Genomic DNA, 114,884 nt, shown 5'->3' on the forward strand with positions numbered 1-114,884 from the left:
TGTTCCGCGATCACACCACCAACCGAAAGGCGTCATGAAGCTCGTTGGCCACCTCCTGCTCTTGCTGGGCGCACTTGCTGTTGAACCGTCGATCGGGCAACCCGTTCTCACGGTCGGGAACAGCGTGCCTACGTCGGGGGAGTCCTTCGTTGAACTGGTCGGTGCGGCCATGGATCCCGGCGATGCTGGTGCGGGCGTGGTCTGGGACTTCACCGCCTTTGTTGCCCAGGATACCTTCGGCTTCAGCTACTCGAGCCCACTGAGCGACTCCATTGGAGGGTGTCCGTTGATGTCACCCCCGGATCTGATGGGTGGCCACCTTATGGTCGGCCAAGACCCCTTGTCCGTCAGGGTGGAGCCCTGGTTCGGCTACCCCATAGGCACGCTGCCGGTCATCAGCGAACTGGCCATCACGCTGATCCCACCCATGGCCTTCGGCGACGTGGTGCCCAGCACGCACCTGCTCCGCCTGATGGACAACGGCTGTCAGAGCTTTCCCGTCCACCGTGCGGATACGAGCGTTGCAGATGCCTACGGGGCATTGCATCTTCCGTGGGGGACCTATGGCCCGGTGCTTCGCATACGTACCACCAGTGAAGCGTTCGCTCCAGGCGCTGCACCGTTGATGGCGTACCGTTATTATTTGCTGGGCACCCATCATCCGATGGTGACGATCGCTCAAGGATTCCCGGTGTATTTGGACACGACATGGACCATGCGCGTTCTTGATCCAGCCTCGATCGTCGGGTTCGTGGACCACCAACGCTCCGGTGGGGCGTTCCGGATCTGGCCGCAGCCAGTGCAGGACATCCTACACGTGAGCGGCCCACCCGGGCCATCAGCTCAGGTCATATGGGAGGTCCTGGATGCCAGCGGCCGACGGTTGCGGCAATGGAGCGCGATCGAGGGTCAGGAGGGCGTGGATGTCTCCTTTTTGTCGAACGGGCTTTACGTGCTCCGCGTTCTAGGCCCGGACGGCGCCCGTCTCACGTCCACGTTCATCAAGAACCACCCATGACCGGAAGGCCCCCCTCCACCCTCGGCGAACTGAAGAAGAGCGGCTACCGCCCGCGCAGCGTGAAGGAGGAGCTGCGTGCCAACCTCATCGCCCGCATCCGGACGAAGCAGCCGCTGTTCGAGGGCATCCACGGTTACGAGCACACGGTGGTGCCGGCGCTGGAGCGTGCCATTCTCGCCGGCCACAGCATCAACCTGCTCGGCCTGCGCGGGCAGGCCAAGACGCGCATGGCCCGATCGCTGGTGCAGCTGCTGGACGAGTGGATGCCCGTGGTGGCCGGCAGCGAGATCAACGACGACCCGCTGGCGCCCATCTCGCGCTACGCGAAGGACCAGATCGCCATCCACGGTGACAACACCCCGATCGTGTGGGTGCATCGCAACGATCGCTACACCGAGAAGCTCGCCACGCCCGATGTCACCGTGGCCGACCTCATTGGCGACAGCGACCCGATCAAGGCCGCCAACCTGAAGCTGGACTACAGCGACGAACGCGTGATCCACTTCGGTCTGGTGCCCCGCAGCAACCGTGGTATTTTCGTCATCAACGAACTGCCCGACCTGCAGCCGCGCATCCAAGTGGCGCTGTTCAACATCCTGCAGGAGGGCGATGTGCAGATCCGCGGCTTCAAGCTGCGCCTGCCGCTCGACATCCAGTTCGTGTTCACGGCCAACCCCGAGGACTACACCAACCGCGGCGCCATCATCACGCCGCTGAAGGACCGCATCCAGAGCCAGATCCTCACGCACTACCCGCCCACCATCGAGCTGGGCATGCGCATCACCGCGCAGGAGGTCCGCAGCCCACAAGAACAGGCTAGGCGCGTGCGTGTGCCCGACCTCATCCGCGTGCTCGTGGAGCGCATCGCGCTGGAGGCCCGGGAGAGCGACTATGTGGACCGCAAGAGCGGGGTCAGCGCACGCCTCACCATCAGCGCGTTGGAGAGCGCGATCAGCGCGGCCGAGCTCCGTGCGCTACGCACCGGTGAGGAACGCACCACCGTTCGTATCGCGGACCTCTTTGCCGTGGGCCCGGCGATCAACGGCAAGATCGAGCTGGTGTACGAAGGGGGAGCAGGAGGGGGCCGAGAAGGTGGCGCGTCATCTCCTCTCGCAAGCCTTGCGCCACGTGTTCCTCGAGCTCTTTCCCGATCCGGAGAAGGCCCACCGGCGGGCCAGGGCCGATGGCAAGGGCCGCACCGCGCCGGACCCCTATGCCGGAGTGGTGGCCCACTTCGACGACCATGCGGTGGAGCTGCCGCAGGACGCCCCGGACGCAGTGTACACCCGGATGGTGCAGGAGGTGCCGGGTCTGGAGGACCTGGTGCGCTCACGGCACGCCTACCTCGATGCGGTCGAGCGGCCCGTTTGGATGGAGTTCGTGCTCCACGGGTTGGCGGAACTGAGCCGTGTGGGCCGCACCGACCTGGACGGCGTCACCCGCTTCAGCGACCTGATGGGCAGCGTGTTCAGCGGTGAGGAGGACAACGGGGAGGGCGATCGATGAGCGCAGCGCGCGGCACGGCGCACATGGTGCTGCTGCTGTCGGCCGTCACCCTGCTCGTGCTCGGAGGCATCGGGGTCTGGCTGATCGCATCAGTTCAGGAGCGCGAGCTCGTGGAGGTGATCGGCCTGGGGCACCCCTGGTGGCGTTCGCTTGCCATCGGCGCCGCGCTGGGCATGATCACGGGAACGGGGGCGGTCCTTCTGCTCCGTCAACCGCTCCTGCGTCCGGTGGCCATGCGCTATGCCGCTCTGCTGGGCCCACTGGTGCCGAAGCGATGGCATCATGTGGTGCTTTCCCTGGCGGCCGGGGTCGGAGAGGAACTGCTTTTCCGAGGAGGGCTGCAGCACTGGCTGGGCGTGCCGCTCACGGCCTTTCTGTTCGTGGCGCTCCATGGTTACCTGGACCCGCGCGACCGCCGGCTCACGCTCTATGGTCTGTACCTGGTGGTCTGTATGCTGGCCTACGGCACCGTGGCCCGGGCCTGGGGACTGCTGCCCGCGATGGTGGCGCACACCATGTTCGACCTGCTTCTGCTGGACCGGCTCCGGGCCTGGCACCGGAGCGGGCCCGACGATCGATCGGCCGAATGACCGGTCAGTCCTGCGGGTACTTGTGGATGTCCTTGTAGTCGTCGTCCATGTCCGACTTCACCCGGTGCATGCGCACGCCGAGCATGGCCAATTCGCGATGCCCGTGCTTCAGCAACCAATCGAAGGCATCGCGGTCGCCATCCCCGGTGAGGGCCAGCTGGCGCAGGACGCCGTGCCCATGCCGCTCCAACCAGTCCAATGCGCCTTGGTCGCCTTCGATGCCCGCGATCACCGCCATGAGATGAGGGTGGCCATGGTCCAGCAACCACTTGCGCGCGTCCTGCTTGTTGCGCAAGGCGAAGGTGAAGACCCCGAGCTCGGGGAATCCGTTCTTCAGCAACCAGTCGCGGATCGCCGCATTGCCGCTGATGGCCTCGCCCCAGGCGAGGAGGACCTTGGTGGGATAGCTGGTGCGCATGCGGCCGGTCAAAGCTAGAGGGCGGCCGAACGATACCTTCGCCGCATGCGGTCGCTGATGGTGGTCATGGGGGTCCTGGGCGCGCTTGTGGCGGGTGCGCAAGGAAGGAACGAGAACGAGCTCGGGAAGGTGCGTCGCCTGCTTGATCAAGGCAAGGTGTATCCGGCCCTTCGGCGCTGCGACGGCCTGATGACGCGCGACATGGCGAAGGCACCGGTGTTGCTGTTGCGCGCAGAGGCCCATGCGCGGGTGCGGTCCTTCCCGGCCGCGTTGGAGGATGCGCAAGCGGCAATGGCCGGCGGTCTGGATGAGCGCGGTGGCCTGCAGGCGTGGTTCTGGACCGGTATGTCCTGGCTGGGCCTGCAGCAGGGTGACAGCGCCCTGCACGCCTTTCAGCGCGCCACGCCCGGACCCGAACGGGACCTGCGCACGGCCATGGCGTTGTCCTTGACCGGGAGATGTCAGGAAGCGATCTCCCTGTATGACGCGCTCATCGCAGCGCAGGAGAGCACCGCGGCTTTGCGGGAGCGCGGCGCCTGCCTGGCCGCTGCGGGGGATACGGCACGTGCCCGGGCCGACCTGGACCGTGCCATCGCGTTGGACCCGCGCGACCCGGTGAACTGGAACAGCCGTGGCTTCCATCGTTGGGCCCTGCACGGCGACCATGAGCGCGCCCTCGCCGACTACGCGCAGGCCATCAAGTTGAACCCGAACTACACCTACGCCATCAACAACCGCGGCTACAGCCGGCTGAAGCTGGGGCAGGTGGACAAGGCCCGCCGCGACGTGCTGCTTGCCGGTCGCCGCAACGCGGATAACCCGTATGTGGACCACAACCGCGGGCTGATCGCCCTGGCGGAAGGCGACAGTGCGCGGGCCTGCGGGGCGTTCCGCCAGGCGGAGGCGAAGGGAGGCACACCGCTCTACGGCAGCGAGCTCGACGACCTGTTGAAGACCTGCCCGGCTCCGGTCCGACCGGACGGAACGACGGCCCCGGGCGCTCCGCCCAGCACCCCGAACGCACCCACCAAGGCCCCAGAGCGCAACGCCCCGGGCGGCCGCAACGCACCCTGACCATGAGCACGATCGAAAGCATGATGCGGCCCGATGCCCTGCGCGGACGGGTCATCGTCGTCACCGGCGGAGGCACCGGCCTGGGCCTTGGCATGGCGCGCACCTTCTTGGCTCTCGGTGCGCAGGTGGTGATCACCAGCCGCAAGCAGGATGTGCTGGACGCGACGGCGGCCGAGCTGATCCAGGAGACCGGGGGCGAGGTGCTGGCCGTGGCGTGCGACGTACGCAAGTACCTGGAGGTGGAGCAGCTACTGGACCGCACACTGCAACGCTTCGGCCGCGTGGACGCACTGGTGAACAACGCGGCGGGCAACTTCATCAGCCCCACCGAGCGGCTCAGCAGCAAGGCCTTCGAGGTCATCATCGACATCGTGCTGATGGGTTCGGTGAACTGCACGCTCGCCTTCGGGAAACACTGGATCGCCAAGGGCGAGCGTGACAAGGCGGTGCTGAACATCACCACCACGTACGCCTGGACCGGCAGCGGCTATGTGGTGCCAAGTGCCTGCGCCAAGGCCGGCGTGCTGGCCCTCACCCGGTCGCTGGCCGTGGAGTGGGCGCGTCATGGCATCCGCAGCAACGCCATCGCCCCTGGGCCCTTCCCCACGAAGGGCGCCTGGAGCCGATTGCTGCCCGGCGAGATGATGGAGCGCTTCGACCTGGCCAAGCGTGTGCCCCTCGGCCGGGTGGGCGAGCACCGCGAACTCGCCGACCTGGCGGCCTACCTGGTATCGCCTTGGTCCGGCTATGTCAACGGCGAGGTCGTCACCATCGACGGCGGCGAGTGGTTGAAAGGCGCGGGGCAGTTCAGCCAGCTGGACCAGGTGGAGCCCGGCATGTGGGACGCGATCGAACAAATGGTGCGCGGCGTGCGGGGTAGTTGACCGCAATGCCGAACGTGGCTGGACGGGTGCTGCCTACTTTCGTGGGAAACTCACCGGCCATGCGCTTAAGCCCTGCTCTGTCCGCCCTGTTGCTCCTCGCTGTGCCGGTCGTGCTGCGTGCGCAGGAGCCGGCATCGTTCACTCCCGAGGAGCGCGCGGCCATGACCGCCCGCCGCATCGCGGCGGCGATCGGCCTCGATGAACGGGCCACCGAAAAGGCCACCGGGCTGCTGATCGACGGCGAACATCAGGTGGCCGAGCTGCGGGCCCGGATGGACGAGACCCAGCGGGAGATCGACGCACGACTGATCCCTTACTTCGAGCAGCTCGCGGTCACCCTGGAACCGGATCAGGCGGCCAGGTTGGAGGCGCTTCGCGCCAGCGGGGCCCTCAGCGGATGCTGCCTGGAAGGGAAGGTGCAGGGCTCCGGCTCCAAAAGAGCCGGCAGCAGCACTGCGGAACCGCCGACCCGAGGACCTGCCGCACCGAACAAGGCGGCGAAGGCCACCGGCGGCGCCAAATAGATCACGACTTCAGTCCGCCATCACCACCAGGTACTTCGAGGCGCTCCAGAACGCCTGCGGGTCGGTGATGACCAACTTCTCCACCTCCCCTTCGAAACGGTAGCTGCCCTGCGGGTGTGTGGTGAGCAGGCGTGCCTTTTTCGATGCAATGGGCAGCTCCAGCGTCTGGGTGATGTCGATCTGCTTGAAGTGCCCGTCGCCCAAGGCGTCGGCGTTCAGCTTCTTGGTGGCGCCGATGCCGGCCAGGCCGCCTTCCTTCGTCACGATGCCCTTCTCCTTCAGCTCCTTCGCCGTGCCGATGACGTAGTGCGCGGTGTTCAGCTCGTTGCGCTGCATGTTGGCCTGCTGTTCCTTGTCGCGATACATCTCCATCAGGGTCGCGAGCGAACTGTTGGCGCTGGCCAGCTGCTCCTTGAGGCCACCGATCTCGGCGTCCTTCTCGGCCACGGTCCGCTCGAGCTCCTCCACGGTGCGCTGTAGCGCGGCGATGGCACCGGCGTTGGCCTTGGTTTCCTTGCGCAGCTTGGCGATCAGGGCTTTGTTCTCGCTCAGCAACTCGTCGATCTGCTGCAGGTCACCCAGGATACGCTGCTCCATGTCCTGGCTGGGCTCACCTTCCACCTTGACCCCACCGATCATGCCCTGTTTCTCGCGGATGGTGCGCAGGTTCTCGCTGATCCGGTTGAACGATCCGAACAGGACGTTCAGCGAGCTGTCGCGCTCGGCGAGCGCAGCGTCCACGGTGGCCTTTTCGGTGGACAGGCCTTTGTATTGCTCGCTTTGGGTGGGGTCGTCCTTGCAGGCGCTCAACAGGCCGAAGGCGGACAGGACGATGGCGGTGCTCCAGCGGTTCATCGGGGTGGGGATGGGCCCGAAAGGTAGAACGCGCCCGGTTCAAGGACCTGGGGGAACGATGGCCCGCAGCATGGCGTACAAGGTCCATCAACGGAGGGCTGTTGGAGGCCGGATGGGCCGCCTGCTCGAAGCAAGGCCGTTGAGCGCTAGGTTGCACCCGATGTTCGTCACCCGCTGGCTGCTCTGGTCCCTGGTCCTCACCGGGGTCGGCGCGTTGACCCCTTCGTTCGCGGCCGCACAGGAGCGTGGTCTGTCCGACGGATTCAGCCGGTTATCGGCCAGGGAGCGTTCACGGCTGGCCCGGGAGGAGAGCGAAGCGTCAGTGAAGGACACGGCCTTCCAGGCGACCATGGCGCGGGCGGAGGTCCATTTCCAGGCGCGGCGCTATGAGGCAGCCATGGCGGACTACGAGCGGGCACGCGGCCTGCGGCCGCTCAATGTGTATCCGCCGGTGAAGATCGACGACCTGCGGGTGCTCATCGCCAAGCGGGATGCGGCCTTCGCGCAGGCCAAGGCGGACAGTGCGGCGCGCTCCGCCCCCTCTCCCGTGCCGTCGATGGTCCCGGCCCCGGAGCTCGCGCTGGACGAACGACCGGTCCTGGAACAAGCCCCCGCACGAGCTCTGGAGCCCGAGATGACCGTCACCGCGGAGCCCTCCGACCCGGAGCCGGTCCCTCCGGCCCCGAGCGTGCCACCCCCGACCCGTCCTGTACCCGGACCCGTGGTGCGCTCGGCCGGCCAGGCGCCGGAGCCAACGGAGCCGGTCGCCCGCGAGCCCGGCATCCAAGAGGAGCAGTTCAAGGAAGGCAATGCCGTCGTGCTCCAACGCACGGTGACAACGGCCACCGAGGTCCACGTCTACCGGAAGGTCACACATCCATGGGGCCGCACCTTCCATTTCCTGGACGGGCTGCCCGTGGATGAGCGCGTATGGACCGATCGGTTCGGGGACAAGTAGGTTCAGGACCTGCGCTGCACCAGGCGCACCGGCATGTCCAGCAGACCACGGTAGTCCTCGCCCACCTCCCGCATGTCCAGGTCGTCCGACCGATAGCCCCATTCCACCGAAGCTGAGGTGCGCCCGGTGGCATGCCCGTCGTCCACGATGCGCAGGAGGTCCAGCAGGTATTTTGCGGAACTGGAATTGAAGTACTCCAGCTCGACGCGGACGACCGTGTGTCGCTGGGGGGCGTCGAGGTAGGAGCGGAGCTGATCGAAGATGGGCCGGAAGAACTTATCCGCATTCTCGTGGATGGAGGAGCCGCTGAGCTCCAGCACGCCACGTGCGGGGTCGAGGAGCACCCGGGGGGTCTTGGCCGTGGCCGCCAGCTCGAACCGCTCCATCACTCGGCGAAAGTAAACGGCGGAACGTCGCGGTCAAGATCAGCGGCCGATCATTACCTTTTGCCGCGAGCGGAAAACGGAATGCCATGAAGACCATCCTTGTTCCCTACGATTTCTCGGACTGCGCGACCGATGCCCTGCGTGTGGCCGCCAAGCTGGCCCGGCTGTCCGGAGCGTGCATCGATATCGTGCACATGTACGAGCAGATGACGGACTTCCATACGGAGAACCAGCGTTTACGCGACGAGATCGAGGCGAAGCTCGACAAGCTCCCGCAGCTACCGTTCCTGGAGGGCCTTGAACTGAAGAAGTTCATGCTGCGGCAGATGTCCATCACGGAAATGTTCAAGAACGACAACCTGGCCCACGTGGACCTGGTGGTGATGGGCTCCCACGGCGCGCGGGGCATCCGCGGGCTGGTGGGCTCCAACACGCAGCGCATCGTCCGCATCGCACCCATGCCCGTCCTGGTCATCAAGCATCACCTCGAGGACTTCGCCGTGAACGACGTGGTGTACGCGAGCACCTTCACCGAGGCGGACAACGCCAAGTTCGAGGCGTTCCTGCCCCTCCTCCGTCTGTTCGACGCACGGATCCACCTGCTGAAGGTGAACACGCCGAAGGCCTTCGAGCGCAGCGAGGATTCCACCCGGGCGATGGACGCCTTCCTCCAGCGTCACGAGCTGGGAAAGTACACGGCCACCATCTACAACGACCTCAGCATCGAGGAGGGGATCCTGAACTTCTCGCGCGGCATCGACACGGACCTGATCGCCATGGCCACCCATGGTCGCACGGGCTTCTTCCATGTGGTGAACGGCAGCCTCACGGAGGACATCGTCAACCACACCTCGTACCCGGTGCTCAGTATCAAGCTCTAAGGGTGCTTGACGTGTGAACGCCGCCTATATTTACGCCGATCATCGAGCCGCGCATGCAGTACCTGTACAAACAGTTCCAGGCCAAGAAGAAGGAGATCATCGAGGTGGAGATCGACCGGCCGACCAAGGTGCGGTTCATGACCGCGGTGGAGTATAAGCGGTATAAGAACTGCCGCAGCTTCACCTATTACGGAGGGACCTTTGATAGCTCTCCGGTACGCTTCGTCATCCCGCATGACGCGGTGTGGTACGTGGTGGTGGAGAAAGGGAGCCGCTACAGCCCGGTGCGTGTGCAGGCCCAGTGCCGTATGCTGCAACCCGACCGACAGGTGCTCTCCAGCGTGGCGCTGGACGCACCGGCCCATGTGCGCGATGCCGAGGACCGCGCTGCGCTGATGGAGGCCGAGGTGCCCGAGGAGGGTCGCGCGGAGGAGTGAACCGCCCGTCGTTCGGAAGCGTTGGATGAGCAGAACCTGACGCCGTGGACCTTCGAGAGGATCGTGAACGGTTGGAGCGCATCCTGCTGGGCCAGGAGGCCCTGGTGAACGAGGTGCGCACGTGGCTGGATGAGGAGGATACCGCTGACGCCATGGTGGAAGCGGCGATCCGCAGTTCCGGTGATGATCGCATGAACACACTGCGCGGGCTGTCGCCTGCGCGCATCTTCGGCCGCGGGGCTATCCGTGACCTTTGCGTGCGGTACCGCCTGCGGTTCTTACCGAGCGCCTTGTACAAGGCGGAGATCCCTCGCCAGGCCCTTGGCGCCGTGCGAGCCCTTGAGGCCGGTACTGGTCAGGTGCTTCGGGGTTACCACATCCTGGCCCCGGCGAGCCGGTTCCGGCTCTGCGATGCGGATGCCGATCCCCTGCTCTTCGTGCGCATCGGTCCCGACCGGTATTACCTGATCCACCGATGGGGCTCGGACCTTTCGCCCTGGCGCGCCATGGTGCATTGGCCGCTCCGGACCCCGCTTCACCTGGGGGTGACCGTGGTCATCGCGGCCTTGATGCTCGCTGCGGCGATCCCGACCGGATGGATCACCCGCGTCCCGATGGCAGGGTGGTGGTGCGCCCATCGGCTGCTGTTCGTCTTCTGGTCCACCGTGGTGGTCGCGGCGTTCACGGTGCAGGCCTGGTTCGCCTTCTTCGGCCGGTTCAGCCGCGAGGCGTGGAACAGCCGCACGTTCAACTGAGGTCCGGAACGCGGCTCAGTGTCCCCACGACCGTACCGGGCTCATGAACGGCGCACCGGGACGGTGATCCGTTCCTCTTGGGGCAGTTTGCAGACACAGGCCGACCGGAACCACTGCTTCAGTTGCTCGCGCTCCTCCGGTACCAGGCGTCGAAAGGCCTTGCGCAGCTCCTTGCGGAACACCCGGGCATCCGCCAGGCTGATCTTGTCCAGCAGTTCCTGATAGTAGTCGAGGAGCGTCTTCTGGCTGCGCATGGTGCGTGTGGGCCCCTTGGATCCGGGCCGCTCAGTGCTGTACGCATGGTCCGGACCCAGGGTTTCGGAAAGGCGAAAGGGCGCTGTGTGGGCGCCCCTCCGCCATCGACCGGTCACGGTTCAGTCCACGGCGATCTCCTTGGCCTTCGGCTTGGTGGCCTCCACCTTCGGGATCGAGAGGTGCAGGATCCCATCAGTGTACTCGGCCTTGATCCGGTCCGCGTTCGCGCTTTCGGGAAGGCGGAAGCTGCGTGAGAAGGAGCTGAAGTGGAACTCACGACGTGTGAACCGGTCACCATCCTTGTGTTCTTCGTTCTTCTTTTCAGCGCTCACCGTGAGCACATTGTCCTCGACGTTCACCTTGAGGTCCTCCTTTTTGTAGCTGGGGGCCATCACCTCCAGCTTGAACTCCGCATCACGCTCGATGATGTTCACGCTCGGAAGCGCTTGACGGGGCTCGTCCTGCCCGAAGATGCTGTTCATGTCGCGGCCGAAGAACTCGTTCACCAGCGTATTGAACGGGCTCACGTAGCTGGCTTTGGGGCGGTACTTCACGATGGTCATGACGGTATCGGTGTTGAGTGTGGTTGTGTGCGCAACGCACCGGACAACCGGTATGCCGACCCGCAGAACAGGACATTTCGGCCGCTGGTCGCGGTCGAACGTGTCAAGATGTCCTTATTGAGGGAGGAAGAGGAAAGTGATCGTGCCGATCTGTTCCTCCAGAGCGGTGGCGGATCGGTCGAAGCGGGCTTCGCCGGCGTAGGCCATGGCGTACGCCACCATGCACTCCTCGTTGACGGTGGTGGCCTCCTTGTCCAAGGAGGTCCGCCGGATGGTGCCACTGCGGTCCACGTAGATCCGCACGACCACGCGCCCGCTCCCGGTGCACAGGTAGGCGGGCACCTCGAGCACCTCAGGCCGACGCCCCTTGAGGTCGTAGGAGACGGTGGCGGGCCCCTCTACGCGTGCTGGGGGCTGTTCCTTGGGCAGGTAGCGGTCCTTGTCCCACTGGCTGGGGTCCAGCTCGGGCACCACCACCTCCTTGCCGGCCGCCCGCCGTTCCTCGGCCAGCCGCTCGAACTCGCTCTGCTCCATGGCGCGCAGGTCGTTCTCCAGCCGTTCGGCCGTTCGCTCGCTCACCGTGGGCATCGCCTGGGCCGCACGCAGTTGCGCGTTCAGGTCGCTGACCGCATTGGTCACCTGCATGGGGGGCAGGGGCTTGCCGGTCTCGATGGCCTGCAACAGGGCCTCGGCCACCGCGGCATCCATCACATCCACCCGCATCTCGTTGCTGCGCTCCGGATCGGGCCCTGAACCCAGCCGTGAGACGGCCAAGGCGAAGACCACGGCGGTGTGAAGCACCAGCGTACCGATGATGCCGTACTTGTGACGGTCGAAGCGGTCCAGGATGAGGTCCAACATGCGACGTCGATGACCGCAAGTTAAACGCCGTTCCGCCGCGTGCGGATGCGCCAGCCTGCTGGATGGCGGTTGTTCCATCGGTTGCCTGCGCCTTTGGCCCAGCCGAGGCCAAGGCCGGCGTGGCACATGAGGGCATGGCCCCGCGCCCCAGTGGAGGCGATGGCCTCACCCCGCAGGAACGCGAGCGCCCCATCGCGGTCCAGGTCCACTGTGGTGAAGGGAAGGACCGATCGCAGCAGGTCCACGGCTTCCGGGCAGCAGGCGGCCGCGGGATGTGGGGCCGTTCCTCCGGGGACCGCCATGGTCAGGGGCAGAGCGCCGCCGGACCGGTCGATGGCGGCGCGCAGCGCTGCCGTCACTGCGGCCCAGCCCGGAGGCCGGAGGAGGTGGCCGTCCGCCGAGCAGGGGCCCGCATCGGGCGGCGATGACGATCGGCCGGGTTTGCGCACCGCGGCGATGAAGAAGCCCTCGGCCCGGCAGCGATGGGGCATGCATGTCAGCCCCAGCTCACCCCGGACAGGGCCGCTGTCCAGCGGGTCGATCGTCAGCACCTCGGCCTCGTGCTGTTGCAGGAACCGATGAAGTTGCCCTTCGTCCTCCTCGTCGGCCCAGGTGCAGGTGCTGTAGATCAGCACGCCACCGGGGCGAAGGGCCCCCCAGGCGTGGTGCAACAGGCCGGCCTGCACCGCGCTGCATTGCCGCACCAGCTCGAGCGACCACTGTGCGCGGGCCACGGGCTCGCGGCGCATCAGGCCTTCACCGCTGCACGGAGCGTCCAGCAGCACCAGGTCGAAGTGCGGAAGGGTGCCGAAGGCCTCGGCGGGAAGCCGCGTGACGCAGGCGTTGGGCGATCCCCATTTCCACACGTTCTCCTGCAGCACGGCCTGCCGGCGCCCATCCAGCTCGTTGCAAACGACCACGGCGCCCGGACCCAGGAGGGACAGCAGATGGGTGCTCTTCCCCCCGGGGGCGGCGCACAGGTCGAGGGCGAGCGCGTCGGCGCCGATCAGGCCTGCGGCGGCCATCGCGCGCTCGATCAGCATGCTGCCCGCTTCCTGCACATAGTAGGCGCCGGCGTGCAGCAGGGGGTCCACGGTGAACAGCGGACGTTCGTCGAGGTAACGGCCCGTGGTGCACCAGGGCACGGGTTCGCCCGTGGGGCCGCCGGGTTTGAGGCGGTTGAGGCGGATGCTGGTGGACGGAGGGCGGTCGAGCGCGGCGAGCAGGGCGGGGGCTTCGTTCCCCAGGGTGGCCGAGAGGCGTTCGATGAGGCCGGTGGGCAGGGGCGGCATCGCGCCGACGTCCCTGGCCTTGCGCGGTCGCCGCATCGTTGTTCAGAGGACGGCCACGGCGCTCGGCCGTTCGATGGTCTGCCGGCGGTCCGGGCCGGTGGACACGATCCGTACGGGCACCTGCACGGCCTCCTCGATCCGCCGGATGTAGCGCTCGAGCGAGTCGGGAATGTCATTGCCCAGGGAACCCCAGCCGTCACAGTCGGCATACACCGGTTCGGCCTCCAGCAGATCGTAAGGCAAGCGGTCGGCGAGCGCACCGTTCACGCGGTAGTGCGTGCAGACGCGCACCTGGTCCAGGTCGCTCAGCACATCGGCCTTCATCATGGCCAGTTCGCTCACGCCATTGATCATCACCGCGTAGCGCAGGGCGGGCAGGTCGAGCCAGCCGCATCGGCGCGGCCGTCCCGTGGTGCTTCCGAACTCGTTGCCCGCCTTGCGGATGTGGTCGCCGGTATCGTCCGTGAGCTCCGTGGGGAAGGGCCCGCTGCCCACGCGGGTGCAGTAGGCCTTGAAGATGCCGATCACGCGGCCGATGCGCGAGGGCGGAACCCCCAGGCCGGTGCAGGCTCCGGCACAGATGGTGCTGCTGCTCGTGACGAAGGGATAGGTGCCGAAATCGATGTCGAGCAGGGTGCCTTGGGCCCCTTCCGCGAGCACCTCGCGGCCCTGGCGGAAGGCCTGGTCCAGGTAGTGCTCGCTGTCCACCAGCTGCATGGCGCGCAGGCGTTCCACGGCGTGCATCCAGCGCTCCTCGGCCTCGCGGTCGGGACCTGGTGCGCCGTAGAGGCCCAGCAGGCGTTCGTGCTTGCGCACCAGGCCGCGGTAGCGGTCGTGCAGGTCGCCGCGCTCAAGGTCGCCCACGCGAAGGCCGTTGCGGCCGGTCTTGTCCATGTAGGTGGGCCCGATGCCTTTGAGCGTGCTTCCGATCCGTTCCTTGCCCTTCTCGGCCTCGCTGGCGGCGTCGAGCGCGCGGTGCGTGGGCAGGATGAGGTGTGCTCGGCGCGAGATGGCCAGCCGGCCCTGAAGGTCCGCTCCGCTGGCCGCGATGCCATCGAGCTCCTGCAGGAAGATCACCGGGTCGATCACCACACCGTTGCCCACGAGGTTCATCACCCCGTCGTGGAACACACCGCTGGGCACGGTGTGGAGCACATGTTTGCGGCCTTCGATCCACAAGGTGTGGCCGGCGTTGGGGCCGCCCTGGAAGCGGGCCACCACCTGATACCGGGGGGCCACCACGTCCACCACTTTGCCCTTGCCTTCATCGCCCCACTGGGCGCCGAGCAGGACGTCCATCCGGGCGCCCATCACGCCTTGAGCTTGGCGAGGGCCTCGTCGACCCCACCGGTGATGGTGAAGACCGAGTCGAGCTTGGTGACCACGAAGAGCTGGCGCACGCTGGGGGAGAGGCCGGAGATGATGGCGTCACCGCCGGCATTGCGGGTCCTGGTGAGCACGTTGATGAGGATGTTCAGCCCGGTGCTGTTCATGTACTGCAGGTCGCTCATATCGAGCACCACGTTGTGTTGGCCCCCGGCCAGGCCCTCCTCCAGGGAGGAAAGGAGCCTGTCGGCCTGCTGCTGGTCCATCAGGCGGCCCTGGAGCTTGAAGATCGGACAGGTGTCCGTGGGATCGATCTGCAGGTCGAAGGTGGGGCGGTCGCTCATGGCGTTTCGGGCTTGGGACGGCAGTTGCGGCAGAGGCCGTAAAGATGCAATGCGTGGTGCTCCACCTGAAAGCCGGTGACCTCGGCGGCGGTGGCGCGGATGTGCTGGATGCGGGGGTCGCAGAACTCGGTGACGGTTCCGCAGGCGCGGCAGATCAGGTGGTCGTGCTGGCGGAAGGCGTGGCTGCGTTCGAACTGGGTCGGTGCTCCGGTGAAACGGTGGCGCCGGACCAGATCGCACTCCAACAGCAGTTCCATGGTATTGTACAGCGTGGCCCGGCTTACCTGGTAGCGCTTCTGCTTCATCCGAGCGAAGAGGCGTTCGATGTCGAAGTGCCCTTCCTGTTCATAGACCTCGGTGAGGATGGCGAAGCGCTCAGGGGTCTTGCGGTGCCCGTTGCGTTCCAGATACTCCGTGAAGATGGTGCGGACGCGGTCCTTCTGCTCGGCGGTGACCATCGGGGCGAAGGTACGCCACGCCCGGGAGCCTCAGTGGTCCACACGCTCCACCGAGCGCACCCCGTTCACGCGGCGCAGCTTCTCGATCAGCGACATCAGGTGGTCGGTGTCCTGCACGTAGGCCATCACCTTGCCTTCGAAGATGCCGTCGTTGCTCTCGAAGCTGATCGAGCGCATGTTCACGTTATGCTGATGGCTGATGATGGAGGTGATCTTGTTCACCAGGCCGACCTCGTCGATGCCGGAGAACCGCAGGCCCGCGAGGAACTCCACGCTGTCCTTGCCCTTCCACCGCGCCTTCACGATCCGGTAGGCGAAGTTGCTCATGAGCTGGACGGCGTTGGGGCAGTTCACGCGGTGGATCTTGATGCCCTCGCCCACGGTGATGAAGCCGAACACATCGTCGCCGGGGATGGGGTTGCAGCAGGGGCTCAGGCGATAGTCGAGCTTGTGCAGGTCATCCCCGATCACCAGGGCGCCGGAGGACTGACCGCGGATCTCGGCCACCACCTCCTCGAGGGCGCGCTCCTCCTCGCGGGCCACCGGCCGCGGGGGCAGGTTGAGGCGGCCGGCCTTCACGGCGGGCGTGCCCAGGGTGTCCAGGTCGACCCGGCCGCGTGCGATGCGGTAAAAGAGGTCGGTGGACGAGGTGGCGCGGAAGTGCTCGACAAGGGCGGCCACGTTGCGGTCGTCCACCTTGGCGCCCCAGCCACGGAGCTTGCGCTGGGCGGCCTCGCGGCCCACCACGGCCAGCTTGCGTTTCTGTTCGCGCAGCGCCTGCTTGATCTTGTGGCGGGCCCTGGCCGTCACCACGTAGGTGAGCCAGTCCTCCTTGGGCTGCTGTTTGCGCGAGGTGATGATCTCGATCTGGTCGCCACTGCGCAGCTTGTGGCTCAGCGGCACCAACTTATGGTTCACCTTGGCGCCGATGCACTGCCGACCCACATGGCTGTGGATGTCGAAGGCGAAGTCCAGCGCGGTGGCGCCGGCCGGCAGGTTGCGCATCTCGCCCTTCGGGGTGAACACGACGATCTCGTCGCTGAAGAGGTTCAGCTTGAAATCGTTCACGAAATCGATGGCGCTGGCCGTGGGGTCCTCAAGCACCTCGCGCACGCGGTTGAGCCAGGCGTCCAGCGCGCCGGCGTGCTCCTCGTCGTCCTTGTACCGGTAGTGCGCCGCCAGGCCCATCTCGGCGATCTCGTCCATCCGCTGGCTGCGGATCTGCACCTCCACCCACCGCCCTCCGGGGCTCATCACCGTGGTGTGCAGGCTCTCATATCCGTTGGCCTTCGGGGTGCTGATCCAATCACGCAACCGGTCGGGATTGGGCTGGTAGAAATCGGTGACGATGCTGTACACCTTCCAGCAATCGGCCTTCTCCAGCTCGTGCTTGGTGTCGATGATGATGCGGATGGCGAAGACGTCGTAGACCTCCTCGAAGGTCACGTTCTTCTTCAGCATCTTGTTGTAGATGCTGTGGATGCTCTTGGGCCGGCCCTTGATCTCGTAGGCGAAGCCTTCACGTTCGAGCGATTCGCGGATCGGCAGCATGAAGCGGCTGATGAAGCGTTTGCGCACGGCCTCCCCCTTCTTCAACCGCTGTTCGATGTCCGCGTACACGTCCGGCTCCTTGAACTTCAAGGCCAGGTCCTCCAGTTCGCTCTTGATGCTGTAAAGACCGAGGCGGTGGGCGAGGGGGGCATAGAGGAAAAGGGTCTCGCTGGCGATCTTGAGCTGCTTGTCCCGCGCCATGCCCTCCAGGGTGCGCATGTTGTGCAGGCGGTCGGCGAGCTTGATGAGGATCACGCGCACGTCCTGCGCCAGGGTCAACAGCACCTTGCGGAAGTTCTCGGCCTGGATGCTGTCGGTGCCGAACTGCAGTCCGCTGATCTTGGTGAGGCCGTCGATGATGGCGGACACCGTGGGCCCGAAGAGGTCGCGGACGTCCTCCAGGGTGATGTCGGTGTCCTCCACCGTGTCGTGCAGGAGGGCGCAGACCACGCTGGTGGTGCCCAGGCCGATCTCCTCGGCGCAGATGCGGGCCACGGCGAGCGGGTGGTAGATGTAGGGCTCGCCGCTCTTGCGCCGCTGGTCCTTGTGGGCCTCGAGGGCGATGTTGAAGGCCTTGCGGATCAGCCGCGTGTCCTCCGGGGTGCGATCACCGCGGATGCTGCGCAGCAGCCCGCGATAGCGGTAGAGGATCTCGTCCTTCTCACGCGCGCTGTCCACGCCCGGCAGGCCCGGGGCCTTCGCCTTCGCTCCGTCCATGGCTGTGCCCTAAAGGTAGGGGAGCGCCGGCAGTACCGTGCCGCGTACCTCGCCGAAGCCCACGCGCACTGCACCGTGGCCGGCATGCCCGCGCATCACCAGCGTGTCGCCATCCTCCAGGAAGCGCCGCTCCGTGCCATCGTGCATCTTCAGCGGCCTGGTGCCCTTCCAGGTGAGCTCCAGCAGGCTGCCGTAGCTCTCGGGGGCCTCGCCGCTGATGGTGCCGCTGGCCATCAGGTCGCCGCAGCGCACGTTGCACCCGTTCACCGTATGATGGGCCAGTTGCTGGGCCATGCTCCAGTACTGGTGCTTGAAGTTGGTCCGGCTGATCACCGTCTCGCGGCCGTCGGCCGTGGCGATGGCGGCCTCCAGCGCGATGTCGAAGTGGTGGGGGCCCTTCTGGCGCAGGTAGGGCAGCACCGGCGGGTCCTGTTCCGGCGAAGCGGTACGGAAAGGCTCCAGCGCGTCCAGCAGCACCACCCACGGGCTGACGCTGCTGCCGAAGTTCTTGCCCAGGAAGGGCCCGAGGGGCACGTACTCCCAGGCCTGGATGTCCCGCGCGCTCCAATCGTTGAAGAGCACCAGGCCCAGGATGCGGTCCTCCGCCTCGGCCGTGGCGATGCGCTCGCCCAACGCCTTGCCATCGAAAGTGATGAAGGCCACCTCGAGCTCCATGTCCAGCTGGCGGGTGGCCCCGAACACCGGTGGGGCATCGGGTGCGGTCTTGTACTGGCCCATGGGGCGGCGTACGGGCGTGCCGCTCACCACGATGCTGCTGGCACGGCCGTGGTACCCCACCGGCAGATGGAGCCAATTGGGCAGCAGGGCATTGGCCGGGTCGCGGAACATGCAGCCCACATTGTAAGCGTGCTGCCGGCTGCTGTAGAAGTCCGTATAGTCGCCCACCGCAACGGGCAGGTGCATCACCACTTGGTCGGCCGCCACCAGCGCGGCATCGCGCAGGGCGTTGTCATCACGCAGCACCGGGTTGTCATGGCGCAGCAGTTCGCTGAGGCGCTGGCGCAGGGCGCGCACGCCTGTCTTTCCGCCGGCCATCAAAGGGTTCAGGGCGGGGGCGTCGAAGGCCTCGCGGGCGATGCCCAGGCCGTTGAGCAGGCCGGCCTCGGCCAGCACGCTGAGGTCCAACGCCCGGTCGCCGATGCGGGTCAGGGGCACCGCGGCCACGCTGTTCCACGCGCCCACGCCCAGAGGCAGGTTCTGGATGGGGAAGTCGCTGCCCTCAGGCACGGGCACCCAGGAGCGCAGGGCGGGATCGTTGGCGGGGATGGTCATCGGGGACAAAGGTGGCACGCGGTCGCCATCTTCATGCCGCCATGTCGCGCCTGCTCCGCCTGCTCCCCGCGGCCCTCCTCACGGTGCACATCCTGCTCGTGGTGGGCTACACGGCGCCGGGCCGCTGGGTGCCGCCGTTGTGGCGGGCCTGGTCGGTGGCCTTGGTGCGCCCCCTGTTCCACCAGCGCTGGGACCTTTTCGCGCCCGATCCGCCGCGCTGCGCATGCACCCTGGAGGTGAAGCGGGGCCGTGGCGACTGGACCGCTGTGGAAGCGGATGGGCCGGTGGCGCGGCGCATGCCCCATCATCTGCTGGCCTACCTGGGCGGAGGAGAGCCCCTCCCGGACACGCTTGTGGTGCCGGACCATTGGGTGCCTGCATTGCGGTCCTTGCTGAATGAGCTGCCCAGGGCAGGCGGGCCGGTGGCTTTCCGCACCGCGCAGCAGTGCATGGACGATCCGGCCCGGCCCGGGGAACGCAGGGTCCGGTATGTCCAACTCATTCTTACAATGCCCATCGCGCGATGAATCGGTCCACCATCCGGCTGTTCCAACGCGCCTTGTACCTCTGGCTCGCGGGCTACGTGCTGTCCGCCCTGCCCGAGGCGGATCGGATGTGGCAACACCCGGTGTCGCCGGTCACGCAAGGGGCATGGATCGCTGACCTCGTGGCCGCTCTGCCGGGCTCGGACCGGTGGGCGGGGCTGCCCGCGGCGCTGCTCCTGCTCGGGATGGCCGCGTACGGGCTGTGGCGCGAACCGCCCCGATGGATGGCCCTGACGATGGTCGTCCTCTACACCGCCCTTTTGCATCGCTCCTGGCTGGCGGCCACCGGTGGTCATTGGTTGATGGCGAACGTGCTGTTGTGGAACGTGGCGTTGCGGGCGCGACCATCCGCACCGGCCGAGGCTCGCCTCGCGCACCTGGGCTTCTTGGCCATTCGCCTTCAGCTCTGCCTGGCCTACGTCATGTCAGGGCTGAACAAGCTGGCGGGCACCTGCTGGCTCGACGGAACCGCCCTGCTGCGGGTGGCCGGTGATGAGGCCTATGATCCACGTGCGCTCCTGCATCATCCTGCGGTCGCGGCCACCCTCGGGCACGGGGTGCTCGTGCTGTTGCTCATGCTGCCTATCGCCCTGTGGGTGCCATCCCTTCGGCGCACCGCGCTCATCACTGCCCTGCTGTTCCATCTGGTGAGCGGCTTCTGGTTCCACATCCCGGACATGGCCCTGGCCTTCTGCGCCGTGCTCATATGCTGGACCTCTCAGGGCGAAGCCCAGGCGGTCGAGCGTGCGACCACCCGATGCAAGGCCCTTGTGTTCAGACGGTTGGACGACGTGCGGGCCGGGTCGGGGATTATTTGTTCAATGAACAAATAGAAAAAGTTAAACAATATGCGAACTTGTGGCTTCGGAACGTGTTTGATGAGGACAACACCGGACCCATGAACCTCCATTCCCTTCTTCCGACCGTCGGGGCCCTGGCCCTGGTGGCCTCGTTGTCCTCTTGTGCCATGACGAACAAGGGCCAGGCGCGCCTGTACCAAAAGGCCGAACTGTCCGCCCCGTACGACGCGGTGGTGGTGCCGGGTGTGCCGTTCGAGGGCGGCCAATGGCAGGACATCATGAAGATGCGCGTGCACTGGGCGGTGAAGCTGTATGAGCGCGGGCTCACCCGGAACATCATCTTTTCCGGTTCGGCGGTCTACACCCCGTACGTGGAGGCCACCATCATGGGGCTGTATGCCGAGCAACTGGGGGTGCCACGGGAGAACATTTTCCTGGAGACCCGGGCCGAACACAGCACCGAGAACCTCTTCAACAGCTATATGCTGGCTCGCGACCGCGGCATGAAGCGCATTGCACTGGCCTCCGATCCCTTCCAGTCCTGGATGTTGCGCGGCCTGGCCAAGCGGATGGAACGCCAATTGGGCGCGGACATCGACATGCTGCCGGTGGTGTTCAAGGACCTCTTCAGCGGCAGCCTTTCCACGCCGGCCATCGACCCCGCTCCGGCCTACGTGCAAGAGTTCGTGTCCCTGCCGGAGCGAGAGAACTTCTTCAAGCGCTTCCTGGGAACCAGTGGCAACAACCTGGATTGGGACCGCGCCCGTGCTGACGCGGCGCGCAACGGCGACCGGGTGGAGCTGATGGACTAAGGCCTGGGAGCCTGCTTCAGCCCTTCCACCACCGCCTCGGCCATGGCGTCGGCGATCCGGAGGTAGCCAGGTGTGGTGAAGTGGCAGCACTGGTCGCTGTACATGGCACGCGGCTCGGTGCGGAAAAGTCCGGTGAGGTCGTGAAAGTCCACACCTGAGGCCTTCAGCCGGGCGCCCCGGTCGATCAGCAGAGGATAGCCTTGTTCCACGGCATCGCGGTAGCAGAAGGGGCCTTCGACCAGGGCCACTGTAGCCTCCTTGGGACCGATGGGTTTGGATCCAGGTACGTATTGGTTGGGTTGAAGGAAGTGGAAGTACGCAGCGCCGTGCGCTTCGGCCAGGGCCTTTACCTGCGTGGAGCTGCGCATCCACAGGTCGGCCTGTTCGGCGCGGTAGGCGGCGGTGTCGGTAACGGTGCGCACCGGACCGGTCACCTGCAGATCCGCACCCTCGTTCTCCATGGTGGTGCGCAGCCGCTGTTCCAGTTCGGTGAGCTCGGCGGCATCGCGCTGGTCGCGGGTGCGCCAGAGGAGGAGGGCGATGTTGCTGTGGCGCAATCGCGAGCCGGCCAGTCGCTGCCGTCGTTCATCACGGCGCTCGCTGATGGCCAGCCGTTGGGCCAGGATCCGCTGCACCTTGGGGTCGAGCCGCTTGCGGGCATACATGTTCCAGTGCCGCGGGTAGTTGGGGTGGATGCCGAAGGGCAGGTTGTCGCACACCGGAAGCACGATGTCGTTGAAGCCGTCGAGCGTGAGCACGAGGTCGACATGGGCACCTTGGGCCAGGAACCAGCTGAGGGCTTGGAGCGGCTGGGGCTGCTTGTAGCCGCCCAGGGCGAGCACCGCCACCCGGAAGGCCTTGCCGCGGTAGGCCGGCACGCGCTGCAGGCCGCGCAGCAAACGTTCCTCTGCGAAGGTGTGCAGGCCCATGGCCACCGATCCGCCGAGCAGCACCACGTTCACGGTGTCGGGAGCGCCGGGATGCAACGGGTCCGCGCCGGGCAGGCCGAAACGGTTGCGGTCGTTGAGGGGCACACTGACATAACCGAGGTATGGATGCAGGTAGTGATCGCCGAGGTATTCCTCGGCGGGGCGCTCGGCCTGTGCGGTATCCACGGATACTTCGGTCCCGAGGACCTCGAGGGTGGCGGCGCGGTCGTAGGGTCGGCCGATCAGCAGACCGAGCAGCCAAGGGCTGGCCTCGGCGGCGGCGAGGGTGAACAGCAGCGCGAGCAGGATGGCCCGCCAGTGCGAGCGACGGTCGCGGCGGGAACGACGGCGTCGGCTGCCCATGGGGCCATCAGGTGAAAAGGGGCCGCAGGCGCATCATGCCGTTCACCTGGAAGCGGATGCGGTCCAGCTCGGCGTCGTCGTTGCGGTGGGTGAGCGCCGCGTCGATCAGGTGCACGATCTGCCGGCATTCGGCCTCCTTCAGCCCCCGGGTGGTGATGGCCGGCGCGCCGATGCGGATGCCGCTGGTGACGAAAGGGCTCTGCGTGTCGAAGGGCACCATGTTCTTGTTCACCGTGATGTCCACGCGGCCCAAGGCCTGTTCGGCCTCCTTGCCGGTGACCCCCATGTTGCGAAGGTCGATCAGCATGCAGTGATTGTCGGTGCCACCGCTCACCACATCATAGCCCTTCTCCACCAGACCTTCGGCCAGGGTGCGGGCATTCGCGATCACCTGCCGGCCGTAGTCCACGAAGGCGGGCGAAAGGGCTTCGCCGAAGGCGATGGCCTTGGCAGCGATGACGTGTTCCAGCGGGCCGCCCTGCGTGCCGGGAAATACGGCACCGTCCAGCACGCTGCTCAGGCTGCGCACCTCGCCTTTGGGGGTCTTCGCGCCCCAGGGATTGTCGCCATCGCGGCCGGCCATGATCAAGCCTCCCCGCGGACCGCGCAGGGTCTTGTGTGTGGTGGTGGTCACCACATGGCAGTGCGGCAGGGGATCGTTGAGCAGCCGGGCGGCGATGAGGCCCGCGGGGTGGCTGACGTCGGCCATCAATGCGGCGCCCACCTCGTCGGCGATGACGCGGAAGGTGGCGTAGTCCCAATCGCGGCTGTAGGCGCTGGCCCCGCAGATGATCAGCTTCGGACGCTCGCGCTGTGCGGTCTCTCGGACCACGTTCATGTCCACCCGCCCGGTGGCCTTATCCACCCCGTAGAAGGTGGCGCGGTAGAGCTTGCCACTGAAGTTGACCGGGCTGCCGTGCGTGAGGTGACCGCCATGGCTGAGGTCGAAACCCAGGATGGTGTCGCCCGGCTTGAGGGCGGCGAGCATCACCGCGGCATTGGCCTGGGCCCCGCTGTGGGGCTGCACGTTGGCCCATGCGGCCCCGAAGAGGCGCTTGGCGCGGTCGATGGCCAGTTGTTCCACCTCGTCCACATGCTCACAGCCACCATAGTAGCGGCGACCGGGCAGTCCTTCCGCGTATTTGTTGGTGAGCACGGAGCCCATCGCCTCCATCACCTGGTCGCTCACGTAGTTCTCGCTGGCGATCAGTTCCAGGCCCTTGGTCTGGCGCCATTTCTCCTTGTCGATGATGCCGAAGACCTGCTGATCGCGCTCCATGGTGGAAGAAGGTGAGCGGCGAAGATAGCCGGGGACGCCACCCGTTCAGGAGGGGGTGCGCTGGGCAGGCGGCAGCACCAAAAGCAGGATGAGCAGGAGCACGGGGTATTGCAGGGCGTGCAGCAGCTTCACGGCCACGGCTTCCAGCGGCGGAAGTACCGTGGCGCCCATGTGCAGCAGCAGGGCCAGGGCGGCGGCCATGGCGGTGCCGATCACCAGCGTGCGGCGGTGGTGGTGATGGCCGGTGAGCACACGCGCCAGCAGCACGGCCATCAAGAGCATGAGCGCCACGTAGGCGGCGGCGAGGATCCACTTCAGCAGGGTAAGGTCGCTCAGGTCCGCCCCGGTGGTCCATTGCTGGAAGAGCGAGTGGGCGTAGGAATACGGAGTGCCGCGCTGCAGGTGGTCGAGCTGGTAGTTGAGGTTGAGGAAGAGGAACTCACGCACGGCGCCGAGCAGCACGGCCACAACGAGGATGCAGGAGGCGATGAGCCGGCGTTTCATGGTGCCGGCGCGGCGGCACCGGTCCGCGCGAACCGCTTCACCCAGAGGAACCACAGGAGGAAGACCCAGCCGTACACGACCACATAGAAGGTGTAGTCGTGGTTGAAGTTGAGCAGTTCATAGTCGATGCTGACCACGATGCAGAGGGCGGCGATCCGCACCACATTGATGAGGTGGATGGAGAGCAGGCCGAGCGGGATGAACCAGAGCTTGTGTCGCCAGGGCCCGGGGTAGGTGAACAGGAAAAGCGCGAACACGGCGAAGAGGCTCACCCCGTTGCAAGGGTCGCCGATCCACAACAGGTGGCCGCCCTGCACCCCGACCGTGCGGATCATCTCGGCATTCGGGGGTTCGGGCAGCAGGGTGTACCCCAGTGCGGTGAGCAGGGCACCGCTCAAGCGGATGAGGTTGTCGATCACCGCGCGGTCGAGCACACCCCATGGGTGGATCATAAGCTCATACAGGAGGTACCAGCCCAGGAACAGTGCGCCTGCGGTGGTGAGGAAGCGGACGAGCGGGTCGCGCAATGCGGAAGGGGACGGTGCCGAGGCCCCGCCCATGGATCACTTGCTGGGGCGCGCGCGGCGGATTGAGATCGCCGTGCGACCGCCGATGATGGCGCCAGCGGCCATGAGCAGGCCGATGCCTCCGTCGATGGGGATGCAGGGCGGAGGCCAGCAGGGGGGCGGACCTCCCACGGGAGGCTGCGCCCAAAGGCCGCCGGCCAAAGGCAGCAGGACCAGCACAAGGACCGCTGCGAAACGGTGGAAGAGCATCCTCGACAAGGCTTTCGGTAGGGTTGGCGAAGGTACGGATCCCGAGCGGCTCGGTTCCAGTGGGCGAAGATGAACATTTATGAACGATCGGCAAACCGTCCCCTGCGATCGCCCGAAAGCGCAAGGTGCATGGGCTTCGGCCGCGCCGTGTATCTTTGGCGCCCTTGCTCCGGGACAGGGTCCGCACCGTGGTGCGCCCGCGCCGGAGCCCGTTGCAAGCGATGGCCACCCCGGGAAGTCAGGCGAAAGGCGGCATCATCGACGTCAACGACCTCCGGTATTTCGTCCGGATCTTCTCCAAGAACTGGTACTTCGTGGTGGTGGCCCTGGTGCTGTCCGCCGCGCTGAGCTACCTGTACTCCTACAAGATCCCCGAGGTGCACGGCGCCAGCGCGCAGATCCTTCTGAAGGACCGCGAGGTGTACAACTACCAGACCCAGGTCTACCAGAACATCGGCTATGTCGCCGCCTATAGCGACATCGTCAACCAGAAGCGGGTGCTCACCTCGTACGACCTGGTGGACAAGGCGCTGAGCAAGCTCGACTTCGACATCTCCTATTACATCATCGGCCGGTTCAAGGTATCGCAGGTGTACGGCTCCCTGCCCTTCACGGTGAAGATCGACCTGCTGAACCCCAAGTACTACCAGCGGCCGTTCGACCTGCGGGTGGTGGATGCTGACCACTACGAACTGAGCTACGATGGGGGCACCGGTATCGTGTCCAAGGTGTATGCGTTCGGGCTGGACGTGATGGAGAACGACTTCCTGCTGCGTGTGGACAAGAGCGAACAGCTGGCGGCAGGGAGTTTCGAGAAGGTGACGGCGAGCGACTACCAGTTCGTGCGGCACAGCCGGCCCTGGCTGGTGAACAAGTACAAGAGCGGCATGGTGGTGGAGAACCTGGACTACACCACCATCCTGCAGGTCACCGTGGAGGACGAGATCCCCGCACGGGCCAAGATGTTCCTGGACACGCTGAGCCGCGAATACATCAACTACACGCTGCAAAGCGAGTTCGACATCAACCAGAACACGCTCAACTACATCGACAAGCAGCTGGACGAGGTGACGGTGATCCTGAACCAGTTCGAGGACGAGCTCCAGCGCTACAAGGAGAGCCGGAACATCCTCGACCTGAGCCGCGAGGAGGACCGCTACTTCAACGAGCTCGTGCGCTTCGACAATGAGCGACGCAAGCTGGAGCTGATGATCCAGTCGCTGAACGACCTGGAGGACTATGTGGTGAACATCGGCGACGAAAGCTGCTGCCGCCCTCCTTCTATATCCTGGAGGACGATGTGTTCCTGCGCAACACATTGAGCGAGCTGTACGCGATGCAGATGAACCGCAACAGCATGCTGTTCGACGCCACGCCGGAGAACCTGAGCGTGAACCGGCTGGACAGCACGATCATGCTGAACCGCGGCAACCTGCTGGTGTACGTGAAGAACTCACGCAAGGCCATCGAGGCGAAGATCCGTGACGTGCAGGCGCAGATGGACGACTACGAGCGGCTGATCCGCACGGTGCCCCTGAGCCAGCGCGACATCCTGAACATCGAACGGCGGCTACAGGTGAACGAGAAGCTCTACCTCTTCCTGCTGGAGAAACGGGCCAACACGGTGATCGCGCGTGCGGGCATCGTGCCGCAGACCAAGGTGATCGAACTGGCACGGTCGATCGGGGTGGTGCGGCCGGACAAGGTGAAGATCCTGTACGCGTTCATGGTCGGCGGCATCGTGATCTCGCTCGTGATCGTGTTCATCCGGGTGATGTTCTACGACCGGATCGAGAACGCCGACCAGCTGAAGGCCATGGTGCACATGCCGGTCTTCGGCGAGATCATCGCCAGCGACAAGGCCGAGGAGAACTACGTGGTGGTGGACAGCGACCCCAAGAGCGCCATCACCGAGAGCTTCCGCACGGTGCGCACGAACCTCGAGTACCTGCCCGGTCCACAGGGGACGGGCCGCGTGGTGCTGGTCACCAGCTACAGGCCCAACGAAGGCAAGACCTTCTGCAGCGTGAACCTGAGCGCCATCCTGGCCAAGGCCGGGAAACGCGTGATGCTCCTCGAGCTTGACCTGCACAAGCCCAAGGTGGGCAAGGGGCTCAACATGACCAGTACGCAGGGCTTGAGCAACCTCCTGGTGGGCCACGTGGAGCCGGCGGCGGTGGTGCAGCCCACGCAGATCGAGAACTTCCACGTGATCCTCAGTGGTCCCACCCCGCCCAATGCGTCGGAACTGGTGCTGAGCCGCCACTTGGAGGAACTGTTCCGGTACGGCCGCCAGCATTACGACTATGTGATCATTGACACCCCGCCGGTCGGCCTCATCACCGACGCCCTCGTGATGATGAAGCATGTGGACGCCACCTTGTTCGTGGTGAACACGCGCTTCGCCAACAAGGACCACCTCACCAGCGCGATGGAGGTGATCCAGAGCAACCCGGTGCGCAACTTCGGCTTTATCCTCAATGGTGTGCGGATGAAGAAGAGCAAGTACTACTACAACACCAACTACGGCTACGGCTACCGCTACGCGTACGGTTATGGCAGCGGCTATGGCTATGGGTATGGCTATGGCCGCCGCAAGCGCGGCAAGGACGCCAAGGACGGAGCCGATACCGAGGCCTGACCCCGGCTGATGAGCGCCCCGACCGCCACGCACCAGGTTCCTCCCGCGGGTTATACCACCGTGATCGGCCCGCGGCGCCCACTGCTGGCGATCGACCTGCGCGAGCTCTGGCACTACCGCGACCTGGTGCTGCTCTTCACGCGGCGCGACATCGTGACGGTCTATGCGCAGACCGTGCTGGGCCCGCTGTGGGTGGTGCTCCAGCCCCTCATCACCACGTTCACCTTCGCGCTGGTCTTCGGCAAAGCCGCCGGGCTGGCCCCACCGGACCTGCCCGGTCCGCTCTTCTATATGTCGGGGCTCGTGCCCTGGGCCTTCTTCAGCGGGCAGATCACCAAGACCTCGCGCACGCTGGTGGGCGGCGCCCATGTGATGACCAAGGTCTACTTCCCCAGGTTGGTGATGCCCATCAGCATGACGTTGAGCAACGGATTCACCTTCCTCATCCAGTTCGCGGCGCTGTGCGTGATGATCGCGGTCTACGCCTGGACGGGGCCGTTCACCTGGTCGGCCGACACGCAGCTGCTGGGCCTTCCGGTGCTGGCGCTGATCATGGGAGCGCTCGGCCTGGGCACGGGCATCCTCATCTCCGCAGCCACCACCAAGTACCGCGACCTGAGCTTTCTGGTGGGCTTCGGTGTGCAGCTCCTCATGTACGCCAGCCCGGTGATCCTGCCGCTCAGCCGCCTGCAGAAGTTCCCGGCTCTGCTGCGCGTGTTCGAGCTGAACCCGATGACCGCAGTGATCGAGGCGTTCCGCGCCATGCTGTTCGGCGGTGCGGTGCCCTGGGACGGCCTGTTGTACTCCGCCACGGTGGCCGTCGTGATGCTGCTGGCGGGGGTGATGACGTTCAACAAGGTGGAGCGCTCCTTCGCCGACATCGTGTGAGCATGGGCCCGGTGGTGATCGAGGTGGAGGGTTTGGGCAAGAGCTACCGGTTGGGCAGCATCGGCAGCGGCACCATCGCTGACGAGCTCCGGCGCGGTTGGGCCCGGTTGCGCGGTCGCACCGACCCCGATGCGCCCGTGGACGCCGCTTCGCCCGGGAGGGCACAGGGAAAGGTGTTCCATGCGTTGAGCGATGTGTCGTTCCGGCTGCGCGAGGGCGAGGTCCTCGGCATCATCGGCCGCAACGGCGCCGGGAAGAGCACGCTGCTCAAGCTGCTGTCGCGCATCACCGCCCCGAGCGGGGGCTTCATCCGCATGAAGGGCCGTGTGGCCAGCCTGCTGGAGGTGGGCACGGGCTTCCATCCCGACCTCACCGGCCGGGAGAACATCTACCTGAACGGCGCCATCCTGGGCATGCACCGGCGCGAGATCGACACCAAGCTCGCGGAGATCATCGCCTTCAGCGGCATCGAGCACCACATCGACACACCGGTGAAGCGCTACAGCTCGGGCATGAAGGTGCGGCTGGGCTTCGCAGTGGCCGCGCATCTGGAACCGGAGATCCTCATCGTGGACGAGGTGCTCGCCGTGGGCGATGCGGAGTTCCAGCGCAAGTGCCTGGGCAAGATGAAGGACGTGAGCACCAGCGGCCGCACCATCCTGTTCGTGAGCCACAACATGACGGCGGTGCTGAGCCTGTGCACCCGGGTGGTATGGATCGACGGGGGGCGCGTGGCGGCCGACGGTCCGCCGGAGGACGTGATGGCCGCCTACCTGGGCTCCTACGCGCAGGGCGGCGACGAGGTGGGCTGGGTCCCGGGCGAAGGCCCCGGCACCGACCTGGTGCGCCTCACCCACGCCGCGGTGGTGCCGCAGGAGGCGGGAGCCCCGCTCACCATGCGCAGCGCCTTCACCATCCGCATCGGTCTGGAGAACCGCAGGGTGCACGACGACGACCTCAACATCGGCCTCCGCGTGGTGAACGACCACGACCTGGTGCTCTTCGCCAGCACGCAGGCCGACACCGGCACGGACCGGCCGCCGGTGCCACATGGGCGCTTCGAGGTGGACTGCCTCATCCCCGGCGACCTGATGAATGAAGGCAGCTACCACGTGATGGTCAGCGCGTTCCGCGGGGCGAAGCTGCATTTCATGACCGAGCGGGTCCTGAGCTTCACGGTGCATGCCGGCGAACGGCGCGGGGCTTGGTTCGGCAGGCAGGCCGGTCTGGTGCGGCCCCGGTTGAACTGGACCATCCAGGCTGCGGACCACCGGGGATGAGCGGCCTGTTCCACACGGTGAAACGGCTCGTGGAGCCGCTGCGGCCCCGGCTGATGCCCTCCATCGTGATCGTGGGCGCGCAGAAGGCGGGCACCTCGGCGCTGTACAGCATGCTGGTGCGCCACCCCCGCGTGATCGCCCCGGTGGAGAAGGAGCTCACCTTCTTCGGCAACGACAACACCTACGCGCTGGGCATGGGGCATTACCGGCGGATGCTGCCGGTGCGGCCGTTGCGCGGCGCGGGATGGACCACCCTGGACGCCACGCCGAACTACCTCTACCGCCCCCCGGCGGCCGAACGCATCCGACGCCACCTGCCCGATGCGGTGATCGTGGCCGTATTGCGCGACCCGGTGAAGCGTGCTCGGTCGGACTGGAACATGTTCCATCAGTTCAAGGGGCACCCGCGTTATGCCCATTTGTACGACCCGCGGACCTTCGCCGAGGCCATGGCCGCCGAACTGGCCGCCCCGCCGCCCTTCGGTTACCTGGCCCGGGGGCACTACGGTCCGCAGGTGGAGCGGTACTTCCAGCACTTCGGTCGTGAGCGGGTGCTCGTGTTCGGCTATCCGCAGCTGAAGGTCTCGCCGGAGAGCGTGTTGGAACGGATCGCCGCGGCGGCCGGGCTGGATGTGGCGCTCTTTCCGGACCGGCTGCGCGAGGTGAAGGCCAATGTGCGGGCGTACAGCGGGCCGGTGGACACGGAGCTCGAGGAGCGGCTCAGGGCGTACTACGCACCGCACATGCAGCGCTTGGATGAAGTGCTGGGTGTGCACCTCGACCTGCGGGAGGAGCGTTGACCGGCGCGGGTCCCATGCGCGGGGCTTCCGTATCTTCGCGGACCACACTCAGCGCATGATCGGCACTCAGGAAAAGGGCTCGGCATCCGGTGTTCCGGAGATCCCTGCGGGCGCACGCGGCCCCGTCTACGTCACCCGCGCCTTCCTGCCGCCGTTCGAAGCGTTCACCGAGCTCATGCGCGGTGTGTGGGACCGCGGACAGCTCACCAACAACGGCCCGCTCGTGCAGCAGTTCGAGCGCGCGCTGGCCGAGCAGGTCGGCATCGCCCATCCGCTCTTCCTGGTGAACGGCACCATCGCGCTCAACCTGATCATCCGGGCGCTTGAGCTGAAGGGCGAGGTCATCACCACGGCCTTCTCGCACCCGGTCACCACCACCAGCATCCTCTGGGAGGGCTGCACGCCGGTGTTCGTGGACATCGATCCGGACACCTTCTGCATCGACCCGTCGGCCATCGAGGAGCGCATCACGCCGGCCACCAGCGCCATCCTGGCCACCCACGTGTATGGTCTGCCCTGTGACGTGGAGGCGATCGAGGCCATCGCCCAGCGTCACGGGCTGAAGGTCATCTACGACGGGGCCCACGCGTTCGGCACGCGCTACAAGGGCGAAAGCCTGTTGAACCACGGTGACGTGAGCTCCACGAGCTTCCATGCCACCAAGGTGTTCCACACCGTGGAAGGTGGCAGCGTGCATACCCGGAACGAGGCCCTCTATGCGCGCCTGCGGCTCCTGCGCACGATGGGGCAGATCGGCGAGGGCTTCCATGCCGTGGGCCTGAACGCCAAGAACAGCGAGCTCCATGCGGCCATGGGCGTGGCCAATCTGCCCTACCTGGATGAGATCATCGCGCAACGGCGCCATCAATGGGAACGCTATGCCGCCGGTCTGGCCTCCGCGCCGGTCCATCTGGCGCGCATCCCGGCGGACACGGAATACAACCACTCGTATTTCCCTGCGGTGCTGCCCACCGAGGAGGACCTGTTGCGGGTGCGGGCCGCACTGAACGCGGTGGACATCCATCCCCGTCGGTATTTCAGCCCGGCCATCACCGAACTGCCCTTCATCGGCCGTACGGGCGAATGCCCGATCGCTGAGTCGGTGGCGCACCGGGTTCTTTGCCTGCCCCTGTACCACGGCCTGTCCGATGGCATCATCGATGAGGTGGTCGATATCGTATCGCGCACGCTGCGCTGAACCGGCCCTTCATCCCCGATACGCGACCCCGCGATGAGCCCCGATCATCCGATCGACCTGCCCAAGGTCCTGGACGTGCTGGACCGCCTGGGCATCGAGCATCGCCTGGAGGGCGGCATGCGCGAGGTGCACAAGGTGTGCAGCATCTTCCTGAAAGAACCGAACGGCCTCTACTATCATGCCGGGAGCGATGCGGCCGTGTTCGCCACGTTGAAGGACAGCGTCGTGATCTGCCGGGAGGAGGCGGTGGGAGCGCTGCACGGCAACTCGGCCATCGTGGTGAAGGATGATCCCCAGCTGGTGATCTACCGCATCTGCAATGCGCTCTTCGCCGCAAAGCCGACCTCAGGGATCCATCCGACCGCCATCGTTCATCCTGAGGCGCGCATCGGTGCGGAGGTGAGCATCGGTCCCTATTGTGTTGTTGGGCGCAGCACGATCGGCGACGGTTCGCGGTTGGAGTCGCACGTGGTGGTCGGGGACGGGTGCACGATCGGTCAACGCGTGATCCTGGAGCCGCACACCTGCATCGGGGCCACAGGTGTCGCCTGGGTGTGGGACGAGGCCGGCAAGCGCGTGGTCATGCCCCTGCTCGGCGGGGTCACCATCGGCGACGATTGTTTCCTGGGCGCCGACGTGGGTGTGGTGCGTGGCATGTTCAACGAGGACACCACCATCGAGGCGGGCACCATGATCGCCCCGGGCAGCAAAGTGGGTCATGGGGTGCGCATCGGCCGCATCTGCCACCTGGCCAACAACGTCACGCTGGCCGGCTGGTCGCAGATCGGTGAGCGGTGTTTCCTGGGGTCGGCCTGTGCCGTGCGGCCGCACGCCAAGGTGGCTCCCGGCACGATCGTGGGCAGCGGTGCCGTGGTCACCCGCGACATCACCGAGCCGGACACGACCGTGGCCGGTGTGCCCGCCAAACGGATGGCCGACAAGGAGAAGAGCAGCGGCGTGCCCCGGCGCTACACGGCCCGGAGCGGTGAGTGACTCACTGCTCGAAGCCGCCCTCCACGAAATCCTTGCTCTTCCAGTAGTCCTTCTGGCGAAGGGGCTTCACCGGCACACCGACGTAGATGCCGCTCTCCTCGATGTTCTTGTTCACGAAGCCCATGGCGCCGATGGTCACATCGTCCGTGATCTGCACGCTGGCGGCGATCTTGCTGCCGGCGCCGATGTAACAGCGCTCGCCGATCACCGTGCCGTGCTTGGTCTCGTGCAGGTGCGTGCTGCCCAGGGTGATCACGTTGGGGCCCAGGAAGGCCTTCTTCTTGATGAGCACCTTGCTGGTGAGGATGGTACCGTACTTCAGGGTGGCGTCGTCCTCGATCACACAGCCCTCCGCCGTGCGGATGCGTCCCTGCAGCACCACACCCGGGCCGGCCCGCAGCCCCTTGCCGATCTCGCAATGGTTGCCCACCACGGCGCCGTCGCCCAACCGCACGTCATCACCGATGATCGTGTGGCTGCCGATGGTGACGTTGTCGCCGAACACACAGCCCTTGCCGATGATGGTGAAGTGGCCGACCTTGAAGTTGGATCCCGTGCGCAGGTCGGGATCGACGATGGATGTGCTCATGGGCGCGGTGTTGGACGCCGAAGATACGGGGTCCGGCCCGCATTCCCGGTGATCGTACCACCTTCGCGCCACCCTTCCGGTCGTCCTTGGAACAGCAGCCCGAACCGCCGCGCAGCGATGCCCCCCTGGTGTCCGTGCTCGTCTGCACCTACCAGCACGGCCCGTACATCGCCGCCTGCCTGGAGAGCATCAAGGCGCAGCGCACGAGCTTTCCGATCGAGGTGCTCGTCGGCGAGGACGGGTCGACGGACGACACGGCGGCGGAATGCGACCGGGTGGTGGCGGGCGACCCGCGCTTCCGGGTCCACCACTGGGGCGAAGGCCCGCGCTGGCGGATCGAGGGCTGGCCCACCGGCCGGCGCAACTTCATGCGGTTGTACGCCATGGCCCGCGGCCGTTATGTGCACTTCATCGATGGCGACGATGGCTGGCTGGACCCCTTGAAGCTGCAGCGCCAGGTGGACCTGCTGGAGGCCGATCCGGCGTGCATGGGCAGCTACCACCAGACGGCCGTGAAGGACGAGGAGGGGCGGCTGACCCACCCGTGGCGCGAACGATTGCCGGACCGGATGGAGCTGGAGCAGGTGGTGGACGTGCGGGCACCGTTCCATCCCGGTAGTTTCATCTGGCGCGATACACCCGCCATCCGGGCGCTCATCACCGGTCCGGGCGGATGGAACGCGGGCAGTGGTGACATGTGGTTCTTCGCCAGCGCCGCCACCCAGGGCCACCTGCGGGCGGTGGATGGTGAGCTGAGCTATTACACGCGCCATGGGCAGGGCCTCTCTTCCCAGGGCCTCTTCGTCCGGACCAACACCCATCGGCTGCGCATCCTCCAGTGGCAGCGGCTCGACCGCCTGACCCATGGCCGGTGGCGGGTCCATCTGGATGCGGTGTGCGACCGGCATCTCGACCAGCTCGCCGGCGTGTCGATGACCGCCCTGGATAAACGACGTTGGCTTCTCGCCTTGGGCCGGGCCTACCGGTACTTCCTTGACCGTCGCCGCTGGGCCCGGGTCCTGAACGCGCTGCGTGCGGCGCCCCCGGCCTGATGCGCATCGGGCACCAATGCCGATCTTTCCGGCCCCGCCGATGACCGACCCCTACCTCGATCTGCCGCTCACGGCCGACACGCAGGACCTGTACACCGTGCGCACGGCGATCCGCCAGGCCTTGCGTGCGCAGCTACCCCGGTTCCACGGCACCTTCCTTGACATCGGCAGCGGTCTGCAGCCGTATCGAGGCCTGATCACCGCCGCGCCCTCGCGGGTGGAGCGCTACATCGGCATGGACCTCGAGGGCAATGCGGTGACCAGCTACCACAAAGTGCGCCCCGACCTGTTCTGGGACGGTGCCCACATCCCGCTCGCCGACGATACGGTGGACAGTGCGATGGCCACGGAGGTGCTGGAGCACTGCCCGGACCCCGGTGCGGTGCTGCGCGAGGCCTTCCGCGTACTGCGCCCCGGCTCACCGCTCTTCATCACCGTGCCCTTCCTCTGGCCGCTGCACGATGTGCCCTACGACGAGTACCGCTACACCCCGTTCGCGCTGCGCCGGCTGCTGGAGGGTGCGGGCTTCACGGACATCACGGTTCGGCCGCTCGGTGGATGGGATGCGAGCCTGGCGCAATTGCTCGGTCTGTGGGCCCTGCGGCGCCCAATGCCGACATGGAAGCGGCACATCGTGAAGCGCATCACCCTGCCGCTGGTGCGCCACCTGCTCCGGCACGACCACGTGCCCGACCCCAAGAGCGCCCCGATGATCACCGGGCTGATGGCCCTGGCCCACACGCCTCGTGGATGACCGCCCCTGCGCGCCTCTGCATCGGTTCGCCCAACCGCAACGCCTACAGCGAGACCTTCATCGCCGCGCACATCGAGCGGCTTCCGGGCGTGGCGCTCGTGCTCACGGACGGGCACCTGCCCCGGCGCGATGCCGAGGGGGCGCTGCTGCTGCCGCCCTCGCTCGCCCGGCGGGTGGCCTCGCGGCTGATGCGGATCACACCGGAGGCACTGCTTGAGCGGCGGATCACCCGCCTGCTCAAACGGCACCGCATCGAGGTGGTGCTGGCCGAGTACGGCCCCACTGGTGAGGCCCTGCTGGAACCCTGCCGACGTGCGGGGGTGCCGCTGGTGGTGCATTTCCATGGTGTGGACGCGTTCCATGTGAAGCTCTTGAAGGACCACGCCGGCTACCGGCGCATCCTGAAGGAGGCCGCGGCCGTGGTGGTCGTGAGCCGGGAGATGGAACGGCAGCTGCTTTCCCTCGGCGCCGATCGCGGCAGGCTGCACTACAACTGCTACGGCATCGACGTGGAGCGTTTCCAGGCCGGACGTCCCGATCAGGCGCGGCCGCACTTCATCGCCGTGGGGCGCTTCGTGGACAAGAAGGCGCCGCACCTCACGCTCCTCGCCTTCCATCAGGCCTGGCGAAGGGAACCGGAGATGCGGCTCACCATGGCCGGCATCGGACCGCTGTGGGACAGCACGCGGCAGCTCGTGTCCGCGCTGGGGTTGGAGGGCGTGGTGGACCTGCCCGGTGTGCTCACCCCGCAGCAGGTGGCCGGGCACATGGGGGCCTCCCGAGCGTTCGTGCAGCACAGTGTCGTTTCGGCGGACAATGACCACGAGGGCACACCGCTCAGCGTGCTGGAGGCCATGGCGTGCGGGCTTCCGGTGGTGGCCACGCGACATGCCGGCATCCCGGACGTGGTGGAGCACGGGGTGAGCGGGTTGCTGGGCGCCGAGCGCGACCTGGGCGCCATGGCGGACCACCTGCAGCGCCTGGCCGTGGACCCCGCGCTCGCGCTGCGGCTTGGACAGGCGGGACGTGCGAGCGCCGAGCGGCACCACCGCGTGGAGGACAGCGTGGCGCGTCTGACCGCGATCCTTGCCGGGGCGGCCCGCAGGTGAACGGTATTTTCGCCGGCGACCATGGCCGCGCCCATCCGAGTCGCCTACCTCACGCACTACCCTGAGCTCTACGGGGCCAACCGCAGCCTGCTCGACCTGATGCTCGAACTGCGCGACCGTGGTGCCGTGGTGCCTCATGTGCTGCTGCCACGCGAGGGCGACCTGGTGTCGGCCCTGCAGCGGGAGGGCATCGCCCACGCGGTGGTCCCCTTCCGCCCCTGGATGAGCGAGCGCCACTACAGCGGCCGGCTCCATCATCGCATCCGCCAGCACTGGCAGCAGGAACGGCAGGCCCGCGAGCGGGCCGCCGCGAACCGCGGCGTCCTGCCCGCGCTGGTCGAGCGGGTGCAGGGCTGGCAGGTGCGGCTGCTGCATGCGAACAGCGCGGTGGTGGGCGTGGCCCCCGCGCTCAAAGCCGCCACCGGGCTCCCGTTGGTATGGCACATCCGCGAACTGCCCGAGCGGCAATACCTGCTGCACCTCGATGCCGGCTCGCGCGGCTATGGGCAGGCCCTGCGCCGGGCCGACCGGCTCATCGCCATCTCCGAGGCGGTGCGGGAGGACATCCTTCGGTACACGGGACCGGGCGCGCGCATCACGGTGGTGTACAACGGTGTGCTGCGCGCGGCACGCTACACAGAACTGGCCCGGGGCAGCGAGGCGCGCTGGACCGCCACAGGGCCGTTCACCTTCCTCCTGGTGGGGCTCATCCACCCCTCCAAAGGCCAGGTCGAGGCGGTGGAAGCGCTGGCCCTCCTCCGGCGCCAGGGTCGGGCGGTGCGCCTGGTGATCGCCGGTGATGGGCGCGACACCGCCCTGCGGCAGCGGATCGCCGAGCTCGGTGTGGCTGATGCGGTGGACCTGAAGGGTTTCGTGAAGGACCCCTTCCCGCTCTTCCGCGATGCGCACGCCCTGCTGATGTGCTCCCGCAACGAGGCCATGGGCCGCGTCACCGTGGAGGGCATGGCGTGCGGGCTGCCGGTGGTGGGCCATGCATCGGGCGGCACGGTGGAACTGGTGGACGACGGGGTGAACGGGCTGTTGTACCCCGGTGGCGCCGAGGCGCTCGCGGACCGCATGGCCCGCCTGGCGGCCGATCCCGCGCTCGCGCATCGGCTGGGCGACGAAGCCGCGCGCAGTGCAGCCGGACGTTTCAGTGTGGAACGATACGCCGGCGAGGTGCTCGACGTGTGCCGGGCGGTACTTTCGGACGCGCGCTGACATGACCGATCCGCTGATCTCCATCGTGACACCGAGCTTCCGGCAGGCCGCCTACATCGAGGACTGCCTCCGGTCGGTGGAGGTGCAGGCCGTACCGGTGCAGCACATCGTGGTGGACGGCGGCAGCGCCGACGGTTCGAAGGAGCTGATCGCCAGGCACGCCGACCGGCTGCATTGGTGGTGCTGTGAGCCCGATCGCGGCCAGAGCGACGCCATCAACAAGGGGCTCGCGCGGTGCACCGGCACGGTGTTCAACTGGCTGAACAGCGACGACCTCCTGCTGGATGGAGCGCTGAAGCGGGTGGCCGATGCGTTCGCCGCGGACCCGGGCCTGATCGTGTACGGCGGGCGCGTGGTGCACCGCAGCGCCAGCGGCGACCGTCCCTTCGAGCGCCAGAACGATGCCCGCGATGTGCAGCGCCTCTTCAGGGACCCGGTGATCAACCAGCCCGCCACCTTCTACCGCATGGACGTGGTGAAGGACCTGGGCGGCGTGGACCCCGCGCTCCGCTATGTGATGGACGTGGAGCTTTGGTGGCAGGTGCTCTTCCGGCACGGTACAGCGCATCTGCGCTTCGAGCCGGAGGACCTGGCCGTGTTCCGCCTTCATGAGGAGAGCAAGACGGTGACCGCGCACCGGGGCTTCCTTGATGAGCTGGCCAGCCTGCTCCACGGCCTCTGCATGGTCACTGGTCAACCGGAGCTGGCGCGCGTGCTGGCCATCGGACACGATCTGCGCGAGGGCCTGCGTGGCATCCCCGTCGGGCCTGAGCAGCGCGGCGTGGTGCGTGGCATGGTGCTGCACTTCATGCTGAAGTGGCATGGTGTGGTGCACCGCCGGGAGCAGTACCGCATGATGAAGGCCCTGAAACGTGTGGTGACCCTGCGCGACATGAAGGACATGGACGATACGCTGCTGCACCGATGGACGCAGCTCGACACCCAGCTGAAAGCACCCACCTGGTGGACCTTCCGGCTCCGGCGCAAGTGGCGCCACCTGCGTCCATGAAGGTCAGCGTGCTGATCCCGGTGTACAACAAGGCGCCCTTCCTGCGGGAGTGCCTGGACAGCGTGTACGCGCAGACCCATGCCGACCTGGAAGTGGTGGCGGTGGACGACCGCAGCACCGATGGCAGCCTGGCGCTGCTGCGCGCCGAGACCGATCCCCGCCTGCGCATCCTCGAGCTGCCCGTGAACCGCGGTCCGGCGGGGGCGGCCAATGCGGGGCTCGATGCCTGCACCGGCACCTACATCGTTCGGCTCGATGCCGATGACCTGATGGTGCCGACGCGCGTGGAGCAGCAGGTGGCGTACATGGAAGCCCATCCCGAGGTGGGCGCCAGCGGCGGATGGCTGCAGCTGTTCGGTGCGCGCGACCGCGTGTGGAAGTTCCCCCTCACCGAGGACGCATGCAAGGCGCAGCTGCTCTTCGGCGTACCCGTCTCGCAGGGCGCTTCCATCCTGCGCCGGTCGGTGCTGGAGACGCATGGCATCCGTTACGACCCGGCCTGGCCCCGGGTGGGGGAGGACTGGCTCTTCTGGACGCGGCTCGCGCGTGTGTCCGCCTTCGGCAACCTCGATGCGCCGATGACCCTGTACCGGCGGGGCGAGCAGAACATCAGTCACGGGCGCGACAAGCGGGCCGATCACGACCTTCTGGTGCGCGCCGTGTTCAACTGGTTCCAGGTGCCGCACACCGATGCGGACGTGCGGTCGCACCTCATGGCGCTGCGCCTCTTCGAGGGCAGCCCCTCCGCCGCCGATGTCCGTGCGCTGCACCACTGGCTGAGGCGCCTGCGGGAGTGGAACGGCCGCGAGCGCGTGTTCCCGGTGGACGCGTTCGATGCCCGCGTGCGGCAGGCTTGGGTCGGGCTTTTCCATGTGCTGGCGGACCTGGACGTGCGCGCGGCGTGGACGCATCTGCGGCTCGGCGGGGGATGGTCGGGCGAGCACCTCTGGTACCTCTTTCGCAAGGCCACGCGGCGATGAAGGACCTCTGGCTGTTCACCACGCGCTTCCCCTACGGTCAGGGCGAGCCCTTCCTGGAGAACGAGCTGCCTTTCCTGGCCGCCCGGTTCGCCCGCATCCGGCTGATCCCTCTGGTGCGCGACCACGGCATCCGTGAACTGCCGCCGAACGTGGAGGTGGTGCCGCCACCGCCGGATCCCTACGCCGTCGCCTCGCCCCTGCGGATGCTGGCCTACGCGCGCACCTGGTGGCGCATGCGCCGGGCGGTGCGCGCCTCTGCGCCTTCCGCGGAGGTGCGCGACCGGTTGTGGCCCGACGCCCGGGCGGCGATGCGGCAGGCGCTGGAACGGATGCACCGCTACCGCACCGGGTTGTTCCGGGAGTTCGATCCGGACCGGGTGCTGCTCTACAGCTACTGGATGGCCGACCACGCCACGGCCCTGTCCCTGCTGCAGCTGCACGATCCGCGTGTGCGGTACGTGGCGCGCATGCATGGGTTCGACCTCTACGCCGACCGCTGGCCCGGGCAGTGGCCGTTCTTCCAGGACCTTCAGATGGCCCATGTGGACCGGGTGCACCTGGTGTCGCAGGCCGGTCTGGACCATCTCACTGCGCGGTATCCGCAGCACGCCGATCGCTGCGGATTATCGCGCCTGGGCACCTTCGACCATGGTGCCGGCCCTTGGGCGCCATCGCCCGAGCTGCGCATCGCCTCGGCGTCGCACCTGGTGCCCATCAAGCGGGTCGCACTGCTGATCGAGGCGTTGCGCGGCATGCGCCGACCGGTGCGGTGGACGCATTTCGGTGAAGGCCCCGAGCGGGCGGCCCTGGAGGCCGCAGTGGCCACGCTGCCGCCGCATGTGCGTGCGGACCTGCCGGGCAACATCGCCAATCAGGACCTGCTGGCCTGGTACCGGAGCACCCCGGTGGACCTCTTCGTGCACCTCAGCAGCACGGAGGGCGGCGTGCCGGTGGCCCTCCAGGAGGCCGCGAGCTTCGGCATTCCGCTGCTTGCGGCCGATGCCGGCGGCGTGCGCGAGATCGCAGGACCGGCGACCGGTACCCTGTTGCCGCACGATCCGGAGGCCGCGCTCATCACGCGGCACCTCGAGGACTTCCCCGGCGGACCGCAGAACACCGCCGCGTTCAGGGCGGGTGTGCGGGCGGCGTGGGCCACCGGCTTCAAGGCGGAGGTCAATTTTGGGCATTTTTGCGACCGCCTCCTGGGCGCCGCTGAGCGCGCGCACTGAGCCCGGCCCGCGATGCTCTTCAACTCCTTCGCGTTCTGCTTCGTCTTCTTCCCGCTGGTGACGGCCGGCTACTTCCTGCTGCCCCACCGGACCCGTTGGGCGCTGCTCCTGGCCGCAAGCTGCTGGTTCTACATGGCCTTCGTGCCGGTGTACATCCTCATCCTGGCCTTCACCATCGTGGTGGACTACGTCGCCGGTCTGCTGATCGCCGCAAGCTCGGGTCGCCGACGCAAGGCCTGGCTCGTGGCCAGCATCGTGGCCAACCTCGGCGTGCTGGCCTTCTTCAAGTACTACGCCTTCCTGGACCAGAGCATCGCCGCCCTGTTGCAGGCGGCCGGCTTCGCCTATTCGCCCGCCGACCTGGGCATCCTGCTGCCCATCGGTCTCAGTTTCCATACGTTCCAGAGCCTCAGCTACACCATCGAGGTGTACCGCGGGCATCAGAAGGCCGAGCGCCGCCCCGGCCATTTCGCGCTCTACGTCATGTTCTATCCCCAGCTCGTGGCCGGGCCGATCGAGCGGCCGGGCAACCTGTTGAACCAGCTGGACCACGTGCACCGCTGGGACCATGCGCGCGTGGTGCACGGTCTGCAGCAGATGCTGTGGGGCTTCTTCAAGAAGCTGGTGATCGCGGACCGGTGCGCGGTGGTGGTGGACCATGTGTACGCCGACCCACAGGCCTTCGGCGGCGCCGCCACGCTCCTGGCGACCTATCTCTTCGCCCTGCAGATCTACTGCGACTTCAGCGGGTACACGGACATCGCGCTCGGCGCCGCGCGGGTGATGGGCTTCGACCTGATGGTGAACTTCCGCACGCCTTACCGGTCGGCCTCCATCAGCGAGTTCTGGAGCCGCTGGCACATCAGCCTCAGCAGCTGGTTCCGCGACTACGTGTACATCCCCTTGGGCGGAAACCGCGTGGTGCGGTGGCGGTGGTACATGAACCTGATCCTGGTGTTCCTCCTGAGCGGGTTATGGCATGGCGCGAGCTGGACCTATGTGGCATGGGGTGGCGTGCACGGCCTCTACCTCATCGGGGCCATCGTTCTGGCCGGTCTGCGTGGCCGGGTGGTGCGCCTGCTGGGCCTTCACCGCCATCCCCGGCTTGACCGTGCGCTGGACGTGATCATCACCGTGCATCTGGTGGTGGCCGGCTGGGTCTTCTTCCGCGCCGCCACCTTCGCCGATGCGTGGTCCGTTCTGGGCTCATGGGTGCGGCCCGATGCGTGGTGGATGGGCTTCGCGGGCCTGGTGCGTGAGCTCGGCGCGGGCATCGTGCTCACCACCGTGGTGCTGGCGATCACCTTCATCGGACTGGACCCCTGGGGTGATGCGGTGGCCAAGGGCGAACGGCTGATCGTCCGTCGCCCCCTGCGCTATGCCTGGTTCGGAACCCTGCTGGCCGCCTGTCTGGTGCTGGGCCAGTATGGTTCGGCCATGTTCATCTATTTCCAGTTCTGATGCGCCGCTTCCTCATCGCCACCCTGCTACTGGGCCTGAGCTTCGCGACGGCGTACACCGCGGCCATGCTGGTGTTGTGCCGGGTGGATGTCGGGGGCGCGGCGCTGATCCACCGCACGGGCGACTACTTCAAGCTGAAGGGCGGCAACAGCTACCGCAAGTTCCGCGAGTTCAGACCGGACAGCGTGTACGATGTGGTGTTCATCGGGTCCTCGCACGCGTATCGTGGGTATGACCCGGCGCTCTTCACGCAGCGTGGCTGGCGAGCCTTCAACCTGGGCACCAGCGGCCAGGGGCCGTTGAACACCTATCACATCGTGCGCACGCATCTCAACGCGGCCAACACCCGGCTGCTCCTGCTCGACGTGTATGAGGGCGCCATGGAGCAGGATGGCCTGGAGAGCACCTCGGACCTCACCCAGAACCTGGTGGACGACCGGTCGGCCGTGGCCATGGCGCTGGCCCTCAAGGACCCGCGGGGCGTCAACCTGCTCACCTTGCGCTTCCTCACGAAGGACCGCGGGCCCTTTTTCGCGGACAGCACCTATCGCCCGGGCGGGTATTCCGTGCGAACGGACTCCGTGCGGAAGCGGATCCATTATGTGCGTGGGCGGCCGCTGAAGCTGAACGCCGACCAGGTGGACTACCTGGAACGGACGCTGGCGCACTGCGCTGATGCCGGCATACCGGTCGTCCTGGTGAACCATCCCTACCCCTGGCAGAGCGACCGCAGCAAGCATGCGGCCTTCAACGCGGTGCTCGGTGATCTCGCCCGTCGGTACAAGGTGCCCTACCTCGACTTCGCGACCAAGCACACGTTGGACGACGAGGACCATTTCTACGACCACAACCACCTCAACCAGGCCGGGGTGGAGCGCTTCAACGCGGCCCTGATCCCCGAACTGGAGGCCATGGGCCTGTTGCGTCGCCCGGCCCAGTAGCTTCGCGGCGATGCGCGTCACGGTCGTCATTCCCTGCTACAACGTGGCCGACCTGGTGGGCAGGGCGTTGGATTCCGCATTGATGCAGGACCATGCCGACCTGGAGGTGATCGTGGTGGACGATGGCAGCACGGACGGCACGGTGGAGGTGCTGGAGCGGCATCCGGCGGTGAGCGGAGGCCGGGTGCGCCTGGTACGGCAGATGAACCGGGGGGCCTCCGCCGCGCGCAACCACGGCCTGCGGATGGCCACGGGCACCTACGTCCAGTTCCTCGATGCCGATGACATGCTGCTGCCCGGCAAGGTCTCCGGGCAGATCGCCCTCGCCGAGCGCGACGGTTGGCCTGAAGTGATCATCGGCGACTACCGCGCCGTGCGGCCCGACGGGCTGATGGACCGCGTGCAGGCGCTGTACGACCGTCCGTGGATGGCCCTGATCCGCACCCGCATGGGAACGACCAGCGCCAACCTATGGGCCCGGGAGGCGCTGCTGGCGGTGGACGGCTGGCCGGAGGACCTGGCCAGCAGCCAGGACTACGCCCTGCTCTTCAAGCTGTTGAAGCGCGGCGCGCGGGTGGCCTGGGACCGGCGCGAGCGCACGGAGGTGCTCAAACGGCCCAGCGGGAGCATCAGCCGCACCGGTGTGCGCGCGAACTGGGAGCGCTACGTGGAGCTTCGGCGGGCCATCAAGGAACACCTGGTGTCGCTGGGCCGGGAGCGCCATGCCGACGAGATCGTCGCGCTCGACCAGTACCTCTTCATGGCCCTGCGGATCCTGGCCACGTACGACCAGGCGTTGGCGGTGAAGCTGTACCGGACCTGCATCGACAAGGGGTTCCGCCCCGAGGTGGGACCGGCCATCACCGAGCGCTACGTGGCGCTGTTTACCTTGCTCGGGTTCGCCGGAGCGGAACGGGCCCTGCGCCTGGCCCGTGGGCGCAAGGAGGCCGACGCATGATCCGCTCGTACACCGAGTACCGCGACTACCTGGAGGCCGACCGCATCGCCCTGCGGCGCGGTCCCGGCATCCTGTGGTTCGATGAGGTGTGGAGGTTCCAGCGTCTGCTGCGCCGGGTGGAGTACCTGATGAACTGCCGCAAGCACCAAGGCCTCTTCTGGCGGCTGGTGTACAAGTACTTCTCCATCCGCCTGCACGAGCAGGCCATCCGGTGCGGGTTCGACATCCCTCCGAACACGTTCGGACCTGGGCTCAGCATCGCGCACCGCGGCACCATCGTGGTGCACCCGGACGCCCGCATCGGCCGCAACTGCCGCCTGCACGTGGGGGTGGTCATCGGCACGCGTCCCGGACCCTTCGAGCTCGTGCCCACCATCGGCGACAACTGCTACATCGGACCCGGCTCGAAGATCTTCGGCGACATCGTCATCGGGCCCAACACCGCCATCGGCGCCAACAGTGTGGTGAACCGCTCCTTCCCGGAGGGGCACATGACCATCGCCGGCGCCCCGGCCCGCAAGGTGAGCGACACCGATTCACGCGAGTTCATCATCGCCACCCGAAGCCCCTTGAAATCCCTCGGATGAAGAAGATCCTCATCGTCGTCGGCACCCGCCCCAACTTCATCAAGGTCACCCGCTTCAAGCAGGTGGCCGCGCAGCGCGGCACGCTCGACGTACGCATCGTGCATACCGGCCAGCACTTCAGCGCCAACATGGCCGATGTGTTCTTCGATCAGTTCGGCCTGGTGCCCGACCGCTTCCTGAACATCGGCGCCGGCAGCCCGAACACGCAGATGGCCCAGGTGATGCTGGGGCTGGAGGCCGTGATCGCCGAGGAGAAGCCGGACCTGGTGATGGTGGTGGGCGACGTGAACAGCACGCTGGCCGCGGCCATCACCGCCAACAAGATGGGTGCGCGCATCGGGCACCTCGAGAGCGGACTGCGCAGCCATGATCGCAGCATGCCCGAGGAGCACAACCGTGTGCTCACCGATGCGATCACCGACCATTTCTTCATCACCGAGCAGAGCGGGCTGGACCATCTGCGGAAGGAGGGAAGGCCCGAGGCGGCGCTGCACTTCGTGGGCAACACCATGATCGACACGCTGGTGGCCTTCGAGCCGCAGGTGCAGGCCTCGCCGGTGCTGCAGGAGCTCGGGCTCGGAGAGGGCGGCCACGTGCTCATGACCATCCACCGCCCCGCCACGGTGGACGTGCCCGAGCGGCTGGCGGCCCTGCTGGACCTGATCGCCGACGTGTGCACCTCCGGCCGCAAGGTGGTGTTCCCGATCCACCCGCGCACCGTCAAGCACATCGAGGCATTCGGGCTGAAGGCCAAGGCCGATGCCATCGAGGGACTGGTGCGCACGGAACCCCTGGACTACTTCGCCTTCCAGAAGCTGGTGGCCACCTGCGGCTTCATCCTCACCGACAGCGGCGGCATCCAGGAGGAGAGCACCTTCCGCCGCGTGCCCTGCCTCACCCTGCGGCCCAACACCGAGCGACCCATCACCGTGACCTTGGGCAGCAACGAACTGGTGCCGCTGGACATGGACGCCGTGCGCGCCGCCATCGCCCGCATCGAGAACGGCAGCTTCAAGAAAGGCGAAGTGCCCCCGCTGTGGGACGGCCACGCCACGGAGCGGATCGTGGAGGTGTTGGAGCGGGTGCTGTAAATGCGTTGTCGGTCCGGCCTTGAGGCGGGGTCGCGGAGAACCAAGTGTTTGCGACTCAACCCTTGCGAACGCGGATCCTTTTCGCCGTGATCACCGTGAAGGCCTGAAGCAGGTCATTTCCGCGGATCCGTACCGCACGGGAAATGATCTCGGCCTGTAGCTGGTGTTCCGGGCCTGCGGACCAGAGCGACTCCTGCATGCACAGCCCGTAAGCGGAAGACGAGTTCCCCAAAGTCCTTGTCCTCCGTGATCAGCATGGCATCACGCTCATGGGTGATACGCAGCACATCGATATCGCCGGCCCCGTCAGTTCCGACCGGATCACGACCAAGTCGTGGCCATCAGTGATCAGGCGCTTGACGATACGGCCATCGAGGCATTCGTCGGCCACGAAGCGCATGGCCCGTCAGGAGGCGAAGGGTAGGTCGATGTCGTTGCGGATCGCGTCCGCGCCGAACTGCAAGCAGACCTGAACTTGCTCGCGCGTGAGCTGCGGGTAGCCTTCGAGCAGGTCCTCCATGGTCTGGCCGGCTGCAAGCTTGTCCAGGATCGGATCCACGGGAATGCGTGTGCCCTTGATACACGGTTTGCCGTACATCACTTGCGGATCCGCGGCGATATGCTGATGCCAGTCAAGCATGGTATCCAAAGATACTGCGACGTCGATCCACCCCGAAGGGACGGCCACGCCACCGAGCGGATCGCGGAGGTGCTGGAACGGGTGTTGTGACCATGCCTGGTCTATTGCTCGTGCTTTCGACCCAACTCCGCACGGATCGCGGCCATGCGTTGGTTGGTCCTCCCCGTCATGCGATAGAACACGTAGACCATGATCGAGGGGAGCAGGATGGAGATGAGGCGGAAGTCCTTGCCGGCCACCACAGCGAATACCAGCGCGAACGCCAGCACGCCGACCATGAAGCCAAGGAGCGCGGAAACGAGCAACTGTTCCTTGCGGGCCTTTTTCTCTTCCGCCACGAGCTCCTCCAAGCTCAGGCGCGTGTGGTCCACGTTGGCGTTCATGTTCAGGGAGTGTGGTGATAGGGCAAAGTTCATCCGGGAACCGCTTCCCTCTGCTATTTACTGACGGAGATCGTCCCGAACGCGCTTGCGTTCGTGAGGGGGTGAAGGACGCCGCCGCTACTGTTCCGCCCGGAACAACCCGATCGTGTAGTCCAGCAACCTGGCATCCCCGTATTGCCCGTGGCCGGGCACCACCACCTTCACCGCGGGGTAGGCCTTTTTCACCGCTTCCACCGTGCCGGACCACGTTTCGACGTTCGCATCGCCGAGATAGCCTTTGCTGGCGTCGAGCTCCTTGATCAGGCAGCCGCCGAAGAGCACGTCCTCGCTGGGGAAGTGCCCCACCACGTTGTCCTTCGTGTGCCCTTCGCCGTGGAAGGTGGCGGTGATGCGCTCGTTGCCCACGGTGAGGTGCAGGCTGTCCGCGAAGCCGTGCTGCGGGACCTCCACGCTATCGGCCGCGGCCAGGGCGATGGTGCGCTTGTGGGCGTAGGAGGGGATCCCCTGCGCGTGGAAGGCCTTCAAGCCGCCGAGGCAGTCGTCGTGGAAGTGGGTGGGGATGACCGCGGTGATGCGGCAGTGCAGGCTGTCCTGCACCCAGCGGATCAGCTCGGTCGCCGCGTTGTCGTGGGTGGGCGTGTCGAACACGATGGCCTCGCCTTCGTTGCGCACCACCAGGCCATTGCACGGCACGAGGCCGAAGTCGTTGGTCTGCTTGGTGCTGGTGTGCACGAAGGCGTTCTGGGAGACCTGCTCCACGATGAGCGCATCCGATCGGTGAACCTCCTTCGGCTGGAAGGCCGGCCGTGGAGGCGCTGTGCACTGTGCGAGGAAAAGAGGCACGGCCAGGATGAGGGGACGTAAGGCACGCATGGTCTACCGGTCGATGGGCAACGGTGCAAAGTTCGACTGTCAGCGCTCGTTCATTGGTCTGCTCGAGGGTTGTATCCTTCCTTTGCGCTTCAGCGACTTTGCGGCCCAACGCCATGCTCCTCTCCCACACCTACAACGACCAGCCCAGCGGCGTGTACTGGAGCCAGGTGACGGACGTGGGGGGCACACAGGTCGGCCCGCCGGTCGGGTCGGTGCCACGGCGGTCTCGCGACCGGCGCCATTATCTTCGCTTCGGCATGAGCAAGCTCGCGAACAAGCAGAAAGGCCGGAAAACCCCGGTACGCCCCTCTGTGCCCAAGCGGCCCAAACGCAGACTGCCCGAGGTGCGGAAGTTCGCTGGTGCGGTGCCTGGTATGGCCGATTGGGCGCTGGAGGAAGTGCGGCGCATGCGCGATGAGTGGTGAGCGGATCCTGGTGGACACGAACATCCTGATCCGGATGTTCGCGAACGACACGTCCGTGGTCGATCTTCTCGATGGCGCGGACATCCACCTTTCGTTCATCACGGAGATCGAGCTGCTGGCCACTTCGCGTATTACGCAGGCACAAGCAAAGCGGATCCGCGCCTTCCTGGACCAATGCCTGATCATCGGCGCAGAGCCCGAAGTACGCCGGTACGCGATCGACTTTCGTAAACAGACCGGGCTGAAACTGCCGGACTGCATCATCGCCGCAACGGCGGCATACCTGAACATGCCCTTGGTGACCGGGGACCGGGGCTTTGATAAGTTACAGGACGAGATCGCTTTGTACCGGCTCTAGTGCGGATGTTGAGAATAGCTCCGCCCCATGGTGGTCCGGCCTGCTGATCAGTTGTTCTGCGCCCCATGCTCCTCTACCTCACCTACAACGACCAGCCCAGCGGCGTGTACTGGAGCCAGGTGACGGACGTGGTGGAGCACCTGAACACGTTGGGCGGCCCGAAGGTGAAACTGGTGGCCTTGGTGAGCGGCCGTGACTTCCGCAGCACCCGGCGCAAGATCAAGGCGCACAGCCCTTCGGCCTTGGTGGTGCCCATGGTGCCCACCATGCAACGCTGGCGCATGAACACGGCGATCGTGGCCTGGGTGTGCCGCTGGCTTCGCCCCAGCGGGATCATCTGCCGCGGCCCCTTCACCACGTGGATCGCCTTGCGGATGCGGGGGCGAGGCCTCACGAAGAAGGTCTGCTTCGACGGGCGCGGGGCCTACGCGGCGGAATGGGAGGAGTACCGGATCATCGACGACGATGCACTGATCGCCCAGTTCCGGCCGCTGGAGAACGAAGCCGTGAACACCAGCGACTTCCGCATCGCGGTGAGCGAGGCCTTGGTGGATCACTGGCGGGAGCGGTACGCCTATTCCGCATCTGCGCATGTGGTGATCCCGTGCACCTTGGGGAAGGACGTGGAGGATGCCGCACCTGCCTTGGCGCAGCGCGCCGGTGACACGGTGCGCCTGGTCTACAGCGGCAGCACCGCCGGCTGGCAGTCCTTCGATCGGCTGAAGCCCTTGCTCACCCAGTTGCTCGACACGCAGCCGAACACGCAGGTGCTCTTCCTGAGCAAGCGCGACGCCAACAACAGCGCTCTGGAGGCCGCGTACCCCGGGCGGGTGGCGGTGAAGTGGCTGGACCATGCCCAAGTGGCCGCTGCGCTCGCCGAATGCGACCACGGCATCATGGTGCGCGAGCGCACCATCACCAATCGCGTGGCCAGCCCCACCAAGTTCGCCGAGTACCTGAGCAGCGGCCTGCGCGTGATCACCAACGAGGGCCTCGGCGACCTCAGCGCCTTGGTGAGAACGCACGACCTGGGCCTTGTGGTGGAGGAGGGGAAGCCCTTGCCGGAGCTGAAACCGGTGACCCCGGCGGAACGGGAGCGCCTGCGGGCCTTCGCCCTGCAGCACTTCACCAAGCAGGCCCATGATGCCAGCTACCGTCAAGTGCTCCGGACCTTGGGTTGATCCGTTGGTATGACCACAGATGAACTCGGATGGATATAGATGGGATAGCTGTTCCGGTCGCTTGCTGATGTTGAGCCGCTCTGCAGCGGGCGTTATCTGTGTCCATCTGCGTTCAGCTGTGGTTGAACTTGCATGGGGCCGATGGAGGCGGGCAAGCGCGCCAACTGGCCAGCCGACCCTCTGTGGTCTTCCCCCTACTTTCGCGCTGCGTTCGCCGAAGCCAAGGGCGAAGGAGAAATGTCCAAGAAGGTCCTGATCACCGGTGGCGCGGGCTTCATCGGCTCCGCGCTCAGCAAGCACCTGCAGGAGCTGGGCCATGAGGTGTTCGTGCAGGACGACCTGAGCTTCGGGCGGCGCCACCTGGCCGGCGTGCCCGATGCGCGATTCTTCCAGGCCGACATCCGTGACCGGCAGGCCACGCAGGCCGTGTTCGACGCCACGCGCCCCAACTGGGTGCTGCACCTGGCCGCCGTGCACTTCATCCCGTACTGCAACGAGCATCCGGTGGTGGCGGCCGACATCAACATCAACGGCACCATCAGCGTGCTCGATGCGGCGCAGGCCAAGGGCAGCGTGGAGCAGGTCTTCGTGGCCAGCACCGCCGCGGTATACCCGATCGCCGCAGGCGCCATGATGGAGGACGGTGCGCTGGGCCCCATGGACATCTACGGCACCACCAAATTGGCCACCGAGAAGCTCGCGAGCGAGTTCCACCTGCGCACGCGGATCCCTGCGGTGGTGGGCCGCTTCTTCAACGCCTTCGGGCCGAACGAGACGAACCCGCACCTGTTCCCCACCATCCAGCGGCAGATCCTGGATGGGGCGCGCACGCTGAAGCTCGGCAACCTGGATCCCAAGCGCGACTACATCCACACCGCCGACATGGGCCGCGCCATGAGCGCCCTGCGCAACGCCGGGATCGAGGGCTACGACACCTTCAACATCGGACGCGGCATCGAGTACAGCGTGCGCGAGATCGTGGAGGCCTTCGAGCGCCAGCTCGGCGAGAAGCTCACCATCGAGGTGGATCCCGCCCGGGTGCGCAAGGTGGAGCGCATGCACCTGCTGGCGGATGTGCGCAAGCTGAAGCAGGCCACCGGCTGGGAGCCGAAGTGGGGGATCGATGAAGGCGTGGCCACGTTATTGAAGGAGAATGTAGAATGAAGAATGTAGAATGTAGAATGTCGAACGGGCTGACCGTAGTGCATTCATCATTGATCATTCTACACTCTACATTTTACATTCTTCATTGATCGGCCATGCACGTCGCTCTCTGCACCGACGGCGTTTTCCCCCAGGCCATGGGCGGCATGCAACGGCATTCGCGGCTGCTGGCGGAGCACCTGGCCCGTGGCGGCAACGTGAAGCTCACCGTGCTGCATCCGCATGCGGTCGGCATCTTCGATCCAGCGCTGGGCATCGAGGAGGTGCACCTACCCGATATCGATAAGCACAAGCTGTACATCCGCGAGCTCTGGCGCTACAGTGACCGGGTGGGGATGGAGCTGGAACGCATCAAGCCGGATGTGATCCTGTCGCAGGGTTTCTGTGTGTGGAAGGGCATCGACCGCTTCAGCGATAGGCTGATCATCCACCCGCACGGGCTGGAGATGTTCCAGATGCTCACGCGCAAGGAGCGTCTGCTGGGCTGGCCGTTCCGTGCGGGACTGCGCTACATGGTGCGGAACAGCGCGGTGGTGATCAGCCTGGGTGGTAAGCTCACCGGCATCTTGCAGGGACTTGCCAAGGGCAGCGACTGTCGTGTGGTGGTGATCCCGAACGCGACGGAGGTCCCACAAGTACCAAGGGACAAGGGACAAGGATCAAGCATCAATGCCGGGCCGTTGCCACTGTTGTTCGTGGGCCGCTTCGCGTTCAACAAGGGGCTGGATGTGCTGCTTGCCGTGGCGCGGCGCCTGGTGGCCGAAGGCCGCACCGACCTGGTCCGCTTCCAACTGGCGGGTGATGGGCCGCTGCTGGAGGACCTGAAGCGCGATCTGCCGCCGAACGTGGCGCTGCTCGGCCGCGTGGACGATGCGCAGCTGAACACGCTGTACGCCGATTGTGCCGCGCTGATCCTGCCCACACGGTTCGAGGGCATGCCCACGGTGGTGCTGGAGGCCATGGCCCGCGCGAAGCCGATCATCGTGAGCGACGTGGGTGCCAGCGGCGAACTGGTGAACCCGCACAACGGCTACCTGCTTCCCCCCGATGACGCCGAGGCCCTCTACCAGGCGGTGGTGGCGTTCGCCGGACGCACCGCGGAAGTGCGGGCCAGGATGGGCGAGTACAGCTTTGCCCGTGTGAACGAGCTCTTCAGCTGGCCCGTGGTGGTGAGGCGCTTCGAGGCGCTCTTCGCCGAGCTGGTGAGCGGAGCGCGTCGGTGATCAGCCGGTGATCGCGCGGGGTGGAACGCCCAGCTCCACAAGCATGGTGTCCATGAAGAACTTGGTTCCCCATTCGATGAGGTCACCCGGCTGATAGGCACCACGCAAGGGATAGGATGCAGGCATCACGCCGTTCATCAGGGGTTCCTTGAACCCGCGGAGCTGGAAGTGCTTGGTGGCCTGGATCATCCGGCCCGCCCAGGCGGTGTGCGCCTCGCCGCGGTGCTCCTCGGGCAGCTTCAGAATGGCCAGGCTCAGCTGGCTCATGCCGGTGATGCAGAGCTCGTTCAGGAAGCTGCCATCCGCGCGGTAATGGGAGGGGATGAGGTCCGGATGGCCGAAGCGCGCCCGGTCGAAGGCCGCCAGCCGGTCCAGCGCACGGCGCACCGTGGCGAAGTAGCGGGCGTCGCCCAGGCCGTGGCCGGCCTCCACGAGTCCCCGCAGCGTGTAGGCGATGGTGTGCAGCACGGCGAGCTCCTCATCGAAACCCCAGTGATCGATCCATCCGTCGGGGCGCTGTTGGTCGGCCACCCAGTCGAAGTGACGGCGTGCGGCGGTGAGCATGCGCCCATTGCCGGTGACCTGTCCGGCGCGCAGGAGGCCGTAGGTCGCTCGGCTGTAGTAGGTGCGCACCTTGTTGCGGAAGCTGTGCGCCGGGTCGTACGGTCCGGCCGGGGTCACTTGGTCGGCCAGGAAGTCCCCGGCTCCGTTCACGGCCGCGCGCAGTCGCTCCACATCCAGCTGCCATGCGGCCGGCGGGGTGTGCGTGGCGCAGTGCTCCAGCACGGCGCTCAGGCCCAGGAGGATCTGACCCGTGTTGAAGATGCTCGGCTTCCCGTAGTTGCGCAACTTCCGGTGGCCGCCGGTGAAGGCACCGTTGGGCAGCTGTTCACCCAGGAGGAACCGGGTGCAGTTCCCGATCAGCGCGTGCAGCCGCTCTTCGTCCAACCCCAGTTCCTTCGCCCGCGGGAGCGCGGCGAGGAAGGTGTTCAGCGTGTAGCCGGTGGTCTCCGGATAGGGCACGCCCACACCGTATTGCGGGCCGATGGAGAACTTGGTGGGCAGGCCCTGCCGGCCCACGGCGAGGTGCGCGTCCCACATCCACTGGAAGCCGCGCTGCAGGTGGGTGCGGGCGTCCAGCGGCTCGAAGGGCAGCGGCCGCTGCGCCAGGGCGTTCAGCCGCCGCAGGTCGGGGTTGATGCGCGGACGCACCTTCATGTCGTAGTGGAAACGCAGCTTGCCGACCAGGTCCATGGCGGTAAAAGTAGGCGCGGGTCGCGCAGCGTTACTTTGCCGCGGCGGCATGGAGCACCGGCACCTCCTTTTCACCTTCGACCACGAGCTGTTCCTGGGCCGCCGCAGCGGCACGGTGGAGCGGTGCATGATCCGTCCGGTGGACCGCGTGCTGCCGATCCTGGAGCGGCACCGCCTCGCGATGACCTTCTTCGTGGACACCACCTTCCTGCTGGAGCTGGAGCGGCGGTCGGTCACCAACGTGCGGTGCCGGGCCGACCTGGACCGCATCGCGCGGCAGCTGCGTGAGCTGGTGGAGCGGGGGCATCATGTGTATCCGCACATCCATCCGCATTGGTACGACGCACGCTACGATGAGGCGCACCACGAGTGGGACCTGCAGGAGTTGGGGCGCTATCGGTTGTCGGCGCTGGACGAGCCCTCACGCGTGGCCGTGTTCGATGGTTCGGTGGACCTGCTCCGGCGCATCCTGGCCCCGGTGGCGCCCGCCTACCGCGTGTGCGCCTACCGGGCGGGTGGCTGGTGCATCCAGCCGTTCTCCGATTTTCGGCCGCATTTCCTGCGTTGCGGCATTGAACGCGACATGAGCGTGCTGGCGGGTATGCGGCGCCACAGCAACGCGGTGGACTACGACTTCACCGCCCCGCTGCCGGGACCCGTGTACCGCTTCTCCACGGACGTGATGCAGCTCGATCAGAACGGTCCGTTCACCGAGGTGGTGATCACAAGCATCCCGTCGCGCCCGCGGGGATTGGTGGGCGCGCTGGTGGACAAGGTGCTCTGGCGCATCCCCTACGGACGCCAGATGGGCGACGGCCAGGGGGTGGCCTTCGTGGACGTGCCCGGGCCCGACGGCAGCATGGGCACGGTGGACCGCGAGATGGTGTCCATCGAGCTGCTCACCGTGATGCGCTACCGCGCCTACGCACGCCTGATCGACCGCACGCCCTTCGTGCAGTTCATCAGCCATCCGAAGATGATCACGCGGCACAACCTGCACATGCTCGAGCGGCTGCTGGACCGTTGTGCGTCGCGCTATGCGCTGACCTCGGACCTGGAGGCCCTGGTGCCCCGCCCGTCCGGCGTGGCCGCCTGATCAGGGCGACAGCAGGTCCCGTTCGATGCCAGCGGCGATATGGTCGAGCAGGTGCTCGCTGAGGTCGTGGGCCGTGTCCACCGTCACGCGCCGTTCACCGGTCATCAGCCGGGGCAGTTCCTGTGCAAGCTCCTCCACGCGCAGCGACACGCCCAGCCGGTGCTGTTCGATGTGGTGGCTCACCAGGCCCGCATCGCCCACGTGGATCACCGGGCGCCGCAGGTGGAACACCTCGGTGAACTTGGTGCCCAGCACGTCGCGGTTCATGCTGGGGATGAAGAGCAGCACCGCGTCGGCCGCGGCGATGCGGGGAAAGATGGCCTTGGCCGGCAGCGGGGCGTGGAAGCGGATGTGGTGCTGGAGCCCCCTGGCCTCCACGAGGCGGCGGTGGTTCTCGGTGCCATGCCCGGTGATGTAGAGGTCGAGCGAGGCATCGGCGAAGATGTCCGGCGCGATGCTGCGCAGGTGCTCGAAAGCCGCCATCACCTGGTCGAAGTAGCGGTCGGCCTCCTGCGCGCCGTACATGCTGCCCGCGTAGATCAAGCGCCGCAGTGCGGGCGAGGGCTCGGGCCGCGGCGGTCCCAGTTCGTCGGGGTCGATCGCATGGCCCAGGAGCCGCACCTTGGTGGCGTGCTGCGGATAGGTGCGCATGAGGTGCTCCACCACGGCCGGGTGCGGGGTGGTGATGCGGTCGCTGCCCGCCATGACCGCTTCCTCCAGGCGGCGCTCGTAGGCCTTTCGCTCCGGGCTGAGCAGGGCGCCGCCGTAGCCGTCCTGCCAGGTCCAGGTGTCGCGCAGGTCGCACACCAGGTGGAGGGGTCGGCGCTGCTTCAGCAGCACCCCGAAGTACAGGAGCCGGAAGGGGGCGCCGGTGATCAGCACGTCGCGGATGCCATGCCGGTCGATGAGCGCGCAGGCCTTGTCCAGGAAGGGGCGCTGCCAGAACACCGTCTTGTCGAACCAGTTGCCCTTGACGAGCAGCGGCAGCACGCGGCCCCACACGCGGTACATCACCTTGTCCACCGCGCTGGTGAGGGGCCGCTTGAAGAGCACGGTGGGGTAGCGCTGGGGCAGGGGGTGGCAGGTGATGCCCGGCGTGTCCAGGTCGTCGGTCCAGGGCGATCCCTTCAGGTCGTCGGGTGCGGCGCTGTGGATCACGTGCACGGCATGCCCGCGCCGGGCCAGGGCCTTGGCGAACTTCATCCAGCGCCGGCCCCCGATGCCGCGGTAGGGCGGGAAGGTGTGGGATACGATGAGCAGCGGGCGGGGCATGGCCGGGGCGAAGGTATCGGAGCAGCGGCGGTGGCGGCCGTGGGCTGTGCCGCCACCTCTCTACGCATTCCCCCTCCCCCGCACAAGGGGGAGAACACGTGGGTGGACCCACGTGAAAATACATGGGTGGACCCACGTGAAAATACGTGGACGGCGGATCATGCGCTGGCCTTGGTTTGTATGGACCAACCCGAGGCCCCGGCCGATCGCGTCGGCCGGGGACCTCACAACACCCCCAACGCCATGTTCACCGACCGTTTCCGACCGCTTTGGGCGCTCTGCGCCGCTGGTCTCTGGGTGCATGCTCCGGTCCACGCGCAAACGGACCCCTTGTGGATCTCCGGCTCGCAGGCCATCCACTTCCCCGCGCCGGGCGGAGCCGCCGTCACAACATCAGCCCTGCCCACGTCATTCGATCCGAACCTCGCCGATGCGTTCGAGTACCAGGGCGCCACGGCCTCGATGGCCCAGAACGTACAGGCCGACGGCACTTGCGATGTCCGCTTCTTCATCGTGGATGGCCGGGTGTACAATGGTGATGGCCTGCTCATCGCCGACCGGTCCGACGACCCGGATTGCGAGGTCTGCATGTTGCCTGGCGGTCCGCATGTGTTCATCGCGCCCATCCGCGGGAGCTGCGATCGCTACCTGGTGATGGCCCCGGAGATCGACACCGACCGCGAGGAGGAATACACCATCAAGGTGCGGTTCGGTATCCTGGACATGAGCTTGGTGAACGACCATCCGTACTACACCACCAACAACCTGACGGTGATGGGCAGGTTCCTGAGCAACACCGACAATGCGATGGTGGACGACTTCGACTACTGGGACCCGCAGCTCGGCGGCATGTCGATCACGTGGGTGAACGGCAACAGCCAGGCCTATCTCGCCGACTGGACGTTACCCTTCTCGTTGACCGGTCATCCGGACGTTGTGCGGATCGATGCGGCAGCGCTGGCCAACGGCGATCAGGTGATCGGGCTGGAGTCCGCCGCCGCGCTCAATTTCCTGCTCAACACCGACCGTGGGCCGCACTACGTGGATGGCACCGGAAAGGCACAACCTGAAGCGGACTGGAATGCCGAGCGCAGCGTGCGGGGCGAGCTGGAACTGCATCGCAGCGGCACCCAACTGCTGGTGGCCTACAGCGGTTATGTGCGCGCTGGGGGCGGTCCCTCGATACACACCCTGGGGGTGATCCACTCCGCCTTCGACCTCAACGGCCTGCCGGGTGCGCTGCCCCTGATCGGTGGCCAGGGCTATCCGCGGATCTATGAGGTGGAGCACTACACCGATGGCACCGGGCTGGCGCAGGAGGACCACTTCGGGAACCCGATCGAGCATCCGCGCGTGGGCGGGGTGGAGTTCTCGCCGAACGGCGACCACATCTACTACCTGAAGAGCAGCTACCACGCCGCACCGCACACGAACTTCGGGGTCATCGACCGCAGCCTGTTGCCGCCGAACGGGGTGTCGCCGCTGGCGATCGGCCCCTACACCGAGACACGCAAGCTGGCCGATTCGGAACTGGAACTGAACGTGGACGCCACGGGCAATGCGGAGGTGCTCTACGCCATCGGCACCAGCGGCGTGGGGCAATACTGGCTGGGCGCTTTTGCGGACCCCGACGTGCCCGACCCCGCCAACTGGCAGCCCAATGCCGTCACCCTGGGCACCCCGGCCACCTACGGCGGCATCAACGCCGTGGAATACCGCCTGCTGAACGGACGCATCCGGGGCGATGAGCACATCCTGACACTGCAGGACGGCAGCTGTTGCCTGGAGGCCCACCTGGCGCGTGTGGAGCCCACGCTCTACAGCCTCACAGGAACCAATACGCCAGCCACGGCGTGGCAACCGGGCCAGAATCCCTTCCAAGGCGGTCCGACCCTGGTGGTGTTCGACCAGGACGTGGTGGTGCAGCCGGGCGCCCATCTCTATGTGAAGGACATGGTCTGGCGCTTCGCATCCACCGCCCGGTTGATCGTACGGAAAGGCGCATCGATCACCTTCACCGACTGCACCCTCAGCAGCTTCGACTGCCCCGACCAGCGCTGGCCGGGTGTGCGTGTGGAGGGGCAGACCAACAACCCGCTGCAGAGCGGCACCAACCAGGGGCAATTGCGCTTGACGAACAGCACCGTGTCCAATGCCGTCATCGGTGTGCATTGTGCACAGGAACTGGCCAATGGCGCCATCGATCCGGCCGGTTTTGGCGGCGTGGTGCGCGCGGTGGGGTGCCAGTTCGTGGACAACATCAACGGGGTGCGGATCGAGCAATACCATCGCTATGGCAGCTTGGGCAATGAGCTGAACAACATCTGTCTGTTCAGCAACTGCGGCTTCCTCACCACTGCGGATTACCCCGGGCTGGGGAACACGGTGCCGCAGAACATGGCCCTCCTCTTCGACGTGAATGGTGTGCGATTCACGAATTGCGCCTTCGAGAACCAGGCCTATGGGAGTTTCCCGGGGCCCGACCAGCGCGGAAGGGGCATCATGGCCTGGGCGGCGAGCTTCACCTGCACCGGCGGCATGAACTACCCGCTCCATGGCTTCCGCAACCTCACCGCAGGGGTCCTCAGCGCCGACCACGACCCGGACTTCGTGACCACCGTGGACGGGATGGACTTCACGAACAACAAAGTGGGGCTTTACGACCTGGGCAGCGACGACCCCATCTACACCAATAACCACGTGAGCACGCTGGATGTGGACCCGCTGACCGGCGAGGCCACCATCGGCTTCTTCCTGATGCAGAGCAACCGCTACACCGTGGAACGCAACAGCTTCACCAAGCCGGCCACCGCCACCGCCCCCAGCGCGGGCATCTGGTTCAAAGGCCCGCAGCCGGAGGACAACCGGATCTACGACAACAGCTTCGTCGACCTGGACTTTGGCTGCGTGGTGGAAGGCGATCACCATACCCCAGGGCCCATCACACAGATACCGATCGGCCTGCAGATGCTCTGTGGCTATCACGAGAACAACTTTGTGGACCAGTTCGTGTTGCCGCTGGGCTACATCCGCAGGGAACAGGGGAACAACTCCCCTTCCCCTCAGCAAAGTGCCAACAACCAGTTCAGCCCCGGTGCCGACTGCGATCCAGGAAGCCCTGGGCCTTCGTTGCACGCGTTCGTCTATGCCATGTTCAACTACGGCCTGGATGTCAACTACCACTACTACGACAATGCCAACAGCCCGCAGATGCGCCCCGAGTGCATTGAGGACATCAACGGCAACGACCTTTCCGTCACGGGCTTCTGGTTCTATGACCTGTTCGACCATGCTCAGCCCGTTGCATTCAATGCTGAGGCCGATTGCGACAAAGGGGACCTGGACGAATTCCAGCAGGGCCTACAGGAGCTGCAAGCGGACTATGAGGGGAAGCTCGCCGTACTGCACAGCGCCATCGCCAGCTACAACGGCACTGTGGACGGTGGCGAGCGGCCCGATCTGCTGGACGCCATCGCCGATCCGGTGGCCTGGCCGAGCCATCTGCTTCGCGATCTGCTGCTTACCAACGGCCCATTGAGCGATCAGGTGCTGGTGGCCGCCATCCGGCGCGAGGTGGCCATGGACCCCTGGCACCTCACCCAGGTGCTGATCGACAACAGCCCCTTAAAGAAGGACGTGGAGATCGTGCTGGACGAGAGCGAGGCTCTCTCTGAGTTCTTCCGCGCCCTGCTGGCCCAATACGAGGAGGGCGCCAGCGCCCGGGACCTGTTGGAACAGGAGCTGGCGATCCGCCATACCGACAAGGCCGTGGCCCAGCGGCGACTGGTGCAGGCCGTGGCCCAGGACAGCACCCTGGAGGGCAGGAACGACACGCTTGCCTTGATCTTCGGTCGTGACACCCTGCATTGGGGCGACCGATATTTGTACATGCTGCATCTGGCCAACCGGGACTTCACGGCCGCGCACGCCCTGGCGAACGGTCTGCTACAGGTGCCGGCGAACGAGGGGCTGGTGGCCTACGGCGAATTGCTGGAGGACATGCAGGGTGACCCCAACAGCGTAAGCGCACCGCCGATCGCCGAACTGGAGGCCCTGGCCTTCGGGGAGGAAAATAGCGGGGCCGCCCAGGCCTGGACCCGGCTCCTTCAACTGGGCGCCACGGACAGCCTACCGCAGGGCTGGGTGCCCGAACCCTACCGCAGCGCCTTCTACCCGCCCGTGAAGCACACGGGGAACATGGCTCCCCTGCTGGGTGCCTACCCGAACCCCGCACAGGACCGGGTGATGATCAGCTACCCCGAAGGCGCCGAGCGGGGCACCCTGGAGGTCTTCGATGCACAAGGGCGGCTGATGAGGACCATCGCGCTGCAAGGCCGCAAGGCCTTCGTGGAGGTCGACCTGAGCGGCTGGAGCGAAGGCCTCTATCTGGCCCGCCTGCTCTTCGAGGGCCACCGGGTCGGCGAGACCAAATTCAACGTGGTGCAATGATGCGCTCGATCGCATGCCTGGCAATGATCGTTCTGGCGGGCACCCTGGTGGTGCCCGGCCAGAGCGGCTTCATCGTGCATCTGGACAGCGCACAGAACGGCAAACCAGGCTCTGGTCGCAGTGTGTTCGAGGTGGGTGACGGTTACCTGCTGTTCATGCACCAGATCTCGCATGATGGCTCGGGCAAGACCCACCTCTTTGTGCGCAAGCTGGATGCACAGGGGCAGTTCGTGCATGAACGGGAGTATGCCTTCGGGGATCCCAGGCATTATGCCTTCGGGCAGGTCTCTCCGGTCTGTCGGATGGATACCGGCGGCTTCGCCAGCGTGGTGCTGGAGGGCTCCGACTTCTGGGCGCATTCGTACCTCTATCGGTTCAATGAGGATGGGGATACGACCGATCGGAAGTTCCTCTTCACGTATGATCCTTCCGATTCCCTCACCCACTTCTTCCACCAGACCAGGCCAACCGCAGATGGAGGTTTCATCGCCGCTGGCTTCTTCGATCCGCCGGCGATCGCGGATGGTGCGCGTGCCTTTGCGGTGCGGTTGAACACCGATGGCGATACCCTGTGGACGCGGCGCTATGGCCAAGCGGACCAGTCCACCTTGGCCTACTCATGTACAGAGATACCTGGAGGCGGGTTTGTACTAACTGGCGTCAACTACAGGCTGGGCGTGAATGACGAGCAGTTCCTGATCCGCACGGATACAATGGGCAACCTGCTTTGGTGGAGACAGTTCGGGGAAGATGCCACGGGGGTCTTTGCCGTGCGCATGGCACCGGACAGCACGATCATCACGGCGGGTGAATACCGGGAGGATAACTGGCCCAACTACTGGCAGCAGGCCATGTTCACCAAGTGGAATGTGCAAGGCGACATTGTTTGGCAGAAACGGTCGCACTACCACTACCTCGCCTCGCCGTTGGACATGGAGGTTCTGCCGGATGGCTCGTTCGTGAGTTGCATCCACGTCTTCCTGGGGCTCACACACATCGCCAAGTTCAGCGCGGCCGGTGACAGCCTCTGGAGCCGGACCTATTCGGCGTTCGTCGACCTTCACAATCCACGGGACATCAGCCTCACTTCGGATGGTGGGTTCATCAGCACCGGCTGGGTTTATCAGGATAATACGGGCGGGCACCCGGGGCTCCAGACCGCCTACGTGATCAAGACCGACAGCCTGGGCTGCGTGGTGCCGGGCTGCCATCTGGTGGGGGTGCAGGAGTATGAGGTCAGCTTGCAGGAGCGGCTGCGGCTGTGGCCCAACCCCGCCACGGATCAAGTTCGGCTGGAGCTGGAGCTGCCGCCTGGGTACAGGCCCACGGGCGCGGTGCAGGCCGTGCTGCTGGACGCCTCGGGCCGGGAGGTGCTGCGCGAGGCCGTACCGGGGAACGGCACCGTGCTCTCGCACCTTCTCTCCCTCACGCCCTTCGCCCCCGGCCTCTACCACCTGCACCTGGCGGATGGGAAGCGCTGGCTGGCCGGCAGTAACCTGCTGGTGGAATGAAGTGGCCCGAACCCTACCGCATGGCCTGCTTCCCCGCCGAACGCAAGGGCTGGCGTATTGCCCCGCTGCTGGGTGCCTACCCCAACCCCGCACAGGACCGGGTGATGATCAGCTACCCCGAAGGCGCCGAGCTCGGCACCCTGGAGTTCTTCGATGCACAGGGGCGGCTGATGCGGACCATCGCGCTGCAGGGCCGCAAGGCCTTCGTGGAGGTCGACCTGGGCGGCTGGAGCGAAGGCCTCTATCTGGCCCGCCTGCTCTTCGAGGGCCACCGGGTCGGCGAGACCAAATTCAACGTGGTCAAATGATGCGCTTGATCACATTGATGTCGATGATCGTTCTGGCGGGCACCCTGGTGGTGCCCGCCCAGAACGGCTTCATCGTCCACTTGGACAGCGCGCAGGGTGGTAAGCCGGGCGGCGGATTGAGCGTCTTTGAAACGGCGGACGGCTACCTGGTCTTCACCCAGCAGATCTCGCACGACGGATCGGGCAAGACCCACATCTTCGTGCGCAAGCTCGATCTCCAAGGCCAATTCATGCATGAACGCGAATATAGCTTTGGAGATCCGCGTCACATTAACTTGGGAGTAACATCACCGGTTTGTCGCTTGGATACAGGAGGATTCGCGAGCGTTGTGCTAGAAGGGTCTGACTTCTGGGCGCATTCGTACCTGTATCGGTTCAATGAGGACGGCGACACGACCGAACGGAAGTTTTTGTTCAGTTTCGAACCGCAAGATTCTGTCACTCACTTTCTACGCCAAACTCGACAGACTAGTAATGGCGGTTATTGTGCAGCTGGATTTTACGATCTACCGGAAGCGAAGACCAAAGCCTTCCTTGTACTATTGAATAGTGAAGGTGATACGATCTGGACGAGAACATATGGACAGGTGAACCGGTCTACTTCAGCATACTCCTGTGCAGAAATCCTTAGTGATGGCTATCTCCTAGTGGGTGTCAGCTATGGATTGGGCGTGAATGATGAGCAGTTCCTGATCCGCACGGATACAATGGGCAACCTGCTTTGGTGGAGACAGTTCGGGGAAGATGCCACGGGGGTCTTTGCCGTGCGCATGGCATCGGACAGCACGATCATCACGGCGGGTGAATACCGGGAGGATAACTGGCCCAACTACTGGCAGCAGGCCATGTTCACCAAGTGGGATGTGCAAGGCGACATTGTTTGGCAGAAACGGTCGCACTACAATTACTTGACTGGAGCGTACGACATGGAAGTACAAGAGGATGGCTCGGTCATCGCTTGCATTCGCGTGGGCCCAGCCATTACACACATCGCTAAATTCAGTTCGCTTGGTGATAGTCTTTGGAGCAGAGGCTATACGGTCTTCATCGACACGCATCAGCCTCGGGACATCAGCCTCACCTCGGATGGTGGGTTCCTCAGCACTGGCTTCGTGTATCAGGATAATTCGGGCGGGCACCCGGGGCTCCAGACCGCTTACGTGATCAAGACCGACAGCCTGGGCTGCGTGGTGCCGGGCTGCCACTTGGTGGGGGTGCAGGAGTATGAGGTGAGCTTGCAGGAGCGGCTGCGGCTGTGGCCCAACCCCGCCACGGATCATGTGCGTCTGGAGCTGGTGCTACCGCCTGGGTACAGGCCCACGGGCGCGGTGCAGGCCGTGCTGCTGGACGCCTCGGGCCGGGAGGTGCTGCGCGAGGCCGTACCGGGGAACGGCACCGTGCTCTCGCACCTTCTCTCCCTCACGCCCTTCGCCCCCGGCCTCTACCACCTGCATCTGGCGGATGGGAAGCGCTGGCTGGCGGGGGGGGATGTGGTGGTGACCCCGCCGTAGCCTTGGCGAGGGCGGGCGTAAAGGACCGTGGAACGTGCGTGCTGGATGGACCGCAACCCCCATCCGGTTAGCTTTGCGGGCCTTTGCGCACCATGGACAGGCATGTGCTCATCACAGGCGGGGCGGGCTTCATCGGGAGCCACCTCGTGGACCGGCTGCTCGCCGAGGGCGGCTGGCGGATCACCGTGCTGGACAACTTCGACCCCTTCTATCCGCGGGCGGTGAAGGAGCGCAACCTGGCCGGTGCGCTCGGCCATCCCCAGCTACGCATGGTGGAGGCGGACCTGCTGGCGCCCGACCTGGAGGCGTTGCTGGGGGAGGCCCCGATCGACCTCATCGTGCACATCGCGGCCAAGGCGGGTGTGCGGCCCAGCATCGCCGACCCCATCGGCTACCACCGCGTGAACGTCACCGGCACGCTGGCCCTGCTGGAGATGGCGCGCCGCCGCAAGGTGCCGCACTTCATCCTGGCCAGCAGCAGCAGCGTGTACGGCGAGAACCCGAACGTGCCGTGGAAGGAGAGCGAGCACGGCCTGGTGCCCATCAGCCCCTACGCCGCCACCAAGCTGGCCGCCGAGCAGTTCGCGCGGGTGCACTCCGCCCTGCACGGCCTACAGGTCACCGTGCTGCGCTTCTTCACGGTCTATGGCCCGCGCCAGCGGCCCGACCTGGCCATCCATCAGTTCTTCCGCAAGGTGGCCGCAGGCGAGACGATCCTGCAGTTCGGCGACGGCACCACGCAACGCGACTATACCTATGTGGACGACATCGTGTCGGGGGTGCGCGCGGCGATGGACCGCAGCAAAGGCGCGCCGTACGAGGTGTACAACCTGGGCAACAGCGGCACGGTGATGCTGCGGGAGCTCATCGCGGCCATCGAGCGCGAGGTGGGCCGCAAGGCGGTGGTGGAGGTGCGTCCCGAGCAGCCGGGTGACGTGCCGCGCACCTTCGCCGACGTCAGCAAGGCGGGGCGCGACCTGGGCTTCCATCCGAGCACGCCGCTGGCCGAGGGGCTTGCGTGCTTCCATGCGTGGTTCCGCACCGAGGCGGTGGCCGCACGCTGACCCATGGGTTCCCGCGTCATCGGCATCTCGCACAAGACCCGCTACTGGCAGCACTACGTGTTCAGCCATCCGCCGGAGGGCTACCGCTACTCGCGGATGCTGGACTTCCCGTGGCACATGACGGGCATCGTGAGCGCCTTCCTGTGGCATACGCGCTACTTCTTCCCGGTGAAGCGCTGCGACCTTTTCCATACGTACAACTGCATCGTCGCCAACCGGCACCCGTGGGTGATCGAGGTGGAGAGCTACCTGCCGCGCTACAAGCCCATGCGCGAGGACCATCCGCTGTTCCGCTGGGGGCTTCGGCGGCTGGCCTCGGATGATTGCCGCGCTCTCTTCTACACCAGCGAGCACACCTATCGCATGAACCGCGACAAGCTGGTGGCCGCCGGGGTGGATCCGTCCAAGATGCACGTGGTGTACCGGGCGGTGGAGCAGTACACGCGGGGCGAGAAGGATGCGAACGTCTTCACCATCCTCTTCGCGGGCAACGGCTTCTACCGCAAGGGCGGCATCGAACTGCTCAAGGCCTTCCAGCGGCTGGGGCGGCCGGAGGCCCGGCTGGTGATCGTGAGCGGCCTGGAGGTGGACTGGGGTGTATTCCCCACGGACGCGGACCGGCAGTGGGCCGAGCGGACCATCGCCGAGGACCCGCGCATCACCCTGCACCGCGGGTTGCCGCACGCGGCCCTGCTGCAGCACATGCGCACGGCGGACGTCTTCGTCAGCACCACCTTCGCCGACCCGTTCAACAACACCATCCTGGAGGCCATGGGTGCCCAGCTGCCGGTGATCGGCTCGCGCATCAGCAGCCTGCCCGAGATCGTGCAGCACGACCGCAACGGCTGGCTGCTGGAGGTGGAGGGCCTGGACAGCGACACCATCGCGGACGACATCGTGCTCCACCTGCGCCGCCTGATGGACGATGCCGCCCTGCTTCGGCGCATGGGCGACGCCTCGCTGGAGGTCGTGCGGGAGAAGTTCGACATCCGCGTGCGCAACGCCCGCCTCATCGAGCTCTACGGCAGGGCGCTGGGCGACTGAGCGGTGCGTTCCAATAGCGCGGTGATGCTGTCCGCCACTATCGGGGTGAGCTGCGCCACACCGCGCGCGTTCAGGTGCTGCGAGTTGTAGAAGAAGCTGCGGTCGGTGCAGATCGGGACACTGGACAGGTCCCAGAACGGCACGCCCTCCTCCCGCGCCACCCGGGCGAAGGTGCCCATGATCGATGCGCGGTTCAGGGTGATGCGCTGGTTCTCCACCAGCTCGGGCGTGTAGCAGAGCGCCACCTGTGATCCGGCGGCCCGTGCGGTGCGGATGAGGGTGCGCAAGGTGGCGACCGCGTGCGGGCTCTCGTGGTATCGCACCCCGTCCGGGTGCTCACGCAGGAAGTTGTCGAACGAGCCCTCCCACGGCCAGTCGCGCAGCTCGAAGCCGAGGTGAACGGGGTCGTTGAGGGTGTCCTCCAGGCCCAGCAGGCCCTGCACCGCCAGCGCGGTGAGCCCCGGGCCATGGCGCATGAACGGATACAGCGGCAGCCAGCGGTCCTTCCAGTGATCGGGCGCCACCCGGCGCACGGCCTCATACACAGCAGGCTCGCTCAGGTAGGGGGCATACTGCTGCGCGAAGTAGAGGCCGCTGTCCGGTTCCAGGCTGATGATGTCCACCTCCTGCACCACGAGCCGCGGCGCCGGATGGTGGGCCAGATAGGTGTGCAGCCGACCCGACTGCAGGTCGAGCTGGGTGCCGTCCATGCCGATGTTGTAGGCGCGGAGGCCGGTGCGCGAAGCGATGGCGGCCGCGTCGAAGTGCACCAGGCTGCGGCTGCTGCCGGTGAAGAGCACATCCGAGGTCGCGCGGCCGGAGATCACATCGTTCCACACGCCGAACACGTCGGTGGTGCGACGGCGCAGGCCGTGCATCAGCAGCGCATGCAGGGCCACGGCGAACACGGCCGCCAGGAGGGCAAAGCCGAAAGCACGGCGGAGGAAGGCGGCCATGGCTCAGAACTGGAAGTAGATGAACTGTTGTTCGCCATGATCGCCGGCGAACACCACGGCCGCCAGCAGGCCGAGGTAGATGGCCCAGCGCACGGGGCGCTGCGTGGGCAGGCGTTCCAGCCCGTGCGCATGCTCGCGTTGGACCCATTCCACGGCGAACAGCAGCAGGGTGCACGCCATCGCCGGGGCCAGCAGGTAGTGCTCGCCCAGGATGGCGAGGCACCGCTGCCAGGCCGCCGCGCGCGACCAGCCCTCGGCCATGCGGCCCAGATAGCGGAAGGCATGGACGAGGTCCTCGGCGCGGAAGAAGACCCAGGCCAGGCAGGTGAGGGTGAAGGTGGCTGCGATCCGCAGGGCATCACCGAAGGAGGGGAGCAGCCGGCCCGGGGCCACCGTGCCGAGGTGGGCGCGGTTGCGGCGGCCCAGCAGCAGGGGCAGGAAGTACACCGCGTTCAGGAAGCCCCACGCCAGGAAGGTCCAGTTGGCGCCGTGCCAGAAGCCGCTGAGGAGGAAGATGGCGAAGGTGTTGCGCACGCTCATCCACGTGCCGCCGCGGCTGCCGCCGAGGGGGATGTACACGTAGTCTCGGAACCAGGTACTGAGGCTGATGTGCCAGCGGCGCCAGAACTCGGCGATGTCGCGGCTGAAGTAGGGGAACGCGAAATTGCGCATCAGCTCGAAGCCGAGCAGGCGTGCGCACCCGATGGCGATGTCGCTGTAGCCGCTGAAGTCGCCGTAGATCTGCAGGGCGAAGAGCACGGCGCCCAGGGCGAGCAAGGGTCCGGGCAGGTGGTCGCTGTCCGTGAAGATGCGGTCCACCAGGGTGGCGCAGTTATCGGCCACCACCACCTTTTTGAAGAGGCCCCAGAGCATCTGGCGGAGGCCGTCGGTGGCCAGGCCGGTGTTCAGCACGCGCTGCTGTGCGAACTGGGGAAGCATGTGGCTGGCGCGTTCGATGGGGCCCGCGCACAGTTGGGGGAAGAAGGCGATGAAGGCCAGGTAGGTGGGCAGGTCGCGCACGGGCCCGATGCGACCGCGGTACACGTCGATGGTGTAGCTCAGCGCCTGGAAGGTGTAGAAGCTGATGCCCACTGGAAGCACAACGTGCAGCAGCAGCGGGTCGTACCCGATGCCCACGCGCGCCAGCGCATCGGCCAGGGAGGTGGCGAAGAAATCGTGGTACTTGAAGATGCCCAGGGTACCGAGGTTGCCCACCAGGCTTACGGCGAGCCAGGCCTTCCTGCCGCGAGCATCGTTGGTGCGGTCCATGGCGATGGCCACGACGTAGTCGGTCATGCTGGTGGCGGCCAGCAGCAGCAGGAAGCGCCAGTCCCACCAGCCGTAGAACACGCAACCGGCCACGATGAGCAGGAGGTTGCGGGCGGTCACTGACCGGAACACGCCCCAGTAGAGGGCGAAGACCACCGGCAGGAAGAGCGCGAACGTGAGGCTGTTGAACAGCATGGGGCGGCGCGCGAAAATGCGAGATCGCCCGGTGCGGTCAGTGCCTGAAGCAGCAGCGGAAGCTGCGTGCCGGTGGGTCGAGGGCGCCGGCCGTGGCGGCGATCGTGCAGGAGGAGAAGCCGACCACGCGCACGCCCATGTCCGCGTTGGCCGAGGTGTTCGTCCACTCCCAGTCGCCGATCATGTCGTTGAGGCCGAGCTGCGCGGCACGGGCGCATGCGGCGTAGAACTCGCCCCAGGTGCAAAGCCGGGCGCCGAGCGCGCCGCACACCTGGGCCGCTTCGCGGAAGTCGAGCGTGTCGCGCTGGTCGGGTTCGATGCAGAACTGTTCGCTCACCTCCATGAAGCCGGATGGGCAGGGTCGTGTGCGCGAGGGTCTGCCATTGACCAACTGGAACGCGATGCCGTCGAAGAGCAGCCGCGCCATCAGGCCGGCCGGTACATCGGCGCTGTCCAGCGGGTCGCCGGGTGCCTCCTCCACCGGGAAAGGACCGAGGCCATTGATCGTGAGCGTGACCGGACCGGTGTTGGCCTGCGTGATCCGCAGCACCAGCTCGAGCCCCGGATCGGGCGGACCCGTCAGCGCGGGGGCCAGGTCCGCGTTCCAGGCGTCCGGGGTGCCGCCCACCGTGGCCGTTCGGAACCGCCCGAGCGCTGCGGAACGGGCGTTGAGCGCGTCGCTCTCCGCGGTGGCGTCGGACAGGCCCATGACACGCCGTGCACTGTCGGCTGGGCCGGTGAGCACCAGGGGGCGGTCCACGTCGATCTGGGCCATGGCGGCGCAGGAGACCACCACCGCATGGACCAGAAGGAGCAGGGCACGCGTGTTCATCGGATGCGGTAGCAGCAGCGTGCACGGCCGTATGCGTTCGGGTGCTCCGTCGCGGGGATCGACCGTTGTTGCGCACAATAGTAGCGCCCCGCCTGGTTGGCGGTGTGCGTGTGATCGCTCGTGTCGTCGATCCATTCCCAATCGTTGAACAGGTCTATCAGTTGGCCTGAGAGCACCGTGCACCCATAGAGGTACTCGTCCCAGGTGCAGAGGCGGGTGCCCCGGTCCGTGCACTGACGGAGCGCGGTGAAGATGGACACGTCTGGGCCGTCGTCCTGTTGCATGCAGAGGCCGTCATGCACCTGCAGGAAACCGACAGGGCACCCATCCACCGGCCGCGAATTCATGCGGAACACGCTGTCGGTCCAGATCACCTCGGCGAGCCGGCCGGGCACCAGGCTGCCCGTGGGCAGCGGGATGAGCTCCGGACCCAGCAGGGACACGGGGCCGAGGCCATCCACGTTCAGGGTGGGGGCGGAGCCGGCCGCCAGCGTGGGCAGGAACCGGAGGCGCAGCCCCTCGCGGTAGACCGCGACCGGTGGACGCGCCGCGAGGGTGATGGCGTTGGCCGTTCCCCCGGCCGTGGCCCAGTGCACGGCGCCGGAGCGGGCCGCCGCAAGGGTGAGCAGGTCCGATTCACCGGAGGGCGCCGCCAGGCCATCGAGCTGGCGCAACGAGCTGTCAGGGCTGGTGAAACGCACGGGTGCGTCCACATGGACCTGGGCGTGGAGGGCAAGTGCTCCACACAGTGTGATGCTCGCAGTGGCGATCCTCATCGGTCGGCGCAGCATCGGTAGGAAAGGACGGTAAGAGGCACCCGGGTACTGCCGGAGTAACAATCGGGGACGAACGTATCGTTGTTCAGCCCGATGGATTTGGCGTCGTTGCCACTGTTGGCCGCGTGATCCACCCATTCATAGTCCACGATGCTGCCCAAGAGGATGCCGTTGGGCATCGTGCACGCGGCGATCCATTCGCCGAAGGTGCACATGCGACGCTGCCGGTTGGCGCAGCCGTTGGCAGCGCTGAAAAAGTTGGAGGATGGCGTGGGCAGCCGCTCCATGCACACATCCCGCGAGGCCGGGAACATGCCGGGTGGACAGGGGCGAGGAAGCGGAGAGATCACCTGCCAGGCGGCGCCATCGTAGACCAGGTCAATAGGGATGCCCGCTTGCAGATCAGCGCTGTCCAGCAGCTCGGTCGCATACTTGACGATGGGCACCGCGCCAGTGCCGGGCAGGGTTAGCGTGACCGGACCATGGTTGCTGGTATCGGGGAGCAGCGTGATGCGCGGGTGCTCAGCTGCGACCGGAAGGCCGATGGTCGGCCAGGCCGCCACCAGGCTATCGGTCCCGGTGGCGGAAAACCAGGTGAGGGCATGGGTGCGTTCGAGCCCGGCCGCCAGTCCATCGCTACCATGGGCAGGAGCGGCCAACCCCGTGGCTCGACGGTCCGCGGCACTGTCACTGCTGAGGGCGATCCGGACAGGGACGTCCCATTGTGCGCAGAGCGGGGCTGCGGTGAAGATCGCGAAGAGATGTGCGTAGAGGCGGTTCATGGGCGGTTGAACCGGATGTTGCGCCCGTCCTCCGTGCGGAGCAGGTATGTTCCGGAGGCCAGGCTGGACAAGGTGATGCGGTGGTGTGTCGCACGGCGGCCGAGGTCGATCCGCAGCACGGTCCGTCCTGTTGCATCGATCACGGTCAGGTCTCGGAAACCGCCGGCTTCGTCGCGCACGTCCAGGACGTCCGTGGCCGGGTTGGGTCCTGCGTGAAGGGAGGTGGGCGGCGCTTCATCCGGCGTGGCGGTGCCCAAGCTGCCATCGAAGAGGGTGTACGTGCCCAAGCTGTCCAGGAAAGAGGCGAAGACCGTGGTCAGCGGCAGGTCGACCACGCTGGGGACGCCCTGCCAGATGGTGTCCCCCTGACGTGCTGTGAAAAGCATGAGGTCCGCCTCGCCGATGCCCTGTAGCTCGGTCAGGTCATACCGGAAGCCGACCTCCGCGATGAGCCCGGTGTTGACGTGCGGCCTCACACTGTACCACCTGGCAACACCCGTTGCGCCGCTCGTATCGTTCCGCACGGTGTGCCCGCGAAGCGTGGTCAGGCTGTCCAAGGCCTCGACCGCAGTGATGGTGAGGCCGAGACCGCCCGGTTCGAGCGCGGTCGGCGGCGCGCTCACCAGCAGGTCGATGCGCTCCAAGCCCACGCCGGTGACCGGCGATCCGGGGGCCTCGGTCAGGACCGCGGTCGGCGCCAGGTGGATGAGGCCATCGTTGATCATGGAAGCCCCAGGTGCCATGGTCATCGAAACCCCATCGGGCAATCGGACCGTTGTGCCACCCAGCACGTGCAGGGTGGTGCCAGGATGCACGGTGGCTTGCGCACCGAGCCCAGTTGGAGCGGCTACGAGCAGCAGTAGCTGAAAGGCCGCGCGGCGATGCATGGAGGCAAAAGTAAAGGTGCGGACAGGCTGGAGGTGATGACGGCCATAGGGGTGGGGGGCTTGGATCGCCGTCGATCAGGACGACACGGAACGATGTATGGCCATACATTCTTCCATGGCAGTTGATCCATGCGACCGATCGTGTAGGTGATCAGCGAGCCCCATGGCTCCTGGGAGCCGAACTGCGTGTTATGACCTGGATCGGTCCGAAAGAATATCGTGCGCGATGAAAAATGGATGGGATCTGCGAGATCGTTCATGAATGCTGGGTTGGTCAACGGAACAGGATCAAGGAGGATGTATGTATGGCCATACATACGTCGGAGCGCACGCCTCAGCCCCAGCCATCCCCGCCGCCGCCTACCTTCGCCGCATCTCTTGCATCATGGACCTGATGGGGCTTCTCGCCGACCAGCTTGGTTTCTTCTCCCCCCAGGACCTGCCCGGTCTTGCCTTGGCCGTGCTCATTGCGGCTGCCTTGGCTTTTCTGGTCGCACGGGTGGGCGGTGCCACCGGCGTCGAGGCCCGTCAGCTGGCGCTTTGGGCCGCGGTGGCTGCCATGGGCGTCGCGTTGGTCAAGGGCTCGGTCCCGTTCAGTATTGCACTTGTGGCGCTGGCCTTGTTGGTCAGGCCGGAGGCTGCGGAAGGGCAGCGCCATCGTGTGTTGCAGGGCATGGCCGTGGTCCTTGGCGGAGGCTGTGGGACGGGTGCTGCGATCCCGGTGGTGGTGGCTCTGATCCCCTTGGCGCTCATCGCCCGCTGGGCGTTGCGTGATGCCCGCGAGGTGTGATGGACCGCACCACGATCCGGTCCTTTCTTCTCTGGTCCGCGCTCGTCGCCATGGCTATCGCTTGGCGTGGAGCCGTCACCACGGGGGCACCGCTGAGCGCGACTTCGTCCATCGGTCGCGTCGAGGTCGAGGTCGGTCCCTCCGGTGTACGGTTCAGGGGGGCCGAGGGGGCCACCATCCATGTGACCACCGATGGGCGGGTGCCGACCAGCAACGACCGGATCGTCCAGGGGTCCATCCCGTTGCGGGCCGATCGCCGGGCGGTGGACGCATCGCTGCGGATCCCGACTTCCGTGCAATGGCGACCGCCGGTGCCTGGGCTCCCAGCGGCGATCACCGTTCGGGCAGCGGCCAGCATGGACGGCGCCATCGGTCCGGTGACCACGCGAACGGTCCTGCTGCACGCGCACGCGCTTCAGGTCTTGTCCCTCACGGCCGATCCGGGGACCTTCTTCGATCCGGATTCGGGCATCTATGTGCCTGGTCATGGCATCTTCCGTACGGCGGAGGTGGCTGTGCAGCGGTTCCCGCGGGACCACCGATGGTGGAAGTACCCGGGCAACTTCCAGTTCCGTGGGAAAGCATGGGAGCGCCAGGCCCATGCCGAGCTCATTGATGGTCGGGGAGCGCCGCGGTGGTCCGGTGCTGTGAAGCTGCGCATCCACGGCAACAACACCAGGGGCTTTCCGCAGCACGCCCTCCGCATGAAGCTTCCCGGCTCTTCGGTGGCCTGGTGTGGAGAGGAGCGGGGCGTCGGGCATCGCATGCTGGTGCTTCGTGCCGGAGGGAACGATCAGGCGGACAGTTTCCTGCGCGATGTGGTCCAGCACAGACTATGCGCAGGCCTGCCATTCGAGACGTCGGGATCGACCGCGGTGGTGGTGTACCTGAACGGAGCATACTGGGGCCTTCATCAGCTACGTGAGCGCATCGACGCGCAGGAGCTGGCCCGGCGGCACGGCGGCGAGCCGGACGAGTACACCGTCCTGGAGGACCGCCTTCTTCTCTATGATGGGGACCAGGCCGAGGTGAAGCGCTTCGAGCGGATGATCACCATGGCCGAGCGCTGGGACCCGCAGGGCCCGCACTACGTGGACAGCCTTGAACGCCGCATGGATATGGACGGCTTCCTCACCTACATGGCGGCGCAGATCATCCTGGGCAACCTCGACTGGCCCGACCAGAACGTGAAGTACTGGCGCTGGACGGGCTCCACCGACACCCTTGGCGCACCACGCGATGGCCGGTGGCGGTTCATCATGGGCGACAGCGACATGGGCTTGGGCTATGCCGGGCCAGTGACGGCCGACCTGTTCAGGCATGTGGAACAACATCAGGGGCCGGTGGCTCAGCTGCACAAGGCCGTCCTGCGCTCCCCGGTCCTGCGCCATCGGTTCCGTTCCATCGTCATCGGCCTCCTCGATGGACCGCTCTCGGAAGCAAGCATGGTGGCCGCGATCGATGCGGAGTCCGCGCTGATCGCTCCCGAGATGCCCCACCATGTGGACCGGTGGCGCCGGCCTTCGTCCGTGGCGCAGTGGTCGCGAAAGGTGGAGGAACTACGGATCTTCGCGCGGGCCAGGGGCGCCGTGGTGCGCGACCAGCTTCATCACCACGATCCGACACCCTGATCGATGCTCGACTTCCTGCGGAACGAACTGCAGTTCATCCTGATCGTCACGATCTGGGTGTTCTCCACCGTGTTCGCCGGTCCGATCATCTATGCCTTGTTACCGCTCACGGTCTTCCTGTTCTACCGGAGGGAGTCGCTCGGGGACATTCTGTTCGGCTTCATCCTCATCCTGGTGCTATCGGACATGACGCCGGATGTCTTGGTGATGCGGAAGATCAAGACGGCCAAGTACGCCTACATCATCGCGCTCTCCCTCATCCTGTTGGTGGAGCAGCACCGCTTCACACCGTTGTCCGGCGTCTTCAAGGTCTTCCTGCCCTTCTTCGTGTACGCCTTCGTTCCGCTGGTGTTCGGCAACGACCCGATCACGGGGATCCAGAAGACCCTGAGCTATGCGCTGCTCTATCTCGTCGTGCCGAACTACGTGCTGCTCAATTTCCGCCAGCGCGGCTGGGACTTCTTCCGGGACCTTGTGCGCTTTCTGGTGGTCTTCCTGGTGGCGATGTGGCTGATGAGGTTCTTCCGCATCGTGCCTGTCTATGTGGCCGGCCGTTTCCGCGGGCTCTTCGGCAACCCCAACGGCCTCGGGATCTTCACCTTCCTGGTCTTCACCCTGTACACCATCCTCAACCACCTCAGGAAAGACCTCTTCCCGTTCCGGCAGCGCATGACGAACTATGCCGTCATCGTGACCTTTCTGGTGCTGTGCGGGTCGCGCACCTCACTGGTGGCCACAGGCATGTTCCTGCTCTTCAGTCGCTTCTTCAGCTTGTCCCCCTTCATCGGCTTCATCGGCTTCGTGGCCTTCCTCGGCATCATTGAACTGGTGAGCTCGAACCTGGCCACCATCGTCATCAGCCTCGGCCTGCAGGAGTACTTCCGTTTGGAGACGCTGGATGATGGGTCAGGACGCTACATCGCCTGGGCATTCGCCTGGCAGAAGATCCAGGACTACTTCATGCTCGGCGGCGGCTTTGGGAACGATGAGTACATCATGCGCCACAACTACGCCTATTTGCGGACATTGGGTCATCACGGTGGCGTGCACAACAGCTACCTCACCATGTGGTTCAACGTGGGCATCGTGGGCATCCTCATCTACTTCCGCAGCTACTTCCTCATCTTCTTCAAGGCCAGCAAGCGGGTGCCCATGGCCTTCGCCGCCATGTTCGCCGTGATGTTCAGCGTGCTCTATGAATCCTGGCTCACCGGATCGCTCAACCCCTTCACCATCATCCTGGTGATGATCATGACCGTGGTGACCGAGCCGGAGATCGTGGAGTGGGAGGAACGGGAACAGGCCGCCCTGGAGGAGGAGGCCGCACTGCCCGCTCAGGACCTCCGCGAGCTGACCCCGGGCGCTGGGATGGAGGGGCTTACTTTGCGCCCTTCATGAGCGGACGCCTCAGACGCTGGACGATCCTGTCGATCACCCTTGCGGCGCTGCTTGGCGCGGGTGCATGGGCCGGGCACCGGGCCTTGGTCCGTCGCGGTCATCCCGGGCTGCCCACCTTCCTGCGCCAGTGGGCGGTGAACTACCCGGCGAGCTTCGCGGTGGAGCCGCCCGTCATCGCCATCGAGGTGGACGAGGCCGAGATGGCCCGGCTGGAGAACGTGGTGGAACTGGCGCGCGAGCGCGGCGTCATCATGCCCGAAGGCAACGAGCCGGTGGAGGCGCGTTTCAGCGTGGACGGGCGAAGTTTCAAGGGGCGTGTGCGCATCAAGGGCAAGCTCAGCGACCATGTGCAGGGCGGGAAGTGGAGCTTCCGCGTGCTGGCGCGCAAGGACGGCGGTCTCCTCGGCATGAAGCGCTTCAGCCTGCAGCACCCGGGCACACGCAACTACCTCTGCGACTGGTTCTACCACCGCCTGATGGCCGGCGAGGGCCTGATCGCCCTGCGCTATGGGTTCTGCCGCGTCACCTTCAACGGGGAGGACCTCGGTGTGTACGCCTATGAGGAGCACTTCGGCGAGGAATTGGCCGAGCACAACGAGCGCGTGGCCGGGCCGCTGCTGCGCTTCGACCCCGGGCTGTTCTGGCAGCACCGCCTCAACAGCATGGAGGGCCTGCGCTTGGATGAAGCCTACGCGGACTACCAGGCCGCCGAGCTGGACGCCTACGGCTCCAACGACCTGGCGGCCGACCCGCAGGGCCGTCGCCTGTTCGAGGAGGCCCTCGCTCTGGTGCAGGCCTTCCGCCGCGGCGAGCTCCCTGCCTCGGTCGTGTTCGATGCGGACCGCACCGGGCGCCGCCTGGCGCTGCTCGACCTCGTGGGCGGCCACCACAGCTTGGACTGGAGCGACGTGAAGTTCCACTTCGATCCGGTGCTCAAGCGGCTGGAACCGGTGAGCTACGAGAGCTTCAGCGCCTTCCGCATTCGCGAGCTGGCCGGCGCGTACCGGTACCGCGGCCGGGTGCGCGAGCAGGACGAGCTGCACACCCAGCTGCTCAGCGACCCGGCCATCATGGCGGCCTACGTGCACCATCTGGAGCGCTACGCCCGGCCCGCCTACCTGGACAGCGCCTTCGTCGCGCTCAAGGGTGCCCTGGACACCGCCAGCGCCACGCTCTACCGCGAGTTCCCTTACAAGGAGCTGGACCGCGGCATCTACGTCGCCAACCAGCGCGCCATCCGCGCGCTGCTCGATCCGCCCAAGCACGCGCACCTGCACCTCGACCGCCGTTCGGGCGATACGTTGGAGCTGGTGGCCGTACCCCATGAGGCCCTGCCGGTGCAGGTGGACAGCCTGCGCCTGGCCGACGGACGACGCTTTCCACCGGTGGGAACGGCCGTCGTGCTCCCCCGTCCGCGCGGGGGGGTGGGGCGCCCTCAGGTGCTGCGCTTCATCACCGGCCCGTTGAGCGACAGCGCCCTCACCGATGCGCAGGCCATCGCGGGCTTCCTGGGAGCCGCCCGCCGCAAGGCCGCCCCGGTGTCGCCCTTCAAGCTGAACGATGTCCGTGACCTGGACCTGGCCGCGTTGGCCGCACCGAACGTGGAACGCTTCCCCTTCCTGGTGCGCGACGAGGCGGCACGGACCATCACCTTCACCCCAGGCCGGTGGACGCTCAGCGAGCGTCTGGTGCTGCCGGAGGGCTGGACCGTTGTGGCCATGTCCCCTTTGCGCATCGAGTTGGTCAACGGCGCCGAGATCGTGAGCCGCTCGCCGCTGCGGTGGACCGGCACCGAGGACAGGCCCATCGTGGTCACCGCCCCGGACAGCAACAGCCTGGGGGTTCATGTGCTGGAGGCCGGCGGTCGATCGGTGCTGGACCATGTGCGGTTCGAGGGCCTCATGCGCTTCAAGGAGGATCAGCCGCGCAGCGCCGACGTCAGCTTCCACCGGTCGCCGGTGACGATCACCCACGCGGTCTTCAGCGGAACCGGCAGCACCCTGCTGGCCATCTCCGGGGGGGAGGCCCAGCTGCGCCACAGCACCTTCGCCGGCGGCTCCGACCAGCTGGAGGCCGTGCATGCCGCGGTGCAGGCCACCGGGCTCCGCTTCCTCGGCGCTGCGGACGATGCGGTGAGCGTGCATGGCGGTGGGGCCAGCTTCACGGAACTCGTGATCGACGGGGCGAAAGGAGAGGCCGTGAAGGCCACCGCACTGGCCCGTGTGGAGCTGACGAACGCCACGCTCACGCATTGTGGCACCGGCATCGAAGCACGCGAAGGCTCATCCGTGGTGATGAGCGCCGGCCGCATCGACGCGCAGCAGGCCGCGCATGCCGGCAAGGACGAGGTGCGCAACGGCCCCGTGCGCATCGAGCTGCGCGATGTGGACGTGCCCGAAGGCGCCGGCTTCAAGACGGGGCAGGGCAGTAGCATCCTGCTGAACGGCCGTGCGGTGGGCGCGGCGAAAGCGGCGGAAGGCACATGAGCGGGCGGATGACCAGGACGGACGGCAGGTTGTCATATGCTCTTATGCACATGGGTGCATGCGCACATGTCCTTGGTCGCGCGGCGATCCTGCTGCTCGGCGGCCTGCTGTGGGCCGGATCCGTTCACGCGCAGCGCTCGCCCTTCAATGGCCTCGAGGTTCTTCCCGCCGACAGCACCGGGCACTACCGCATCCTCATCGGAGGGCACTTCCACGGCGAAAGCACCAACCGCAGCGGGTATCCGGCGGCCACCCTGCTGGCGAACCTTGACACCATCAACCGCCTCGGTGCGCAGCTCTTCCTCAGCACCGGCGACCTGTTCATGAGCGGCAAGGAGGATAGGCCGCGATATGCCCGATCACTATTCAGGCACCTTCAGATTCCACTTTTTAATACGCCAGGCAATCATGATTTGGGAGGAGCGGTGGGCGACGACCTGATCGAGTTGGGACTGATCAGGCTTGGAGGTGACATTGTCCTCATTCTCAATACGGAGTATAACAACGGTACGGTCAGCAGGAAGGCGATCTCGCGCCTGTTGTCGATAGCCAAGCCTGATACAGGGAGGCTGCCACCGCGTGCCTTCATTATCTCCCACCGCCCCATCTGGGCCGAGAACGATCCGCAGTACAGCGACCTGTTCAAAGACAATACGCGTTCCACCTTCGGCACCAACTTCCGCAAGGACGTGTACCCTGTATTGGAGCGGATCGCGCAGCACACCCAAGTGTACTGGATCAGCGGCAGCCTGGGCGGTCAGGCCCCCAGCAGCATCTTCTTCCAGCGGCACGCCCCCAACATCACCTACATCCAGTGCGCCATCCGCGATGAGCCGCGGGATGCGCTGCTGATCGCCGATGTGTATCCGGACACGGTGACGTGGAGCGCGCTCTCGCTGACGGGCCAGCAGGTGAAGGGCCCGGAAACCTACGATGCCGCGTGGTGGCGCGCGCGGGTGGGGAAGGAAGACGGCTTCAACTGGCGCCTGCTGCCTTACCGGATGAAGAGCATCGTGCTGCACCGGGCCTTCTGGTGGGGCGCCGGCCTCATGCTGCTGCTGGTGCTGCTGCTGCGTCGCCTCCTTCGCCGCTGAGCCGAGGGTTCACTGTGGATGGATCTGGCCGCGTACGGCCCTTGGTGGACCTGTACCCATCTGTGTCCATCTGCGTTCATCTGTGGTTGAACTCGCATTCCGAGGGCGACCTGCGTCTATCCAGGGCGGCTTAGCTTCGCGCCGCACCATGGCCCGTATCCTCGTCACCGGCGGCGCCGGCTTCATCCCCAGCGAGCTGGCCGCGCGCCTGGCCGCCGACCCCGCCCACGAAGTGGTGGCGGTGGACAACCTGCTCACCGGCGACGTGCGCAAGCTGCCCCTGGTCGAGCGGCCCAACCTGCACTTCATCAAGTGCGACGCCAACCGCTTCGAGGACATCAGCAGCGTGTTCTACGCCTACCGCTTCGAGTACGTGTTCCATTACGCCGCGGTGGTGGGGGTGAAGCGCACCACGGACAACCCCGTGATGGTGCTGCGCGACCTGGACGGCATCCGCAACGTGCTCGACCTGAGCAAGAACACCGGTGTCAAGCGCGTGCTCTTCAGCAGCAGCAGCGAGGTGTACGGCGAACCGGTCGAGATCCCCCAGAACGAGCGCACCACCCCGCTCAACAGCAAGCTGCCCTACGCCATCGTGAAGAACGTGGGCGAGGCCTTCCTGCGCAGCTACCACAAGGAGTTCGGCCTGGACTACACCGTGTTCCGCTTCTTCAATACCTACGGGCCCAAGCAGAGCCGCGACTTCGTGGTGAGCAAGTTCATCCGCGCCGCGCTCAAGGGCGAGGACATCACCATCTACGGCGATGGGGGCCAGACGCGCACCTTCTGCTACATCGACGACAACATCGAGGCGTGCGTGAACGCCTTCACCAAGGGGCTGGTGGTGAACGACGTCGTGAACATCGGCAGCGATGTGGAGATCACCATCATGGATCTCGCCCGGCTGATCATCGCGCTCACAGGAAGTAGCAGCCACATCGTCCACCTGCCCCCGCTGGAGGAGGGCGACATGACGCGGCGCATGCCCGACATCAGCCGCATGCGCGAGCTGCTGGGCCGCGAGCCCCTATCGCTGCGCGAAGGCATCCAGCGCATCCTGGCCGATACACAGTTCATCCTGTAGGCGCGGCCACCGGGCATGTGCGGCATCGCAGGCATCGCAGGACATCCCCGGCCCGAGGAGGCGGCCGCAGCCGTGGGCCGGATGAACGAGGCGCAACGCCATCGTGGCCCCGATTCCGGTGGCCTGTGGTCCGATGCCGACGTCGCCCTGGGCCACAGGCGGCTGAAGATCATCGACCTCAGCAGCGCCGCCGACCAGCCCTTCCACAGCGCGGACGGCCGCCATGTGCTTGTCTTCAACGGCGAGATCTACAACTATCGCGAACTGCGCACCGAGCTCGAACGCCTGCCCGGCGTGGCTCCGTTCCGCACCGGCTCGGACACCGAGGTGCTCGCCGCCGCCCTCACGGCCTGGGGCCCCCACGCGCTGGACCGCCTGCAGGGCATGTTCGCCTTCGCCTGGTGGGATCGCACGGAACGCAGGCTGCTGCTGGCGCGCGACCGGCTCGGCATCAAGCCGCTCTACGTGCACGAGTCCGGAGGTCGCCTGGCCTTCGCCTCCGAACTGCGCGCCCTGCTCGCCTCGGGCCTGGTGCCCCGGGCGCTTGACCCCGACGGGCTGGTGGACCATCTGCGCTACCAGACGGTGCACGCCCCGCGCACGCTGGTGGCCGGTGTACGGATGCTGATGCCGGGCCACTGGATGTCCTGGTGCGACGGGCGGATCGAGGAGGGACGCTACTGGGACCTGGTGGCCAACGCGCGCCGCGAGGCCGCTGATCTCTCGGTCGACAGCGTGCAGCGCGAGGTGCGTGAGCGGCTGTCCCGTGCCGTGGAACGGCGCTTGGTGGCCGATGTGCCCTTCGGCGCTTTCCTCAGTGGGGGCATCGATAGCAGCGCGGTGGTGGGCCTGATGGCGCAGGCCGGCAGCGCCCCGGTGAGCACCTTCTCCGTGGTCTTCGACGAAGAGGAGTTCAGTGAGGAACGGTACGCCCGCATCGTGGCAAAGAAGTTCGGCACCCGCCACACGGCCATCCGGCTGCGGCCGGACGATATGCTGCGGCTGCTGCCGCACGCGTTGGCCGCCATGGACCATCCCAGCGGCGACGGTCCCAACACGTACGTGGTGTCCAAGGTCACGCGGGAGGCGGGCATCACCATGGCCTTGTCCGGGCTGGGGGGCGACGAGGTCTTCGCCGGTTATCCCGTGTTCACCCGCACCGATCGGCTCTGGCGTTGGCGGGCGCTGGGGCTGGTTCCACCAGGTGTTCGGGGCCTTGCGGGCGATCTGGCGGCGCGGTTGCGGCCGTCAGCGGCCACGGCCAAGCTGCCCGGCCTGCTGCGTGCACCCGGCCTGGGGCCCGAGCACAGCTATCCCTTCTCGCGCATCGCCTTCCTGGACCCTGACCTGCGCCGCTTGGTGAGCACGGCCACCCTACCGGAGAACGCCGTGGCGGAGCTGTTGCAGGCGCGCTACGGCGCGGGCGCCGGCACCCTGCCCCTGCTCTCGCAGGTGAGCGTGGCCGAGCTTGACACCTACCTGCCCAATGTGCTGCTGCGCGACACCGACCAGATGAGCATGGCGCACGCCCTCGAGGTGCGCGTACCCTTCCTGGACCACGAACTGGTGGAGTTCGTGTTGGGCGTGTCCGACACCCACAAGTACCCGCACAGCCCCAAGAAGCTGCTGGTGGACGCCTTGGGCGACCTGCTGCCCGAGCGGATCGTGAACCGCCCCAAGATGGGCTTCACCCTGCCATGGGAGCACTGGATGCGCAACGAACTGCGCAGCTTCTGCGAGGCCCGCCTGCACACGTTGGGGACACGCCCCGTCTTCCGACGGGATGGCGTGCGATCCCTGTGGACGCGCTTCCTGGCGGGTGACCGGCGCGTGAACTGGGCCCGCGTGTGGGGGCTGGTGGTGCTCGCCGACTGGCTGGACACGAACCGCATCGAGGCCTGAAACGCGGAACGGGGACCGCGGTCCCCGTTCCCTTGTGCGATGCGCACCGCTTAGAACTTCGCGCGGCTCTTGCGGCCGATGCGCTTCTTGCCGCGGATCCAGCTGTAGCGCTGGCGGTAGAAGTTGGACTGGCCCTTCAGCACGTAGCTGTACGTCAGCGTCATGGTGAGGTAGCTGTCGTTGTGCGTGGGGTCGCCGCGCTTATTGTTCTCCTTCTTGCTGGGGCCGTCGGTATCTGGCACCCAGCCGTATTGGATGGCATCAGGCACCGTCACCACATCGCCGCTGGCGGTCTGCACCTGGGTGCCGCTGGTCACCAGGTCAACATCGTCCAGGTAGGGCCGCTGGTCATACAACTGGGTGGCCAACGGATCACCGTTGGCCGGGATGTTGACGTACTCGGTGCTCACGTCATCCAAATAGTCCGTGAAGGTGGTGCGGTAGCCGAAGTCGAAGCCATAACGGTGGCGGCGCTTCTTGGTGATGTGCATGCCGAGGCCGGCGGGGATGGCGAAGCCGAACTTGGAGTAGGCCACACCTTCGGTCTGCAGCGGTTGCAGCGCGTAGAACGCCCCCTCCCGGTTGATCTGGCCGCGGGGGCTGCTGTAGAACAGCGCGGCCCCGGCATAGAGGAAGAGACGGAAGTCCGTACGGTAGCGGCCCTTGCCGCCGATGTCATTGTCCTGGAAGATGGTGAACTCGGGCCGCACGTACAGCTCGAACATGTCGTTGCGGAAGTTCAGGTTGCGGCCCACCCGCTGGGGGTTGGTGCTGAGGGCGTCGGCACCCTGAAGGCGCAGGTACATCAGACCGGCACTGACCGAGAAGGAGCGGTTGAGCTTCCTGCGGCCGAACACCCCGATGCTCCAGCGCGTCTGCCCCAGCTTCATGTCCCAGATGAAGTCACGGCGCGTCTGTTCCTTGCCGCCCATCTCGCCCAGGTAGTTGGCCCCACCGAGGTGGACGCCGATGTCCCAAGCGTATTGGGCCTTCACTTGAGTGGATACGACCACCACGAGGAGGGCAAGAAGGGAACGTTTCATCATGGTCGACATGCGCGGTCAGGACCCGCTGGGGATCCATCGGGCAAACATAACAAAGATCCGCGGCCTTCTACGGTGATCCCAAGGCATTGGATATCAACAAGCTGCCCACGATCCCGGCGTGTCGTGTGGGCTATCTTCGCCGCCCCGCCCACCCAACCGTGGACCAGGCCCCATCGAACCCGCTCTGCAGCCTGTTCGGCATCCGCTATCCGATCGTGCAGGCCGGCATGATCTGGTGCTCGGGCTGGCGGCTCGCCGCCGCTGTGAGCAATGCCGGTGGCCTGGGGCTCATCGGCGCCGGGTCCATGTACCCCGAGGTGCTGCGGGAACACATCCGCAAGTGCAAGGCCGCCACGGACCGGCCCTTCGGGGTCAACATCCCGTTGCTCTACGCCGACTTGGACAAGCACGTCGGCATCGTGTTGGAGGAGGAGGTCCCCATCGTATTCACCTCCGCTGGCAACCCCGCCCTGCTCACGCCGCGCCTGAAGGCCGCCGGCCGCACGGTGGTGCACGTGGTCAGCAGCGTGAAGTTCGCCCGCAAGGCCCAGGAGGCCGGGGTGGATGCCGTGGTGGCCGAAGGCTTCGAGGCCGGCGGGCACAACGGCCGCGAAGAGACCACCACCCTCGTGCTGGTGCCCATGGTGCGTGATGCGGTGCAGGTGCCCGTGATCGCCGCAGGAGGGATCGCCGATGGGCGGGCCATGCTCGCCTGCATGGTGCTGGGCGCCGATGGGGTCCAGGTCGGCAGCCGGTTCGTGTGCAGCGCGGAGTCCAGCGCCCATCCTGCGTTCAAGGAGGCGGTGACCCGGGTGGATGAGGGTGGCACGATGTTGACGCTCAAGGAGTTGGCGCCGGTCCGGTTGATGCGCAACGCCTTTTTCCAAGAGGTGCAGGCGGCCTACGCCCGCGGGGCCGGGGTGGACGAACTGAAGCAGGTGCTGGGCCGGGCGCGCGCCAAGCGGGGCATGTTCGAGGGCGACCTGGGTCAGGGGGAATTGGAGATCGGCCAGGTAAGCGCGGCCATACGCGAGGTGCTCCCAGCACAACGGATCGTGCAGGATCTGGTGGAGGAGTTCCATACTGCTGCCGCACGGATCGGCCCGGATGGACGTTCCATGGTGGCCCGGTGGCAACAACCTGGGCCGGACCAACGTCTTCTCAAGTGAACCCGATCCGCATGCGTGCCTTGGTGAACGGATCCCGTCTTGTGCTGCTTTGGGCGGTCACCGGTGTGCCGGCCGTCGCCCAGGTGCTCGACGCGCCTTCGCTCCGCTGTGCCTCGGTGAACGTGTCCGGCGATGTCACCCTCACGTGGATCGTGCCGCCCGATCCGAACGGCATCTTTCAGCAGTACGAAGTGTACCACAGCGCGTCGTTGGGCGGCCCGTACGCTGTGGTGCCACCCGCGATCATGGTGTATGGCACCCCCACGTTCACGCACTTCGGGGCGGGTGCCCATCTGGCCCCGCAGTACTACTACGTCGTGGCTGTCTCCTCCGCGCCACCGCCGAACAGCTCCGCTCCCAGCGACACCCTGGCGTCGATCTTCCTGGAGGTCACTCAGAGCAGCCCGCTCGGGAGCGCCGTGCTCGACTGGACCCCGCAGCACGTGCCGCACCTGGCCACGGCGGACACCATGTACGACATCTGGATGGAGTACCCCGTGGGCACCTGGCAGTTGATCGGGTCGGTGGAGGAACCCACCACGCACTACGAGCACATCATCAGCATCTGTGAGGACTCTCTCACCTTCCGGGTCAGCGTGGCCAACGGCAACCTCTGCACCTCCTTCAGCAGCCGCGACGGGGACGTGTTCCGGGACGACACGCCGCCTTCGCCCCCGGTGATCACGACCGTCTCGGTGGATACGGCCAACGGTCAGGCCACCATTGATTGGGGCGCAAGTCCGGAAGGGGATACGGACGGGTATATCGTGGTGCTGATCGATGCGCTGGGCAACACCATCATCGACACGGTCTGGGGGCAGGGCAACACCTTCTACCAGTATCTGTTGAGCGATGCGGCCACCCTGCCGGAGTCGTTCACGGTGGCGGCTTTCGACACCTGCTGGACCGGCAATCCGCCCAGCCCCAACACCAGCGCCACGCTCGATCCGCACACCACCATCCACGCATCCACGAGTTACAACGAATGCGCCTCCTCCGTCACCATCACATGGACGCCGTACGGGGGATGGCCGGTGGCGAACTACGAGGTGTATGCCCAACAGGCCGGAGGATCCTGGTTTCTGATGGGCATCTTCAACCCCACGGCCGGATCCGCCCTGCACGAGAACGTGCTGCCGTTCACCACCTACTCCTACGTGGTGAAGGCGATCGGCGCCAACGGCACCCTGTGGTCGCTGAGCAACAAGGCCATCCGGCCCACGGACTATCCGCCCGTGCCACAGTTCAACTACATCCGAGTGGCCACGGTGCTGGCCGACGATCACATCCAGGTGGTGGACAGCGTGGACGGTTCGGCCGCGGCCAGGCTGTACATCCTGGAGCGGAGCGCCAACGGTGAGCCTTTCGAACTGATCACGACCCGATCGGGAGCTGGCGTGTCGGGCGGAACGCTGGTGTTCGATGACCTTGACGTGGAGGCCGACCAACGGAGCTACAGCTATCGTATCCTGGTGGAGGACAGTTGCGGCGCACCGGTGGTGACGTCCAACACGGCGTCCACCATCCACCTGCGGGCCGAGGCGGACCTGGAAGGGTTCAGTCACCTCAGCTGGAACGGCTACGGCGACTGGGCCGGCACGGTCGGGGCCTACGCCGTGTACCGCAGCATCTCCGGCGGTCCGTGGGAGCTCTTGTTGCTGTTGCCCGGCGGTCAATGGACCTACAGCGATCCCGTTCAGGACCTGATCGCCACCGACGGGGGCTTCTGCTACTACGTGGAGGCCTTTGAGGTGGGCAACCCCAGCGGCATCGAAGTGTTCAGCCGTAGCAATGAGGCGTGCGCGGTGCAGGAGGTCCAGTTCTGGCTGCCCAACGCGTTCATCGCCGGAAGCGCCATCGAGGCGAACACCGAGTTCAGGCCGGTGACGGCCTACACGGGCTTCGCGAGCTATCAGCTGATCATCTACAACCGGTGGGGCCAGAACATCTGGTCGACCAGCGATCCTGCGCAGGGTTGGGACGGGAAAGTGGGGGGCACCTATGTGCCCCAGGGGATGTACGGCTACTACTGTGCGTTCGAGAACGGCGAAGGCCGCAAGCTGGATAAGCGGGGCACGGTGACCTTCCTGTGGGGACGGGAGTAGACCGCTGATCGCCTTGTGCGACCTACCTTTGTGCATGGAACGATCCCCTACCGGTGTGACGGCCGCAAAGGCCTCCCGGAACTCCGCCAACGGCCGTGCCGACAAGTTCGTGGGTGAAGGGCTCACCTACGATGATGTGCTTCTGGTGCCCGCCTACAGCGAGGTGCTTCCTCGCGAGGTGGCCATCCGAACGCGGTTCTCCCGGCGCATCACGCTCAACGTCCCCATCGTCAGCGCTGCGATGGACACGGTGACCGGTTCGGAGCTGGCCATCGCCATCGCCCAGCAGGGCGGCATCGGCGTGGTGCACAAGAACCAGCCCGTCGCCGCGCAGGCCAACGAGGTGCGCCGCGTGAAGCGCAGCGAGAGCGGCATGATCCTCGATCCCGTGAAGCTGGAGGAGAAGGCCTTGGTGGGTGATGCCCTCAAGCTCATGGCCGAGAACCGCATCGGAGGCATCCCCGTGGTGTCCTCCGACGGCCGGCTCGTGGGCATCGTCACCAACCGCGACCTGCGTTTCGAGAAGCGCATGGGCCGGCCGGTGACCGAGGTGATGACCAAGGACCACCTGATCACCGCCCAGCGCAATACCACCATGGGGCAGGCGGAGGAGATCCTGCAGGAACACAAGATCGAGAAGCTGCCCGTGGTGGACGATGCGGGTCGCCTCGTGGGCCTGATCACATACAAGGACATCCTGAAGCTCAAGCAACGCCCCAACGCCTGCAAGGACCACCTGGGCCGCCTGCGCGTGGCCGCGGCCATCGGCATCGCCGCCGACAGCTTGGAGCGCGCCAAGGCCCTGGTCGAGGCGGGGGTCGACGCGTTGGTGATCGACACCGCCCATGGTCACACCCGCGGGGTGGTGGACATGCTCAGGCGCGTGAAGGAAGCCTATCCCGAGGTGGACGTCGTCGTGGGCAACGTGGCCACCGCCGATGCCGCCCGTGCGCTGGCCGAGGCGGGTGCCGATGCCGTCAAGGTGGGTATCGGGCCCGGCAGCATCTGCACCACCCGCGTCATCGCCGGGGTGGGGGTGCCCCAGCTCACCGCTGTGCTGGACTGCGCAGCGGGCCTGGAGGGCACCGATGTGCCCGTGATCGCCGACGGCGGCATCCGGTACACCGGTGATGTGGTGAAGGCCCTGGCTGCCGGCGCCAGCACGGTAATGATCGGCAGCATGTTCGCCGGGGTGGAGGAAAGCCCCGGTGAGACCATCATCTACGAAGGACGCAGGTTCAAGGCATACCGGGGCATGGGCTCCATCGAGGCCATGCAGCACGGCAGCAAGGACCGCTACTTCCAGGACATGGAGGACGACATCAAGAAGCTCGTGCCCGAGGGCATCAGCGGTCGGGTGCCGTTCAAGGGCCGGCTGGAGGAGGTGGTGCACCAACTGGTGGGCGGTCTTCGGGCCGGGATGGGGTATTGCGGCGCACCGGACATCGGCGCCCTGAAGCGGGCCCGCTTCATCCGCATCACCTCGGCCGGTGTGCGCGAGAGCCATCCGCACGACGTCTTCATCACCCGCGAGGCCCCCAACTACAGCCATCACTAGGGATCGCCGATCTTGGGGCCATGTCGCCCGTTCGCATCCTGGTGGTGGACGCCCTCGAACTGGTCCATGAAGGTCTCAAGGCCCGCTACATCGACTCACCGGTCCTGGACCTTTCCGCCTACGCGGGTACCGGTGAGGCCATGCTGGAACGCATTCGGCTGGATCCGCCCGACCTTGTACTGCTGGACGTTTCGCTGCCCGTCATGGATGGCATCGACGCCATGCGCGCCCTCCACAAGGAGCACCCGCAGGTGAAAGCCCTGGCCCACTCCCTCCTCAACGGCATCGAATACGTCAACAGCATGTTGCTGGAAGGCGCATCGGGCTATGTGGTGAAGAACGGTCCCAGGGAGGAGCTGCCCCAGGCCGTGCGCACCGTGATGGCCGGTGGGCGCCACCTCAGCCCGGCCGCCCAGGAGGCGGTGGACAAGGGCTACAGCTACACTGAAAAGCGGCCCGACGGGGAGTACGTCGGCCTCACCGTCCGGGAACGGGAGATCATCCGGTTGGTCGCCCTGGAACGAACCAACGCCGAGATCGCCGTGGCACTTTTCATCAGCGAGGACACCGTGAAGACGCATCGGCGCAACCTGATGACCAAGCTCAACGTGCGCAGCACGGCCGGCCTTGTGCGGTACGCCGTGGACCGCTGCTGGGTGTGACCGGGCCCGCAGGAACACCCCTTGTGGGTATTGGCACCGCGCAGGGAGGGCTCCACATTTGGACCATCAACCTGCGCCCGTGGGCCCCCTGAAGTCCCTCCGCCTCGTGTGTGCCGCCCTACTGCTGGCCGCACCGTTCGCCGCACGTGCCTTGGACCATGTGGTGATCACAGGTTGGCTTAGTGCCGCTGAGGCCGATCAGGCCGACGCCGTGCTATCGGTGGAGCTGGAGGGGGAGACCTGTGTGTACGCGCTGCTGGAACCGGACGGCCGCTTCAGCTTCAGCCTGCCGGTGGATGCCCGGGCCGAGCTGTTCTTCGTCAAGCCTGGGCACGTGGGAAAGCGGATCGCGGTGGACACCCGCCATGCGGACGAAAGCGCGAAGGCCCGCCGCGAGAACAAGGATGTCCGCTTCGAGGTGGTCCTGGAGCGGGAGGGTGAGCGGACCGTCGCGCACGTGGCGGGACCTGTGGGCAGCATCAGCTTCCTGAGGGGGACCGGGCTGATGAAGGTGCGCTATCCGGCTGGTGCGGCCGGCCGCGCGGCGCGGTGGCGGTGACGAGGGAGCCATCCACGCCGTTCAGATCTTTTTACACGGATCGGAGAGGCGTCGCACCGGCGAACCGGTTACATTTGCGACCCTTCAACCGAGATGCCTACTGTTATGGAAATGAGGAAGTTCGTTCTTTTCGCCGGCCTCTTCGTCGCCGGACACCTCGCCGCTCAGGACGGCGTGGCCGACCCTGTGGTGATGACCGTGGACGGCAAACCCGTCAGCCGCACCGAGTTCGAGGCCATCTACAAGAAGAACAACAAGGATGCGGCCGTCACCCAGCAAGCACTGGATGAATACCTCGACCTCTTCATCAACTACAAGCTGAAGGTGCGTGAGGCGGAAGTGCTCGGCATGGACACGGTGACCAAGTTCCGCACCGAGCTCGACGGCTATCGCAAGCAGCTGGCCCGTCCCTACCTCATCGACCGCGAACTGAACGACCAGCTGATCAAGGAGGCCTACGACCGGTCACGGACCGAGATGCGGGCCAGCCACATCCTGGTGCAGGTGGGTGAGGAGGCCACGCCCGAGGACACCGCTGCGGCCTGGAAGCGCATCATGGCCCTGCGTGAGCGCGTGGCCAAGGGCGAGGACTTCGGCACCGTGGCCAAGAGCAAAGGGGGCAGCGATGACCCCAGCGCGCAGAAGAACGGCGGTGACCTGGGCTGGTTCAGCGCCTTGCAGATGGTCTATCCCTTCGAGAGCGCCGTGTACACCACCCCGGTCGGCCAGCTGAGCCAGCCGGTCCGCACCCGCTTCGGCTACCACATCATCAAGGTCACCGATACGCGCCCGGCGCGCGGCCAGGTGAAGGTGGCCCATGTCATGCTGCGCGCCTCCGACCAGGATACGCCAGAGCGGCAGGCCGATACCGAACGGCGCATCCGCGAGATCCATCAGCAGGTCGCCTCGGGCAGCGTCACCTTCGCCGACGCCGCCCTGAAGTTCAGTGAGGACGAGAGCTCCAGCACCAAGGGGGGCGAGCTGCCCATGTTCGGAACGGGCAAGATGATCGAGGAGTTCGAGGATGTGGCCTTCGGACTGAAAGCCAATGACGAGGTGAGCGCGCCGTTCAAGACCCGCTACGGCTGGCACATCGTCAAGCGACTGGATGCCATGCCTCCGCCCGCGTTCGAGCAGGCCAAGGCCGATCTCAAGAGCCGCATCAGCCGCGACAGCCGCGCCGACATCACGCGCCGCGCCTTCCTCGACAAGCTGCGCGCCAACTACAACTACAAGCCTGACCTCAAGGCCGTGAAGGCCGTGGTCCCCCTGCTGGACAGCACCATCTTCCGGAAGGGGGCCCAGGTGCTCGACACGCTCAGCCGCAAGGACGTGGTGGAAGGCCTCATCGTGCGCAAGGACGGCCGCTACAAGCGGGAGCTCAACGGCACCATCAAGGAAGGCAAGCTGGTGAACGTGCGCAGCCGCAAGCACGACGACCTGACGCAGACGCCGACGGATACCGTGGTGGTGCGCGATGTCCATGAGGGTTGGACGCCCGATGCCGCAAGAGCCGCCAAGCTCACCAAGCCGGTATTCACCATCGACGGGCGGAGCTTCACCCAGGCCGACCTGCTCGCGTACCTGCAGGACAAGCAACGCCGCGAACCGGGCCGCTCCTTCTCCGCGTATGTGGATGAGCGCTTCCAGCAGTTCGTGGACGATAAGCTGATGGAATACGAGGACGGTCGGCTGGAGGAGAAGTACCCGGAGTTCCGTCTGTTGATGAAGGAGTACCGCGACGGGATCCTCCTGTTCGAGCTCACCGACCAGAAGGTGTGGAGCAAGGCCGTGAAGGACAGCACGGGACTGCAGGCCTACCACAAGGCGCACGAACGCGACTTCATGTGGGATACCCGCTACCGCGGCGACATCTACACCTGCGCGAATGCCGACGTGGCCAAGAAGGCCCGGGCCCTCTACAAGAAGGGGAAGCGCGGCGCCGATCTGCAGGCCGAGCTCACCAAGACCTCCGCCCTCGACCTGGAACACGTCAACGGCACCTGGACCGCCGACGAGAAACCCTATCTGAAGGGCATCGTCAACATCGGCCTCTCGGAGAACTTCAACGTGGACGGCCGCGTGGTGATGGTCGATCTGCAGGAGGTGATCCCCGCCACGCCCAAGACCATGGACGAGGCCCGCGGCCTGATCACCGCGGCCTACCAGGACCAGCTCGAGAAGGACTGGATCACGGAGCTCCGCGGCAAGTACGAGGTCCGTGTCAACAAGGACGTGCTCTATTCCATCCGCTGACGATTGCATCGCAGCGCGCGTCACGCCTTGCATGCTGTGCTGATCGGCAGCGCACTGGCCGTCGGGTGCGCCTCCGAGCAGGACGGGTCGGACCCGCCCGTGGCAAGGGCTTACGGCCACACGCTCTTCTGGAGCGATCTGAGGCAGGTGGTGCCGGTGGACGCCACAGCGGAGGACAGCGCCACCCTTGCCCGCGGGTACGTGGACAACTGGCTGCGCGAACAGGTGCTGCTGGCCAGCGCCGAGCGCAATCTGCCCGAGGTCGGCATGGATGTGGAGGCCCGGATCCACGACTACCGCAACTCCCTCATCATCTACGCTTACGAACAGGCCGTGGTGGAGCAGAAGCTGGATACGGTCGTGACCGCCGCCCAGCTGCAGCAGCACTACGAGAGCGACCGGAAGGACTTCGCCCTGAAAGAGGACATCCTGCGCGCCCGCTGGTTCAGGGTGCGCGACGAGGAGCCAAGGCAGCTGCGCCAACTGGAACGCTGGTTCACGGGCGGACGGCCCGACGACCTGCATGAACTGGAGGTCTGGCTCGCGCTCAAGGGCATCACCATCAACGACCCGGGACCGGCCTGGTCCGCCCTTGGCCTGTTCGCTGCGCAGGTGCCGGTGGTCAGGGGTGAGGTGCTGGGCCGGTTGCGCAGCAGCGAGCGCCTGGTGCTGGCGGACAGCACTGGAACCTATTTCGTGGAGGTGCTCGAACACCGCCGGACCGGGGAGGAGCCACCGCTCTCCCTGGTGGCGCCGGACATCCGCACCATCGTGCTCAATCAGCGCAAGATGAAGCTGATCGCCGACATGCGTGACGATCTTTACCGCCAGGCCCTGGCCAACGGGGACATCCATGCCGAACGATAGCCGCATCCTGCACCTTTGCGCCACCCTCGCGATGGCGGCTCCGCTCTGGGCGCAGCCGGTGCCCGAAGTGGTCGATGGTATCGTGGGCGTGGTGGGCCGGGAGGTGGTGCTGCTCAGCGATCTGCAGGGGCGCCAGGAGCAGCTGCGCCAGAACGGAGTGCCCGTCACCGCTGCGGCGACCTGCGAGGAACTGCGCGGCCTGCTCTATGAGCGCATGCTCCTGGATCAGGCGATGCTGGACAGTGTGATGGTGGACGAGGGCCAGGTGCAGGCCGAGCTCGACCGCCGGATCCGGTATTTCATCATGCAGCTAGGCTCCCAGGAGAAGCTTGAGGAGTTCTATGGCAAGTCCATCGCCGAGATCAAGGACGATTTCCACGACCAGGTGCAGCAGCAGTTGCTGGTGCAGCGCATGGAGGGCCAGGTCTCCGGCGAGATCCGGGTCTCCCCCCGCGATGTCGAGCGCTTCTTCAAGGAGATCCCCGAGGACAGCCTGCCCTACATCAACGCCCAGGTGGAGTTCGCCCAGATCGTGCGCACCCCGCGCGTGAGCGATGCGGAGGACAGCAGGGTCCGCCGGCGGATCGAGGGCTTCCGGGACAATGTGGTGAAAGGGGAAAAGGACTTCTGCACCCTCGCCATCCTGTACAGCGAGGATCCTGGCTCGGCCCAGAATTGCGGGGAGCTCGGTCTGGTGCCTCTCGGGGCCATGGTGCCCGAGTTCGACGCGGTGGCCATGAGCCTCAAGGAAGGAGAGGTGAGCCAGGTGTTCAAGACCAGCTACGGCTATCACTTCATGCAGCTCATCGAGCGCCGGGGCGAACAGTACAACGCCCGGCACATCCTGCTGAAACCGCAGGTGGGCAACGAGGACCTGCTGGCGGCGCGCCGCTTCCTGGACAGCCTGGCCACACAGATCCGCTCCGGCACGCTGGACTTCGGCACGGCCGCCGCCGATCACAGCGACGACGAGGAGTCGCGTTCCTCCAGCGGCATCGTCATCGAACCCAACAGCAACAGCGCGCGCTGGTCGATCGGCGAGCTCGACCAGCAGACCTTCTTCGTGGTGGACAAGCTGGCGGTGCAGGAGGTGAGCGAACCGGCCGTGATCACCTCGGAGGACGGCACGCGCAGCTTCAGGATCATCAAGCTGCTTCGCCGCACCGAGCCCCATCAGGCCAACCTGAAGGACGACTACCAGCTGCTGCTCCAGGCCGCCGAGGGCCGGCTCCGCACCAAGGCGGTGGACGATTGGGTGCGGCTGAAGCTGGCCGATACCTATATCCGCGTGGACCCCGCGCACGCCGGCTGTCCCTTCCTGCGCGATTGGAACATCGCCGGGGGTGAATGACCCTCTTGATCGCGGTATTTTCGGCCCCCCATGAGCAACCTCCCCGCCAACGACGTCCAGGCTGTTGAACGCTACGGTGCCCTTTACCGCCGCCTGAAGACCGAGGTCGGACAGGTCATCATCGGCCAGGATGCCGTGGTGGACGATGTCCTGATCGCCGTCTTCAGCCGCGGCCATTGCCTGCTGGTGGGTGTGCCCGGCCTGGCGAAAACGCTGTTGGTGAACACCGTGGCGCGGGCGCTCGGACTGAGCTTCAACCGCATCCAGTTCACGCCCGATCTTATGCCCAGCGACATCGTGGGCAGCGAGATCCTGGATGAGGAGCGTCGTTTCCGCTTCGTCAAGGGGCCGCTCTTCGCCAACATCATCCTGGCCGACGAGATCAACCGCACACCGCCCAAGACACAGGCCGCGCTCCTGGAGGCCATGCAGGAGAAGTCCGTCACCGCCGGAGGGCATACCTACCGGCTGCCCGAACCGTTCTTCGTGCTGGCCACGCAGAACCCCATCGAACAGGAGGGCACCTACCCGCTGCCGGAAGCCCAGTTGGACCGCTTCATGTTCAACATCTGGGTCGATTATCCGAGCTACGCCGACGAGCTCGCCGTGGTGAAGGCCACGACGAGCGACCTGCAGCCCGAGGTGAAGCCGGTGCTCACCGCCGACGAGATCCAGTTCTACCAGGGGCTGGTCCGACGCCTTCCCGTGCCGGACAACGTGGTGGAGTATGCCGTGAAGCTGGCCACCCGCACCCGTCCCGGCCTGGACGGAGCACCTGCGATCGTGAAGGACAACCTGGGCTGGGGGGCCGGGCCCCGGGCCTCGCAGTTCCTGGTGGTCGGCGCGAAGTGCCACGCCCTGGTGCATGGCCGGTTCTCACCGGATATCGATGACGTGAAGGCGGTGGCCAAACCGATCCTGCGGCACCGCATGGTGCGCAACTACAAGGCGGAGGCCGAGGGCATCACGGCCGACCGGATCGTCGAGGCCATCCTGTGAAGCGCCCCCTGCGCTCGTTCGCCCTTGTTTCGGCGCAGTTCACCCTGTTGGCCGGGCTGGCGTTGACCGCTCCCTGGGCCGCGTTGGGCGCGCTGCGGATCACCCTGTTCGCCGCATCGCTCCTGCTGGTGGGTTGGGCCATGCTGGCCATGGGGGGGCGCACCTTCAGCGTCTTCCCCGAACCACGGCCCGATGCGCGGCTCACCCTTCGCGGCCCTTACCGCTGGGTGCGGCATCCGATGTACCTCGCCGTCCTCCTCGCCGCCGTCGCGGTGGGCTCCGCCCCGCCTCTCGGTCCGCACACCGGTTTCGCCCTGTTCCTGGTGCCGGTGGTCGTGGCCAAGGTCCGGGTGGAGGAACGGCTGCTCGGGGTGGCCTTCCCTGATCGAGGCGATCGGATGCGCGGGGTGGCCCGGCTGGTCCCCGGGGTGTGGTGAGGTCTCGCGCATCGGTCGGCAGACTACCTTTGGAACGCCGATGCCCATCATCGGCAGCCAATTCCATGACACGCTCCCTCTTCGCTGCGATGGCCATCTTCCTGTCCACCATCACCTGGGCCCAGTTGCCGATGGTGGACATCGCCCTGGCCGACAACGGTGCCGGCGAGTTGGAGGTGCGTGTGCGGCCCGACGGCGACTTCGATGAGTTCTTCGCGAGCATCGTCTTCACCATCCGCTGGGACGCGGCCTCCGGCGCGAACCTCGACCAGATCGCCCAAGTGGCGCCCGTAAGCTTCTACATGCCCATCATCAAGTCCGGACCCGAGGCCGATGCCGGTGGATACCGCTATCAGATCTTCGCGGGCTTCGGCACCAACGCGCTCAGCGCCTTCGGGGAGAGCTGGACCGCCGGCAACGAGATCGTCCTGATGACCATCCCCGTGGTGAACGGGACCTCGCTCTTCGAGATCGTCAATGACAGCTGGACCGGGGACGTCAACAACAACGGCGACTACTATGTATCCCTCAACGGTCAGGACCAGACCGGCGTGATCTACGACCTGAACACCGGTATCCGGGTGGGAGGAGCCGTTGACGCGAGCTTCTCCGCACATCCCAATCCGTCGGCCGGGCCGGTGGTGCTCGAACTGAACATCCCGTCCGATGTGCGGTCCGCGCTCGTGGAGTGGCACGATGCCTCCGGGCGAATGGTGCGCGCCGACCGCATCACGGGTCGCGGGGCGGTGCGTTTTCCGGTGGATGTCACCGGCCTGGAGCGCGGTACGTACATGGTGCGCCTCACCAGCGACGGGAAGATGACCACGGAACGCGTCGTTCTGCGTTAGTCCCTCACGCGATCACGACCCCGGCACATGCACCGGTCGTCGCTCTTCCTGCTTTCAGCGGCCGTGATCGCTCCGCTCTGGAGCGGAACGACCGCTCTCGCCCAGACCCCGTGCGTCAACGGCTTCGCCGGCGGGTATCCCTGTGACAACATCGATCTGCTCGCGCACATGACCCTGGCTCAGCTGGGGGCCTCGGGGACGCAGCCCAATGCCGCGGATCTCTGGGGATGGACCGATCCCCTGACCGGCCGGGAATACGCCATCATCGGGCTCAACAACGGCACCGCCTTCGTGGATGTCACCGTTCCAACGGCTCCGGTGCGGATCGGCAACCTGCCGAGCCACTTCGCCACCAGCAACCTCTGGCGCGATGTGGACGTGGCCGGCACTTGGTGCTACATCGGATCCGAGCTGGCCGGACATGGCCTGCAGGTCTTCGATCTCACGCGATTGCGCAACGTGCTGAACCCGCCGGTGACCTTCACGGAGGATGCCTGGACGGGCGTGATCGGCAACAGCCATACGTTGTACGCGGACAAACAGCACCCGTACGTGTACACGGTCGGCACCACCAGCATCAACAACGGCGGGCTCACCGTCTTCGATGTCACGAACCCCCTCGCGCCCGTGCTCGTGGGCACGCACACGGTCGACGGCTACATCCACGAGAACGTGGTTCACACCTACAGCGGACCGGACCCGGATCACCAAGGGAAGCAGCTGAGCTTCAACTTCCATTCGGGCACACCGGACAAGATCACGATCGTGGACGTGACGGACAAGACCGACATGAACACGCTGGCCACCATCACCTATTCCGGAGCGCGCATCAGCCACCAGGGCTGGCTCACCGAGGATCAGCGCTACCTGCTGATGAACGATGAAGGCGACGAGACCCAGTTGGGTCATGGCACGCGCACGCGGATCTTCGATCTGCTGAACATCGACGCACCGGTGTTCCTCGGGGCCTACACGGCCCCGATCGCCAGCGTGGACCATAACCTGTACGTGCATCGGGGCGCGGTCTACGAGAGCAACTACACCAGCGGCCTGCGGATCCTGGACACGGCCGGGGTGAGCGCGGGCACCCTGACGCCGGTGGCGCATTTCGACACCTACCTGCCCAACGATGGTGCCTCCTACAACGGTGCCTGGGGCAATTACCCCTTCTTTGGCAGCGGCATCGTGGCGGTGAGCGGGCTTGGCGAGGGCCTCTTTCTGCTTCGTCCGCGGGTGGGTGTCCGCCTGAAGGCGTTCCTGGAGGGGCCCTACGTGGCTCAGGATGGAACGATGAGGGACGACCTTCGTGCGCAAGGCCTGCTGCCGCTGACCGAGCCATACACCGGATCGGGTTATGTGCACACGGGTGGGGGAGGAGGGGAGACGGTGCAGACGTCGGTACTGACCCTCACGGGACCGAACGCGATCGTGGACTGGGTGGTCGTGGAGCTGCGTGCACCGGCCGCCCCGACCATCGTTGTGGCCTCCTGTAGCGCCTTGATCCAGCGCGACGGCGACGTGGTGGCCGTGGACGGCAGTGGACCGGTGCGGTTCGACGTGGCGCCCGGACCTTGGCATCTGGCCCTGCGTCACCGCAACCACTTGGGTGTGATGACGGCCCAGCCCGTGCACATGGCCATCGGTGCCCGCACGGTGGACCTCAGCATCGGCACGCCGTTGTTCGGCACCGCGGCGGCCAAGGACGTGGCCGGGGTATCCGTGCTGTGGGCGGGGAACGCCTTGCGGGACGACCGGCTGCGCTATACCGGGGGCGCCAATGACCGTGACCCGGTGCTGGTGGCCATTGGCGGCTCGGTGCCCACGGCCACCACGTCCGGATACCTCGGCACGGACATCAACCTCGACGGGGTCGTGAAGTACGCCGGAGGCGCCAACGACCGCGACCCGATCCTTGTGAACATCGGCGGGTCCGTGCCTACGGCCACCCGACAGGAGCAGATCCCGTAGCGGAACCTGCCAACTTTCCTACATTTCCGGACCATTCCGTTCACCATGCGCCATCTGCTCCTGGCGGTCGGCTCCGCCGCCGCGGTACTGCCGTTCACCATCCATGGCCAGTGCGTCACCACATTCCCTTCCACCGAGGCCTTCACCGGCTTCACGGTGGGCACACCGGGGACCTTCGTGAACAACTGGACGAACCTCACCACGGACGACCTGGACTGGTTCGCCGACAACAACGGCACGCCCAGCGCGGCCACCGGGCCCATCGGTGACCACACCTCCAACAACACCTCGGGCAAATACCTCTATGTGGAGGCCACGGGGTCCACTGCCTCACCGAACAAGACGGCCATCGTCCAGTCGCCCTGCTATAACATCAGCGGCCTGGCCTCACCCTACCTCACCTTCTGGTATCACATGCGCGGCTCACAAATGGGAGCGCTCTATGTGGACCTGAACGTGAACGGCACGATCCACTCCGGGCTGTGGACCGCCTCAGGCGACCAGGGGCGGTATTGGAAGCAGGGGTGGCTGAACCTGGCGCCCTGGGTGGGCCAGACCAACGTTCGGGTCCGGTTCCGGGCCGTGACGGGTACCGGAGAACTGAGCGACATCGCCGTGGATGACGTGGTGGTGGGCAACCTCGTCCCGCTGTTCGGATGCAACGAGTCCACTGCGGCGAACTACAACGCCGGCGTGAACATCAACAACGGCACCTGCGACTATAGCTGTCCTTCCGGGCAGCAGCGGGTGCGCGTCGACCTCGTGGCCGACAACTATCCGAGCGAGATCTCCTGGACGCTGAAGAACGGGGCCACGAACGTGGTGCTCGCCAGCGGGTCGTTCACGGGCACCACCGTGTGCGTGCCGGCGGGCGCCTGCCTTGTGTTCCGGATCAACGACACGGCGGGCGACGGCATCTACCATCCTTCGTATGGCTACGGCGGCTATGCCATCTTCCTGGACGGCACGCTCATCCGGGAGGGTGGGCAGTATGCCCAGTTCGAAGAGACCGTGTTCAATTGCCCTCCGGGCTTCAGTTGTACACAGGCGATCCCGATCGGGCTCGGCCAGCACACGGCGCCGAGCGTGGAGTATTGGTACGACTTCACTCCGGCGCAACCGGGGGCCTACACCATCAGCACCTGCGGCCTCAACACCTGCGATACCAAGCTTTGGCTTTACGACATGGCCTGCAACCTGGTGAATCCGCAGCCGGGGATCGAAGGGGCCACGTTCGGCGACGACAATGATGGAGGCTGCGGCCTGCAGGCCGTGGTGAACGCCAACATGCCCGCAGGGGTCACCCATCACCTCCGGGTGGGCACCAATGGCGGCAGCTGTTCGAGCGTCACCTTCGAGATCATCTATAACGGTCCCGTGGAAGGGTGCATGGACCCCGGGTCGTGCAACTACGAACCGTTGGCCACCATTCCTTGCGTGGGTTGCTGCATCGCACCGGGATCCCCCAACTGCCCTGACGGACCGGACCTGATCATGAGCCAGAGCGCCCTGGAGAGCAGCCTGAACCTCGTGTCGGTGAACATCACGGATGCCTGTGCGCCTGTGGAGGGATGTACCAAGGGCTTCGGTCAGCGCTATGTCCTGCGCTTCACCACCCGCATCGAGAACATCGGCACCACGGACTACTACATCGGCAGTCCCAGCGCGCAGCCGCAGATGTTCGACTTCAACAACTGCCATGGGCACGCGCATTACGCCGGGTATGCGGACTACATCCTGTTCGATACGCTGGGGAACAAGATCCCCGTGGGCTTCAAGAACGGCTTCTGCGTGATCGACGTGGGCTGCTACCCGGGCAACACGGGACAGTACGGATGCAGCAACATGGGCATCAGCAAAGGTTGCTATGACATCTATGGAAGCGGCACAACCTGCAACTGGATCGACATCACGGACGTGCCGGCCGGCAAGTACACACTGGTGCTGCGCACCAACTGGCAGCAGGCCCCCGATGCCCTTGGACGCCATGAGCAGGACTACTCGAACAACTATGCCCAGGTGTGCATCCAGATCACGCGGAACGGGCTGAACGTGCCTTCGTTCAGCGTGGTGGGCAACTGCCCCACCTACACCGATTGCCTGGGCCAGCCGTATGGCGATGCGGTGATCGACTGCACGGGCCAGTGCGCTGGCACCACAAGGACCGGCGACCTGAACAGCGACGGCTTCCAGACGCAACCCGATGCCCAGGCCTACGTGCTGGGCATCCATGGCAACGATGTGTCCACCACCGCGTGCACGGACCTGAACAACGATGGTGAAGTGACCGTCACCGACGCCGCCTTGATGGTGAATTGCTACAGCACACAGGACGCCCATGACCAAACGCCCCACCAGGTCCACTACCACCCCTGGTGCGATTTCCCGCGCGGTTGGTTGAGCAGCCTCGATACGGTGCGCCTCGCCATCGGAGCCTTCGACCAGGTGAACGGAACCGTCGACATCCACATCCGGAACCCGGATTGCCGGGTGCTGGGCTACGAGTTCGAGCTCTCAGGCCTCACGATCCAAAGCGTGCAGAACCTGGTCCCCTCCCTCCAGGGCGACATCAGCGTGTCCTCCTCGTTAGGCGGCACCAAGGTGATCGGCCTGAGCTACCTGGACAGCACCCTGGCCAAGAACACGAGCTATGTACCGCTGGTCCGCATCACCTACCTGTCGCTCACCGGGGCGCAGATCTGCATCGCCAATGTCACCGACGTCGTGAACGACCAGGCCAACAACGTGATCACGCGGGTGGAGAACGGATGTGTGGCGGTGAACAACGTGCTGACGCTGGCCCCGAAGGCCTTCCTGGAGGGTTCCTATGACACCGGCACGGGGCTGATGCGCGATGAGCTGCGGACATCGGCGCTGATCCCGGCCACCGAACCTTACACCGCCCTGGGGTATGTGCAGGCCGGTGGGGGAGGAGGAGAGCAGCTCGTGGGCGGCGTCCTTGATGTCACCGGCCCCAATGCCATCGTGGACTGGGTCCTGGTGGAGCTTCGCAGCGCCGTCACCCCGTCGACCATTGTGGCCACACGCTGTGCCTTGCTGCAACGCGATGGCGACATCGTGGCCGTGGATGGGGTGAGCAACGTGGTCCTGAACGCTTCTCCCGGGAGCTATCATGTGGCGGTGCGTCACCGCAACCACTTGGGGGCCATGACGTCCGCGGCACTGGCCTTGTCCGGCACCCCGGTGACCGTGGACCTCCGTTCACCCGGCACGGCCACCTGGGGCACACAGGCGCGGAAGACCTCGGGCGCGGTGCAGCTGCTCTGGGCCGGCAACGTGGTGCGGGATGGCAGCCTGAAGTACGCGGGTGCGAACAATGACCGCGACCCCATCCTCAACGTGGTGGGCGGCAACACCCCCACGGCCGTGGCTTTCGGCTACTACCGGGAGGATGTGAACATGAGCGGGGTGGTGAAGTACGCCGGCAGCGCGAACGACCGCGACCCGATCCTGGTGAACATCGGCGGGACGGTACCCACGGCCGTGCGGCTCGAACAGCTGCCCTGATCCCCCGAACCATCCTGGCGCCGGAACGGTTCATGGAGTGAACCCAACGATCGGTCGATCGATGACCGGTCGTGCGTGGAACGCGACCTAGTTTCGCCCGCCATGAACACCGCCCTGCTGCGTGGCCTTGTCGCCACTGCCTTTGCCCCGCTCGCGGGGAGCATCCTCGCCCAGTGCCCCATCGGCGAGGTGGAGGTCGTGATCGAAGTGATCACCGATGCGTACGCGTACGAGACCTACTGGGAACTGCTCCCAAGTGGGGCGTCCTGCGGCAATGGTACCATCTTCAGCGGGGGCAATCCGCTGGTGGGCTGCAACGGAGCGGGTGCGCAACAGCAGCAACCTGGAGGCTACGGCAACAGCCTGACGATCTCGGAAGGACCGTTCTGCCTGACCCAAGGAGCCACCTACGATATCTTCTGGGCGGACGATTGGGGCGATGCCGGCTTGAGCTTCGCAGTGCTGGTGCAGGGTGTGAACGTGGCCAACTTCGTCGGCACCGGCGATGGCGAGACCTTCAGCTTCGTGGCCCAGCTCCCCGTGGCGCGGGACATGAGCGTCACCAGCCTGACCACCGCACTTTACGCCGTCCGCGACGAGCCGGTGCGCATCATCGGAACGGTGGCGAGCCTTGGGTCCGACCCGGTGACCTCCTTCGACCTCCACTACAGCATCGATGGAGGGCCGCCCGTGGTGCAGAACGTGGGACCGGTGAACCTGCAGGCGGGCGATGCGCTCGAATTCGAGCACAGCACCCCCTGGGTGCCGACGTCCACCGGCACCTTCGCGGTCGAGGTCTGGGCCAGCAACATCAACGGAGGTGCCGACCTGGTGCCGGCCAACGACCTGGCCTCTTCGTCCACGCTGGTGAACGAGCCGATCCCCAACATCCTGGACCAGTACCTCATCGGTCCACCTGTGGTGGAAACGATCGCGGATTCCGATCAGGACCTGCTGGTGCCGCGCGACCTGGATTTCCACCCCGATCTGTCGCGGAACGAGCTGTGGGTGATCAATAAGGACACCGAGCAGAGCGGGGGGAGCACGGTGAAGTTCACCAACGTGGGCCAGACCGGCATGACCTGGTTGATGCAGGAGGACCCCAACAACTGGCACTTCATGAGCCTGCCCACCGGCATCGCGTTCGCCGACAACGGCAACTTCGCCACCTGCCCGGGCATCTTCGATGCGAACCAGAACGGAGGCGACCCCTTCACGGGCCCCAGCCTATGGAGCAGCGATCCGGCCATCTACGCGCAGGGCGTTTTCGGTCCTCTGGGCAGCCATCTGGACATGTTGCACGTGAACCCCAACAGCCAGGGGATCGCTCATGAACAATGGAACCGGTTCTGGGTCGTCGACGGGTTCAATGGGGACATCGTCATGAACGATTTCAGGGTGGACCATGGTCCGGGCAACAGCTACCATGGTGATGCCATCATCCGCCGCTATTCGGACTTCACCATCACCCGCGACCCGAACGACCATGTCGTGAGCCACTGCGCTCTGGACAAGACCACCGGCTGGTTGTACGTGGTGGACAACGGTGGCCAGCGGGTGCTGCGGATGGACATCCGCTCCGGTTCGGTGTCAGGGCCCGCCACCTTCGGGCCCTGGGAGAGCTACGTGGAGTACAGTACCGTGAGCGGATACACCTGGGAGGTGATCGTGAGCAGCGGTCTGGTGCAGCCGGCGGGCATCGATCTGGTGGGCGACCGGATGGTGGTGAGCGATCACGCCTCCGGTGAGCTGATCATCTACGACATCTCCGTCGTGCCCGCAGTGGAATTGGGCCGTGTGGCCACCGGTGCCGCAGGCCTCATGGGCGTGAAGCTCGGTCCGGACGGCCGCATCTGGGCGGTGAACGCCACCACCCATGCCTTGCTTCGCATCACGCCCGAGTCCACCGTCGGAACCCTCGAGCGATCGGACCCCGAGCTTCGGCTTGCGCCTGTCCCAGCGGATGAGCTGCTCCAGGTCACCGGACTGGGCCGGTCCGGCCGGCGCGTATTCGTGGAGGTGCTCGACGCCTCGGGCCGGGTGGTCCTGTCGGACCTCCTCGACGGCGGAACGGACGTGCTCGACCTGACCGTACTGCGGAGCGGTACCTATGTCCTGAGGGGCAACGGCCGGGTGGCACGCTTCACCCGGAACTGAGGGGATCCTGTTGGGATCCCGATCGGCGGCCGTGGTCGGTCGTGCTCCGCCTTTGGCGATCCCGGTATCTTGCCGTCCCCTACGTTGCGATCATGCTGATGAAGAACACCCTGCTTGCCTTCGGCCTCCTGACGATCGGCTTATTCCCTGCGGTGGATACCGCCGCCCAGGCGCCCCTGCGGGACCCTGTTGTCGCCGCCCGGGTCGAACTGCTTCGGAAAGGCCATGCCGCCGCAGACCTGGATGGCCTCATATTGACCGATGTCTACACCGACCGGCGCACAGGCGTGCTGCACGCCTACATGCGGCAGGCGGTGAACGGGATCGAAGTGTATGGCACGGAGGTCGCGCTGCACGTGAGGCCGGACGGGACCATCGTAACCCTGCACGATCGCCTCGTGAAAGGCGCCTCGGCGCGAGCGGGCAAGGGTGGCCCCGCGCTGACCCCGGAACAGGCGTTGGAGCGGGTGATGCTGATGGAAGGACTTCGTCCGGCCACATTGGTGAGGAGGCAGGCGGACGAGCGCAGGCACAGGGTGGTGTTCAGCGGGGAGGGGTTCACCACCGAGGATCCGGAGGTGCGTCTGTTCCTGATGGAGCGGGAGGGTCAGCTCGTTCCGGTATGGAACGTCAGCCTGTACATGCCTGACGGCTCACATTGGTGGAACATCCGGCTGGACGCCTTGACGGGGAAGGAACTTGAGCGGAACGATTGGGTGAGCCAATGCCGGTTCGATGAGCCGGCGGCCGCACATGCGGGGCACGACCATGGCGCAGCTGCCCCACCACCGGCCCCAGCCGCGGCCAACGACCTCCATGTGTTCCCCATGCCGCTGGAGAGCCCGAGCCATGGCGCCCGCGCCATCCGCAATGCGCCCTGGACCGCTGCGCCGAACGCATCCCCCTTTGGGTGGAACGACACGAACGGTGCCGCTGGCGCGGAGTTCACCATCACCCGTGGCAACAACGTGTACGCTTCAGAGGACCGCGACAACAACAACGCTCCGGGCTTCAGCCCCGATGGCGGTCCCACGCTCGACTTCGACTTCCCGCTCAACCTGGCCTTGGAGCCCATCGACTACGAATCGGCGGCCATCGCCAACCTGTACTACTGGAACAACATCATCCACGATGTGATGTACCAGTACGGGTTCGATGAGGTGAGCGGCAACTTCCAGGTGAACAACTACGGGAACGGTGGCGCGGGGAACGATGCGGTGAACGCCGATGCTCAGGACGGCAGTGGCACCAACAACGCCAATTTCGGCACCCCTCCGGACGGCAGCGCACCGCGCATGCAGATGTTCCGCTGGACCAGCACCGTGCCGGCACGGGACAGCGACCTGGACAACGGGGTCATCGTGCATGAGTACGGCCATGGCATCAGCAACCGGCTTGTCGGAGGACCCTCCAACACGAGCTGCCTCTCCAACGCCGAGCAGATGGGCGAGGGCTGGAGTGATTACTACGCGTTGATGTTCACCATGGAGGCGGGCGACCAAGGGCCTGACCCACGGGGCATCGGGACATACGTGCTCGGTCAGCCGGTGACGGGCGCAGGCATCCGGCCGGCGCCATACTCCACCAACTTCGGGGTGAACGCGTACACCTACGCCAGCACCAACTCGGGATTGAGCCAGCCGCACGGCATCGGCTTCGTTTGGTGCACCATCCTCTGGGAGATGACCTGGGACCTCATCGGCCAATACGGGTTCAGCGCCGACCTGTACAACGGGACGGCAGGCAACAACATCGCCATGAACCTGGTGACAGAGGGCCTGCGATACACCGCGTGCAACCCCGGTTTCGTGGACGGCCGTGACGCCATCCTTCAGGCGGATATGGCCCTTTACGGCGGGGCCAACCAGCAGCTGATCTGGGCCGCGTTCGCCCGTCGGGGTCTCGGATTCAGCGCCAGCCAGGGCAGCAGCTCCAGCCGCTCCGATCAGGTGGAGGCGTTCGATGTCCCGCTGGACATCAACGTGGGCGTGTCCGGGATCATCGAACCCCTGCAGGGCATGTATCCGGATTGCGCGAACGATCCCAGGCCGGTGAAGGTCCGGGTCCGCAACAACGGACTACTTACGCAATCCAACATCCCGGTGAACTACCGGTTGGATAACGGCGCTGTGGTGAGCACGGTGCTGGTCGGCCCGCTCAATTCCGGTCAGGTGGTCGATCTGAGCTTTCCAGGAACGGCGACCATCTCCGGCCTGGGCGCACACGTGCTGAAGGCGTGGACATCACTACCTGGCGATCTGGCCGCGGCCAATGACACCAGCACGGCGAACTACCAGCTCTACGTGGGAACCACGGTGGCCGCACCCTTCCTGGAGAACTTTGAGAGCGGTGCCCTCTGCGGTACGTCCAGCAATTGCGGCACCACCGTGTGTGACCTCCCCAATGGCTGGGTCAATGCCACCAGCGGCACCTACGATGGCAGCGACTGGCGGACGGACGAGAATGGCACACCCAGCTCGGGCACAGGACCCAGTGTGGACCTGGTGCCTGGGACCGCAACCGGCAACTACATCTATTTGGAAGCTTCCTCGTGCCTGAACAACGAGGCCCAGCTATTGAGCCCGTGCATCGACCTTGCCGGGGTATTGCTCCCGAGGCTCCGGTACGGGTATCACCTGTTCGGTCCGGCCATGGGCTCCCTGCGGGTGGATGTGTTCGACGGTGAACAGTGGCATCTGGACGTCACACCGGTGGTCCAGGGCGATCAAGGCAACACTTGGAACACCCGCATCGTGAACCTGGATGCCTTCGCCGGTGGGACCATCCTGGTCAGGTTCCGCGGGCGCACGGGAACGGACTTCACCTCGGACATGGCGCTGGATGCCATCGAGATCTATGAAGGAGCTGTACCTCCTGTGGTGGATCACAGCGCCACGCCGGCCTCCTATTGCGTGGGCGGCAAGGTGACGCTTAGTGATCTGTCGATCAACGACCCCACTTCGTGGAACTGGTCCCTGAGCCCGCCCACCGGGTTCATGTTTACCGATGGGACCAGTTCGGCCAGTGAGAACCCTGTGCTGCTCTTCACCAGCCCGGGCACCTACGACGTGACCCTGCAGGCGACGAACATCTATGGGACGGGGAGCTTCACACGCACCGGAGCGATCACCATCGGCACGAGCATCGCGGCCCGGTTCGACCTCCTGCTGGACCGATGGGGGCAGAGACCACCTGGAACATCAAGCGCCTGAACGGGACCACGGTGGCTTCCGGCGGCCCGTTCACCAACGTGGCGACCAACGGTGTCTACCCCCGGCCACCGGAATTCCTCTGCGTCGATGCCGATAGCTGCTATGTGCTTGAGGTGAACGACAGCTATGGTGACGGCATGTGCTGCGCCTATGGCGATGGCAACTACCTGCTCACCACCGGGGCTGGCGATACCCTGGTGTTCGGCAATGGTCAGTTCACCTTCCAGAGGAGGGATACGTTCTGCCTGGCCGTTACACCCAGATTATCCGCGCGGGTGTTGCTCGAAGGCCCGTGGGACGGGTCCACCGGGCTCATGAGGGATCAATTGCGGTCCAACCCGGCGTTCCCGCTTACCGAGCCCTACACGACGCTCGGCTTCTCCCAGCTGCTGGGCGGGGGCGAGACCATCGACCCCGGTCTGCTCTCGGTGACCGGGAACGATGCCATCGTGGATTGGGTGCGGATCGAAGTGCGTGATCCGGCCACCCCCTCCGTATTGCGCGCCACCCTGCAGGCCTTGGTTCAGCGGGACGGGGATGTGGTGGACGTCAATGGGTCCACGAGCATCGCGTTGCCCGTGGCTGCCGGCAACTACCACGTCTCCATCCGCCATCGGAACCACCTGGGGGCGATGACCGGTGATCCCGTGGTGCTCGGCAGCACACCGACCATGGTCGACCTCTCGTCACCGTCCCAGTCCACCTTCGGCACTGATGCCCGGAAAGCCGCCGGTGCAGTGCGGCTGTTGTGGGCCGGCAATGTGATCCGCGACGGCCAGCTCAAGTACGCCGGTGGATCCAACGACCGTGATCCCATCCTCGTCCGCATTGGAGGCAGTGTGCCGACCGCGACCGTGTCAGGGTACTGGACCGAGGACGTGACCCTGGATGCCGTCGTCAAGTATGCGGGGGCCGCGAATGACCGCGATCCGATCCTCGTGAACATCGGCGGGATCGTGCCCACGGCGATCCGCATCGAGCAGCTACCCTGATGGAGGTCATGCACACCATCCCGCAGGCACTCCCATCTTGCCGTATGATCCGTGACAAGGTGCTACAGGGGGGGGCAGGTGCATGTCTTCTTCTTTCTCCGCTCATCGCGAACGCGCAGAGCTGGGAAGTGTTCGACATGGTCACCGCGGGATTTCCGAGCAACACGGTCCGGGCGCTCTCCCCGGACAGCAGTGGGAACATGTGGGTCGGAACCGATTGGGGGCTCTGCAAGTTCGACGGCACGGATTGGACGGTGTACCAGACCGGCAATTCGGGCCTGCCCGAGAACGACATCCGCTCGCTGGCCGTGGCCCCGAACGGGGACCTTTGGATCGGTACCGCGCTCTATGGCCTGGTGGTTCACGATGGTACGAACTGGGAGGGCTTTTCCACCCAGAACAGTCCATTGCCGGACGACCAGATCAACTGCATCACCTTCGATCATCGGGGTTGGGCATGGATCGGGACCGTGGGCGGGCTGGTCTGCCACACGGGCACCGACTGGCGCGTGTATAACGATCAGCCCACGAGCTATAACGGCTTGGTGCTCAATGGCAATCACGTACGCGATGTGGCCGTGGCGCCGGATGGCCTGGTGGCTTTCGGAACCATCAACGGAGGCTTCCACTACCTGACCGATACGGCCGTCCAGGTACATGCCACCTACATCGACATGTTCCCGGACAACACCCAATACGGGGTTGTGATCGATACGGTGGCCAGCGAACGTTGGCTGGCCTGTCCGGCCGGTGGGCTTCTGCGCCAGGGAGGATCATGGAATGGCGGCCCGTGGTTCCAGTACACCACGTTCAATTCACAGATCCCCTCCAATGCGCTGACCTGTATCGTTCAAGACGCGTACTCCCGCCTCTGGATCGGGAGCCAGTTGAACGGAGTGATCCTTCGGGAACCGAACGGTGACTACAGCGTGTTCAACACCGGCACCAGCGGCATCCCGGACAATTCCGTAGAGCACTTGTGTTCCGCCCCGGACGGCAGCCTTTGGGTGGCCACGTTCTTCGGAGGCGCTGCTCGGTTCACCTTCGACGTCGGCATCCACAGTGAGTCCCACCTCGACCGGAGTGTGCACGTGTTCCCTAACCCTACGGACGGACCGGTGCAGGTCGTGACCGAGGGTCTTGCTGTCGGATCGGAGTGGCGGGTCACTGATGCCGTGGGACGCGTTTTACGGAGCGGCCGAACCGACGCTGCACAACCGGCCTTCGACTTCCGAGGGAGCGCGCCAGGTCTGTATGGCCTTGTGATCGCCAGCCCGGATGGCCCCCGGTCGGCATGGTTTCAAGTGTATTGACCCTGCTCCCCGGCTGATGTACCTTGCGGCTCCCCGAACCGGGTGACCTTCCAGAATCCCAACAACATGATGAAGCGCTACGCCTGGGTGCTTGCGGCACCCCTGTTCTTCAGCGACCTGAACCCGGCCGAGGCCCAGTGCACGGTCACCAACGCTACGGGATGCACGTGCGCCAATGGCACCGGGAACTGTGAGTTGCTCCCGGACATCCAGATCAGCTGGTTCGCCCTGCAGAACTATGCCTCCGGTCCTTCCGAGTACAGCCAGACTTCCACGGGGAATGCCGGTCGGCTGCGGATCAGCGGCTCCACGCCCAACCAGGGCCGTGGCCCTCTGGAGGCGCGCGGGGTGAACGCCCAAGGATTTCGCACGTTCATCTGTGGCTCGGATACGAATACGGTCTACTTGCCCACGGATAACAACGGCTATAGCTGTTCGAACGGTTTCGCGGCCAAGCAGCGGTTGTATCAGCGGGTGTATTCCAAGAACGGCAACACCATGACCTATGTGGATCAGTTGGCCGGCACTATGACCTACCACCCCACCCACAACCACTATCACGTGGACGACTGGACTACGATGACCCTCCGGTTGGAGCAACCTGGTGAGCCCGATCCGCGCAATTGGCCGGTGGTTTCCAGCGGAGGTAAACTGGGATTCTGCTTGATGGACCTCAGCACCTGCACCAACAGCGCAGGACACTGCCGGACCTCGCACCTGTACAACCAGGGAACCAGCCTGAGCACCACCCAGTTCCCCAACAGCGGCTTGGGCGTGGGTTATAGCTGCGGGGAGAATTTCCAGGGCATCTCCGTTGGTAAGAACGATATCTACAGCGAGAGCTTGGACGGCATGTGGATCAACCTGCTGCCGGGTCTGTGCAACGGCAATTACTGGATCGTAGCGGAAGTGGATCCGCAGAACAGCTGGCGCGAGGAGAACGAAGAGAACAACTGGACGGCCATCCCCTTGAGTCTGACACAGCAGTCCGCGGCGAACAGCGGCGGTAGTGCCTTCATGAACGCCTCGGGCCGGCTGGTGCTCGCCCCGGGCGGTAGTGTCACGCTGTCCGCAACTCCGGGCTATAGCTACTTGTGGAACACGGGGGCCACGACCCGAAGCATCACGGTGAGCACACCGGGCGCCTACTCCTGCACGGTGACGGCACCCTGTGGCGCATTGGCCACCCCGAGCATGACGGTCACCCAATTGGCCGCGCCGAATGCTCCGGCTGGGACGGGGGCCACGGTCACTGCCGGAGACTCGGCACAGCTCTCGGCCACTGGAAACGATCTCCGCTGGTATGATGCGCCCACGAGCGGAACCGAGGTGGGCTCCGGTGCGAACTTCATCACCCCGAATCTGGCTCAGACCACGTCATACTGGGTTGAGGATCGGAACGTGTCCGCCGGAGCTGACCTGAACGTGGGCAAGCCGGACAACTCGGGAAGTGGCGCTTACAGTGATAGCAAGCAGTACCTGCTCCTCGACGCTTACGAACCCTTCGTCCTGGAGTCCTTCAAGGTCTACGCGAACTCCGTGGGTAAGCGGCAGTTCGTGCTGTTCGACCGTGTGGGGAACCTCATCGCGGAGAAGTACATCGAGATCCCGAACGGCATGAGCACCGTCACGGTGAATTGGGACGTTCCGGCCGGTACGCAACATCGAATCACGGCCTATGACGACAATGCGGACGTGTATCGTCAGCTCTGGCGGAACGACGGAGGCGTATCCTACCCGTATCCCATCGGCACATTGGGCTCCATCACCGGAAGCACGGGCGGAAGCCAGTTCTACTACTACCTGTACGACTGGAAGGTCCGTACGGCCGATGTGGTGGCCGTGGGTCCGCGCACTGAGGTGGTGGCCAACGTCACCAACGCCATCCAACTGGATGTCAGGGTATTCCTTGAAGGACCGTACGATGGAGGGACCGGTCTCATGAAGGACGACCTGCGCTCCAACGGGCTCATTCCCACGACCGAACCGTTCAGTGCACTGGGCTTCACCCATGTGGGCGGTGGCGGTGAGAGCATGGCGCCCGGTCTGCTGACGACCACGGGCACGAACGCGATCGTGGACTGGGTGTTGCTGGAGCTGCGCTCCTCCACGGACGCGACCCAGGTCTTGGCCACCCGTAGCGCGTTGCTCCGACGGAACGGTCAGGTGATCGGGGTGGATGGCGGAGTCCCGCAATTCGGGGTGCCGGCAGGCAACTATCACGTGGCCGTGCGTCATAGGAATCACATGGGCGCCATGACCGCTGCTGCGGTGAGTTTGGGCGGAAGCCCCACTTTCGTGGACATGACCGCTGCCGCCACCGGATCGTGGGGCACCGACGCCCGCAAGAACGTGGGCGGGACGATGGTGCTCTGGACAGGCAATGCACGCCGGGACAATGTGCTGAAGTATACCGGCACCAGCAACGACCGGGACGAGATCCTGCAAGCCATCGGCGGCACCCTTCCCACGGGTGTGCTGCCCGGATATCACACCATGGACGTGACCTTGGACGGACTGGTCAAATACGCGGGCGCCGCCAATGATCGGGATCCGATCCTGGTGAACATCGGCGGCACGGTGCCCACGGCGACGCGTGTCGAACAACTGCCTTGACCGTTCCGGGATCTTCTTACCTTCCGCCCCGGTTGTTGACCCTACCCTGTGACCAAAACCAAACCCTGATGATGTTCTCTAAATCCAGAACCAGGAGCCGTTCCTTTTGGGGGGCGCTCCTTGCCTTGTCCCTGGGGACCGGCGCCACGGCGCAGCCGCTCGTGGACATCGGCCTCTTCCCGAACGCCAGCCCGAACACGCTGGAGGTAAGGGTCAGACCTGACGCCTCCTTCAACCAGGTGGTGTCCTCGCTCACTTTCACCATCCGGTGGAACAACGCGTCCGGAGCGAGCCTTGATGTGAACGCCATCACCCAGTTCTGCCCCGGGGGCTTCTTCATCAGTCCGTCCGGCGACGGTGAGATCGTGGATGGCGGCTTCCGGTATTACACGTTCAATGCCTTCGGGTTTGCTCAATTGAGCGCGGCCTGTTCCGGTCAAGCGTGGAGCGCCAACACCGAGCGGGTGATCATGACGATCCCGGTGATCAACAACACCGGCTGTGCCACGTTCAACATCGTGAACGATGGGTACACCCAGGCCAACAACAAGGATTACTTCATCTCCTTGAACGGTCTGGACCGCACGGATGTCATCTACAGCACGGCCTTCAACATCGGCAACTGTACGCCCGACTGTCTCGGCGTGATCGGTGGTCCGGCCCTTCCGGGCACCGCCTGCAATGATGGCAACGCCAACACGGGCAACGACACGTGGAACGCAAGCTGCGTATGTGTAGGGCAACTGATCGACTGCCTGGGCGTGCCGGGCGGCAGCGCCCTGCCCGGTACCGCCTGCGATGACGGCCTGGCCACCACCGGCAATGACACCTACGATGCCAACTGCAACTGCGTCGGTCAACTCATCGACTGCCTGGGTGTACCGGGTGGCTCCGCACTTCCTGGCACGGCCTGTAATGACGGCAATGCCAACACGGGCAACGACACTTGGAGCGCGAACTGTACCTGCGTGGGTCAGCTGATCGACTGCCTGGGTGTGCCGGGCGGCAGCGCCCTTCCGGGCACGGCTTGTAATGACGGCAACGCCAACACGGGCAACGACACCTGGGATGCGAACTGCACATGCGTGGGTCAGCTGATCGATTGCCTCGGCGTGCCGGGCGGCAGCGCCCTGCCGGGCACCGCCTGCAACGACGGCAATGCCAACACGGGCAACGACACCTGGAGCGCGAACTGCACCTGCGTGGGTCAGCTGATCGACTGCCTCGGTGTGCCGGGTGGCTCCGCTCTTCCTGGCACGGCCTGCAACGACGGCAATGCGAATACGGGCAACGACACCTACGATGCCAACTGTAATTGCGTCGGTCAACTCATCGACTGCCTGGGCGTGCCGGGTGGCAGCGCCCTGCCGGGCACGGCGTGCAACGACGGCAATGCCAACACGGGCAACGACACCTGGAGCGCGAACTGCACCTGCGTGGGTCAACTGATCGACTGCCTGGGTGTGCCGGGTGGCAGCGCCCTTCCGGGCACGGCTTGCAATGACGGCAACGCCAACACGGGTAACGACACCTGGGATGCGAACTGCACCTGCGTGGGTCAGCTGATCGATTGCCTCGGCGTGCCGGGCGGTAGCGCCTTGCCGGGCACCGCCTGCGACGATGGTAACCCCAACAGCAGCAACGATGTGTATGATGCCAACTGCAACTGCAGCGGCACCCTGCCGAACGACTGCCTGGGTGTTCCGGGTGGTACCGCTCAGCCGGGTACGGCCTGCGATGACGGCAACGCCAACACGGGCAACGACCTCTGGGATCCGAACTGCGTGTGCGTGGGCCAGCTGATCGACTGCCTGGGCGTGCCGGGTGGCTCTGCCCTTCCGGGCACCGCCTGCAACGACGGCAACGCCAACACGGGTAACGACACTTGGAGCGCGAACTGCACCTGCGTGGGTCAGCTGATCGACTGCCTCGGCGTGCCGGGCGGTAGCGCCTTGCCGGGCACCGCCTGCGACGATGGTAACCCCAACAGCAGCAACGATGTGTATGATGCCAACTGCAACTGCAGCGGCACCCTGCCGAACGACTGCCTGGGTGTTCCGGGTGGTACCGCTCAGCCGGGTACGGCCTGCGATGACGGCAATGCCAACACGGGCAACGACCTCTGGGATGCGAACTGCGTGTGCGTGGGTCAGCTGATCGACTGCATGGGCGTGCCGGGTGGCAGCGCTCTGCCGGGCACCGCCTGCAACGACGGCAACGCCAACACGGGCAACGACACCTGGAGCGCGAACTGCACCTGCGTGGGTCAGCTCATCGACTGCCTGGGCGTGCCGGGTGGTCCCGCTCTTCCGGGCACCGCCTGCGACGATGGCAACCCCAATAGCAGCAATGACACCTACGATGCCAACTGCAACTGCGTGGGCCAGCTGGCCAACGACTGCCTCGGCGTGCCGGGCGGCCCTGCGCAGCCGGGTACGGCCTGCGATGATGGCAACGCGAACACGGGCAACGACCTGTGGGATGCCAACTGCGTGTGCGTGGGTCAGCTGATCGACTGCCTCGGTGTGCCGGGTGGCAGCGCCCTGCCGGGCACCGCCTGCAACGACGGCAATGCCAATACGGGTAACGACACGTGGAGCGCCAACTGCACCTGCGCTGGCCAGCTGATCGACTGCTTGGGCGTACCGGGTGGCAGCGCCCTGCCGGGTACCGCCTGCGACGATGGCAACCCCAACAGCAGCAACGACGCCTATGATGCCAACTGTAACTGCGTGGGCCAGCTGGCCAACGACTGCCTCGGTGTTCCGGGCGGCCCAGCCCAGCCGGGTACTCCTTGCGATGATGGCCAGGCGCAGACCGGTAACGACACTTGGGACGCCAATTGCAATTGCATCGGCCAGCTGATCGACTGCCTGGGCGTACCGGGTGGTAGCGCTCTGCCGGGCACGGCCTGCAATGATGGCGACGCCTGCACCACCGGCGACGTGTACGATGCGAACTGCAACTGCGCGGGTCTCTTCGCGGACGCGGACAACGACGGTACCTGCGATGCCAACGACGTATGCCCGAACAGCCCCGAACCGGGCCAGAGCTGCGACGATGGTGACGCCTGCACCATCAACGACGTGGTGGGCGCGAACTGCAATTGCGCCGGCACCTTCGCGGACGACGACAATGACGGTACCTGCGATGCCGACGACCTCTGCCCCGGTAGCCCGGAGCCTGGTCAGGCTTGCAACGACGGCAACCCGCTCACCATCAATGATGTGGTGGATGCCAACTGCACCTGCGCCGGCACCCCGATCGGCAACTGCACGGAGATCCTGACGCTGGACATCACCCTGGACAACAATGGTTCTGAGACCACCTGGGAGGTGCGCGATCAGAGCGGTACCACGGTGATCGCCTCCGGCGGCCCCTACCAGAACGGAGTTGGTGGCACGATCGTCACCGAGACCATCTGCCTCAACCAGCTCTGCTACCGCCTTGTGGTGAACGACGCCGGTGGTGACGGCATCAGCGGTGGTGGTTACGTGCTGCGTGATGCCAATGGCCGCCGCATCGTGGATGCGAACGGTTCCTTCGTGAGCACCAGTAGCGTGGCCAACGAGTTCTGCCTGCCCCTCAGCGTGGCCCGTCTGATCAACGCCAGCTGCGATCGCACGAACCTGACCTACAGCACGAGCACCCAGATCTACGCCAGCTTC

At 65.9% G+C, this 114,884-nt stretch carries 102 protein-coding genes and 1 pseudogene (2 of these 103 running past the window's edge); 71 read left to right on the forward strand and 32 right to left on the reverse strand.

Going from position 1 to position 114,884, the window contains the following annotated elements; translation table 11 throughout:
- The 4 genes and pseudogenes from IPJ87_02190 to IPJ87_02205 form a co-directional block, all read left to right on the forward strand.
- Positions 1-38, forward strand: the 3' portion of a protein-coding gene (locus IPJ87_02190) for a VWA domain-containing protein (GenBank protein MBK7940683.1). 1,051 nt of this gene lie to the left of the window's left edge; 38 of the gene's 1,089 nt are visible here — the last part of the coding sequence; the start codon falls outside the window, past its left edge; its stop codon occupies positions 36-38.
- Positions 35-1,018: a T9SS type A sorting domain-containing protein gene (locus IPJ87_02195; protein ID MBK7940684.1), complete on the forward strand. Its 984-nt coding sequence runs from the start codon at positions 35-37 to the stop codon at positions 1,016-1,018. The genes IPJ87_02190 and IPJ87_02195 overlap by 4 nt, the downstream gene beginning before the upstream one ends.
- Positions 1,015-2,524, forward strand: a pseudogene (locus IPJ87_02200) (sigma 54-interacting transcriptional regulator). The gene IPJ87_02195 and the pseudogene IPJ87_02200 overlap by 4 nt, the downstream one beginning before the upstream one ends.
- Positions 2,521-3,114 (forward strand): CPBP family intramembrane metalloprotease, encoded by a 594-nt coding sequence (locus IPJ87_02205; GenBank protein ID MBK7940685.1) that lies wholly within the window; start codon positions 2,521-2,523, stop codon positions 3,112-3,114. The pseudogene IPJ87_02200 and the gene IPJ87_02205 overlap by 4 nt, the downstream one beginning before the upstream one ends.
- 4 nt (positions 3,115-3,118) lie before the next feature.
- Here IPJ87_02205 and IPJ87_02210 read toward each other — a convergent pair whose 3' ends face one another.
- Complete coding sequence (locus IPJ87_02210; GenBank protein MBK7940686.1) at positions 3,119-3,532, reverse strand: hypothetical protein; 414 nt, start codon at positions 3,530-3,532, stop codon at positions 3,119-3,121.
- Between the two features lie 45 nt (positions 3,533-3,577).
- Here IPJ87_02210 and IPJ87_02215 point away from each other — a divergent pair, with 45 nt between their 5' ends.
- The 3 genes from IPJ87_02215 to IPJ87_02225 are packed head-to-tail and all read left to right on the forward strand — an operon-like array spanning position 3,578 to position 6,014.
- Entirely contained in the window at positions 3,578-4,606 is a 1,029-nt protein-coding gene (locus IPJ87_02215; GenBank protein MBK7940687.1) for a tetratricopeptide repeat protein, read from the forward strand.
- A 2-nt stretch (positions 4,607-4,608) separates the two neighbouring features.
- Positions 4,609-5,490 (forward strand): SDR family oxidoreductase, encoded by an 882-nt coding sequence (locus tag IPJ87_02220; protein ID MBK7940688.1) that lies wholly within the window; start codon positions 4,609-4,611, stop codon positions 5,488-5,490.
- A 59-nt stretch (positions 5,491-5,549) separates the two neighbouring features.
- On the forward strand, positions 5,550-6,014 hold the full coding sequence (locus IPJ87_02225; protein MBK7940689.1) for a hypothetical protein: 465 nt from the start codon (positions 5,550-5,552) through the stop codon (positions 6,012-6,014).
- A 9-nt stretch (positions 6,015-6,023) separates the two neighbouring features.
- Here the strand turns inward: IPJ87_02225 and IPJ87_02230 are convergent, their stop codons facing one another.
- Complete coding sequence (locus tag IPJ87_02230) at positions 6,024-6,869, reverse strand: hypothetical protein (GenBank protein ID MBK7940690.1); 846 nt, start codon at positions 6,867-6,869, stop codon at positions 6,024-6,026.
- 160 nt (positions 6,870-7,029) lie between these two features.
- Between IPJ87_02230 and IPJ87_02235 the strand changes: the two genes are divergently transcribed.
- On the forward strand, positions 7,030-7,827 hold the full coding sequence (locus IPJ87_02235; GenBank protein ID MBK7940691.1) for a hypothetical protein: 798 nt from the start codon (positions 7,030-7,032) through the stop codon (positions 7,825-7,827).
- Positions 7,828-7,829: 2 nt separating this feature from the next.
- Here the strand turns inward: IPJ87_02235 and IPJ87_02240 are convergent, their stop codons facing one another.
- Positions 7,830-8,213: a DUF1987 domain-containing protein gene (locus IPJ87_02240; GenBank protein ID MBK7940692.1), complete on the reverse strand. Its 384-nt coding sequence runs from the start codon at positions 8,211-8,213 to the stop codon at positions 7,830-7,832.
- A gap of 86 nt (positions 8,214-8,299) precedes the next feature.
- Here IPJ87_02240 and IPJ87_02245 point away from each other — a divergent pair, with 86 nt between their 5' ends.
- From IPJ87_02245 to IPJ87_02255, 3 genes are read left to right on the forward strand one after another with little or no spacing between them, the layout of a single operon-like run.
- Positions 8,300-9,094: a universal stress protein gene (locus IPJ87_02245; GenBank protein ID MBK7940693.1), complete on the forward strand. Its 795-nt coding sequence runs from the start codon at positions 8,300-8,302 to the stop codon at positions 9,092-9,094.
- 53 nt (positions 9,095-9,147) lie between these two features.
- Positions 9,148-9,531, forward strand: coding sequence for a DUF1883 domain-containing protein (locus IPJ87_02250; protein ID MBK7940694.1), 384 nt, complete (start codon positions 9,148-9,150; stop codon positions 9,529-9,531).
- 44 nt (positions 9,532-9,575) lie between these two features.
- Complete coding sequence (locus IPJ87_02255) at positions 9,576-10,286, forward strand: hypothetical protein (protein ID MBK7940695.1); 711 nt, start codon at positions 9,576-9,578, stop codon at positions 10,284-10,286.
- A gap of 41 nt (positions 10,287-10,327) precedes the next feature.
- Here the strand turns inward: IPJ87_02255 and IPJ87_02260 are convergent, their stop codons facing one another.
- From IPJ87_02260 to fahA, 9 genes are all read right to left on the reverse strand, one after another.
- Positions 10,328-10,540 carry a hypothetical protein gene (locus IPJ87_02260; GenBank protein ID MBK7940696.1) on the reverse strand — a complete coding sequence of 71 codons (213 nt, stop codon included), beginning with the start codon at positions 10,538-10,540 and terminating at the stop codon, positions 10,328-10,330.
- Between the two features lie 120 nt (positions 10,541-10,660).
- Positions 10,661-11,104, reverse strand: coding sequence for an Hsp20/alpha crystallin family protein (locus IPJ87_02265; protein ID MBK7940697.1), 444 nt, complete (start codon positions 11,102-11,104; stop codon positions 10,661-10,663).
- Positions 11,105-11,218: 114 nt separating this feature from the next.
- Positions 11,219-11,965, reverse strand: coding sequence for a hypothetical protein (locus tag IPJ87_02270; GenBank protein ID MBK7940698.1), 747 nt, complete (start codon positions 11,963-11,965; stop codon positions 11,219-11,221).
- A gap of 20 nt (positions 11,966-11,985) precedes the next feature.
- Positions 11,986-13,293: an rRNA cytosine-C5-methylase gene (locus tag IPJ87_02275; GenBank protein ID MBK7940699.1), complete on the reverse strand. Its 1,308-nt coding sequence runs from the start codon at positions 13,291-13,293 to the stop codon at positions 11,986-11,988.
- A 6-nt stretch (positions 13,294-13,299) separates the two neighbouring features.
- Complete coding sequence (locus tag IPJ87_02280; protein MBK7940700.1) at positions 13,300-14,568, reverse strand: adenylosuccinate synthase; 1,269 nt, start codon at positions 14,566-14,568, stop codon at positions 13,300-13,302.
- Positions 14,568-14,927, reverse strand: a complete 360-nt coding sequence (locus tag IPJ87_02285) for an STAS domain-containing protein (GenBank protein MBK7940701.1) — start codon at positions 14,925-14,927, stop codon at positions 14,568-14,570. The genes IPJ87_02280 and IPJ87_02285 overlap by 1 nt, the downstream gene beginning before the upstream one ends.
- Positions 14,924-15,385, reverse strand: a complete 462-nt coding sequence (locus IPJ87_02290) for a transcriptional repressor (GenBank protein ID MBK7940702.1) — start codon at positions 15,383-15,385, stop codon at positions 14,924-14,926. The genes IPJ87_02285 and IPJ87_02290 overlap by 4 nt, the downstream gene beginning before the upstream one ends.
- A gap of 30 nt (positions 15,386-15,415) precedes the next feature.
- A complete protein-coding gene (locus tag IPJ87_02295; protein ID MBK7940703.1) occupies positions 15,416-17,653 on the reverse strand; it encodes a bifunctional (p)ppGpp synthetase/guanosine-3',5'-bis(diphosphate) 3'-pyrophosphohydrolase in 2,238 nt (745 codons plus the stop codon).
- A 9-nt stretch (positions 17,654-17,662) separates the two neighbouring features.
- The gene (fahA, locus tag IPJ87_02300; GenBank protein ID MBK7940704.1) at positions 17,663-18,946 is read right to left on the reverse strand and encodes a fumarylacetoacetase; all 1,284 of its coding nucleotides are present in this window, start codon (positions 18,944-18,946) and stop codon (positions 17,663-17,665) included.
- 41 nt (positions 18,947-18,987) lie between these two features.
- On the opposite strand from fahA, the gene IPJ87_02305 reads away from it, so the two are divergent.
- From IPJ87_02305 to IPJ87_02315, 3 genes are all read left to right on the forward strand, one after another.
- Positions 18,988-19,473, forward strand: a complete 486-nt coding sequence (locus IPJ87_02305) for a hypothetical protein (protein ID MBK7940705.1) — start codon at positions 18,988-18,990, stop codon at positions 19,471-19,473.
- Positions 19,470-20,324, forward strand: a complete 855-nt coding sequence (locus tag IPJ87_02310; GenBank protein ID MBK7940706.1) for an HTTM domain-containing protein — start codon at positions 19,470-19,472, stop codon at positions 20,322-20,324. Before IPJ87_02305 ends, IPJ87_02310 begins: the two co-directional genes overlap by 4 nt.
- 65 nt (positions 20,325-20,389) lie before the next feature.
- Entirely contained in the window at positions 20,390-21,103 is a 714-nt protein-coding gene (locus IPJ87_02315; protein ID MBK7940707.1) for a YdcF family protein, read from the forward strand.
- Here IPJ87_02315 and IPJ87_02320 read toward each other — a convergent pair.
- Genes IPJ87_02320 through IPJ87_02340 form a run of 5 tightly spaced genes read right to left on the reverse strand, consistent with a single transcriptional unit; the run spans position 21,100 to position 24,954 of the window.
- On the reverse strand, positions 21,100-22,395 hold the full coding sequence (locus IPJ87_02320; GenBank protein MBK7940708.1) for a hypothetical protein: 1,296 nt from the start codon (positions 22,393-22,395) through the stop codon (positions 21,100-21,102). The genes IPJ87_02315 and IPJ87_02320 overlap by 4 nt on opposite strands.
- Positions 22,396-22,402: 7 nt before the next feature.
- Positions 22,403-23,674, reverse strand: coding sequence for a serine hydroxymethyltransferase (locus IPJ87_02325; GenBank protein MBK7940709.1), 1,272 nt, complete (start codon positions 23,672-23,674; stop codon positions 22,403-22,405).
- A gap of 45 nt (positions 23,675-23,719) precedes the next feature.
- Positions 23,720-24,178: a hypothetical protein gene (locus IPJ87_02330; protein MBK7940710.1), complete on the reverse strand. Its 459-nt coding sequence runs from the start codon at positions 24,176-24,178 to the stop codon at positions 23,720-23,722.
- Positions 24,175-24,705 carry an archaeosortase/exosortase family protein gene (locus IPJ87_02335; GenBank protein MBK7940711.1) on the reverse strand — a complete coding sequence of 177 codons (531 nt, stop codon included), beginning with the start codon at positions 24,703-24,705 and terminating at the stop codon, positions 24,175-24,177. The genes IPJ87_02330 and IPJ87_02335 overlap by 4 nt, the downstream gene beginning before the upstream one ends.
- Before the next feature lie 36 nt (positions 24,706-24,741).
- Positions 24,742-24,954, reverse strand: a complete 213-nt coding sequence (locus IPJ87_02340; GenBank protein ID MBK7940712.1) for a hypothetical protein — start codon at positions 24,952-24,954, stop codon at positions 24,742-24,744.
- 164 nt (positions 24,955-25,118) lie between these two features.
- Between IPJ87_02340 and IPJ87_02345 the strand changes: the two genes are divergently transcribed.
- The 7 genes from IPJ87_02345 to IPJ87_02375 are packed head-to-tail and all read left to right on the forward strand — an operon-like array spanning position 25,119 to position 32,754.
- A complete protein-coding gene (locus IPJ87_02345; protein ID MBK7940713.1) occupies positions 25,119-26,276 on the forward strand; it encodes a hypothetical protein in 1,158 nt (385 codons plus the stop codon).
- Positions 26,255-27,595 carry a polysaccharide biosynthesis tyrosine autokinase gene (locus tag IPJ87_02350; GenBank protein ID MBK7940714.1) on the forward strand — a complete coding sequence of 447 codons (1,341 nt, stop codon included), beginning with the start codon at positions 26,255-26,257 and terminating at the stop codon, positions 27,593-27,595. Before IPJ87_02345 ends, IPJ87_02350 begins: the two co-directional genes overlap by 22 nt.
- Before the next feature lie 9 nt (positions 27,596-27,604).
- Positions 27,605-28,483 carry an ABC transporter permease gene (locus tag IPJ87_02355; protein MBK7940715.1) on the forward strand — a complete coding sequence of 293 codons (879 nt, stop codon included), beginning with the start codon at positions 27,605-27,607 and terminating at the stop codon, positions 28,481-28,483.
- 2 nt (positions 28,484-28,485) lie between these two features.
- Positions 28,486-29,763 carry an ABC transporter ATP-binding protein gene (locus tag IPJ87_02360; GenBank protein ID MBK7940716.1) on the forward strand — a complete coding sequence of 426 codons (1,278 nt, stop codon included), beginning with the start codon at positions 28,486-28,488 and terminating at the stop codon, positions 29,761-29,763.
- Positions 29,760-30,563, forward strand: coding sequence for a sulfotransferase (locus IPJ87_02365; GenBank protein MBK7940717.1), 804 nt, complete (start codon positions 29,760-29,762; stop codon positions 30,561-30,563). The genes IPJ87_02360 and IPJ87_02365 overlap by 4 nt, the downstream gene beginning before the upstream one ends.
- A 55-nt stretch (positions 30,564-30,618) precedes the next feature.
- Positions 30,619-31,761, forward strand: coding sequence for a DegT/DnrJ/EryC1/StrS family aminotransferase (locus IPJ87_02370; GenBank protein MBK7940718.1), 1,143 nt, complete (start codon positions 30,619-30,621; stop codon positions 31,759-31,761).
- 33 nt (positions 31,762-31,794) lie between these two features.
- Positions 31,795-32,754, forward strand: coding sequence for a hypothetical protein (locus tag IPJ87_02375; GenBank protein ID MBK7940719.1), 960 nt, complete (start codon positions 31,795-31,797; stop codon positions 32,752-32,754).
- A 1-nt stretch (position 32,755) separates the two neighbouring features.
- Here IPJ87_02375 and IPJ87_02380 read toward each other — a convergent pair whose 3' ends face one another.
- Positions 32,756-33,343: a hypothetical protein gene (locus IPJ87_02380; protein ID MBK7940720.1), complete on the reverse strand. Its 588-nt coding sequence runs from the start codon at positions 33,341-33,343 to the stop codon at positions 32,756-32,758.
- 86 nt (positions 33,344-33,429) lie between these two features.
- On the opposite strand from IPJ87_02380, the gene IPJ87_02385 reads away from it, so the two are divergent.
- From IPJ87_02385 to wecB, 12 genes are read left to right on the forward strand one after another with little or no spacing between them, the layout of a single operon-like run.
- Entirely contained in the window at positions 33,430-34,395 is a 966-nt protein-coding gene (locus IPJ87_02385) for a glycosyltransferase family 2 protein (protein MBK7940721.1), read from the forward strand.
- 40 nt (positions 34,396-34,435) lie between these two features.
- Complete coding sequence (locus tag IPJ87_02390) at positions 34,436-35,149, forward strand: class I SAM-dependent methyltransferase (GenBank protein MBK7940722.1); 714 nt, start codon at positions 34,436-34,438, stop codon at positions 35,147-35,149.
- Positions 35,146-36,258, forward strand: coding sequence for a glycosyltransferase (locus IPJ87_02395; GenBank protein ID MBK7940723.1), 1,113 nt, complete (start codon positions 35,146-35,148; stop codon positions 36,256-36,258). The genes IPJ87_02390 and IPJ87_02395 overlap by 4 nt, the downstream gene beginning before the upstream one ends.
- Before the next feature lie 21 nt (positions 36,259-36,279).
- The gene (locus IPJ87_02400) at positions 36,280-37,479 is read left to right on the forward strand and encodes a glycosyltransferase (GenBank protein MBK7940724.1); all 1,200 of its coding nucleotides are present in this window, start codon (positions 36,280-36,282) and stop codon (positions 37,477-37,479) included.
- Between the two features lies 1 nt (position 37,480).
- A complete protein-coding gene (locus tag IPJ87_02405; GenBank protein MBK7940725.1) occupies positions 37,481-38,488 on the forward strand; it encodes a glycosyltransferase in 1,008 nt (335 codons plus the stop codon).
- Positions 38,485-39,468, forward strand: coding sequence for a glycosyltransferase family 2 protein (locus IPJ87_02410; GenBank protein MBK7940726.1), 984 nt, complete (start codon positions 38,485-38,487; stop codon positions 39,466-39,468). The genes IPJ87_02405 and IPJ87_02410 overlap by 4 nt, the downstream gene beginning before the upstream one ends.
- Positions 39,465-40,697: a glycosyltransferase gene (locus tag IPJ87_02415; GenBank protein MBK7940727.1), complete on the forward strand. Its 1,233-nt coding sequence runs from the start codon at positions 39,465-39,467 to the stop codon at positions 40,695-40,697. Before IPJ87_02410 ends, IPJ87_02415 begins: the two co-directional genes overlap by 4 nt.
- A gap of 12 nt (positions 40,698-40,709) precedes the next feature.
- On the forward strand, positions 40,710-42,158 hold the full coding sequence (locus tag IPJ87_02420) for an MBOAT family protein (GenBank protein MBK7940728.1): 1,449 nt from the start codon (positions 40,710-40,712) through the stop codon (positions 42,156-42,158).
- Complete coding sequence (locus IPJ87_02425) at positions 42,158-43,099, forward strand: hypothetical protein (protein MBK7940729.1); 942 nt, start codon at positions 42,158-42,160, stop codon at positions 43,097-43,099. Before IPJ87_02420 ends, IPJ87_02425 begins: the two co-directional genes overlap by 1 nt.
- Before the next feature lie 10 nt (positions 43,100-43,109).
- A complete protein-coding gene (locus IPJ87_02430) occupies positions 43,110-44,057 on the forward strand; it encodes a glycosyltransferase (protein MBK7940730.1) in 948 nt (315 codons plus the stop codon).
- Positions 44,054-44,644: a serine acetyltransferase gene (locus tag IPJ87_02435; GenBank protein MBK7940731.1), complete on the forward strand. Its 591-nt coding sequence runs from the start codon at positions 44,054-44,056 to the stop codon at positions 44,642-44,644. Before IPJ87_02430 ends, IPJ87_02435 begins: the two co-directional genes overlap by 4 nt.
- Positions 44,641-45,735: a UDP-N-acetylglucosamine 2-epimerase (non-hydrolyzing) gene (gene wecB / locus IPJ87_02440; GenBank protein ID MBK7940732.1), complete on the forward strand. Its 1,095-nt coding sequence runs from the start codon at positions 44,641-44,643 to the stop codon at positions 45,733-45,735. Before IPJ87_02435 ends, wecB begins: the two co-directional genes overlap by 4 nt.
- A 113-nt stretch (positions 45,736-45,848) precedes the next feature.
- Here wecB and IPJ87_02445 read toward each other — a convergent pair whose 3' ends face one another.
- The 5 genes from IPJ87_02445 to bla form a co-directional block, all read right to left on the reverse strand.
- Positions 45,849-46,022 (reverse strand): DUF5615 family PIN-like protein, encoded by a 174-nt coding sequence (locus IPJ87_02445; protein MBK7940733.1) that lies wholly within the window; start codon positions 46,020-46,022, stop codon positions 45,849-45,851.
- Positions 45,986-46,135, reverse strand: a complete 150-nt coding sequence (locus IPJ87_02450; GenBank protein ID MBK7940734.1) for a hypothetical protein — start codon at positions 46,133-46,135, stop codon at positions 45,986-45,988. The genes IPJ87_02445 and IPJ87_02450 overlap by 37 nt, the downstream gene beginning before the upstream one ends.
- A gap of 6 nt (positions 46,136-46,141) precedes the next feature.
- A complete protein-coding gene (locus IPJ87_02455; GenBank protein ID MBK7940735.1) occupies positions 46,142-46,375 on the reverse strand; it encodes a DUF433 domain-containing protein in 234 nt (77 codons plus the stop codon).
- A 101-nt stretch (positions 46,376-46,476) separates the two neighbouring features.
- A complete protein-coding gene (locus IPJ87_02460) occupies positions 46,477-46,758 on the reverse strand; it encodes a hypothetical protein (protein MBK7940736.1) in 282 nt (93 codons plus the stop codon).
- Between the two features lie 117 nt (positions 46,759-46,875).
- On the reverse strand, positions 46,876-47,631 hold the full coding sequence (bla, locus tag IPJ87_02465; GenBank protein MBK7940737.1) for a subclass B1 metallo-beta-lactamase: 756 nt from the start codon (positions 47,629-47,631) through the stop codon (positions 46,876-46,878).
- 113 nt (positions 47,632-47,744) lie between these two features.
- On the opposite strand from bla, the gene IPJ87_02470 reads away from it, so the two are divergent.
- The 5 genes from IPJ87_02470 (at position 47,745) to IPJ87_02490 (ending at position 51,982) form a co-directional block, all read left to right on the forward strand.
- Positions 47,745-48,056 carry a hypothetical protein gene (locus IPJ87_02470; protein ID MBK7940738.1) on the forward strand — a complete coding sequence of 104 codons (312 nt, stop codon included), beginning with the start codon at positions 47,745-47,747 and terminating at the stop codon, positions 48,054-48,056.
- A 10-nt stretch (positions 48,057-48,066) separates the two neighbouring features.
- Positions 48,067-48,414 (forward strand): PIN domain-containing protein, encoded by a 348-nt coding sequence (locus tag IPJ87_02475; GenBank protein ID MBK7940739.1) that lies wholly within the window; start codon positions 48,067-48,069, stop codon positions 48,412-48,414.
- 65 nt (positions 48,415-48,479) lie between these two features.
- Positions 48,480-49,595, forward strand: coding sequence for a hypothetical protein (locus IPJ87_02480; GenBank protein ID MBK7940740.1), 1,116 nt, complete (start codon positions 48,480-48,482; stop codon positions 49,593-49,595).
- A gap of 237 nt (positions 49,596-49,832) precedes the next feature.
- A complete protein-coding gene (locus IPJ87_02485) occupies positions 49,833-50,759 on the forward strand; it encodes an NAD(P)-dependent oxidoreductase (protein MBK7940741.1) in 927 nt (308 codons plus the stop codon).
- Positions 50,760-50,854: 95 nt separating this feature from the next.
- Entirely contained in the window at positions 50,855-51,982 is a 1,128-nt protein-coding gene (locus IPJ87_02490) for a glycosyltransferase family 4 protein (GenBank protein MBK7940742.1), read from the forward strand.
- Here IPJ87_02490 and IPJ87_02495 read toward each other — a convergent pair whose 3' ends face one another.
- Positions 51,983-53,236, reverse strand: a complete 1,254-nt coding sequence (locus IPJ87_02495; GenBank protein ID MBK7940743.1) for a hypothetical protein — start codon at positions 53,234-53,236, stop codon at positions 51,983-51,985. It abuts the gene before it with no gap.
- A 49-nt stretch (positions 53,237-53,285) separates the two neighbouring features.
- On the opposite strand from IPJ87_02495, the gene IPJ87_02500 reads away from it, so the two are divergent.
- The gene (locus IPJ87_02500; GenBank protein ID MBK7940744.1) at positions 53,286-54,332 is read left to right on the forward strand and encodes a hypothetical protein; all 1,047 of its coding nucleotides are present in this window, start codon (positions 53,286-53,288) and stop codon (positions 54,330-54,332) included.
- On the opposite strand, the gene IPJ87_02505 is transcribed toward IPJ87_02500, so the two are convergent.
- A complete protein-coding gene (locus IPJ87_02505; GenBank protein ID MBK7940745.1) occupies positions 54,333-55,604 on the reverse strand; it encodes a glycosyltransferase in 1,272 nt (423 codons plus the stop codon).
- Positions 55,605-55,847: 243 nt separating this feature from the next.
- Between IPJ87_02505 and IPJ87_02510 the strand changes: the two genes are divergently transcribed.
- The 6 genes from IPJ87_02510 to IPJ87_02535 all read left to right on the forward strand — a co-directional run bounded on the left by IPJ87_02510 (position 55,848) and on the right by IPJ87_02535 (position 65,491).
- Complete coding sequence (locus tag IPJ87_02510; protein MBK7940746.1) at positions 55,848-60,053, forward strand: T9SS type A sorting domain-containing protein; 4,206 nt, start codon at positions 55,848-55,850, stop codon at positions 60,051-60,053.
- Entirely contained in the window at positions 60,050-61,564 is a 1,515-nt protein-coding gene (locus tag IPJ87_02515; GenBank protein ID MBK7940747.1) for a hypothetical protein, read from the forward strand. Before IPJ87_02510 ends, IPJ87_02515 begins: the two co-directional genes overlap by 4 nt.
- A complete protein-coding gene (locus tag IPJ87_02520; protein MBK7940748.1) occupies positions 61,561-61,872 on the forward strand; it encodes a T9SS type A sorting domain-containing protein in 312 nt (103 codons plus the stop codon). Before IPJ87_02515 ends, IPJ87_02520 begins: the two co-directional genes overlap by 4 nt.
- A complete protein-coding gene (locus IPJ87_02525; GenBank protein ID MBK7940749.1) occupies positions 61,869-63,383 on the forward strand; it encodes a hypothetical protein in 1,515 nt (504 codons plus the stop codon). The genes IPJ87_02520 and IPJ87_02525 overlap by 4 nt, the downstream gene beginning before the upstream one ends.
- 92 nt (positions 63,384-63,475) lie before the next feature.
- Positions 63,476-64,447, forward strand: coding sequence for a GDP-mannose 4,6-dehydratase (locus tag IPJ87_02530; GenBank protein MBK7940750.1), 972 nt, complete (start codon positions 63,476-63,478; stop codon positions 64,445-64,447).
- A gap of 3 nt (positions 64,448-64,450) precedes the next feature.
- A complete protein-coding gene (locus IPJ87_02535; protein MBK7940751.1) occupies positions 64,451-65,491 on the forward strand; it encodes a glycosyltransferase family 4 protein in 1,041 nt (346 codons plus the stop codon).
- Here IPJ87_02535 and IPJ87_02540 read toward each other — a convergent pair.
- Genes IPJ87_02540 through IPJ87_02565 form a run of 6 tightly spaced genes read right to left on the reverse strand, consistent with a single transcriptional unit; the run spans position 65,467 to position 71,188 of the window.
- Positions 65,467-66,447, reverse strand: a complete 981-nt coding sequence (locus tag IPJ87_02540) for a hypothetical protein (protein ID MBK7940752.1) — start codon at positions 66,445-66,447, stop codon at positions 65,467-65,469. The genes IPJ87_02535 and IPJ87_02540 overlap by 25 nt on opposite strands.
- A gap of 3 nt (positions 66,448-66,450) precedes the next feature.
- Positions 66,451-67,911, reverse strand: coding sequence for an MBOAT family protein (locus IPJ87_02545; GenBank protein MBK7940753.1), 1,461 nt, complete (start codon positions 67,909-67,911; stop codon positions 66,451-66,453).
- 37 nt (positions 67,912-67,948) lie between these two features.
- Positions 67,949-68,743, reverse strand: coding sequence for a hypothetical protein (locus tag IPJ87_02550; protein ID MBK7940754.1), 795 nt, complete (start codon positions 68,741-68,743; stop codon positions 67,949-67,951).
- On the reverse strand, positions 68,740-69,534 hold the full coding sequence (locus IPJ87_02555) for a hypothetical protein (GenBank protein ID MBK7940755.1): 795 nt from the start codon (positions 69,532-69,534) through the stop codon (positions 68,740-68,742). The genes IPJ87_02550 and IPJ87_02555 overlap by 4 nt, the downstream gene beginning before the upstream one ends.
- Positions 69,516-70,301, reverse strand: a complete 786-nt coding sequence (locus IPJ87_02560) for a hypothetical protein (protein ID MBK7940756.1) — start codon at positions 70,299-70,301, stop codon at positions 69,516-69,518. The genes IPJ87_02555 and IPJ87_02560 overlap by 19 nt, the downstream gene beginning before the upstream one ends.
- Positions 70,298-71,188 (reverse strand): T9SS type A sorting domain-containing protein, encoded by an 891-nt coding sequence (locus IPJ87_02565; GenBank protein MBK7940757.1) that lies wholly within the window; start codon positions 71,186-71,188, stop codon positions 70,298-70,300. Before IPJ87_02565 ends, IPJ87_02560 begins: the two co-directional genes overlap by 4 nt.
- 385 nt (positions 71,189-71,573) lie before the next feature.
- Between IPJ87_02565 and IPJ87_02570 the strand changes: the two genes are divergently transcribed.
- From IPJ87_02570 to asnB, 7 genes are all read left to right on the forward strand, one after another.
- Entirely contained in the window at positions 71,574-71,978 is a 405-nt protein-coding gene (locus IPJ87_02570) for a hypothetical protein (GenBank protein MBK7940758.1), read from the forward strand.
- The gene (locus IPJ87_02575) at positions 71,978-73,609 is read left to right on the forward strand and encodes a CotH kinase family protein (protein ID MBK7940759.1); all 1,632 of its coding nucleotides are present in this window, start codon (positions 71,978-71,980) and stop codon (positions 73,607-73,609) included. Before IPJ87_02570 ends, IPJ87_02575 begins: the two co-directional genes overlap by 1 nt.
- Before the next feature lie 3 nt (positions 73,610-73,612).
- The gene (locus tag IPJ87_02580; protein MBK7940760.1) at positions 73,613-75,007 is read left to right on the forward strand and encodes an O-antigen ligase family protein; all 1,395 of its coding nucleotides are present in this window, start codon (positions 73,613-73,615) and stop codon (positions 75,005-75,007) included.
- Complete coding sequence (locus IPJ87_02585; protein MBK7940761.1) at positions 75,004-77,493, forward strand: CotH kinase family protein; 2,490 nt, start codon at positions 75,004-75,006, stop codon at positions 77,491-77,493. Before IPJ87_02580 ends, IPJ87_02585 begins: the two co-directional genes overlap by 4 nt.
- A 50-nt stretch (positions 77,494-77,543) precedes the next feature.
- Complete coding sequence (locus tag IPJ87_02590; GenBank protein MBK7940762.1) at positions 77,544-78,587, forward strand: hypothetical protein; 1,044 nt, start codon at positions 77,544-77,546, stop codon at positions 78,585-78,587.
- Positions 78,588-78,735: 148 nt separating this feature from the next.
- Complete coding sequence (locus IPJ87_02595; protein MBK7940763.1) at positions 78,736-79,671, forward strand: NAD-dependent epimerase/dehydratase family protein; 936 nt, start codon at positions 78,736-78,738, stop codon at positions 79,669-79,671.
- A gap of 15 nt (positions 79,672-79,686) precedes the next feature.
- Positions 79,687-81,573 carry an asparagine synthase (glutamine-hydrolyzing) gene (gene asnB, locus IPJ87_02600; protein MBK7940764.1) on the forward strand — a complete coding sequence of 629 codons (1,887 nt, stop codon included), beginning with the start codon at positions 79,687-79,689 and terminating at the stop codon, positions 81,571-81,573.
- A gap of 50 nt (positions 81,574-81,623) precedes the next feature.
- Here asnB and IPJ87_02605 read toward each other — a convergent pair whose 3' ends face one another.
- A complete protein-coding gene (locus IPJ87_02605) occupies positions 81,624-82,619 on the reverse strand; it encodes a hypothetical protein (GenBank protein MBK7940765.1) in 996 nt (331 codons plus the stop codon).
- Between the two features lie 158 nt (positions 82,620-82,777).
- Between IPJ87_02605 and IPJ87_02610 the strand changes: the two genes are divergently transcribed.
- The 19 genes from IPJ87_02610 to IPJ87_02700 form a co-directional block, all read left to right on the forward strand.
- Entirely contained in the window at positions 82,778-83,788 is a 1,011-nt protein-coding gene (locus tag IPJ87_02610; protein ID MBK7940766.1) for a nitronate monooxygenase, read from the forward strand.
- Positions 83,785-85,893, forward strand: coding sequence for a gliding motility-associated C-terminal domain-containing protein (locus IPJ87_02615; protein MBK7940767.1), 2,109 nt, complete (start codon positions 83,785-83,787; stop codon positions 85,891-85,893). Before IPJ87_02610 ends, IPJ87_02615 begins: the two co-directional genes overlap by 4 nt.
- Before the next feature lie 34 nt (positions 85,894-85,927).
- On the forward strand, positions 85,928-87,451 hold the full coding sequence (gene guaB, locus IPJ87_02620; GenBank protein MBK7940768.1) for an IMP dehydrogenase: 1,524 nt from the start codon (positions 85,928-85,930) through the stop codon (positions 87,449-87,451).
- A 20-nt stretch (positions 87,452-87,471) separates the two neighbouring features.
- Entirely contained in the window at positions 87,472-88,113 is a 642-nt protein-coding gene (locus tag IPJ87_02625) for a response regulator transcription factor (GenBank protein MBK7940769.1), read from the forward strand.
- 79 nt (positions 88,114-88,192) lie between these two features.
- Positions 88,193-88,672: a hypothetical protein gene (locus IPJ87_02630; GenBank protein MBK7940770.1), complete on the forward strand. Its 480-nt coding sequence runs from the start codon at positions 88,193-88,195 to the stop codon at positions 88,670-88,672.
- Between the two features lie 111 nt (positions 88,673-88,783).
- On the forward strand, positions 88,784-90,928 hold the full coding sequence (locus tag IPJ87_02635) for a peptidylprolyl isomerase (protein MBK7940771.1): 2,145 nt from the start codon (positions 88,784-88,786) through the stop codon (positions 90,926-90,928).
- A 27-nt stretch (positions 90,929-90,955) separates the two neighbouring features.
- Entirely contained in the window at positions 90,956-91,795 is an 840-nt protein-coding gene (locus IPJ87_02640; GenBank protein ID MBK7940772.1) for a hypothetical protein, read from the forward strand.
- Positions 91,782-93,146 (forward strand): peptidylprolyl isomerase, encoded by a 1,365-nt coding sequence (locus tag IPJ87_02645; protein ID MBK7940773.1) that lies wholly within the window; start codon positions 91,782-91,784, stop codon positions 93,144-93,146. The genes IPJ87_02640 and IPJ87_02645 overlap by 14 nt, the downstream gene beginning before the upstream one ends.
- A gap of 30 nt (positions 93,147-93,176) precedes the next feature.
- A complete protein-coding gene (locus tag IPJ87_02650) occupies positions 93,177-94,145 on the forward strand; it encodes a MoxR family ATPase (protein MBK7940774.1) in 969 nt (322 codons plus the stop codon).
- Positions 94,142-94,582, forward strand: a complete 441-nt coding sequence (locus tag IPJ87_02655) for an isoprenylcysteine carboxylmethyltransferase family protein (GenBank protein MBK7940775.1) — start codon at positions 94,142-94,144, stop codon at positions 94,580-94,582. Before IPJ87_02650 ends, IPJ87_02655 begins: the two co-directional genes overlap by 4 nt.
- Positions 94,583-94,647: 65 nt before the next feature.
- The gene (locus IPJ87_02660; protein MBK7940776.1) at positions 94,648-95,430 is read left to right on the forward strand and encodes a T9SS type A sorting domain-containing protein; all 783 of its coding nucleotides are present in this window, start codon (positions 94,648-94,650) and stop codon (positions 95,428-95,430) included.
- Positions 95,431-95,457: 27 nt separating this feature from the next.
- The gene (locus IPJ87_02665) at positions 95,458-97,398 is read left to right on the forward strand and encodes a choice-of-anchor B family protein (GenBank protein MBK7940777.1); all 1,941 of its coding nucleotides are present in this window, start codon (positions 95,458-95,460) and stop codon (positions 97,396-97,398) included.
- Positions 97,399-97,443: 45 nt separating this feature from the next.
- Complete coding sequence (locus tag IPJ87_02670) at positions 97,444-100,926, forward strand: hypothetical protein (protein ID MBK7940778.1); 3,483 nt, start codon at positions 97,444-97,446, stop codon at positions 100,924-100,926.
- 102 nt (positions 100,927-101,028) lie between these two features.
- Positions 101,029-103,083, forward strand: a complete 2,055-nt coding sequence (locus tag IPJ87_02675) for a hypothetical protein (GenBank protein MBK7940779.1) — start codon at positions 101,029-101,031, stop codon at positions 103,081-103,083.
- A 92-nt stretch (positions 103,084-103,175) separates the two neighbouring features.
- A complete protein-coding gene (locus IPJ87_02680) occupies positions 103,176-106,295 on the forward strand; it encodes a M36 family metallopeptidase (protein MBK7940780.1) in 3,120 nt (1,039 codons plus the stop codon).
- Positions 106,259-107,287, forward strand: a complete 1,029-nt coding sequence (locus tag IPJ87_02685; GenBank protein MBK7940781.1) for a hypothetical protein — start codon at positions 106,259-106,261, stop codon at positions 107,285-107,287. Before IPJ87_02680 ends, IPJ87_02685 begins: the two co-directional genes overlap by 37 nt.
- 44 nt (positions 107,288-107,331) lie before the next feature.
- A complete protein-coding gene (locus tag IPJ87_02690) occupies positions 107,332-108,600 on the forward strand; it encodes a hypothetical protein (protein MBK7940782.1) in 1,269 nt (422 codons plus the stop codon).
- Between the two features lie 66 nt (positions 108,601-108,666).
- Positions 108,667-111,216: a hypothetical protein gene (locus tag IPJ87_02695; GenBank protein MBK7940783.1), complete on the forward strand. Its 2,550-nt coding sequence runs from the start codon at positions 108,667-108,669 to the stop codon at positions 111,214-111,216.
- A gap of 125 nt (positions 111,217-111,341) precedes the next feature.
- On the forward strand, positions 111,342-114,884 hold the 5' portion of the coding sequence (locus IPJ87_02700) for a T9SS type A sorting domain-containing protein (protein MBK7940784.1). The gene runs 513 nt beyond the window's last position; the window shows 3,543 of its 4,056 coding nt (coding positions 1-3,543); it begins with the start codon at positions 111,342-111,344; its stop codon lies beyond the right edge, outside the window.

This window comes from Flavobacteriales bacterium, from assembly GCA_016713875.1.
GTDB lineage: Bacteria > Bacteroidota > Bacteroidia > Flavobacteriales_F > PHOS-HE28 > PHOS-HE28.

What these genes read in the sequence shown, in the direction of transcription:
- IPJ87_02680 (MBK7940780.1), top strand. Translation starts at nt 103,176, where the DNA reads ATGCTGATGAAGAACACCCTGCTTGCCTTCGGCCTCCTGACGATCGGC.
- IPJ87_02260 (MBK7940696.1), bottom strand. Translation starts at nt 10,540, where the DNA reads ATGCGCAGCCAGAAGACGCTCCTCGACTACTATCAGGAACTGCTGGAC.
- IPJ87_02365 (MBK7940717.1), top strand. Translation starts at nt 29,760, where the DNA reads ATGAGCGGCCTGTTCCACACGGTGAAACGGCTCGTGGAGCCGCTGCGG.
- guaB (MBK7940768.1), top strand. Translation starts at nt 85,928, where the DNA reads ATGGAACGATCCCCTACCGGTGTGACGGCCGCAAAGGCCTCCCGGAAC.
- IPJ87_02540 (MBK7940752.1), bottom strand. Translation starts at nt 66,447, where the DNA reads ATGGCCGCCTTCCTCCGCCGTGCTTTCGGCTTTGCCCTCCTGGCGGCC.
- wecB (MBK7940732.1), top strand. Translation starts at nt 44,641, where the DNA reads ATGAAGAAGATCCTCATCGTCGTCGGCACCCGCCCCAACTTCATCAAG.
- IPJ87_02460 (MBK7940736.1), bottom strand. Translation starts at nt 46,758, where the DNA reads ATGAACGCCAACGTGGACCACACGCGCCTGAGCTTGGAGGAGCTCGTG.
- IPJ87_02660 (MBK7940776.1), top strand. Translation starts at nt 94,648, where the DNA reads ATGACACGCTCCCTCTTCGCTGCGATGGCCATCTTCCTGTCCACCATC.
- IPJ87_02415 (MBK7940727.1), top strand. Translation starts at nt 39,465, where the DNA reads ATGAAGGACCTCTGGCTGTTCACCACGCGCTTCCCCTACGGTCAGGGC.
- IPJ87_02500 (MBK7940744.1), top strand. Translation starts at nt 53,286, where the DNA reads ATGGAGCACCGGCACCTCCTTTTCACCTTCGACCACGAGCTGTTCCTG.
- IPJ87_02595 (MBK7940763.1), top strand. Translation starts at nt 78,736, where the DNA reads ATGGCCCGTATCCTCGTCACCGGCGGCGCCGGCTTCATCCCCAGCGAG.
- IPJ87_02230 (MBK7940690.1), bottom strand. Translation starts at nt 6,869, where the DNA reads ATGAACCGCTGGAGCACCGCCATCGTCCTGTCCGCCTTCGGCCTGTTG.
- IPJ87_02360 (MBK7940716.1), top strand. Translation starts at nt 28,486, where the DNA reads ATGGGCCCGGTGGTGATCGAGGTGGAGGGTTTGGGCAAGAGCTACCGG.
- IPJ87_02225 (MBK7940689.1), top strand. Translation starts at nt 5,550, where the DNA reads ATGCGCTTAAGCCCTGCTCTGTCCGCCCTGTTGCTCCTCGCTGTGCCG.
- IPJ87_02285 (MBK7940701.1), bottom strand. Translation starts at nt 14,927, where the DNA reads ATGAGCGACCGCCCCACCTTCGACCTGCAGATCGATCCCACGGACACC.
- IPJ87_02375 (MBK7940719.1), top strand. Translation starts at nt 31,795, where the DNA reads ATGAGCCCCGATCATCCGATCGACCTGCCCAAGGTCCTGGACGTGCTG.
- IPJ87_02590 (MBK7940762.1), top strand. Translation starts at nt 77,544, where the DNA reads ATGGGTGCATGCGCACATGTCCTTGGTCGCGCGGCGATCCTGCTGCTC.
- fahA (MBK7940704.1), bottom strand. Translation starts at nt 18,946, where the DNA reads ATGACCATCCCCGCCAACGATCCCGCCCTGCGCTCCTGGGTGCCCGTG.
- IPJ87_02275 (MBK7940699.1), bottom strand. Translation starts at nt 13,293, where the DNA reads ATGCGGCGACCGCGCAAGGCCAGGGACGTCGGCGCGATGCCGCCCCTG.
- IPJ87_02215 (MBK7940687.1), top strand. Translation starts at nt 3,578, where the DNA reads ATGCGGTCGCTGATGGTGGTCATGGGGGTCCTGGGCGCGCTTGTGGCG.
- IPJ87_02450 (MBK7940734.1), bottom strand. Translation starts at nt 46,135, where the DNA reads ATGCGCTTCGTGGCCGACGAATGCCTCGATGGCCGTATCGTCAAGCGC.
- IPJ87_02205 (MBK7940685.1), top strand. Translation starts at nt 2,521, where the DNA reads ATGAGCGCAGCGCGCGGCACGGCGCACATGGTGCTGCTGCTGTCGGCC.
- IPJ87_02280 (MBK7940700.1), bottom strand. Translation starts at nt 14,568, where the DNA reads ATGGGCGCCCGGATGGACGTCCTGCTCGGCGCCCAGTGGGGCGATGAA.
- IPJ87_02325 (MBK7940709.1), bottom strand. Translation starts at nt 23,674, where the DNA reads ATGGAGCGCGATCAGCAGGTCTTCGGCATCATCGACAAGGAGAAATGG.
- IPJ87_02580 (MBK7940760.1), top strand. Translation starts at nt 73,613, where the DNA reads ATGCTCGACTTCCTGCGGAACGAACTGCAGTTCATCCTGATCGTCACG.
- IPJ87_02665 (MBK7940777.1), top strand. Translation starts at nt 95,458, where the DNA reads ATGCACCGGTCGTCGCTCTTCCTGCTTTCAGCGGCCGTGATCGCTCCG.
- IPJ87_02490 (MBK7940742.1), top strand. Translation starts at nt 50,855, where the DNA reads ATGCACGTCGCTCTCTGCACCGACGGCGTTTTCCCCCAGGCCATGGGC.
- IPJ87_02310 (MBK7940706.1), top strand. Translation starts at nt 19,470, where the DNA reads ATGAATCGGTCCACCATCCGGCTGTTCCAACGCGCCTTGTACCTCTGG.
- IPJ87_02370 (MBK7940718.1), top strand. Translation starts at nt 30,619, where the DNA reads ATGATCGGCACTCAGGAAAAGGGCTCGGCATCCGGTGTTCCGGAGATC.
- IPJ87_02560 (MBK7940756.1), bottom strand. Translation starts at nt 70,301, where the DNA reads ATGAACCGCCTCTACGCACATCTCTTCGCGATCTTCACCGCAGCCCCG.
- IPJ87_02515 (MBK7940747.1), top strand. Translation starts at nt 60,050, where the DNA reads ATGATGCGCTCGATCGCATGCCTGGCAATGATCGTTCTGGCGGGCACC.
- IPJ87_02295 (MBK7940703.1), bottom strand. Translation starts at nt 17,653, where the DNA reads ATGGACGGAGCGAAGGCGAAGGCCCCGGGCCTGCCGGGCGTGGACAGC.
- IPJ87_02220 (MBK7940688.1), top strand. Translation starts at nt 4,609, where the DNA reads ATGAGCACGATCGAAAGCATGATGCGGCCCGATGCCCTGCGCGGACGG.
- IPJ87_02305 (MBK7940705.1), top strand. Translation starts at nt 18,988, where the DNA reads ATGTCGCGCCTGCTCCGCCTGCTCCCCGCGGCCCTCCTCACGGTGCAC.
- IPJ87_02505 (MBK7940745.1), bottom strand. Translation starts at nt 55,604, where the DNA reads ATGCCCCGCCCGCTGCTCATCGTATCCCACACCTTCCCGCCCTACCGC.
- IPJ87_02410 (MBK7940726.1), top strand. Translation starts at nt 38,485, where the DNA reads ATGAAGGTCAGCGTGCTGATCCCGGTGTACAACAAGGCGCCCTTCCTG.
- IPJ87_02290 (MBK7940702.1), bottom strand. Translation starts at nt 15,385, where the DNA reads ATGGTCACCGCCGAGCAGAAGGACCGCGTCCGCACCATCTTCACGGAG.
- IPJ87_02395 (MBK7940723.1), top strand. Translation starts at nt 35,146, where the DNA reads ATGACCGCCCCTGCGCGCCTCTGCATCGGTTCGCCCAACCGCAACGCC.
- IPJ87_02390 (MBK7940722.1), top strand. Translation starts at nt 34,436, where the DNA reads ATGACCGACCCCTACCTCGATCTGCCGCTCACGGCCGACACGCAGGAC.
- IPJ87_02265 (MBK7940697.1), bottom strand. Translation starts at nt 11,104, where the DNA reads ATGACCATCGTGAAGTACCGCCCCAAAGCCAGCTACGTGAGCCCGTTC.
- IPJ87_02355 (MBK7940715.1), top strand. Translation starts at nt 27,605, where the DNA reads ATGAGCGCCCCGACCGCCACGCACCAGGTTCCTCCCGCGGGTTATACC.
- IPJ87_02530 (MBK7940750.1), top strand. Translation starts at nt 63,476, where the DNA reads ATGGACAGGCATGTGCTCATCACAGGCGGGGCGGGCTTCATCGGGAGC.
- IPJ87_02535 (MBK7940751.1), top strand. Translation starts at nt 64,451, where the DNA reads ATGGGTTCCCGCGTCATCGGCATCTCGCACAAGACCCGCTACTGGCAG.
- IPJ87_02470 (MBK7940738.1), top strand. Translation starts at nt 47,745, where the DNA reads ATGCTCCTCTCCCACACCTACAACGACCAGCCCAGCGGCGTGTACTGG.
- IPJ87_02425 (MBK7940729.1), top strand. Translation starts at nt 42,158, where the DNA reads ATGCGCCGCTTCCTCATCGCCACCCTGCTACTGGGCCTGAGCTTCGCG.
- IPJ87_02250 (MBK7940694.1), top strand. Translation starts at nt 9,148, where the DNA reads ATGCAGTACCTGTACAAACAGTTCCAGGCCAAGAAGAAGGAGATCATC.
- IPJ87_02675 (MBK7940779.1), top strand. Translation starts at nt 101,029, where the DNA reads ATGAACACCGCCCTGCTGCGTGGCCTTGTCGCCACTGCCTTTGCCCCG.
- IPJ87_02430 (MBK7940730.1), top strand. Translation starts at nt 43,110, where the DNA reads ATGCGCGTCACGGTCGTCATTCCCTGCTACAACGTGGCCGACCTGGTG.
- IPJ87_02525 (MBK7940749.1), top strand. Translation starts at nt 61,869, where the DNA reads ATGATGCGCTTGATCACATTGATGTCGATGATCGTTCTGGCGGGCACC.
- IPJ87_02605 (MBK7940765.1), bottom strand. Translation starts at nt 82,619, where the DNA reads ATGATGAAACGTTCCCTTCTTGCCCTCCTCGTGGTGGTCGTATCCACT.
- IPJ87_02380 (MBK7940720.1), bottom strand. Translation starts at nt 33,343, where the DNA reads ATGAGCACATCCATCGTCGATCCCGACCTGCGCACGGGATCCAACTTC.
- IPJ87_02635 (MBK7940771.1), top strand. Translation starts at nt 88,784, where the DNA reads ATGAGGAAGTTCGTTCTTTTCGCCGGCCTCTTCGTCGCCGGACACCTC.
- IPJ87_02650 (MBK7940774.1), top strand. Translation starts at nt 93,177, where the DNA reads ATGAGCAACCTCCCCGCCAACGACGTCCAGGCTGTTGAACGCTACGGT.
- IPJ87_02645 (MBK7940773.1), top strand. Translation starts at nt 91,782, where the DNA reads ATGCCGAACGATAGCCGCATCCTGCACCTTTGCGCCACCCTCGCGATG.
- IPJ87_02480 (MBK7940740.1), top strand. Translation starts at nt 48,480, where the DNA reads ATGCTCCTCTACCTCACCTACAACGACCAGCCCAGCGGCGTGTACTGG.
- IPJ87_02510 (MBK7940746.1), top strand. Translation starts at nt 55,848, where the DNA reads ATGTTCACCGACCGTTTCCGACCGCTTTGGGCGCTCTGCGCCGCTGGT.
- IPJ87_02210 (MBK7940686.1), bottom strand. Translation starts at nt 3,532, where the DNA reads ATGCGCACCAGCTATCCCACCAAGGTCCTCCTCGCCTGGGGCGAGGCC.
- IPJ87_02195 (MBK7940684.1), top strand. Translation starts at nt 35, where the DNA reads ATGAAGCTCGTTGGCCACCTCCTGCTCTTGCTGGGCGCACTTGCTGTT.
- IPJ87_02670 (MBK7940778.1), top strand. Translation starts at nt 97,444, where the DNA reads ATGCGCCATCTGCTCCTGGCGGTCGGCTCCGCCGCCGCGGTACTGCCG.
- IPJ87_02550 (MBK7940754.1), bottom strand. Translation starts at nt 68,743, where the DNA reads ATGAACACGCGTGCCCTGCTCCTTCTGGTCCATGCGGTGGTGGTCTCC.
- IPJ87_02315 (MBK7940707.1), top strand. Translation starts at nt 20,390, where the DNA reads ATGAACCTCCATTCCCTTCTTCCGACCGTCGGGGCCCTGGCCCTGGTG.
- IPJ87_02570 (MBK7940758.1), top strand. Translation starts at nt 71,574, where the DNA reads ATGGACCTGATGGGGCTTCTCGCCGACCAGCTTGGTTTCTTCTCCCCC.
- IPJ87_02240 (MBK7940692.1), bottom strand. Translation starts at nt 8,213, where the DNA reads ATGGAGCGGTTCGAGCTGGCGGCCACGGCCAAGACCCCCCGGGTGCTC.
- IPJ87_02690 (MBK7940782.1), top strand. Translation starts at nt 107,332, where the DNA reads ATGATCCGTGACAAGGTGCTACAGGGGGGGGCAGGTGCATGTCTTCTT.
- IPJ87_02245 (MBK7940693.1), top strand. Translation starts at nt 8,300, where the DNA reads ATGAAGACCATCCTTGTTCCCTACGATTTCTCGGACTGCGCGACCGAT.
- IPJ87_02330 (MBK7940710.1), bottom strand. Translation starts at nt 24,178, where the DNA reads ATGAAACGCCGGCTCATCGCCTCCTGCATCCTCGTTGTGGCCGTGCTG.
- IPJ87_02340 (MBK7940712.1), bottom strand. Translation starts at nt 24,954, where the DNA reads ATGCTCTTCCACCGTTTCGCAGCGGTCCTTGTGCTGGTCCTGCTGCCT.
- IPJ87_02405 (MBK7940725.1), top strand. Translation starts at nt 37,481, where the DNA reads ATGACCGATCCGCTGATCTCCATCGTGACACCGAGCTTCCGGCAGGCC.
- IPJ87_02625 (MBK7940769.1), top strand. Translation starts at nt 87,472, where the DNA reads ATGTCGCCCGTTCGCATCCTGGTGGTGGACGCCCTCGAACTGGTCCAT.
- IPJ87_02520 (MBK7940748.1), top strand. Translation starts at nt 61,561, where the DNA reads ATGAAGTGGCCCGAACCCTACCGCATGGCCTGCTTCCCCGCCGAACGC.
- IPJ87_02585 (MBK7940761.1), top strand. Translation starts at nt 75,004, where the DNA reads ATGAGCGGACGCCTCAGACGCTGGACGATCCTGTCGATCACCCTTGCG.
- IPJ87_02555 (MBK7940755.1), bottom strand. Translation starts at nt 69,534, where the DNA reads ATGCTGCGCCGACCGATGAGGATCGCCACTGCGAGCATCACACTGTGT.
- IPJ87_02455 (MBK7940735.1), bottom strand. Translation starts at nt 46,375, where the DNA reads ATGCTTGACTGGCATCAGCATATCGCCGCGGATCCGCAAGTGATGTAC.
- bla (MBK7940737.1), bottom strand. Translation starts at nt 47,631, where the DNA reads ATGCGTGCCTTACGTCCCCTCATCCTGGCCGTGCCTCTTTTCCTCGCA.
- IPJ87_02235 (MBK7940691.1), top strand. Translation starts at nt 7,030, where the DNA reads ATGTTCGTCACCCGCTGGCTGCTCTGGTCCCTGGTCCTCACCGGGGTC.
- IPJ87_02685 (MBK7940781.1), top strand. Translation starts at nt 106,259, where the DNA reads ATGGGGGCAGAGACCACCTGGAACATCAAGCGCCTGAACGGGACCACG.
- IPJ87_02485 (MBK7940741.1), top strand. Translation starts at nt 49,833, where the DNA reads ATGTCCAAGAAGGTCCTGATCACCGGTGGCGCGGGCTTCATCGGCTCC.
- IPJ87_02435 (MBK7940731.1), top strand. Translation starts at nt 44,054, where the DNA reads ATGATCCGCTCGTACACCGAGTACCGCGACTACCTGGAGGCCGACCGC.
- IPJ87_02495 (MBK7940743.1), bottom strand. Translation starts at nt 53,236, where the DNA reads ATGGACCTGGTCGGCAAGCTGCGTTTCCACTACGACATGAAGGTGCGT.
- IPJ87_02565 (MBK7940757.1), bottom strand. Translation starts at nt 71,188, where the DNA reads ATGCATCGCCGCGCGGCCTTTCAGCTACTGCTGCTCGTAGCCGCTCCA.
- asnB (MBK7940764.1), top strand. Translation starts at nt 79,687, where the DNA reads ATGTGCGGCATCGCAGGCATCGCAGGACATCCCCGGCCCGAGGAGGCG.
- IPJ87_02695 (MBK7940783.1), top strand. Translation starts at nt 108,667, where the DNA reads ATGATGAAGCGCTACGCCTGGGTGCTTGCGGCACCCCTGTTCTTCAGC.
- IPJ87_02320 (MBK7940708.1), bottom strand. Translation starts at nt 22,395, where the DNA reads ATGGGCAGCCGACGCCGTCGTTCCCGCCGCGACCGTCGCTCGCACTGG.
- IPJ87_02270 (MBK7940698.1), bottom strand. Translation starts at nt 11,965, where the DNA reads ATGTTGGACCTCATCCTGGACCGCTTCGACCGTCACAAGTACGGCATC.
- IPJ87_02400 (MBK7940724.1), top strand. Translation starts at nt 36,280, where the DNA reads ATGGCCGCGCCCATCCGAGTCGCCTACCTCACGCACTACCCTGAGCTC.
- IPJ87_02420 (MBK7940728.1), top strand. Translation starts at nt 40,710, where the DNA reads ATGCTCTTCAACTCCTTCGCGTTCTGCTTCGTCTTCTTCCCGCTGGTG.
- IPJ87_02545 (MBK7940753.1), bottom strand. Translation starts at nt 67,911, where the DNA reads ATGCTGTTCAACAGCCTCACGTTCGCGCTCTTCCTGCCGGTGGTCTTC.
- IPJ87_02575 (MBK7940759.1), top strand. Translation starts at nt 71,978, where the DNA reads ATGGACCGCACCACGATCCGGTCCTTTCTTCTCTGGTCCGCGCTCGTC.